Source organism: Croceitalea sp. MTPC5 (genome assembly GCF_036985505.1).
In the GTDB taxonomy this organism is placed as follows: domain Bacteria; phylum Bacteroidota; class Bacteroidia; order Flavobacteriales; family Flavobacteriaceae; genus Croceitalea.
The window spans coordinates 403,701-519,043 of sequence record NZ_BTGQ01000002.1 but is presented as its reverse complement, the minus strand read 5'-3'; the positions used below and the strand labels follow the sequence as shown (position 1 = coordinate 519,043).

Here is a 115,343-nt window from a genome sequence, read left to right as displayed (position 1 = left end):
GTAATAACTCACAAAGGGCAAGGGAAAGGGAAACCCACGATTTTGGGAATAGGAAACCCCCAAAATAAGGCGGTAGGGTCTTTTCAAGGTGGTATCGTCTTTCTTGTCTTTTATAAAAACGGCATCACCCGAAAAAAACACATCGTCAAAAGTCAACTCGTCTGCCCTAAGGTTCGAACTGATACCAGGTGTGAACCTGAGGCCCAAACGCCAATCATTTCGTAGCTTTTGGGTGTAGGCGATATTAAGGTCAAGCAATTGAAAACCATTCAGATCTTCAATATCAAAGGGTCTCGGGGTACCGCTGCCATAGATAACATTGATATTACTATAATCCAACCCTAAGAACAAATAGCTTTGTTTCCCATCCAATTTTATGGGGTAGTTGAAAAGAAATCGCAGCCGATTGAACTCAAAGTCGGCAGAAGAAGGTAAAATCGTATAATCTATACGTGCCAAATCCCCTAATTGCCCCCATGTCGATACCGACATTATCGAGGTCAATAGAAGCACTACTAGTTTCTTTTTACTACACATTATGGTAATGGAAAATTGTAGAAATAAAAATCGGGGATTAAAATACACATTTAAAATATGGTGTTCTGCAGTTTGTTGTTTAAAAAGATGTATTGGGCCATAAAAGCTACTTATATTGAAAAAGGATAGCGCTTACTATCGTAAATTTCTTGTTGTAATCAAAGCTGCCGCAGTTGTCCATAAATCGGATGCCAGATTTAAGAGAACATTTATTTGGCGCTTTTATTGTTTTTTCCCTCGAAGTGCCTCTAATTGCCCTTCTAAGGTCTTAATATACGAATCTTTAAGTGCTAACTGTTCTGCAACCTGCTTTTCGGTGAACCGTGGGGTAATGTGTTGCGGACAGTTCCAATCAAATGCATCAATGTGAAAAAGTAATACGCGCTCAGATTGGTAATCATAGTTTTTCAAAGTAAGTTTTTGAATGAGGTCCGGTCGCTGGTTCAGTTCAAATACTTCAGTGGTCGCATATATTTTTAAACGCCTACGTTTCGCATAATCCATCAATATTAAGGCCGTTTTTTTTGAATGGGAAAGGTTGCCTAAGGATATGTATTGCCTATTGCCAGAAAAATCAATAAAGCCCAAAGTTCTGTCATCCAATACCTTCAAAAAACCTTTTGGGCCACCACGATGTTGAATGTAGGGATAACCATTGTCACCCTTGGTGGCCATGTAAAAGCTATCACTATCATCAATATGCATTTTCTCCATTTGGCCAAGCCCTTCTTTATACATTCGCTTTTCAGCTCCTTGGTAAATTGTACGACTTCCGTTCACCGTCTGTTTTGACTTTACATCATCGGTAAAAGCTAAGGTATGATAGTTCATTTCTTCCGTTTTATAATTCTTTAGGTTGCAGTTTTTTCGGAATCATATAAAGACACTACAATTTTCGATCTACTTCATTTATTGCTAGGTCATTGATGCTCGCAAACCGTTTTTTCATCAGCCCATTTGCGTCAAACTCCCAATTTTCATTACCATAAGCGCGGTACCACTGTCCGGTCGCGTCGTGATATTCATATTCGAACCGTACGGCAATCCTATTCTCGGTATGGGCCCAGTATTCTTTCTTCAGCTTATAATCCAGTTCATTTTTCCATTTATCCGCTAAAAAGTTTTGGATTTCATTTCTACCATTTATAAAAAGGTTTCTATTGCGCCATTCGCTATCCTCTGTATAGGCCATTGAGATTTTGATAGGGTCTTGACTGTTCCAAGCGTCTTCTGCCATCTGTATTTTTTGAAGGGCGGTTGCTTTGGTGAAGGGCGGCAAAGGCAATTTTTTTAGTTCCATTATTTAGTGCTTTAATCGTAATTGTTTCGCTATTGTGATTGTAAATCAATTGGTGCGACGCTTAATTCAATGAAATGGTATCCCCATCTAAAGGTATTTCTATGAGTTCATCCAAACCTTTCGTACTAAGCGCGGCTTTCAAATCTTTTCGTTTTACGAAGCAGTGGTTCAACGTGTTCATGTGTACGGTTATAATATCGGATTGTGTGGCATTTCTGTGTACATTATAGATATCTTCTGGGGTCATGGTAATCGCATCCCCCTTTTTATCCCCTTCGATAAATTGGGCACCTCCTGCATTTAAGACAATCACATCAGGTTTATGGGTGTCCAAGGCCTGCTCCACCTCTTCACACCATCTGGTATCGCCAGCGACGTATATTTTTTTGTTGCCATTGTCGAAAACGTATCCAGAAACCGTTCCCATTAGTTTGCCCACCTTGCCAAAACCATGTTGCCCGCCGGTGCGATGTATGGTAATTCCTTCCCATTGCGTCGTGTCGGTGATGACGGTAACATTGGTAAAACCTTGGCTTTTAAGGCGTGCCTCATCAACTGGTTGTACAAAAATGGGTTTGTCTTTGGCAATCATTTCCTGGGCTTTTTGATCCCAATGGTCTAAATGGGTATGCGTGATGAACACAGCATCCACTTCAGTAACAAGTTTGGCTATTTCCGATTCGGTTATGGGTAAGTCCACCATAGGATTTCTAAAGTTGTTTCCTGCGCCGCTAAAGGCCGGAAAGGCCCCTTTTTTAGCGAACATGGGATCGATCAACAGTTTCTTTCCTGCAAAATTCATAACCAAAGTGGCATTTCTCAGTAAGCGTATATCCTCATTTTGCATTCCCAATTCCTTAGATTGGAGTTTATCCAAGAAATTGCGCATTTTTCCAATGATATCATCCCCGTCTTCTTCAAGGGCAAAATGGCCGGTATCATACAAATGAAAGTCAATGCTTTTTAAATCGTTCTTATACGCTTCGGCCCCTGAGGCAGGAAAAAACAGATCCCCTTTGCCCCAAACAATTAAGGTGGGGGGTTGGTATTTTCGTAAATACGCCTGCCATTTTGGATATTCGTCCAGATTTTTTCGATAGTCATAGAATAAATCAATGTTCATATCTTGGATTTTGGGTCTGGACATCCTGTGAAAATCCATGACCCAGTTGTCTGGATTTATTTTTTCTGGATTTCTGACGCCATGGGTGTACTGCCATTTCAATCCTTCCAAGGTAAAGGCCCCATACAAGGGCTTTCTGTTTTCAGAGGTATTGTTTTCCCAAAGTTTTTTGACATCCCCCCAGGCAGCACCTAGTCCTTCTTCGTAAGCGTTGCCATTTTGTATGATCAGGGCATCGACTTTTTCTGGATGTTTAAGAATAATACGGTACCCAATCGGGGCTCCATAATCTTGCATCATGAAACTGTAAGATGGTAACCCAAAACTTTCTACAAACCGATTCATGATATTACCCAAGTTCTCAAAAGAATAATCGAAATTGTCGGGATCAGGGTAATCACTTTCACCAAACCCAGGGTAATCGGGTGCTATAAGGTAATATTGGTCAGATAAACCGTCAAGAACCTTTCTGTATTGGTGCGATGAGGTCGGAAAACCATGAAGCAGTATTAGTGCTGGATTTTTAGGGTTGCCCGCCTCTCGATAAAAAATGTTTATCCCCTCTATTTCCTTGCTTTTGTAAAGCACAGGTTTTTTTGTAGCCTTTACCCCTTTTGTGGCAATGGCTACCGATGCATTTTTTTCTGAGGTACCCCAGGCTAAACTGATAATGATGAAAAATGCTATAAAAAGTCTCATACTATAAGTTTGATTTTTTGGATTTTTGAAGATGCTATTACTTTAGTCGTATTACTCTTGCAAAGATGTCTCTTAAGGCCTTCAATTTGAATAGCTTGAATACCCTTGTAATGGTACATTTTTCCCGAATTGTGGCTGAAAGGTCCATTGCCACAACTTTTTCTGTGATTTAAGGGTAGGTGAAGCGCATGGACAGTGCGGAGAAATGGATAAGGTATTTCGCATAAATATCGACTAACTTTGCATTCATTTATAATAGAAAGATTAAGCTATGTTGACTTGGAAAGATATTATTGGTTTTAGTGTAAAAGGTAATCCCGAGCCTGACCGTCGTGTTGAAAGAACGGATGCAGAATGGCGCGAAATACTTACTGCAGAGCAATTCAGGATTACACGTAAAAAAGGAACTGAACGACCGCATAGTGGTGAACTGTGCAGCATCTATGATGCAGGAAAGTACAACTGTGTCTGCTGTGACACCCCATTGTTCGATTCTACCATAAAATTTGAATCAGGAACAGGATGGCCAAGTTTTACACAGCCCATTAAAGAAAATGCCATCAAGTATGAAAAAGACTCTTCTTTTGGTATGGTGCGGGTCGAGGTGATGTGTAATACTTGTGATGCCCATCTGGGGCATGTATTTCCTGATGGGCCAGAACCCAGTGGCCTTCGTTATTGCATCAATTCAGAATCGATGAAACTTGATACGGCAATTGAAAGGAACTGACCTATACGTACGACAAACAAACCTGAAAAGTAAATTTTAAATACGTTGAACAAAAGGGTTTTCAAAATGATACAAAAGCTGCCCGAGGGCTATTCTGAAGGTATCTTCGAAAATAGAAAGTATGGTATTACCAAAAAGAGTTTTAACGACGGAAAATCGTATAAGGTGTATGGCGAAGAACTAGGGGGTCGAGATTACGTAAGTTTGAATTACTATAAGACCAAATCACATGAATTTTTGAAACCTTGTGAAATGCCCGAACATAAAGTACTGTATTTCTTGAATAACGTAGTGGTTACGAATTAGTTGAAATAACGTTTTAATATCCAATAGTAAGAAAGAGTAGATGAGCAATTATAAAAAAGCATATATCGCGGGAGGTTGTTTTTGGGGTATGGAAGATCTTTTTAGAACACGCCCAGGTATAATTGATACCGAAGTAGGTTATATAGGTGGCGAGAATGACCACCCGACCTATAAAAACCATCCTGGTCATGCCGAGGGCATTGAATTGACCTATGATCCTGGAAAAACCTCCTTCAAAGGAATCTTGGATTATTTTTTCAGGATACACAACCCGACGACATTAGATCGACAAGGGAATGATATTGGATCCAGCTATCGCTCCGCGATATTCTTTCAAAATGAAGAAGAAAAGGTTGCGGCAGAACAAATCATTAAAATCGTGGAAGACTCCAAAAAATGGGATGGTAATGTGGTCACTACCTTAGAACCCTTTACTGTTTTTTGGCCAGCAGAGCCTGAGCATCAAGACTATTTAGTGCGAATTCCGAATGGCTACACATGTCATTTTGAAAGATTTGAAGAAAGTTTTTTGTAGGCCAGTGACGAAAATTTGGGGTATGGTTTGATAATGAATGGTATGGCTGGTTATGTGGTATGGATTATCAGCTTCAACAAAGGACTATGGTTCCAACCACAAAATCGTTTATAGGTATTATTTTGTCTAAAATAAGTTGTTTATTAAGGTATGAAATTACAGTACACCAGTATTAAGGATGAAAGTGCACTTACCCTCACCAACTTTAATTGCGGACCGTCGCAACAGTTGTTAAAAGATAAAAACCTCTATAAAATCTTATGGAGTAATGGTCATGAGGTCGATATCATAGTTGACGGCTATCGATTGACCTTGAAACACAATCAAATCGTTTTTTGTACGCCTTTGAACGTTTTAGAGATTCCGCGAGATTCTAAGATGTTGGCCCTTGTGTTTAATCGAGAATTTTACTGTATTCGAGACCATGATGCCGAGGTATCTTGCAATGGGTTTTTGTTTTTTGGATCATCCCTACCGCCCGTGATTACGCTAAGTGGTAAAGAGGCAAAAAGCTTTGAGGCCATGTTCTTGATGATTCAAGAAGAATTTGAGACCAAAGACCATATTCAAGGTGAAATGCTTCGGGTACTGTTAAAAAGAATGCTTATAAAGGCTAGTAGGTTGGTGCAAAAAGATTTTCCCGAACCTGAAATTCCCAAACCCCAATTGGATATGGTGCGTCAATACCATGTTTTGGTTGAGCAACATTTTCGTGAAAAACATGCCGTAGCCCAGTATGCGGAATTGTTGTTCAAATCACCTAAGACCTTGAGTAACCTGTTCAAAAAAACCGGTGACAAATCTCCCTTGAAGATTATCAATGAACGAATTGTGCTTGAGGCAAAACGGCTATTGTTTTATTCTGATAAGACCGCTGAGGAAATAGGATACGAATTGGGGTTCAATGAACCCACCCATTTTTCAAAATTTTTCAAAAATCAGGTTGGGCATCCACCCGCAACGTTTAAGAAGAATTTTCAAGAGACCCTGATGTAACCAAAAATAATAGGCCCATCATACATATGACAGGCCTATTGAGAAGTTTGGGTAACTCTTTATGAAGCAAGTTCTACTTCCAATTCAGGTGCCACAGGAAAATCTACTGGAATTTTAGTGGTGTTGTTGATATAATTCGATATGGTCTTGTCGCCGACCAAAGCGATGGTATCAATAAGATTTTCTTTGGTCCAGCCCGCTTCAAAGAAATTTTCGAGAACGTCGGCATCAGTATTGCCACGATTTTCGGTAATGTTTCTGGCCAGTCTTGCAAGTGCATCGAGTTTTGTGTCAAATGAGGCGCGTCCGGCCCTTAATTGTAATATTTGATCATCGTCAAAACCGTTCATCTTACCGATAGCCGTATGGGCCGAAAGGCAGTATTCGCAATTATTGACCTGACTCACGGCAAGGTTGACCACTTCTTTTTCCTTCGCTTTCAATGAGGTTTTTGCGTTTGCGAAATCCAGGTAGTTTTTTAAAGCGTTTTCTGAATGCGCATAGGTTGCAAAAAGGTTAGGGACAAATCCTACTGCTTTTTTAAGGTTGTCAAATATGACTTGATTGTTCGTGCTTACTTCTTCCCTTGTGGGTACATTGAATGTGCTCATAATATTTTATTTTTTAATTAATAATTAGTAAAGGGTATAAATGGCTTTTCAGCATCACAGTGATAGTCTAAATTGGTACTATTGTTACAGTCAATAGTATTGAGGGTAATAGGGGTGACTGTCTTTTCTGATGTTCTGACCAAGTTCACTAAGGCTTTATAAATTGTTTTCATAATATTTTGATTTTAATTATATGACAAAGATGCGCTAGTAATTGCCCTGTAATACTATAGGTTCTTCCTTATCGATTGAAGATTTTTCCCTTTGTTCGATTTTCAACAGGTATACAAGGGTATTCGTAGGTCTAAAGGGCTCGTTAATTTGGTTCAACGGCGTTGAGAGGGGGTTAGGTTGAAGAATGTTAATACCTATATTAAAACAAAAAACCCAATGTCATTGACATTGGGTTTTGTTTTCAATAGTTGATCTGTACTTTAAAATTGAATGGTTCTTAAACCAGGTGTGCCAAATTGCGATATATAGAGAATGCGTCGTTCATCATCTGCCGCAATTCCATTGGGATTTGAGAATGTGGCCACATTCAATTCGCCATCTTGGTTGCCACGTTCCCCTGTACCTGCAAATATTTCTGAAGTACCATCAAACGAAACCTTAAAAATAAAATTATCATTGATGCCCGTAGCATAGATGTTGTCTTCAAAAATGGTCATATATCCAATACCGAATCCTTGGGTTACATTTGGTATGGTGGTAATCAATGAAACCTCACCTGAAGTATCAATGCTCAAAATATCAGCGGTAGCAAAATTTGCGGTGACGATATTGCCTTGACTATCTATGTCTATTCCCACACAACCTGCCAATTTATCAGCTGTTGCAAATACGGAAACCGTCCCATCGGGAGTGATTTTATTTATTACGGGTAAGGCAAAGTTTGCGGCATAAATGTTATCATTGGCATCTATGGTCAAACCTGATGGCCAACCATCTATTTCAGCAACTGCTGAAGTGGTGCCATCTGGTGTTACCTTGAGAAGCACCCCAGAAACCAAATCGTTATTGTTTTCATTGGTAAAATAAAAGTTTCCGTTGCTATCCATTACACCTCCCATTGGCGCTTCGACACCTGAGGCCTTTTCAGAAATAGCACCTGAGGGTGTTATTTGAAAAACCTGGGTTCCATTGTATTTGTTCAAAGCTTGGTCAAAAACACCGAAATTAGAAGCAAAAATCGTTCCGTCAGAACCAACGAAAAGACCATCATTTGCAGGAAAATCAGAACCAATAAGGGTAGCGGCCTCTAACTTGTTGACGAGCTGAAATACTGAAGATGGATTTGACAGTACATAAACGGTTTCATTATCAAACGTGCCCACAGTGAGTACATACGCCACATAATCTTGGTCCGCCACAATGGGTTCTCCCTCAAAGTCGAGCTGACTTTCTGCTAAGTTGATTTGTAGAGCAGAAGCGCTACTCTCTAATTGTAAAAAACTATTTGCCGATAACGCACTTGCACTCTCTTCGTTTACTAAGGCAATGTTTTCACTGAGAACATAAAATACCCTGTATGCCGTAATATTACTGGTGATGCCACCATTAAAATTAACGACTATATCACTTGCGTTTTTGGTGTTGCTTACATCAACGGCATTGGTGATTGTGGCCCTGAATGCCTCTGGCACGAAAACTGGGGTAATCGTCAAGGTTGCATCGTCATCGTCTTCACATGAAAATGAGAGTGAAGCAGTCATTAACAGTAGAATTGAAAATAGCAATACTGTTTTTTTTCGTGTTTTGATCATCTGTTTAAGTTTTAAGATTATTGTGGTAAAACTATGGTTGAGGCAACTTGAAATCGACGCAATGGGTACAAATGGACATTTTTGTGCCCATAAGAAGTGGTTGTGATTTAAAATCTTCGTTTGGTCTCAATAATTTGAAGAATGGTCTTAAGCCTGAGAAAAGTGTTGCTGCCTAACAATAGGAAATCAAACCAAAATAATTTTTGGTCAAAGATGAATTATCCCAAATCTATGATGAATTGAATTTGGTATGTTATAAAAGTTGCTTACCTGTTTCACCATGGTACACTTAAAATGGAATTGTAAAATCATCCGTACTTACCTACGTGTTAATGAACAGGAAAAGGTCCAATAGTATTTTCCCGAAAGGTTTCAAGATAAACGAGTGGTAAGGGTTGCGATAAAAGGCATCATTCTAAAGTGAAGAAAATCAGGTATTTTCAGAATTTAATAGTACATTTAGAAACTACTGTATTTGCCAAAAAGTAAACTATGGCTCACAACGGTTTTCATTTAAATAAACTTATCATTTTATGTGGTATACTGTTTCTCGCCTTGGTAGTAAGTGTTCGTCCGCAAAAAAAAACCACTGAAAGGGATAGCCTGAAAAGACTATTGATAGCGAAAACCCCTGATTCCATACGTTTGGCCACTATGGTGGCGCTAAGCTTGACCTACTACCCTAATCAAATGGACAGTTTTGATTTGAATATCAAAAAAATAAAAGCGTTTGGTAAAAAAACGGGAAACGCGCAGGCTCAAGCAGAGGCATTACACCTATTGGGTATAGCCCACAGAAAAAACAAAGAATACCCCGAGGCCATTCAAAAAGACAGTATGGCGCTTAAAATTTTTGAAGAATCAGGAAACCTCCAAAAGCAAATGGAGGTCAAAAAATCGATGGGGGCCACGTATTCCTTTTCCCGGGCCCATAAAAATGCATTGACATGCTATAAAAATGCCCTGGAACTTGCTAAGGGCTTGAATGATCATGAAAACATCGTCAATATTTCTATAAATATGGCGATTGTATATACTGCTTTGACCCGATATGAAAATGCCTTGGACATTGTATTGCAACAAACCGCATTAGTGGAACAGGGACTGATAACACCAAAATTCCAAATTAAATATCATAGCATTCTGGGTAGTATATATAGCAGAATAGAAGAGAATGGGAAGTCATTGGCCTACTTTAAGAAAGCTTATGAGCTAAGTGTACCTACAGAGTATTATGATGATCAGATAGTGGCCCTGTCCAATCTATCTTACATATATGACAAGGAGAATGATTATACGAGGGCAAAAGAAAGTATTTATAAAGCCTTGGATATCATAGAGCAGCGCGACTTAGAGAAACGCAAACCCGCGATATTGGGTATGATAAGTTCGTTGCATATGGAACGGGGCGAGTATGAAAAATCATCATGCTATTTGTCTGAATCCCTTGCCATAGCCGAGAAACAGAAAGATACCTTTGCCATGGCCAATGTATATTGCAGTCTGGGCAAGTCGTATGTAAAGGGAAAGGCCTTTACCAAGGGAAAGGCGGATTTGGAAAGGGCTAAACTGCTTTTTTCTGCCCTCGCAATGAATCAAGAAGGATTCAATATCCGTTCAGAAATCTTTAAATCACTTTCTTTGATAGACTCGGCCCTTGGTGACGCCACCTCAAGCCTTAATTATTATAAGAAGTACATTGCTTTTCGAGATAGCCTCAAGATCAAGGAGCAAAAGCAGCATATGGAAGAAATGGAGCTTGCCCATGAGAGTGATAAGAAGGATCGAGAGATAGAGCTTCTTTCCGCCGAGAACGAGGTACAGAACCTTAAAGCAGACCAAGAAAGAAATGTTCGAGCGGGCCTTATCATTGGGGGTCTTTTGGTATTATTATTCTTAGGGGTTACCTACAGTAGGTATCGTACAAAGAACAGGGCTATCGCGACCATCGAGGATCAAAAAAGGGCCATCGAGGGCAAAAGCCATGAGAACGAGATGTTGATCAAAGAGATACACCACCGGGTGAAGAATAACCTGCAAATTATTTCAAGCCTTTTAAGCGCCCATTCAAGTTCTACAGAATACGACGAAAAGGTTGACCGCATTATCATGGAGAGCCAGAACAGGATTCGTTCGATGGCACTTATACACCAAAGCCTTTACGCCTCGAACAATTTTTCAAAAGTAGACACCACGAGCTACTTCAACGATTTGATTGAAAACTTGGGGGAATCATATGCACACACGCACAAACACGTGCGTTTTGAATCCGATATACAGGCCGGCGAGATTAAGATGGATCTAGCGGTGCCTTTGGGTCTTATTATAAATGAATTGACTACCAATGCATTCAAATATGCATTCAAGGGATCAAGAATGGATTCGGTGATATCGATAGGGTTCCGTATGACCGCAGATGGGGAATCTTTCGAGCTAGAGGTGTCAGATAACGGCCAAGGGTTGCCCGATGGCTTTGACATGGAGACAACGGAGTCTTTCGGCCTTCAAATGGTAAGGGGGTTGGTCGAACAGTTAAAAGGGAACATTGTGATTGCCGACACGGAAGGGCATGGAACACGTTTCGAGATACTAATAAACTATCGCGAGGCAGCGTAATGAAACAAGTATGATGAAACAGTGCCATTTTTTGGAAAATAGAAGCATAAAGTTCTTGACAATGCTATTTTTACTCTTTACGCTTACTACTCACGTACAATCACAAATGACCACGAGGGATAGTCTGAAATCGGTATTGGCCGGTGACCTTGTGGATTCTGTGCGTATCAATGCCATGATCTTACTGGGTAAGACCTATTATCCTAAACAAATGGATAGCTTTTTATACCATGGCAATGCGTTGCTGGACTTTGGGGAAAAGACCCGAAGTAAAAAAGCAAAAGCCGAGGCACTACATTTATTCGCACTTGCCGATCGTAAGCAAAAAGCGTATCGGAATGCCGTCAAAAACGATAGTAGTGCATTGCACATCTTCAAAGATATCAACGATACGATGGGTCATTCCAGAATGTTAAAATCCATTGCCAAAACCTACGATACTGAAAAGGATTATGATAAATCGGCTGCATATTATGCCAAAGCCCTAGACCTTGCAAAAAGCCTACCAGACCCGAACTGGGTCCTAAAAATTGCGATAGACCACGGTATCGTACTAAGTAAATTAAGCAAATTTGATGAAGCTTTTAAAACATTGACAACAGAGTCTGAGCTTGTTAAAAGGGATGATATCGATTTAGAGTTAAAAATACGCTATCACACGGTTTTAATGGTTTTACATCGGTATCTGAATGAGAATACAAAGGCTATTTTCTATGCTGAAAAGGCATATCAATTTAGCAAGGCATCAAAATTTCATGACAATCATTTGACCCTGATAATCAACCTATGGGATCTCTATCGTTTGGAAGGGGATTCAAAGACATCGCAGAAATATGGGGAAGAGGCCATAGCTTTCTTTGAAAAGCATCCTATTGAACGTTTAGAATACCATATAAATTATAATGGTGCCCGAATGTTCGTGGAAAAAAGGGAGTACGATAAGGCGGAAATATTTTATCTTAAAAACCTGAGCCTTGTAAAAGCGAAAAAAGATTCCACATCCGTTGCCCAGGCATACACAGATCTTGGGGAGTTCTATGTTGAGATCAATCAATATGCCAAAGGTAGAAGGGCTTTGAAGAATGCTGAATCGTTGTTGCAAAATGTACTGTTGGATACTCAGGGCATGGTGATGCGCTATCAAATCTATGAGTATCTCTCGTCTGTAGACTCGGCCCTAGGAGACGCTACCTCAAGCCTTTACCATTACAAGAGGTATGTTGCCTTTAGGGATAGTCTGAAGATAAAGGAGCAAAAGCAGCACATGGTAGAGATGGAACTGGCCTACGAGAGCGATAAGAAAGATAGGGAGATACGGTTGCTCTCTACCAAGAACGAGGTACAGCGGTTAAAGGCCGGCCAAGACCGTAACCTTCGAATAGGCCTTATCATCGGTGGGGCATTGGCCCTTCTTCTGCTGGGGGTCACCTACGGTAAGTACCGTACCAAGAATAGGGTTTTGACGACGATAGCCCAACAGAAAGCGGCCATCGAAGAGAAGAGCCGTGAGAACGAAATGCTGGTGCGTGAGATACACCACCGTGTGAAGAACAACCTGCAGATTACCTCGAGCCTCTTGAACGCCCATACCCATTCCTCGAAACATGATGAAAGGGTGAACCAGATAATCCAAGAGAGCCAGAACAGGATCCGTTCGATGGCCTTGATACATCAGAACCTGTACAGTTCGAACAATTTCTCAAAAGTGGAGACCACTAGCTATTTCAATAACCTTATCGAAAACTTCAGGCAGTCTTATGCGCGGGCGCATAAGTATGTTCGTTTCAAATCGGAAATACAACCAGGGGAGATCAAGATGGACCTCGCCGTTCCCCTAGGGCTCATGCTCAATGAATTGGTCACCAATGCCTTTAAATACGCCTTTAGGGAACCAAGGATGGATGCCACCATAACAATAGACTTCAAAATGGGCCCAGAAGGGGAGTCTTTTGACCTAAAGGTCTCCGACAATGGGTCGGGAATGCCCGATGGCTTTGATATGGATGCCTCTGGGTCGTTTGGGCTACAAATGGTCAGGGGATTGGTGGCACAGTTAAAGGGAAACATCGATTTGGAGCAAACCAACGATCAAGGTACCTGCTTCCATATTTCAGTGAATTATTCACGAGCGGCTTGAAAATACACCTAAACCTTAATTTAGCTATTTCAACTTTATAGAAAGAAATAATGCGATGAGCGACCAAGTTAGTAAGATAAAGAATAGGTATCGTATGACATTAGCAAAAAAAAGAACATTCTTAAAGTGCCTAGTGCCATTTCTTCTGTTCATAATTCCGATAGGGCTTCAGGCACAAAGCATTCCCATCGATAGTATAAAAAAGACCTTGAAGTTAAAACTTGCGGATACCGTTCGGGCGAATAACTTAGAAAAGTTAAGTATTGCCTACACTAAAAAAAATACCGATAGTGCACTTTTTTTTGCGCAACAACTCATGGACTTGAGTGCCAAAAGGAATAACGTAGATTTTAGGATTCGGGCACTTTTCCAATTTGGACATATTTATCGTAAAGAAAAAAACTACCCCTTGGCTATTCAAAAAGATAGTCTTGCAGGGTTGCTGGCTAGAAAAATAGGGGATACCGAAAATGAGGAAAATTCACTCATGTATTTGGCCTTGTCCCATCTTGGAAATGATGATCAAAGTTTGGCTTTTGATTATTTCAATAGGGCATTATCTGTAAAGGAAAGTTACAAAAACACTAATGAACAAGTGATAGCCCACATGAAAGTGGCCAGCCAATATTTAGACTTGCAGAAGTATGATATTGCCCTAAAATTCTTGTTGCCCCTGCTTGAAAAAATGGATAATAAAGACTTGAGTGTAATCTTTAAAATTAGGCTTTATAATTGGATAGGTGGAATCTACAAGGAAATAGGTGAGCTTGAAAAATCCATTACCTTTTTTGAAAAGGTAATCCATCTTAGCAGGAAAGAATCCCAATATAGGGAATTGATTATTGGGTCCCTTAATCTGGCCGGGGTTTTTAGAATATCCGGGGATAGCGAAAAAGCTTTGAAACTTGCCTTTGATGCCTTGGATGTTTCGAGGGAACAAAACCATCTTTTTGAACAAAATATATTAAAATCCATCGGTTACAGTTATTCCGAATTAAAAGAATATGATAATGCTGAAGGGTATTTTCTACAGGCTGCGGAGTTGGTGAAGAAAGACGGAACCGTATATGACATCATCAATGCCGATTGTAGCCTTGGTGAATTCTATGTGAAAGTCGGGAAGTTCGATAAAGGAAAACGGTTATTGGAAAAAAGCAAAGAAGACTTTTCGAAATTGGACAATTTGAGAAAATCGAAAAACCTGATATCACAGATCTATAAGTCACTTTCTAAAATAGACTCCGGTAGAAATGACTATAAAAGCAGTCTGTACCATTATAAAAAGCACATAGAATTAAAAGACAGTATCGCCCTTGATGAACAAAAACAGGAAATAGCGAATCTTGAGATCGCCTATGAAAGTGATAAGAAAGATAGGGAGATACGGTTGCTCTCTACCAAGAACGAGGTACAGCGGTTAAAGGCCGGCCAAGACCGTAACCTTCGAATAGGCCTTGCCATAGGCGGGGCACTGGCCCTTCTTCTGTTGGGGGTCACTTACAGTAAGTACCGTGCCAAGAAAAGGGCGTTGACCACAATAGCCGAACAGAAAACGGCCATCGAAGAGAAGAGCCGCGAGAACGAGATGCTGGTGCGTGAGATACACCACCGTGTGAAGAACAACCTGCAGATCACCTCGAGCCTCTTGAACGCTCATGCACATTCCTCGAAACATGATGCAAGGGTAGACGAGATAATTCAAGAGAGCCAGAACAGGATCCGTTCCATGGCCTTGATACATCAGAACCTGTACAGTTCGAACAATTTCTCAAAAGTGGAGACCACCAATTATTTCAACGACCTTATCGATAATTTGAGGGAATCTTATGTAGATGAAAATAAGAACGTTCGTTTTGAATCTGATATACAACCAGGGGAGATCAAGATGGACCTCGCCGTTCCCCTAGGGCTCATGCTAAATGAATTGGTCACCAATGCCTTTAAATATGCCTTTAGGGAACCAAGGGTGGATGCCACCATAACGATAGATTTCAAAATGGGGCAAGAAGGGAAGTCCTTTGACCTTAAGGTCTCCGACAATGGGTCGGGAATGCCCGATGGCTTTGATATGGATGCCTCAGGGTCGTTTGGGTTACAAATGGTCAGGGGATTGGTAGTACAATTGAAGGGGAATATTGTTTTGGAAAAAACCAATGGTCAAGGCACCTGCTTCCATATTTCAGTGAATTATCCAAAAGCGGCTTAATCTGGTATTTCTACAGTACTGTGTGATGTAAACCGTAGTATCACAATCTTTACATGCTTATCAAAGGTATCGACAAAACTAATTTACACAAGTCGGTATAACTTAACATGTCTAAAACCTAATTGCCAGAGGTAACGGGTAAGTGCTGGATTCTATTTATTGAGAAGTTCTTCTGCAGTTACCAAATCATCTTTGGTACTTAAGGTGACCATATTTTTGGTCATTATGCGTACTATGGGGACTCGTTTTTTCATGAGCGCTAGTATTTAGGTTTCTTATCTTAAAGATACCATGGTACTGTGTCAAAGAACATGATATATGTCATTTGTTTTAATGGTAGAAGAAAAATCATCCTGCGTTGGTTTCTAAGAAAAGCGTAACTTCAAGACGTTACTGTCGAATCAAAACCTCCAAAATGAAAAAGGAAACTTCCCGCAGGTCTTTTTTGAAAAAGGCCACTATAAGTACTGCCATGCTGACGGCTACACCCTATATTTTTTCAAATTCGTACGATGAAAAAATTGTGCTTTCAAGAACGTATCAAGGTTCAAAATCATATACAGCCAACGACCGTATTAATTTGGCACTGATCGGAACGGGTATTCAAGGAATCTATGATACACAATCGGCACTAAGGATTGCCGGTGTTCAATTGGTGGCGGCATGTGATTTGTATACCGGAAGATTGGAAAGGGCAAAAGAACTTTGGGGAGGGTCTATATTCGTAACAAGGGACTATCGTAAAATTTTAGAGCGTAAAGATATTGATGCCGTAATAGTGGCAACGCCCGACCATTGGCACCAAAAGATAACTGTTGAGGCACTTAAGGCTGGCAAGCACGTGTATTGTGAAAAACCGATGGTGCAAAAATTCGAAGAAGGGCAGGCCATTATCAAGGCGCAACAAAATTATGGCAAGATATGCCAAGTGGGTAGTCAGGGGATGTCATCTTTAGGCAATGAAAAGGCAAAGCAATTGTACGAAGAAGGAGCCATCGGTGATATTGTGATGTTGGATATGTATAATGATAGATACTCGGCTGAGGGTGCATGGCAGTATCCGATTCCACCCGATGCAAATCTTAATACCGTTGATTTTGATACTTTTTTGGGCAAGGCCCCCAAAGTACCCTATGAGCCAAAACGCTTTTTCAGATGGCGCAATTACCAAGATTACGGCACGGGTGTTGCCGGCGATCTATTTGTTCATGCTTTCTCAACGCTAAACCATGTTATCAGTTCAAATGGTCCGAATCGGGCAATGGCCACCGGTGGTCTACGATATTGGAACGACGGACGTGATGTGCCCGATGTTTCGATTACCTTGTACGACTATCCGAAAACCGAAACACATGCCGCTTTTAACGCCGTTTTTCGAATCAATTTTATTGCAGGTAATGGCGGCGGTGGCGGTTTCAAATTAATAGGGACCGAAGGTGAAATGGAAGTGGGCCAAAACGAGGTCAAGCTAACGCGCTCAAAATTAGGAATGTTACCCAGTTCATATTCCATGGTGGCCTATACCGAGGCGACGCAAGAAAAAATAAGGAAGGACTACCATAAAGCGGCACTTGAGCCACGGGCTTCAAGCTTGAATACGGGAACAACGGTTTGGAAGGCATCAAACGATTACAGAGGAGGGCATTACGACCATTTCCATAATTTTTTTAATGCGATAAGAACAAAAGGGGAAGTAGTACAAGACCCCACTTTTGGTCTTCGTGCAGCAGGGGCGGCACTCTTGGCCAACGAAAGCTATTTTAAAAACAGACCGGTGGATTGGGATTCCACCGCTATGAAATTGATTTGATGGAAAAGAAAGGGGGCTACCCAAAAAGTTAAAAAAGATGTCATTTCGAGTGCATTCGAGAACTTTGAACATTCAAAATATTTCGACTGAGCTTAATACGGCAATAGTGCAAAAAGCCAGACTTTTTAGACAGCTTTTATATATAAAGGAGTTGGTCAAATCTTAAAGGTGACTAGCGTAATAATACTATGGTATGTAATAGTTTTACTAATCCTATATGTATAAAATGAAGTGGCCCTTTTGGTTCGTGGATGGGCCTACCGCATCCTTGAATTACCCTCTGTATGATTTAAAATACCATTTATGTTCACTGTGAGTGTAACTTTTTTTATCAATTTTGGTTTATATATGCGCTAATATTACCCGCGAGTTCACATTGAAATTTTAGACCCTGTTAATACTGGGTCTAAAAATAACGTATTCCGGTAAAGCAATCCCATTGGTATATTCCTTCCTCATTAATTTTGATAAATTTGTTAGTGAGGTGTCTAAAGAAATCTTGGTTGTAGGACTACTATTTGATTCTCGTCATGAAAGGAGTGCAAATCTTTAAATTTATATAAGCTAGCATGTTTGAGATACAGCGTTTGGGCAATCCTAAAATCAAATCACCCCTTCAGTTAAGTACGGTTAAGGGCGATAATATCTTCAATTTTGTCAATGATGAAGATAGGTTGGTATTCGACCTATCACTGGGGGCTTACGATCACTGTTTAAAGAATAATGAAAAACCTCGCTGTTTAGAGAAAGCAGGCCCAAGACAGCGAATCTATTTTAAACCGGATCAAGTTACGGCCGCTATCGTGACCTGTGGTGGGCTTTGCCCTGGAATAAACAATGTGATTCGTGGTATCGTTATGGCACTACATTATTTTTATGGTGTAAAGAACATATTGGGGGTGCCATACGGGTACGAAGGGCTCAATCCTGAAATGGGCCACGGGTTTGTAGACCTTACCCCTGATAGGGTAAAGGATATACATCAGTTTGGCGGAACCATTTTGGGCTCTTCACGTGGTGGGCAAGACATTCAAGTGATGGTCGATACCTTAGTCGATAATAACATTCAATTATTGTTTGCCATAGGAGGCGATGGAACGTTAAAAGGGGCCAATGCCATTGGTGGGGAGATTATGAAAAGGGGCCTTGATATTAGTGTTGTGGGTATACCAAAGACCATTGATAATGATATTGATATCATTGATAAATCCTTTGGTTTTGAAACTTCATTCGATATTGCAAGTCCCATTTTACGCGATGCCCATAACGAGGCTTCAGGTGCTTTCAATGGCATATCGATAATCAAATTAATGGGGCGCGATAGTGGTTTTATAGCTGCTTCAGCAGCCTTGGCGATGCCCGTAGTAAATTTTGTGCTAGTACCAGAGCTGGATTTTGACTTATACGGTAAACATGGTTTTTTAGAAGCATTGAAGAAAAGGTTGGTAGAAAAACACCATGCGGTCATCGTGGTTGCCGAAGGAGCAGGACAACATCTATTTGAAAAGGAAAGAGTTCGTACCGATGCATCGGGTAATGTGCAACACGATGACATTGGACTATTCTTGAAAGACAAAATAAAGGAGTATTTCAAAGAAAGTTTGCCAACCACCATAAAATATATAGATCCTAGTTACATCATTCGAAGTACAGCTGCAAATTCAAGTGATAGTGTGTTCTGTAGTAGTTTGGCATATCACGCCGTACACGGCGCAATGAGCGGAAAGACCAATTTTGTCGTAGGAAAGGTGAATGACAAGTTTGTCTACCTGCCGATTACTGCGGTAACCTCAAAGAGGAAGAAAATTGATTTGGAAAGTGGTTTTTGGTTTGCGGTACTTCAGAGTACAGGGCAACCTTTCGCAATGTAAATGGAAAAGCCCTCTCGATTGAGAGGGCTTTTCAATATGCACTGACTGATTTTGTAACTAGCCGATAATACCCAATTGATCTAATAAAATACAAATAGGTATGGCAATCAATATCAGAACGAGGGTAAATACCATTAAACGTAAAAACCCTACTAATAACTTATTTCCTAAAGATAGTTGTTCTCCCATCGTTGTTTAATTTGTTTCAATGTACATAATTTAATGGAAAAACGATTGATTTTGAAGGCCTTAATTCGACCAAATGCCTTGTTTTTAGTATGTTCTACAATATTTGGTATGGTAAGGTCAACGTTGCTTACGGCTGAGCTTTTTGGCTAACTCTTCCAATGAAATGCCTTTAGTCTCGGGCATGGCCAATACCACCCATAACAATTGTAAAACCATCATGGCAGAGAAGAAAATAAAGATAGGCCAAGGATTATCTTTAAAAACACCAATTTCACTATCTAAAAAAGTTGGGGTCAGCAATGTTATCAAGGCTGCGAAAACCCAATGGATCCCAGTGCCCCATGATTGCCCATAAGCACGGACTTTGTTCGGGAATATTTCAGATATGAACACCCAAATTACAGCTCCCTGACCTACGGCGTGTGATGCTATAAAGACTAAAATAAAGATTAGGAGGAGTATGGTGCTCGCCCCACTGTAAAAACACCAACCCACCATTGCCAAACTAACGATATAACCTATTGATCCAATATACATGAGTTGTTTTCTACCAAGCTTATCAATCAATGAAATACCTACAAAAGTGAACAACAGATTGATTACCCCGATTGAAATGGAGCTAAATAGTGATTCGCCAGAGGCAAGTCCTGCTCGTTCTAAAATTTCTGGGGCATAGTACAGTATGAAATTAATACCTGAAAGTTGGTTGAAAAATGCCAGAAAGAAAGCTAATAACAGTGATTTGTTGTATTTGCCTGAAAACAACTTTTCTTGAACCGTGGAAGTTGACTCTTGTAGGGCCTTCATTATTTCCGTGAGCCTATTTTTGGCTTCTTCGTGCTGGGTCCCCAATAAACTAAGTGCTTCCAAAACCTTGCTATCACTGCTTTGTTTCAATAGCAACCATCTAGGGCTATTTGGTATTTTGACCACCATTAAGGTGTAGATGAGGGCGGGCAGACCTTCCATGCCCAGCATCCATCGCCAAGCAACGTTTTCTGAAAATAAAATACCGATTAAATAGTTCGAGATAAATGCAATCAATATTCCGAATACGATGTTGAATTGATATGCCGCCGTTAACCTACCTCGATTACCGGCATTTGAGATTTCAGAGATGTATATAGGTGCTGCTACCGAAGATGCCCCGACACCGACACCACCGATAAACCTGAAAAAAGAAAAACTATAAGCCTCAGGTGCCAGTGCCGATCCAACTGCCGAGATAAAGTACAATATCCCGATCCAAAACAATGTTTTCTTTCGACCGAGCCTGTCACAAGGGACGCCACCAAACAGAGCCCCGAAAACGGTACCCCACAATGCCATTGACATAATAAAGATACCATGAAAGGTAAAAAGGCTATCGCCCAAGAACCAATTGGTACCCCAAAGCTCTTTTATGGGTTGGTTTGCACCACTGATCACAACAGTGTCAAATCCGAATAAAAAGCCTGCGAGTGCTGCGGTCAGCGATATTTGTATAATACGTTTGTCCATAGTCTGGTTGGTTTTTGTTAAAGTTAACCAAAACTAAATAAGCGAATTTATGTAATTGAGAACAAGTTCGGTTGCCCCTAGTTTTGATTTGATATAGTTGTGGTTGATGCTACCGACTTGTCGTAAAGCTTTGGGATCGGTGAAAAAGTAATCCAGTGTTTTCTTGAATTCTTCGTTGGTTTCTATAGATAGGATGCCTTTTTTCATGATGAGGTCTTCAGCTTCCTTGAATCCTGAATATTTTGGACCGATAATGACCGGAATCCCAAAAACGGCAGGTTCTAGGGTATTGTGCAGTCCAGTTGCAAATCCACCACCAACATAGGCTACATTCGCATAGCTATAGATTTTTGTCAATAGTCCGATGGTATCAACAATCAAGACATGAGCTTCTTTTAAACTCGAGACGTTTTTCGAAGAATACCTCACAACCTTCTTTTTAATGGAAGTTTCAAGCTTTTGAATGTGGTTGGTTTTGATATTGTGTGGGGCAATCACAAACTTGATTGTATTAGGGGCCTCGTTGATATATGGTGTTATCACGGCTTCATCTTCAGGCCAACTGCTGCCGACCACAAGACAAAATTCGTTGTTTACAAAATCATCCATAATATCAAGTCGATTGTCTGCTTCCAGAATCTTTGAGACGCGATCAAAACGGGTATCCCCACTTACCGTAGTATTTGAAAATCCGATGGAATTCAAAAGCGTTTTAGAATTTTCATCCTGAACAAAAAAGTGGGAGATATTCTTAAGGCTTTTTCGCATAAAACTACCAAAGGGTTTAAAATAGACTTGTCTTTTTGAAAAAATAGCCGAAACCAGAAGGGTGGGTACTTTACCTTTGTTCAATTCATGTAGGTAATTTGGCCAGATTTCGTATTTGATGAAAATAGCTAGATCGGGCTTTACCAAATCAACAAAACGTTTCGCATTGCCAGCGCTGTCCATAGGTAAATAGACAACAACATCAGCAGGGGTTTTATTTTTTTTTACCTCGTAACCCGATGGCGAAAAAAAAGAAAGTACCAAGTTGTGATTAGTATAGGTTTGTTTTAAGCGCTCTAATAGAGGAAGCCCCTGTTCGTACTCACCTAAGGAAGCCGCATGCATCCAGATGGTTTTTTGATTACGTTCAAGATGGGTTTCTAAAATGGAAAATGTTCTTTGCCTTCCCCTGACAAAAAGCTTCATTTTTGGATTAAAGAGGGCAATCAGTTTTAGATAAAACCAAGCAATATGGGTAAGTATGTTGTAGATAATCAGCAAAAAAAGTCTTTGCGCTAAAATACATTTCTTAACTGAAACCTGAATCAAGGCTGCTTATTTTGTTAGTTTTGCAACTCAAAATCATGCAGATGAAAAAGATTCAAATGGTTGACCTCGTTGGTCAATATGAAGAAATTAAAGGACAAGTGGGCGAAGCAATGCAACATGTTTTAGAGACAGCTGCATTCATCAACGGACCAGAGGTTCATGCTTTTCAGAAAGAATTGGAAGCATATCTTGGGGTAAAACACGTCATTCCATGTGCGAATGGCACCGACGCCCTTCAAATTTGCATGATGGGTTTGGGTTTGAAACCCGGTGACGAGGTAATTACAGCTGATTTTACTTTTGCGGCAACAGTTGAAGTGATTGCCTTATTGCAATTGACACCAGTTTTAGTTGATGTGGAGCCCGATACGTTCAATATCGACCCCAAAGCCATCGAGAAGGCCATTACACCCAAGACCAAAGCTATCGTACCAGTACATTTATTTGGCCAATGCGCCAATATGGATGCTATTATGCAGTTGGCCGAAAAACACGATCTTTTTGTGATCGAGGATAACGCCCAAGGTATTGGTGCCAATCACACTTTTAAAAATGGGAGTAAGGCAAAGTCAGGAACCATCGGCCATGTGGCATCAACTTCTTTCTTCCCATCAAAAAATTTGGGTTGTTATGGTGATGGAGGGGCAATATTCACCAATGATGATGACCTGGCGCATACCATTCGAGGTATGGTCAACCATGGTATGTACAAGCGTTACCATCACGATGTAGTAGGGGTGAATTCAAGATTGGATTCGTTACAGGCCGTTGTATTACGGGCCAAACTGCCAAGACTGGATGCTTATAACAATAAGCGTAGGGCAGCGGCTAGAAAATATTCCCATGCCTTTCAGGGCCACCCGGATATCGTCTTGCCCAAAACCGTGAATGGTTGCGAAGGTATCTGCGAAACATGCGATTGTCACGTGTTCCATCAGTACACCTTGCGAATTTTGAAAGAAAAAAGAGACAGTTTGGTGCAACATTTGAATGAAAACAACGTTCCCTGTGGTGTCTATTATCCGATTCCGCTACACAGGCAAAAGGCCTATGTTGATGATCGGTATGACGAAGCGGATTTTCCAGTGACCAACCAATTGGTCAAAGAAGTGATATCGCTTCCAATGCATACGGAGTTAGATGATGAACAGATAGCTTATATCACCAAATTGGTCATTGAGTTCTTAAACAGATAAATGATCATTGACTTGAATAAATAAATAACGACGGATGAAAAAAATACTAGTTACCGGTGGATTGGGGTTCATAGGCTCCCACACGGTGGTAGAACTGCAGAATGAAGGCTTTGAGGTCATCATTATAGATAATTTATCCAATTCCTCTGAAAATGTATTGGATGGTATTGAGGCAATAAGTGGAAAGAGGCCGGTTTTTGAAAAGCTAGACCTTCGTGAGAAGCAAAAAGTACAAGCCTTTTTCGCCGAACATTCCAATATTGGGGGGGTAATCCATTTTGCTGCTTCGAAAGCTGTGGGCGAGAGTGTTGAGAATCCACTGTTGTACTATGAGAATAATCTAGGGGTTTTGGTATATATCTTACAAGAACTCTTGAAGAAAGGCGACTCCAATTTTATCTTCAGTTCTTCTTGTACGGTCTACGGTCAGGCAGATCAAATGCCCATTACCGAAGATGCTCCGGTAAAACCCGCTGAATCCCCATATGGGAATACGAAACAGGTAGGCGAAGAAATCATTAAGGATACTTGTAAGGTGAATCCACAATTGGCGGCCATCGCATTGCGTTATTTTAACCCTATTGGGGCACATCCTTCGGTAGAAATAGGGGAGCTACCGCTTGGTGTTCCACAAAATTTATTGCCCTTTATCACACAAACGGGCATTGGCTTTCGTGAACAGCTTTCGGTTTTTGGGGATGACTATCCAACTGAAGACGGTACCTGTATTCGTGATTACATACATGTTGTTGATGTCGCAAAAGCGCATGTAGCAGCATTGAAACGACTTTTGAATACGGAAAACACTGAAAATTTCGAGGTTTTTAACCTTGGCACGGGAAAAGGAAGTTCGGTTCTTGAAGTGATTGGGAGTTTTGAACGGGTTACTGGCGAGAAATTGAATTACAGGATTGCACCGAGAAGGGAAGGTGATGTTATACAAGCTTATGCCGATACCAAAAAAGCCAATGATGTCTTAGGATGGAAAGCAAAATCCACACTTGATGATGCTATGAAATCAGCATGGGATTGGGAAAAGAAAATACGAAAGGGTACTGAAAAGGCTTCAGTGTAATAAAACCTTAGCAATATTACTTTTTAAAAGGAGGACGATTTCCGTCCTCCTTTTTTTATGTACCTTTTGGTCTTATTTATGTATCAGCCGAATAAAATAAGACCATGAAAAAACAGCTTTTTTTACCCTTATTCCTTATTTCTTTAATGGTATTTGCACAAGACCATTATTTGCACTGCGGAACTATCGTTGACGTTGCTACAGGTAAACTTATCACTGAAAAAACGATTATAGTTTCGGGGGATAAAATCAAAGCGATTGAATCTGGATACCTGACCGGAACCGCAAATGATATCAACATTGATTTGAAAAATAGTGTGGTGATGCCAGGTCTCATCGATATGCATGTACATATTGAAAGTGAGTTTGGCCCTAAAGTTTATATGAAACGATTTTCAGATAACGAGGCCGATACGGCTTTTGAATCTACCGTATATGCCAAAAAAACCTTAATGGCTGGTTTTACCACAATCCGTGATTTGGGTGGTAGCGGAGTGAACATTTCTTTGAGGAAAGCAATAAATAAAGGGATTGTCGATGGTCCGCGAATTTTCACCGCAGGTAAGGCGTTGGCAACGACGGGAGGGCATGCCGACCCTACCAATGGGGTCAATAAAAAACTTCTTGGCGACCCCGGCCCTAAAGAAGGGGTGGTCAACTCTGTTGAGGATGCCAAAAAAGCGGTTAGACAGCGTTATAAGAATGGTGCCGATGTTATCAAGATAACCGCAACAGGGGGCGTGCTAAGCGTTGCTAAAAGCGGTCAAAATCCACAATTCACCATCGAAGAAATAAAGGCCATCGTCTCAACTGCGAAAGATTACGGATTTTCCGTTGCGGCCCACGCACATGGTGATGAGGGTATGCGAAGGGCGGTTTTGGGCGGCGTGACTACTATTGAGCATGGTACCTTGATGGGTGAGGAGACCATGAAATCAATGATCGAAAAGGAATGCTATTTGATTCCGACGATAAGTGCGGGTAAGCAGGTCGCCGAAAAAGCCAAGGTTCCAGGTTTTTTTCCTGAGGTTGTGGCTAAAAAAGCATTGGAGATTGGCCCATTGCATCAGGCCGCGATCAATAGGGCCTATAAAAAAGGGGTCCCTATGGGATTCGGGACGGATGCCGGTGTTTTCCCCCATGGTATGAACGCCATAGAATTTGGGTATTTGCTGGAAGCTGGTATTCCGGTCATGGAATCGTTAAAAGCCGCAACACTTGTCAATGCACGGTTGTTGGGTATGGAAAATCAACTGGGACAATTAAAAGAAGGCTTTCTTGCTGATATTATCGCTGTAGCTGAAAACCCAGGGGACAACGTAAAAACCTTGGAGAGTGTGCGTTTTGTAATGAAAGGGGGAAAGGTGTATAAGCAATAGATAAATTCTTCATTTTAAAATTAAGGATTGAAATACAGCAGCATACTTCAATTGTCTTTTATTTTTTTTATTGGATACTTAGAGTCTATTTCCGGTCAAATTAAAGGTGTTATATTGGATTCTTCTTCGCTTGAAATAGTTCCTTATGCTAATATTTGGATTCAAAAAAGTGATTTCGGTGTTAACTCAGATAAAAATGGAAGGTTTATCCTGCCACAAAGACCATCGGGCAGTTCAGTGCTTTTTTCGGCTTTGGGTTACGTGTCGAAAGAAATCCAATATGGATTAGTAAATGATACCGTTTGGCTAAACCCAAAGATCATTGAACTCAACGAAGTTGTGGTCAAATTGAATATTGAGAGGCGTAAGAGAAAGGTTGTCGAAAAGATAAAACGTTCTAAGGTAGGTCATTATTTACCTGGATTTTCCTCGCCATATACCAGAATGTATGCCAAATACTTTGAATATAAAGAGGGGTATAATAAGACACCTTTTTTAAATAAAATTAGGGTTGTAAGTCGAACAGATTTGCAACATGCGCCTTTCAACATAAAATTGTTAGCTGTCGGAAGAGATGGAAAGCCATCAACGTATATTTATGAAGAGAATATTATCGGAGTGGCTGAATCGGGTAAAAAGTTAACTAAGATTGATATATCGAACCTTCAAATACCATTTCCTGAAAAAGGTTTTTTTATTGCTGTAGAATGGCTCTTAGTGAGAGGTAATCAATCCTATTATAATTCGTTTCATCCAGAGATAGGTTTTACCCAAGAGTCAACCGATTTGAATGGTTGGGAGTATAAAAACGGTTCATGGTCAAAAACTTCACCATATATAGGAGAGGTGAAATCCTTCAAAGATAAATTTAAGCTTTTAGCTGTTGAGGTTGTCCTTTCTAATTGAAATAAATCTAAAAATAAACTCGAATAAAGGGAATCAATGGGTCAATGTAAATGCTGTTTTCAGTATCATACAGCACATCATAACGAAGCCCGACGGTAACATTTCGAGAAGAATAACCAATACCTAAGAACAAGGCCGTAAACCAGTAATTTTCTTCAAAACTTCCGGCAACAAGCGTTTCGATTCGTTGGTTTACACGCCACTGTTCCAATTCCGCTGAAAGTTGTATTTGAGGGATAGGATTGAAAAAATTCAATAGGCTCCCTCCGTACGCAATCAGCCTGTCGTCATCGAATTTAGAATAATTAAAGTTCAATCCTATTCCCGTGGCAAAGTCAGTGTTGACCTGATAAAGTGCACTGGGTGCTAGTGAAATGTTAAAGGCGTTATTTGAAACCCCCAAACCAAGTCCCCCTCCGTACCTCACATTTTGCCAAAAATCACTGGTCCCCGTTTGTTGTGAATAAGCACGAGTGTCGTTGAAGAGTAGTATGCAAAACATAATTTTTATGCCTAAAAGAAATTGTTTTGGGGTCATAGCCAAAAGTTTTTCGGTTTGTATTCCACAAGATAAGGTGATATAGGCGATTTGTTGTATTTTTGGTATAAATTCGATGGCACTTTTTGGTAAAGTAAAACAATGGATAAATATTCCTTTTTAAACGCCGCACACACCGCTTTTTTTGCGGAATTATACGATAAATACACTAAAAATCCCGATAGTATTGAGCCAAGTTGGCGTGCTTTTTTTCAGGGTTTTGATTTTGGTATCGAAAGTTCACTTGATGGGCTTGATATCGCTATGGATTCCAATGGCGGGACTACGCTCGTTAATGGGCAACAAGTCGTAGTACCCGACTCGTTGCAAAAAGAGTTTCAGGTAATACGGCTTATTGATGGTTACCGTTCGCGCGGCCATTTGTTTACGCAGACGAATCCGGTAAGGGAACGAAGGCAATACGAACCCACACTAGCCCTTGAAAATTTTGGTCTTTCATCAAATGATTTAGATACTGTTTTTGATGCAGGTAGTATTATCGGTATCGGTTCAAGTTCCCTAAGCCAGATCATAGCACATCTTGAGAGCATTTACTGTGATGCCATCGGCGTCGAATATATGTACATTCGTACTCCTGACCGTATTCAATGGATACAAGATTGGTTGAACGTCAACCATAACCATCCAAAGTTTTCCCCTGATGAAAAAAGGAATATACTTCGAAAACTCAACGAAGCGGTTTCTTTTGAGGGTTTTTTACATACAAAGTATGTAGGGCAGAAGCGTTTTTCCCTCGAAGGGGGCGAGTCACTGATTCCTGCTTTGGATGTTATCATAGAAAAAGCTGCCGATAATGGCGTTAAACAATTCGTGATGGGTATGGCCCATAGGGGTAGGCTGAACGTACTGACCAATATTTTCGGAAAATCGCCAAAAGATATCTTCAGTGAATTTGACGGTAAAGATTATGAAGAGGCAATTTTTGATGGAGATGTCAAATATCATTTAGGATGGACCTCGATGCGTGAAACAGATTCGGGTAAAATGGTCAATATGAACATCGCCCCCAATCCTTCGCATCTAGAAACGGTCAATGGCATTGTTGAGGGTATTGCCAGGGCCAAACAAGATAAAGACCACAGCGATAACAGTTCAGAGGTACTACCTATTCTAGTGCACGGTGATGCGGCATTTGCCGGTCAAGGGGTAGTTTATGAAATTGTGCAAATGGCCCGATTGGAAGGGTATCAAACAGGAGGTACCATACATATTGTAGTGAACAACCAAATCGGGTTTACCACCAATTATCTTGATGCGAGGTCATCTACATACTGTACCGATGTCGGTAAGGTCACCTTATCACCGGTACTTCATGTGAATGCCGATGACGCAGAGGCCGTCGTTCACGCCGCCACCTTTGCGCTGGAATACCGCATGCGGTTTAAACGTGATGTGTTTTTAGACCTATTGGGGTATCGAAAGTATGGGCATAATGAAGGCGATGAACCTAAATTTACACAACCCCTGCTATACAAGGCCATATCAAAACATCCCAACCCTCGGGATATTTATGCTGAAAAGTTGATTTCCGAAGGCATCATCGATGGGGACTATGTAAAGAAATTGGAAGCGGACTATAAGAAAAGCTTGGAAGAAGATCTTATGGATTCGCGCAAAATAGAAAAAACCAGGATCACACCGTTCATGAACGATGAATGGGAAGGTTTTCAACAGAAGACCGAAGATGCCATGCTGAAGCCAATTGCTACAGCCTATGATATCAAGAAATTGGATGCGGTAGCCAAAAGTATTACCACATTGCCAGAAGACACTAAGTTCTTGCGTAAACTGGAACGCTTGGTGCAAGGACGCCATAAAATGTATTTTGAAGACAATAAGTTGGATTGGGCCATGGGTGAATTATTGGCCTACGGTTCTTTGCTTGAAGAGGGTTTTGATGTTAGAATGACGGGTCAAGATGTCGAAAGGGGTACCTTTTCGCATCGGCATGCGGTCATTAAGACGGAAATGCACGAGAAAGAGCTTATACTGTTGAACGAGCTGGGAAAGAATCAGAATGGCAAATTCCATATTTACAATTCATTGCTTTCAGAGTATGCGGTGATGGCCTTTGATTATGGTTATGCGATGGCAAGCCCCAATACACTGACGATTTGGGAAGCACAATTCGGTGATTTCAGTAACGGTGCCCAAATTGTTATCGACCAATACCTGTCTTCGGCCGAAGACAAATGGAAACTGCAGAACGGTCTGGTATTGTTGTTACCCCACGGTTATGAAGGCCAAGGTGCAGAACACTCTTCTGCTCGAATGGAAAGATACTTACAACTATGTGCCAAAGATAATATGTACATGGCCGATGTAACGACACCAGCGAACATGTTTCACTTATTACGAAGACAAATGAAGGCTGAGTTTAGAAAGCCTTTAGTGGTATTTACGCCTAAGAGTTTATTGCGTCACCCTAAAGTAGTCTCTACGAAAGAAGAAATGGCCGAGGGTGGTTTTCAAGAGCTGATAGATGATAAAAATGCGAAGGCGGAAAAGATAAAAACCTTGGTTTTTTGTACCGGAAAGTTCTATTATGATCTTTTGGGCAAACAAGAGGAGCTAGGTCGTGACGATGTGGCCTTGGTGCGTTTAGAACAATTGTTTCCCTTGCCAGTGTCGCAGATGCGCGAAACCATCTCAAAGTACAAAAATGCCAAAGATGTGGTATGGGCTCAAGAAGAACCTAGAAACATGGGGGCTTGGGGGCATTTATTGATGCATTTCGAAGAAGCCAAAACCTTCAGGGTCGCTTCAAGAAGATTTTATGGGGCCCCTGCTGCCGGTAGTGCCGTGAGGTCGCAACGTAGGCATTCTGAAGTAATTGAATATGTCTTTGACAAGAAGAAAGATAATTTTGAAACAAGAAAATAACGAACTCGAAATAAAGTAACAAAAGATGATTCTAGAAATGAAGGTCCCCTCACCGGGAGAGTCAATAACGGAAGTGGAGATTGCGGAATGGTTGGTACAAGATGGGGATTATGTAGAAAAAGACCAAGCAATTGCCGAGGTAGACTCCGATAAAGCCACCTTGGAATTGCCTGCTGAAGAAAGTGGTATCATAACGTTAAAGGCAGAAGAAGGGGATGCGGTTGCCGTTGGTGAGGTAGTTTGTTTGATTGATACCAGTGCAGAAAAACCAGCTGGTAAAGAAGAACCGGAAACCAAAGGGGAAGTAAAGGAAGCACCCAAAAAAGAGGCTGCGGCGGCAGCGCCTGTTGAAAATAAAAAGGAATCCTATGCTACTGGTTCCCCATCACCTGCTGCAAAAAAAATACTTAATGAAAAAGGCATAGCAGCTTCTTCAGTATCGGGTACGGGCCGTGACGGCCGTATAACCAAAGGGGATGCTGTTGCAGCCGTACCTTCAATGGGTACACCTGCCGGTGGAAATAGGGGTGAGTCACGTTCGAAACTATCCATGCTTCGCAGAAAGGTTGCAGAACGTTTGGTTTCCGCTAAAAACGAGACCGCTATGTTGACTACCTTCAATGAAGTCGATATGTCGCCCATTTTTGAGCTCAGAAAAGAATATAAAGAAGCTTTCAAAGAAAAACATGGGGTGAGTCTAGGGTTCATGTCCTTTTTCACGAAAGCCGTTGTACGGGCATTGGAAATGTTTCCTGCGGTAAACTCCATGATTGATGGCAAAGAAATGATTTCTTATGATTTCTGTGATATCAGTATAGCGGTTTCAGGCCCGAAAGGTTTGATGGTGCCTGTTATCAGAAACGCTGAGAATTTATCATTCAGGGGTGTCGAATCTGAGGTGAAACGTTTGGCATTGCGCGCCAGGGATGGGGAAATTACCGTGGACGAAATGACTGGGGGTACCTTTACTATTTCAAATGGCGGGGTCTTTGGATCCATGCTTTCTACTCCGATTATAAATCCACCGCAGAGTGCCATATTGGGAATGCATAATATCGTTGAGCGCCCAATCGTAAAAGATAGCTTAATAGCCATAGCCCCAATCATGTATGTAGCGTTATCTTACGATCATAGAATCATCGATGGCAAAGAATCGGTTGGTTTTTTGGTCGCGATAAAAGATGCTTTAGAAGATCCAGTAGAACTATTAATGGAAGGGGATGCTAAGAAAGCCCTTGAACTTTAATTAAGACCATGGTATTTGTAGAAAGGGAGCGATGAAAGCTCCCTTTTTTGTTTTGATGGTATTGCTATACCTTTAAATAGAGCTGCCTTTTATCATAATCGATAATGGCTTTCCCTTTTTTAAGGATATCGGCCCCTATGATTCCGTCCACAGGTTCCACATGATGGTTGGCCAGTGCCTGATTGACATGGACCAAATCAAAAAGGACCAGTTTATGTTTCTTTTTTTTCCAACTCCCAATTTGAACTTTATTTTTTTTAGAGACAAGGGTTTCCATTTCTGCTGATCCCGCTCCGGCCGCTTTGATATCGGAGGCTTCTGGGGTAAGTTTGAAATAATCGATCTTATCCATACCGATACAGGTGTTTGAAGCACCGGTATCTAAGATAAACCTACCACGCACTGTATTGATTTTTGCCGTTATTTCGAAATGGTTCGTTTTGGCCATGATGATGGCAATTTTTACATACCCTTTTTCTTTAAGCAATTTGCTTAGTGATCTCATTTACGGATGACATGGTTATACGTTTTTAAAGAACGTCAAAAAAATCCAAAATATGGGATAATCGTGCAGTTCATCGAAAAAAAGCAATAAGCATGTCGTTTACTTCGGATTAATCTAAAATAAAGTACTAAATTTTAACGCTTAATTAAGAATTTCCTCACAATTGAACACTGTATGGCTTTCTTGATTTAACAAATCATTTAGTATTAACCAAACCCCACAAAAATGAAACAAAACTATTTTTGTCGCGGTAGTTTCGGACAGGTTTTTCTGACCAAGTTCCATACAACCGTAAGTATTATTTTGATTGCATTTTTAGGCTTGAGCACTGTTCAGGCCCAAGAAATGAAACGAATACCTGGAGAGGTAATCGTAGAACCAATACCAAAAGACCTCAAAGATGCCAACTCTCGAATGGCAATGAGGCAAATGAGCAATGAAGGTGGTCTGGTCAGTTTGGCGGCCCAGAGACCCGCTACGGCCGATCTTCAAATTACCTTTGGCCCAGGTGCCCAAGGAAATGAAGAGGTACAAGAAGCTTTTCAATTTGCCCTGGATATTTGGGCGCGTGAGATCGTATCATCGGTACCTATTCAAATCTTTGCCGATTTTGCCGATCTAGGGCCAGGAGTACTCGCAAGCGCGGGTCCAACGACCTTGGTAAGCAATTTTCCAGGGGCTCCCCTAGAAGATGTATTTTACCCAATAGCTTTGGCAAGTTCGTTGGCGGGTACCGATTTGGCGCCCGATACCGAATTTGATCTGGTCATCAATCTTGGAAATGGTATTCCATTTTATTTTGGCACTGATGGCAATACGCCTCCCGGTCAATTTGATTTTGTGACCATTGCCCTTCATGAAGCGGGTCACGGACTCGGTTTTATTGATGGAGGAAACGTGGATGGCTCGGGAACAGGTAGTATCAATGGTGGTGGTAATCCCTTCGTTTTTGATATTTTCATAGTAGATGGTTCAGGTAATTCCGTTTTGGATATACCTAACCCTTCCGAAGAACTTGGTGATTTTTTTACTAGTGGAGATGTCTTTGTGAACGGCCAGTTTGCCAGAGAAGCCCTGAATGGTAACAATCCTGAGTTATTTGCCCCTAACCCATTTCAAGGTGGGTCGAGTATTGCCCATTGGGATGAGGCTGTATTTCCTACGGGAGACCCGAACTCCCTTATGACACCGCAGGCCGCTCCTGCAGAATCTAATTTTGATATTGGGGATATTACCCGTGGACATTTCAGGGATATGGGATGGGTTTTGGCCGAACAGGCACCTATTGCCGTAGTCCCCTCAGTAATCTCGGAAGAATTGAATGTTGGTGAGTCACTAATAGTTGATTTGACCGTGAACAATATTAGTGAGGCGGCGGTTGACGTTGTGGTGACACCTAGTGACGATGCTATTATTTTTGGCGAGATAAGTCCAGCTGAGTTTACCTTGGCTTTAGACGGTTCTGCCACGGTATCGGTAGAGTTGATTACAGCCGATGTGCCCGCAGGTATTTATGAGGAAGTACTTACGTTTGCAAGTGAGGGTTCTGACCTTACTTTTCAGGTGCCAGTTACCTTGCGTGTTCTTGATGGTACCGAAGTACCTATCATAGAGGTTGATCCTTCGGTATTTGAACTAACTGTTGAACAGTTTCAAATCGAAACTAGGGATTTGGCCATCAATAATATTGGTAATGATGATTTGAGTGTTTTCTTGACCGTTGATCAAAACAATAACGGAGCCGAATTCGCAAAAAGGGCAAAAGCTTTTGATGCCAGTATTGCCACCAATGGAATGAAATCCATAAAAATTGGCCCTACACGTATTAAAAATAAACTAAGTGCCCTGAAAACCGTAGACGGTAGTTTTAATCAAGTCGTCACTGATTTGTTTGCTGAAGATTTTGAAAGTTTCGTTCAAGGTGATATCAATGGACAAGAGGGCTGGTTTGCACAAGGTATTGGTGTATGGACCGTATCAGGTGAGGATGCTTTTGAAGGTGACCAACATCTTCGCGCCATATCCGATGGTTCGGCAGCCCAATCGATTGCATTAAGTCCAAACTTTACATTAGCAGAATCCCCGTTTTCCGTATTGACCGCCCAGGTCAATGTCGAGGGAAGTGGTGTGACTTGGGAGATTATTCCACAGAATACCGTTGAAGGACTGGTTGCGACACGGCTGCGTTTTAACGGCGATGGATCGGTTGATGTGCTAGATGGCGGCGTTGGTGCTTTTGTGCCTATAGACGCCACCGTTCCTGAAGGATATTTTGAAGTGCGTATCGTTGTAGATCGCGATACTTTGGCTTTGAGTGTATTCTTTAATGGTATGTTGGTCCACTCTGGTCAAAGTTTTGCTACGGCCATTGATAATGTAGCCCTTTTATCGTTACTTGAGGCAGAGGGCTCTACCTTTGATGTTGATAATTTGCAGGTCATTGATGGTGATGAAGATGCCTTTTTTCTATCAGTATCACCACAATCGGCTGAAGTACCTTTCGGTGGTTCAACAACAGCTACGGTAACCTTTGATGCCCGTACATTGGAACCTGGTATGTACAATGCTGCTATCAATATCTCTAGTAATGACCCTGCGAATCCATTTATCGTTGTGCCTGTGAGCCTAACTGTAGTAGGTCCACCGGTAATCCTGATAAATCCTGGGTCGTTGAGTGCAGCGGTCGATATAGCGGTTGATGATCCGCCTACGGCTGAAAGAACATTGACAATTTCGAATACTGGTAGTAACCCCTTGGAGTTTACCACATCTATAGGTGCTCCAACCTTCACACCTCCCGAAGATGAAGCCAATGATGCACTTTTGGCGCAATTGGACAGAAGTATTTATGGTGGCGGATCAGCATCGAGTGGTAGCTATAAAGCGGTAGAAGTAACCCAAAAGACCAAGAAATTTGAGGTCAATAGTGTAGGGAATACCATTTTGGAGAATGCTACCCAAGTAACAGATTCACTATTTTATGACACCGGTATAGATTTTCCAAATGGCTTCGGTGGTATTGAAGGGGTCGGTATATCGACTGCCGTCCTTTTTGTTGTAGATTCTGAGGAATTTACGTTGACTTCGTTTAGAAATGCTTACAGAACCGAAGATGTTGTTGGTTCTTCCATACTGTTGCAAATATATAGTGGAGGCGAAACACCAAATCAAGGCGAGCTTATTCATGAGCAAGTATTTACAGGCGATAGCCCTGATGGGGTATTTGCTTTAGAAACCCTTAATAGACCCTTTACTTTTGAACAGGGTGAATCATTCTGGGTGGTACACAGTTACTCTTCAGAAATAGGTTTTCCGCAAGGTCAAGATGATAATGTTGCGAATACCGTACCTGGTGTCTATGCATTTAGTACCGATGGAGGAGAGACTTTTACCCTTCTCGATGGTTTTGCATTCTTGACGCGTGCGTTGAGTGAAACGGAACAGTATATTTCCTTGTTGCCAAATTCAGGCACCGTTGCACCAGGGGAGTCTGTTGATGTGACGGTAACCTTTGATGGAAGTTTGTTGGCAAATGGCACGTACGAGAGCGATATCGTCTTTAATAGCAATGACCCCATTGCGCCGAGTGTTGCCGTACCCACTACCTTTCAGGTTTCAGGTCAAACTACCGATATCTCGATTTCAGACGAGGTTTTACTTTTCAACGACGTATTTGTTGGAAATTCTGCTGAACGTACTTTTACGATTACCAATTCAGGAGTGGGTAATTTGACAATTTCATCAATTGCATCTGACAATAATGATTTTACTGTTGAACCTTCTTCTGGAAGTTTGATTTCTGGAGAACAACTCGAGGTTACCGTTACATTTTCACCTTCAACCGTTGGTAGTGGTAATGGGGTAATTTCGATAACCAGTGATGCAGAAGGGAATAACCTTGCTGAGGTATTGGTCAATGGTGTGGGGGTTAGTGGTCCTTTCGCCGTATTGGAACCTGAGCAAAATGAGGTCACGTTGAATACTGGTGAGACCCGACCATATGAATTGACATTGCGCAACGAGGGGGAATCTCCCATGACGTATTCTTTTCCAGAATTTATTGTTGCCAATGCCATGACGGATCCTAATGCAAACTTCCAAAAATCAGAAGTGTTGGATTTTCCAAACTTTTCCAGAAACCAGTCTAAAGGTTTTAAAGACACCCGTGTTGGTGCACCTGTTAAATCGGCCATGGGTACTGATTTGGAATTCGGTTATACTTGGATTGATAGCAACGAGCCAGGTGGACCCGTAAATGCCTTTTTTGATATTTCTCAAGGCATAGGTCAAGACATTACCTCGTTTTTGATTGATGCAGGAGGTTTCGCAGATGCAACCGCAAGCCTTACCCTGCCTTTTCCCTTTCCATTTTATGGTGGGGAAAACGAAACACTTTTCATTAACGCCAATGGTTTCTTGGCCTTTGAACTACCGACCGGTCTCACTTTTATCAATGACCAGATTCCTGTTGAAGATAGTGTAAACAATATCATTGCACCTTTCTGGACGGATTTGGAGCCTGGGACAGGTGACGGAGGTACGGTACACATCGCAGGAAATGATGAACTCTTTATTATTCAATGGACTGATGCTCCGGGATTTTTTACAACCGGTACGGTAACATTTCAAGTGATTATATTTTCTGACGGTACTATTGACGTATACTACGATGATGTGGAAAATGCCTCATTCGTGGCGGCTGCTACCGTAGGTATTGAAAATTCAGGTGCTACCGACGGTGCCCAGGTTGCGTTCAATACGCCCTATGCTACTGATGGTCTGGCATTGCGTTTCATTCCACCTGCTCCAGAACTTCCTTCGGTAATTACAGCGGTATCCCCGTTGTCCGGAGTGTTGGGGGCTGGGCAAGAAGAAACCATAACGGTTACCCTGGACGCCGGTGATTTGGAACCTGCAGTTTATTTAGATGAACTTATGGTTTCCAGCAATTCGACTGATTTAAGTAGAAGCACTGCCTTTTTCGAGGTAACGGTAGTTGAACCTGTCGCACAGATTGTCGTGACGCCAGATGCTTTGGATTTTGGCGAAGTATTTGTTGGTAATACGGGTCAAGAAACGATAACCATCGAAAACATAGGTTCTTTACCTTTAGAGATTACGAATATCACATTGTTGAATGGAGCTGAATTTTCTTTTAACGATGTAACAATTCCATTTGTTTTAGAGCCTGGTGAATCGCAAGAGGTCGCTATAAGTTTTGAACCTTCGAGTGAGCTAATGTTTACTGATGATTTGATTATTAACAGTAATGATACCACAGGTAATCAAGAGGTCACCGTATCCTTGACAGGTACGGGGGTTGTAGATGATCCAATATTGAGTTTTATTCTGATCAATGCCGATACCAATATGGCCATTGGCCCTATAAATGATGGCGATGTAATAAACCTTGCTGATTTTCCGACAAGTACTGAATTCAATATCGAAGTACTTACCGGTGATTTGAATGTTGAAAGCGTCATTTTCGACTTTAATGCCAGTCAAGGTTTCAGAACGGAAAATGTAGCGCCATATGCATTGGCAGGTGATCGCTCTGGTAATTTCTTTGGTCTAGACTTCCCGATAGGTGTCAATTCCGTTACGGCAACAGCGTTTACGGGCAATGGCGGATCTGGTGATATCAGCGCTTCAGAGAGCATAACTTTTGAGGTTATCGAAGATTTTACTAATGCAACAATCGAGCTAATATTGGTCAATGCCTCTACTGAGGAATCCCTCGGGGTATTGCAAAACAATGCAACAATCGATTTAGCAGATTTTCCGGAAGGAACTGAGTTTACGGTTGAGGCCTTAGTGACAGGATTTAATGACGAAAGTGTCGTGTTCGATTTAAACCAAGTTGTTGGGTTTAGAACGGAGAATTTTGTGCCTTACGCCCTTGCAGGCGATTCGAATTCAAACTTCTTCGGTGCACCATTCGTTCTTGGTTCCAATACGATAGTGGCTACTGCTTTCAATGGTAATGGTGGTAACGGTGCTCAGGGACCTTCGATTGATCTTACTTTTGAACTCTTGGATTCGGGTGATGATAATACCCCTGACGAGACGGACATTGGTCTTGTTCTTATTGATGCTGATACCGATACACCAATAACCAGTATTGTGGAAGGTCAAGTAATTGATTTGTCTGAATTGAATGGTATAGGTTTAAGTATTGAGGCTGTTGTAGACTTACCTGATGTGGGTAGCGTTCGGTTCGATTTTAATGGTACCAACAATTTTAGGACGGAAAATGTGTTTCCTTATGCGCTCAATGGCGACAGAAACGGCGACTTTGACGCAATTGACCTAGCCCTTGGAAACAATACTATTACGATAAGCGTTTTTGAAAAAAGAAACAGGAGGGGAGCACTGTTGCAATCATTGACCTTAAATTTCACGGTGATTGGCACGGAAATGGATTTGGCTGTACAAATGAGCCCTAACCCATCGTCTGATCTTGTTGAGCTAACATTGGCCAAAGGGCAACGTCAGCAATTGAGCGGAACGCTCTTTAACTTATTTGGTCAAGCGGTTTATTCAAATCTGGATTTTGACCTCAAGCCAGGGAATAGCGTATCCATAGATGTTTCAAAATTGGCGCAAGGCGTTTACATTCTTGAGCTGCGAAACCAAAAAGGTGCAATTGTTTCACAGAAAAAATTGGTGAAGCGATAGACTGATTTTTTATATTATTTAGTAATTAGGGTGAAGTTATTGACTTCGCCCTTTTTGCTTTTACACATTTCGCTTCAAGGGTATCTTTTTTAAGATTACTTGAACATCTTGCGTATTTGAATAAAAAGATAACTTTATTTTTGCCTTATGATATTGACAGATACCCACGCCCATTTGTACAGCGAGGCATTTGATGATGACCGTGATGCGATGATTGCCAGGGCTATGGATGCAGGGGTGAAACGATTTTTTTTACCGGCGATAGATTCGACCTATACCACCGCCATGCACGAACTACAGGCAAGATATCCTGAAAATATTTTTCTGCTTACAGGTTTGCACCCTACACACGTAAAAGAAAACTATCAAAAAGAGTTGAAACATGTTTCACAACAGCTTGAAACGGGTAAATATGTTGCAGTGGGTGAAATAGGGATTGATCTCTACTGGGACAAGACCTTACTCAAGCAGCAGCAAGAAGCTTTTGTATTTCAAATCCACCTGGCCAAGAAGTATGGACTGCCCATAGTTATCCACTGTCGAGAGGCATTTGATGAGATTTTTGAAATTTTAGAACAGGAAAAAGGAGAAGGACTTTCTGGTATCTTTCACTGTTTTACGGGCACGGAACAACAGGCATTAAAAGTCATAGATTACAATATGAAATTGGGAATCGGGGGGGTAGCTACCTTTAAAAATGGTAAGATAGATCGGTTTTTACGCAATATTGCCCTAGAAAACATAGTGTTGGAAACAGATGCCCCTTATTTGGCGCCGGTTCCTTACAGGGGTAAACGAAATGAAAGTGCGTACCTTGTGAATGTTTTGGAAAAATTGGAGTCTATTTATGATAAGAATGCCGATAGTATCGCAGCAATAACCACCGAAAATTCAAAGCAAATCTTCGGCATATAATAGCCATGGGGAAAATACCAAGTATTTTGATGATCTACACTGGCGGCACCATAGGTATGGTCAAAGACTATGGTACCGGTGCTCTAAAGGCGTTTGATTTTGAAGGCTTGCTTAAGTATATTCCAGAACTAGGTCAGCTGACTTGCAATATTAAAAACACCTCGTTGATAGATCCTATTGATTCGTCGAATATGAATCCAGCGTATTGGGAGGAGCTTGTTTCGATTATAGAGACGCATTACCATGACCATGACGGTTTCGTGGTGCTTCATGGAAGCGATACGATGAGTTATTCGGCCTCAGCCGTAAGTTTTATGCTCGAAAACCTGAACAAACCCATAATCTTTACAGGTTCCCAGCTTCCAATAGGCGACCTCAGGACGGATGCCAAGGAAAATTTGATTACGGCCCTGCAAATAGCTGCCGCGCAAGAGCGTGGAAAGCCAATAATACGAGAGGTCTGTCTGTATTTTGAATATAAACTTTACAGGGGCAACAGAACGACAAAAATAAATGCGGAACATTTTGAAGCATTCAATTCGCCAAATTATCCATCATTGGCGGAGTCTGGGTTCAATTTGAAAATCCATCATGCCAACTTGTTGGTCAGGCCCAAGAAACCCAAAGCCTTGGTAGTCCATAAGAAAATGGACCAAAACGTTGCCATTTTAAAGTTGTTTCCGGGTATGGGTGCGGTATTGCTCGATTCGATACTTCGAACACCCCAGCTGAAAGTATTGATTTTAGAGACTTACGGCGCAGGAAATGCCCCTACTGACGAATGGTTTTTAAATACTTTGGAACAAGCAATAAAAAGCGGTATACATATAATCAATGTGACACAATGTGCTGGCGGAAGTGTCGTGATGGGGCATTATGAGACTAGTAAACGATTGTCTCAAATACAACTTATTGACGGTAAAGATATTACGACTGAAGCGGCAGTGACAAAAGCAATGTACCTAGTCGGAAGCGGGGTTTCAGATGCTTTGTTCAAGACCGTTTTCGAAACTTCATTACGAGGGGAAATGCATTAAATTAACGTGTTAAATTTTATTAACTAATTATTTTTTTGTTTATTGGTCGGCCTAACTATTTAAACTAGAGAGGTGGCCGAGTGGTCGAAGGCGCACGCCTGGAAAGTGTGTATACACCAAAAGTGTATCGAGGGTTCGAATCCCTTCCTCTCTGCTGTTTATTTAATTTTTTAATTGCGAAATTTTTATATCTTTAACATTATTAACTAACTAATTTTAAGTTTGAACACGATGAAAAAAATATCCCTTACTCTGGCTACTGCCGGAATGTTTATTTTAGGTACGACTACAGCTTCAGCTGCGATGATACAAGATGCACCGGAAGCAAGCAAAGGTTTTACCCAAGTTTTAAAAGAACAATTCATTCAGGGTGGTCCATCTTTTATGGGTATCGTATTGTTATGTTTGATTTTAGGTTTGGCCGTCGCGATTGAGCGTATTATTTACCTTAATATGGCCAGTACCAACTCTGCCAAATTAAAGCAACAAGTTGAAGATGCATTGGCATCAGGAGGTGTTGAGGCTGCAAAAGAAGTCTGTAGAAATACAAAAGGCCCGGTAGCATCAATATTTTATCAAGGTCTTGATAGGGTAGGTGAAGGTTTGGATTCTGCCGAGAAAGCCGTTGTAGCCTATGGTGGTGTTCAGATGGGTCAATTAGAGAAGAACGTTTCTTGGTTGTCTTTGTTTATCGCTATTGCCCCGATGCTTGGTTTCATGGGTACGGTAATTGGTATGATTCAAGCTTTCCAAAAGATTGCAGCGGTAGGTAACTTAAGTGCATCGCTTATCGCAGGTGATATCCAAGTGGCATTACTGACCACGGTATTTGGTCTGATTACTGCAATTATCCTACAGATTTTTTACAACTACATTATTGCCAAAATCGATAGTATCGTAAATGATATGGAAGACTCTTCAATCTCATTGATTGATATGTTGGCTGCCCATAAAAAGTAATTGATAATATTAAAACTATCGTAAATCATGAATAAAATTGTAAAAATAGTACTGATAGTCATCAGTTTATTGGCTGCTGTCCTTTGGTTCTTCATGCCCAATCCTGAAGATCCCAATGCCATCGATAGCGGGTCTATGAACTTCATGTTCATCATTACCTATATCTTATTGGGTATAGCAGTTATAGCCACGTTGTTCTTTGGTGTCCAAAAATTACTATCCACTCCAGGTAGCTTGAAAAAATCATTGTTTGCCATTGGAGGTTTGGCCGTAATAGTGGCGGTTTCGTATGGCTTGTCATCTGGTGATGAGGCAAAGGCGATAGCTGATGCAATGGCTGATAAAGGTGCTACCGAAGGTACGGTGAAGAATATAGGGATGGGATTGAACGTATTCTTTATCCTGACCATTGTTGCCGTAGCTTTAATGGTAATACCAGGAGTGAAGAAATTATTCGTTAAATAAAATAGAAGTCTTATGCCTAGAAGAAAAGGAGCTCCTGAAGTAAATGCAGGCTCTATGGCTGATATAGCATTCTTGTTACTTATCTTTTTCTTGGTTACTACAACCATAGAAACCGATGCAGGACTTGATAGGATGCTTCCACCCATTGAACCTCCAACAGAAGACCCACCGGTCATTAAAGAGAAGAATATTTTCACCGTGAATATTAACAAGAACGGTCAGCTTTTGGTAGAGGAGCAAATCTTGAATATAAAAGATTTAAGGGAAGCCGCTACCGCTTTTTTAGACAATGGTGGCGCACCTCAGGGTAGTCCGGAATATTGTTCGTATTGCAAAGGAAAGCGTGACGGTTCATCCTCCGATAATCCTTCAAAAGCGATTATTTCTTTGAAAAATGATCGTGAGACAAAATATGCCACTTACATAACGGTTCAAAACGAATTGGTCGGTGCATATAATGACTTGAGAAATCGAGAGTCCCAAAGACTGTATGGGCGTGATTTTGTTGATATGGAAGCAGAGTATTTGAATCCTGAGACACCTAGTAGTGTCAGGGATGATTTGAAGGATAAAGTAAAGACGATACAAGATCTTTTTCCTCAAAAACTATCAGAGGCAGAAACCTCCAGTAACTAATAAAATTTAATTAGATGGCTAAGTTTGCTAAGAAAAAAGATGGTGATTTGCCTGCGGTATCGACCGCTTCGTTACCTGATATTGTTTTTATGTTATTGTTTTTCTTCATGACCGTAACAACTATGAAAGATAGTTCCATCATGGTTGAGAATACACTACCAAACGCTTCTGAAACCAAGAAGTTAGAGAAGAAAGATAGGATTATATACATATTTGCTGGAAAACCCACGCAAGAGTACCAAAAGGTTTATGGTACGGAAACGCGTATTCAGTTAAATGATAAATTTGCCAATGTGAATGAAGTGGGATCTTATATTTTGGCGGAAAGGGCTAAAAAGCCACAAGAGTTACAAAATGTATTGACTACCGCACTGAAAGTGGACAAAGGTGCAAATATGGGTTTGATATCAGATATTAAGCAAGAATTAAGAAAGGTTAATGCCCTAAAAGTTAACTACACAACGTTTGAAGGAGATGCCTTCAATAATTTACAATAGCGGTTAACAAAAGAAATTTTCTTTGAATGCCCTGAATTTTAATTCAGGGCATTTTTTTTTGAAATGATTTCAACGGGCTCCTTTTTTTATTTGTTCGCTCATTGAAAGGATGCGGTTACTCATTCTTACTTTCTTTATTGACCAAATGCTGGGATATTGTGGTATTAAGGACTCCATAATAAAATCCTTGTGCATATGGCAACGAATAGGGAAACACCGGAAGTGAATGCAGGCTCAATGGCCGACATTGCATTTTTACTACTTATTTTTTTTCTGGTAACAACGACACTAGATACTGATGAAGGGTTAGACCGATTACTGCCCAAGAAAGAAATTGAACCAAGAACCATTGATGTCAATGAAAGAAATGTGCTAAGGGTAAACCTTAATAGTACTAATATGCTGTTGGTCGAGGATGCTGTTCTTGATCTAAAAACACTTCGAAAAGTCGCTTTTGATTTTTTGGATAATGGAGGGGCATTGCCCGGTGAATCCAAGTACTGTGATTATTGCAAAGGTAAGCGCGATGACAGTTCTTCTGACAACCCTATTGATGCTATTATTGCCTTACACCATAATAGGGAAACCACCTATGGTTTTTACATTGCAGTTCAAAATGAGTTGGTAGGTGCATATAATGACTTGAGAAATCGAGAAGCGCAACGACTTTTTAAGCAAAGCTATGTGGCTATGACGGAAGCGTATTATGACGAGAAAACCCCTTTGATACAAAAAGAAAAATTAAAGAAACGGTTAAAACGGATTCAGAAAATGTATCCTCAAAAGATAGTAGAACCAGAAGTGTTTTCGAATAAAAAATTTGATGATGAAGCGCAATAGGCAAAAAAGAAAGGTCGCAAGCATAGCTACCTCTTCGTTACCTGATATTGTTTTTATATTGTTGTTCTTTTTTATGACGGTAACAACAATGAAGAAAACCAATTTTTTGGTTGAAAACACGTTGCCCAACGCCACTGAGACGGAAGAGCTATACCAATCAGATGGAATAATCGAAATTCTAGTAGGTAACCCTACAAAGCATAACGGCATATATTCCATGGATGTTCCTAAAATCCAACTTGGAAATCGACTTGCTGAAATCGATGGGGTTGCCCCTTATGTTTTGGCCGAACTCGCAATGATGCCCGAGAATCTAAGAAAGACAGCAATGGTCTCCCTTAAAATTGATAAGACTGTAAGTATGGGTATTATTTCAGATATCAAAAATGAACTTCAAAAAATCAACATGCTAAAAATAAATTATACCACTTTCCAGGGTGATATTTTCCTAGATCTCAAATAGAATATATAATCAAAGGTGTTTTTATCCATAAATACATTTTTTGTTATATTTTGGGAATATGTTCAAAAACCTATTTTTACTTCTTGTAGTGTCTTTAACTTCTTCCTGCTTAATGGGACAAGGGCTGGATACTACACCAATCGCCGACAACAAGTATTTAGAAGACCAGTTTTATGCTGGGTTATCTTATAACTTCTTGATTGATGTCCCTGAGAATGTTGAGTTACGCAATCTCTCTTATGGCATACAATTCGGGTTTATTGAAGATATACCCTTGAATACCCGTCGTAATTTCGGTATAGGCTTAGGTATGGGCTATGCAACCAATTCTTATTACAGTAATATTGGTGCTCGTGAAGAAGCCGGTTTGATTACCTATGAAGTTTTGAGTGCCGAAGATTTCGATAGAAGTAAATTTGAAACACATTCGCTTGATTTTCCATTTGAAGTACGTTGGAGGACCTCGAATGCAGTTGACTATAAGTTTTGGCGTATTTATACAGGTTTCAAAGTTGCCTATTTATTCTCGAGAAGGTCAAGGACCGTGTCGAACGGAGAGGTGTTAAGTTTTTCGAATCGTGATATTGAACAATGGCAATACGGGCTTACCTTGAATTTTGGTTATAATACCTGGAATATACACTTGTATTACAGTTTAAACAACTTGCTGTCGGAAACAGCAACCCTAGCGGGAAGCACTATACCCATAAAACCGCTTAGGGTCGGTATTATATTTTATATTCTATAACCAATATTTTAATAGTAGCAGCTGAGAGCAGGCCCCAATAAGAAAGCCGACCAACACTTCTATCTTTGAATGTGCATGCATGGATAACCGTGATGTTGCCACCAAACCTGTCAGAATGGTAACAATGGCAATCGCGAAGGTTATGTTTACCTCAAAATGGATGCTCAAGGCGATTAAGAACAGTAATAAGCTGCCCATTCCCAAAAGATGGATACTCGCTTTTATCTTCAGAAAAAGCAATGCTAAAACAGTGATTAAGGCCACTATGAGGCCTACAAAAAAGAAATAGAGCTCTTTGATATAGTTAAGTGGTATGACTTTGTATAAAATCAAGAAGTATAATACGATACTAATGTATAAGGGGTATTTACGTTCTTGTAATGTGGGCGCGAAGATTGAATTTACAAGCCCTAAGTTCTTTAGGATGAAAAAGAAAATAATCGGAATGATCACGGTTAAAATAAAAATAGGGAGAATATTACCACTTTGTAGTTCTAATGAGCTGTATTTTGGTGTTACCAAAAAATAGGCTAGGGTACCGCCCATCGGTACGAAAAGGGGATGGAAAATATAGGAGAAAGAATGAAATACGGATCGCATCAGATTTGTTTTCTGAGCCTCGCAACAGGAATTCCCAACTGCTCGCGATACTTGGCTACGGTTCTTCTGGCTATAGGGTAACCTTTTTCCTTAAGCATTTTGGCTAATTTATCATCGGTCAGTGGTTTTTTCTTTTCTTCTTCACCAATGACGTTCTCCAATATTTTTTTTATCTCACGCGTAGATACATCTTCGCCTTGTTCATTTTTCATCGATTCAGAAAAGAACTCTTTGATAAGTTTTGTACCATAAGGGGTATCTACATATTTACTATTGGCCACGCGGGATACCGTAGAAACATCCATGTTGATCTTGTCTGCGATATCCTTGAGGATCATCGGACGTAGTTTGCGCTCATCACCTGTTAGAAAGTACTCTTCTTGATGTTGTATTATGGCATTCATGGTAATGAACAGTGTTTGTTGTCTCTGTTTGATAGCGTCAATAAACCATTTGGCCGCATCCAATTTTTGTTTGATAAACAAAACAGTGTCTTTTTGCGACTTTGATTTATCCTTTGCGTTTTTATACCCTTGCAGCATATTGTGGTAATCTTTAGACACATGAAGTTCGGGTGCGTTACGGCCATTCAAAGTCAGTTCCAATTCCCCGTCTACGATTCTTATCGAAAAATCAGGAACGACGTGTTCAATAATCCTATTATTACCAGAGTAGGAACCCCCCGGTTTGGGGTTGAGTTTTTCAATTTCCGAAATGGCACTTTTAAGTTGCTCTTCAGTGATATCGTATTTCGCAATAAGCTTCTTGTAGTGTTTCTTTGTGAACTGTTCAAAAGACTTTTCAAGTATTTTGATGGCCATCTCGATTGAAGGTGTCGCTTCCTTTCTTTTTAATTGAATGATGAGGCATTCATCTAATGTTCTTGCGGCCACCCCGGGGGGGTCTAAAGATTGTACTATCTTAAGTACCTTCTTTATATTGGCCTCATCGGTATAAATGTTTTGGGTAAAGGCCAGATCATCCATAATATCAGTAAGTGGCCTTCTGATATAGCCACTTTCATCGACACTACCTACCAAAAATTCTGCAATGGCCCATTCTTCATCGTTTAAATAAACCGTATTCAGTTGATTGATCAGGTATTGGTTGAATGAGATTCCGGCTGCATAAGGAATACTTTTTTCATTTTCGTCAGCACTGTAATTACTGGTTTGTGTGCGATAATCAGGTATCTCGTCATCACTCAAATAGTCGTCAATATTGATGTCTTCAGCGTTAATGGAATCACTGTCATTGATTTCGTCAAATGCGTCATCAAAGGTATCCTCTGCAGAATCACCCTCTTCTTTACCACTTTCTAAAGCAGGGTTTTCTTCCAGTTCTTGTTTCAAACGCTGTTCAAAAGCTTGTGTAGGCAACTGGATCAACTTCATCAACTGTATCTGCTGAGGCGAAAGTTTTTGGGAAAGTTTAAACTGAAGGTGTTGCTTTAGCATACTTGAATCGTTCCTTACTTATAAAGTTAAAGAAATCTATTTAAAACGCTGCGTTTTGAGGGGTTCTAGGAAACGGGATCACATCCCTGATGTTGCCCATGCCCGTTGTGAATTGCACCAAACGTTCGAATCCAAGTCCAAAGCCGCTGTGCACTGCCGTTCCAAATTTACGCAGGTCAAGATACCACCATAATTCTTCTTCTTCAATACCGAGTTCCTTCATTTTTTGCTGCAATACCCCTAAACGTTCTTCCCTCTGCGAACCGCCGACTATCTCACCAATCCCAGGAAAGAGTACATCCATTGCACGTACCGTTTTGCCATCTTCGTTCAAACGCATGTAAAAAGCCTTTATGTTTGCTGGGTAATCAAAAAGGATTACTGGACATTTAAAGTGCTTTTCAACTAAAAAGCGTTCATGCTCACTCTGAAGGTCGGCGCCCCACTCATCGATAAGGTATTCAAACTTCTTTTTCTTATTGGGTTTACTATTTCTAAGAATAGCGATTGCTTCGGTATAGGATACCCGTTTGAATTCGTTGTCGGCCACAAACCTTAACTTTTCAATTAAGGCCATGTCACTGCGTTCTGTTTGCGGTTTTGACTTTTCTTCATCTAAAAGGCGCTTTTCTAAAAATAGCAAATCTTCTTCGCAGTGGTCGAGTACATATTTTAGAACCCACTTGATAAAATCTTCGGCCAAATCCATATTTGCATCCAAATCATAGAAGGCCATTTCAGGTTCGATCATCCAGAATTCTGCCAGGTGTCTTGAGGTATTTGAATTTTCGGCCCTAAACGTAGGGCCAAAGGTATAGACCTTGCCCAACCCCATGGCATAGGCCTCCGCTTCCAATTGGCCTGAAACCGTAAGATTCGTTTCCTTACCAAAAAAATCCTCTTTATAATCGACGTCCCCATTGTCATTTAATGGAGGATTTTTTGCATCCAATGTCGTTACCCGAAACATTTCACCGGCTCCCTCGGCATCAGATCCGGTGATAATAGGAGCGTGAAAATAGTAGAATCCGTTTTGTTGAAAATAGCTATGAACTGCATATGAAAGTGCTGAACGAAGACGCATGACCGCAGAAAAAGTATTGGTGCGTACCCTTAAATGTGCTTTTTCACGTAAGAATTCGAAGGAATGTTTTTTAGGTTGGATAGGGTAAGTATCCGCATCCGCTTCACCATGAATAAATAAATCATTGACTTGTATTTCTACTTTTTGGCCTTTACCCTGACTTTCGACCAAAGTTCCTTTTACTTTTATAGCGGCCCCTGTTGAAATTGATTTGATCAATGAATCATCGAAATTTTCAAAATCGACAACACATTGTATATTGTGTATCGTAGACCCATCATTCAAAGCGATAAAACGATTGCTTCGAAATGTCTTTACCCAGCCGTTTATTTCGACTTCTTGATGTGACGGCACGGTGTTCAATAGTTCTTTGACGGAAATGGTTGCCATTGATTCTAACTTCTGAAATTAAGCAGCAAAGATAGGTCTTTGCTAAAAAACGAATGTTATGCCGAGCTATTTACTACTCGGCTTTTCATCATTTTTAGGTAAAATATCTATCTGCGGTTTTCTAAGCACGGTTTTGTTCGCAATACTGCGTTCTAAAGAGAGTAGTAGTGATGGAAGTAAAATTAAATTGGCCAGCATTGCAAAAAGTAAGGTGGCAGAAACAAGCCCGCCCAAAGCTTTGGTACCCCCAAAGCTTGAAATGATAAATACAGAGAACCCAAAGAACAAAACGATAGAGGTGTAGAACATACTAACACCCGTTTCTCGCAATGCATTATATACCGATTTTTTAATTTGCCATTTATTGGCCGTCAACTCTTGACGGTACTTGGCCAAAAAATGAATGGTGTCATCTACCGAAATACCAAAAGCTATACTAAAGACCAATATGGTCGATGGTTTTATGGGTACCCCCAAAAAACCCATAAGGCCCGCAGTGATGACCAGGGGCAATAAATTAGGGACAAGTGATATCAAGATCATTCGAAATGACCTAAATAAATAAGCCATGAAAAGAGAAATCAAACCAATGGCAAATGCCAATGATAGTAGGAGGTTCTTCGTCAAATACTTTGTGCCTTTTAAGAATAGCAATGCCTTTCCGGTCATATAGACATTATAGCGTTCCGTTGGAAAAATCTTGGCGATGGATTCAATTAGATCTTGTTCGATTTCTTCCATACGTGTGGTTTTTACATCGCGCATAAAAGTTGTTATTCGAGCCGTCTGACCAGTACTGTCGACAAAACTTTGCAATAAATCGCCATTGCCTGACGACTTTCTCGCCACATCCATGATAAAGGTGTTTTCTTGGGTGGTGGGCAATTGATAATATTTTGGAATGCCATTATAAAATGCCTGTTTGGAGTATTTTACCAAATTAACGACGGAAACTGGTTTAGACAATTCATGGGTCTCGTCAATCTCTTCGGCCAATTGATTCATACGTCTTAAGGTGACGGGTTTTAGTACTCCATTTTTTTGTTTGGTGTCAACCACGACCTCAACTGGCATAATGCCATCGAACTCTTCTTCAAAAAAACGAATATCCTTGAAAAATTTAGCGTCCTTAGGTAAATCTTCAATACGGCTACCGGTAATTTGAATCTGATAAATACCAATGATGCTGGTAACCAGAACAATTACCGAGGTTATATAGACTGCGATGCGATGATTGCGCACTACATGTTCCATCCAACTGACAAAACGATCTATCCATTTTTTTCTTAAATGCTTTAAATGTTTGTCCTTCGGAATCGACATAAAACTATAAACTATAGGTATGATCAACAGGGAAAGTAAAAAGATGCATAGAATGTTTATGGAGGCAACGATACCAAATTCCTTTAAAAGGTCACTATCTAAAATGATGAAGGTAGCGAAACCCAAGGCCGTGGTACAATTGGTCATTAATGTTGCATTACCCACTTTTGAGATCACCCTTTGCAGTGATAATGCTTGATTTCCATGTTTTTTTACCTCTTGCTGGTATTTATTGATTAAAAAAATACAATTGGGAATACCAATTACAATGATCAATGGTGGAATCAGGGCAGTTAGAATGGTGATTTCATATTGAAAAAGTCCTAATACTCCAAAAGCCCACATCACCCCTATGATGACCACGCACATTGATATAAGGGTTGCCCTAAAACTTCTGAAGAAGAAAAAGAAAATGATGGAGGTAACCAACAATGCCGCCAAGATGAAGTTGCCTATCTCATCAATAATGATTTTAGAATTCCATGTTTTGATATAGGGCATTCCAGATACCCTGACATCCAAATTGGTTTCATCCTCAAAATTTTCGACCAAATTTTCAAGATCACTTAAAATAAACTCATTTCTTACCGAAGTATTCAAAATATCCTTATCCAAATAAATGACAGTTCGAATGGTGCCACTTTTAGGATTGAAGATCAAATTTTCATAAAAAGGCATATTCTGAAAAAGATGGCTCTTTATGGAGTCAATTTCTTTTTGGGTCTTTGGGGTGGTTTTAAGCAACGGTTGCAAGACAAATTCTTGCTTTTCAGTATCCTTGACCAATTCTTGAAGATTATCGGTAGAGATTACAAAGTCAATCTCGGGGATGGCTTGAAATTGTTTACTGAGCTTGTTCCAACGGTTGAAATTTTGAGGTTGAAATAGCAAACTGTCCTTAATGGCCAACACGATTGCGTTATCCTCTTGACCGAATAAGCCCACAAACTCATTGTATTGTACGGTTTCAGGATGATCATCGGGTAGAACATTGGCCTCTGTATTTGAAAACCGCATGTTTTTCCAATGCAATCCTAAAAAAACGGTTACCGCGACAACAAATAGAAGTATGAGTATACGGTTTCTTAGAATGATACGGGCTACTTTAGCCCAAAAGCCTTGAAAAAGTCGTTTTAACATTTTCCCTTAATTGCCTGCAAAGGTAGAAAATGAATGTTGGGGAACCTAGCAAAATCAGGTTCTTAAAAAAGAATCAGACTTTCATGATCTCCGCCTCTTTTACGGCAAAGACATCATCGACTTTTTTGATGTAGGCATCAGTGAGTTCTTGAACATCAACTTCAGCATTGCCCAACAGGTCTTCGGAGATATCGAGCTTTTTTAGTTCTTTATTTGCTTCTTGACGTGCACTTCTGACACTCACTTTAGCATCTTCTGCCTCTGCTTTAGCCTGTTTCACCAAATCCCTTCGACGTTCCTCAGTCAATGGGGGCACGTTGATAATGACCATGTCGCCATTGTTCATGGGATTAAAGCCCAGATTGGAATTCATGATCGCGGTCTCAATTTCTTGAAGCATGTTTTTTTCCCAGGGCTGCACGGAAATGGTACGGGCGTCTGGGGTATTGATATTAGAGACTTGCGAAAGTGGTGTCTGCGAGCCGTAGTATTCTACCATGACCGTAGAGAGCATTGCCGGACTTGCTTTGCCGGCCCTGATTTTAATAAACGCCTTTTCAAGATGCTCCATGGCAGCATCCATACTTTCTTTTGTAGTATCTAAAATAAAAGTGACTTCTTCGTTCATGTCTTACTGAAATTTAGTTCAAAAAAACCAATTATTATGCCAAAGCTAATTGTTGACCACGGTACCGATATTCTCTCCAGAAATCAATTTCATAAGGTTGCCCCGGGTATTCATATCGAATACCACAATAGGCAATTCATTCTCTTGACTAAGTGTAAAGGCCGTGGTGTCCATAACCTTCAATCCTTTTGAAAGCACATCCTGAAATGATAACGATTCAAATTTTGTCGCATTCTTATCTTTTTCGGGATCGGCCGTGTAAATACCGTCTACCCGGGTGCCTTTTAAAATAACGTCCGCCTTTATCTCAATGGCCCTTAAAACGGCTGCAGAGTCGGTCGTAAAGTAGGGGTTACCCGTACCTCCGCCAAAAATGACGACCCTTCCCTTTTCAAGATGGCGCATGGCCCTTCTTCTAATAAAAGGTTCTGCAACTTCATTGATTTTAATTGCAGATTGCAAACGTGTTTCCACACCGGCAATTTCCAAGGCACTTTGTAGCGCCAATCCATTGATCACGGTGGCCAACATACCCATATGGTCGCCCTGCACCCGATCCATACCTTGGCTAGCACCTTTCAAACCCCTAAAAATGTTACCTCCACCGATGACAATAGCAATCTGCACCCCTTTCGCTATAACGGCCTTAATGTCTTCGGCATATTCGGTCAATCGTTTGGCGTCAATACCATATTGTTGTTCGCCCATTAAAGCTTCCCCACTTAGTTTGAGAAGAATTCTCTTGTATTGCATCTGTGGTTTTTTGAAATCCGAACAAAAATAATCAAAATTATTTTTGATGTACCTCCGTTATAAATGCTAAGTTTCTCGAAAAGGTTACAAAAAATAATACTACTTTTTGTAACCTTTTTCAAAAAGTTCGGTATACCCTTTGACAACCAATTTGAAATGCAAGAGTTAAGCGATAATGTATTGATGCTTAAGGTGAAGTCCGGTGATATAGACAAGCTTGGACTACTGTATGAGCGACATAAAAAGCGTCTTTTCGGATTTTTTTTCAACATGAACTGCGATGCAATGACAAGTGAGGATTTGGTTCAAAATGTTTTCATCAGAATGCTGAAATACAAACACACCTATACGGGGGAAGGGTCTTTTTTGGCTTGGATGTTCAGTACGGCAAGAAACGTGAATAACGATCATTACCAGAAAAATAAAAGAAACCAAAACCAATTTGATATTTCAACAGTGGAGTATAAGCTTGACGACGGTAATATAGCTGATGGGAAGATGACCAAAAAAGATGCACTTGAAGAGCTGGACAGGGCTATGATGAAACTAGCCGTGGATAAAAGGGAGATTTTGGTGCTCAGTAAGTTAAAAGAAATGAAGTTTAGTGAAATTGGTCAGGTATTGGGATGTTCAGAGGGTACCGCCAAAGTGAAGGCCCATCGCGCCCTGAAAGAGTTGAAAGTGGTTTTTAAGCAAATGCAAAAACAGTAAGATCATGAAAGAATCTGAGTTTGAAATAAAGGCTATTGCCTACTTGAAAGAAGAAATCAGTAAAGGGGATAAGCATGAATTTGAAGCTTTTTTAAATGCGAATCCAGCATATCAAGAAGAGTTTGGTTCACTCGCTGCCCCTTGGAAGCAACTTGTCAAAATGGAATCACCTGAACCTTCTGAAAATATGGATAGCCTATTTTTTGAAATGCTCAATTCAGAAATTGAGAAGGGAAAGAAAAAAACGAATAGATGGAACGGTTTACAAGCTGCAGTATCTAAAATGCTTAGACCTCAACTCGCTTATGGAATCGTCCTTCTGTTCATTGGCCTTGGGGTGGGGTACTTTATGAAACAGGATGATACCGTTCAGGCCATTGAGCCCCAAACGGTCTCAAGTGATAAGAATCAAGAGATTCATGAGAAGTTGGTGTTGACTTTATTAGAACAACCTTCTGCAAATAAAAGACTGGAAGGGGTGAGTGAGGCAAACAAAATAAACGCGGTAGACGAAACGGTTATAAATGCACTTTTAAAAACACTGAATAATGACGCCAATGTAAATGTACGGTTGGCGTCCATTGAATCTTTGACAAATTACGTAAACAACCCTAAGGTACGCCAGGGGTTGATACAATCCATACCTCATCAAAAATCACCAATCGTTCAGGTAACCTTGGCCAATTTAATGCTTGCTTTAGAGGAGAAAAAGTCCATAGAACCTTTTAAGCAACTTTTAAAAAACAAAGAATTGGATTCTACGGTAAAGAAAAAAATCGAGAGTACGATAGCATCAATCATATAAAGTTTATTCATCTGCCTTGGTTGGCAAAATCAAATTACGAACGGTCGACTATGTATAGTCGCATAAATTCTCAAAATCATGAAACGAACAGTTTTTATTTTAATGACAATCAGCTTGCTTGCTTGTAAAAAAGGCATTGCCCAAGAAAAAACCTTTAATGAGGTTATCAAAAAAGAACTAGCTTTTCAAAGCAATAACAATGAAAGTACACTGGTCATTACCAATGTATTCGGGCCAATCACCGTAACGGGCTATTCTGGCGACCAAGTGCGACTAGAGGTAAAAAGGGAGATTTTTGCCGATGATGCCCAGAAATTGGAGCTTGGTAAATCAGAATTACAATTAAAGGTTTCCCAGAATGGTGATACCATTGTGTTACGACCTGATGCCCCATATATTCAATACAACCAAAAAGGATTGACGTTTAATTGGTGCAATGACTATGAAGAACCGGAGTACCAACATAAACTAAGTTTCAAGGTACAGGTGCCAAAGAATGTCAACTTAAAGGTAAGTACCGTAAATGATGGGGATATTGAAGTAAGCAATACCGTCGGGCAGTATCTTAAAGTGAACAATATCAATGGGGCGATCGCTTTGAATTATGTCGACGGGCAAACAGATGTCCACTGCATCAACGGAAGCGTTGACATCACGTATGTAAACAATCCCAAAGAAGATTCCGTCTATTACGCCCTGAACGGGGATATCAATGTTTCGTATCAAGAAGCATTGTCTGCCGAGGTCTCTTTCAAAAGTATGAATGGTGAACTTTTCACCGATTTTGATGTTGCCAAACAATTTACAAGAACAAGCAAGGAAACAAAGAAAAGTGGCAAGGGCAAATTTAAGTTCGAGGCCACCCCGGTAGTTCAAATAGGAAATGGTGGGGTTAATTTTAAATTCGAAACGTTAAATGGAAATGTGTTCCTTAAAAAGATATAAGGAATGGCGGTTTATTTTGAATTTGAAAACCAGATGGTCCTTACTGTTGTAAGAACTCAATTCGTAACGTATAACTATTAAAGTAAAAAACAAATGAAAAATATAAAATCAATTCTAGTAACCGCTTTTGTGCTATTTGGCACCATGGCAATGGCCCAGGAGAAAAGTATCGATTTGTTCGCAATTCCGTTAAGCAATCCAGGAAGTCCGGGCAAGCTGCATTTAGAGCATTTATCGGGGTCTATAGATGTTGTCGCGTATGACGGCAATGAAGTTATCGCGAAAGCCACATTCGGAAACAAGAAAGCCTACTATAAAGATAAAAAGGAACGTGATGGTCTGAAACGAATTGCCAATACGTCATTGAATATTAGTGGCGAGGAAAAAGATAATACTGTGAAAATTTCAAATGAGGAGTGGAATAAAACCATTAATCTTGAAGTAAAAGTACCCCGAAATTTTTCACTTAAACTGTCAACGGTCAATCAAGGCAATATTACCGTGGTTGGCGTAAATGGCGATATGGAGATAAGCAATGTAAATGGGGAAATCACTTTGCAAGATGTAAGTGGTGCTGCTTCAACCGATACGGTGAACGGTGATATCGAGGTTACTTTCGATTCCATCACTTCAGGTGCGAATATGGCTTTTAGTAGTCTCAACGGGGATTTGAAAATCACCTTTCCGAAAACGCTAAAGGCCGATGTTAAGGCGAAAACCGATATGGGTGAAATATTTACTGATTTCGACATGGAGCTTGATACTAATAAGCCACAAGTAAAGCGAAACAATTCCAATGGAACCTACAAAGTTAATGTAGAGCAATGGGTAAGGGGTACGATCAATGGAGGTGGCCCTGAAATGCTGTTTAAGACTTTTAATGGTGATATTTTGATTAGATCAAAATAAGCGATAGGTGTTGGATAATATGAAAAAGCCCCAACTTAAAAAGTTGGGGCTTTTAAATTGTAATTACAGGACCAAATTATCCGAGGGCAACTCTAGAAAAACCGGTTACCTCTAAGCCAGAATCAACTGATTGTACATATTGGGCAACACTTTGTTTGCTGTCTTTAATAAAAGCTTGGTTTACTAAAGTATTGTCTTTGAAGAAACGCTTTAGTTTTCCTTTGGCAATATTATCCAGCATTGCCTCGGGCTTACCTTCTTGACGTAATTGATCTTTTGCGATTTCAATCTCTTTGTCAATTACAGATTGGTCAACTCCTTCTTCGTTCAAGGCAACAGGGTTCATTGCAGCAGCTTGCATAGCAACATCCTTTGCGGCGGCGGCGGCACCATCAACATTGGCAGAAAGCCCTACCAAAGTGGCAATTTTGTTTCCTGCATGAATATATGAGCCCACAAAAGGTGCGCTAAGGGTTTCAAAGCTACCGATTTCGATTTTCTCACCGATGACACCGGTCTGCTCTATCAGTTTTTCAGCAACGGTCATACCATTGAACGAAGCATCCATAAAGGAATCTTTGGTATCATAACCCAATGCTAAATCGGCCAATTCATTCGCTAAGCTTACGAAAGATTCGTTTTTGGCCACGAAATCGGTCTCACAATTTAATGATATCACAACCCCTTTGGCATTGTCACCATTTACTTTTGCTATTGCGGCACCTTCAGCAGAATCCCTATCAGCTCTTTTAGCAGCAACTTTTTGTCCTTTCTTTCGAAGAATCTCGATAGCCTTGTCAAAATCACCATCAGCCTCGACCAATGCTTTTTTGCAATCCATCATTCCTGCTCCGGTAGCTTTTCTTAATTTATTTACTTCAGCGGCTGTAATCTTTGCCATTTATGTAATATTTAAAAAGTTATGTAAAGTGAGATACAATTATTGTGTCTCGTTTTAGCTTAAATTATTCTTCAGAATCTTCAACGCCACCCTTGGTGTTGTCTTGCCATTCTTTTAACTCATCCCATTTTCCATCAGCGGCCATTTGAGCTTGTTTTGGCCATGAAGCTGGCTCTAAATGTGCTAATCTTGGGCTAGCTTCAGTCAAGATGGTTTTGATGTTGTCGGCTTCTGCCTTGCTCAAATCTGCAAAAGTAGCGATGCCCGCAGCTATCATTGCCTCCGCTGCCTTTGGGCCAACACCTTCGATTTTAGTAAGGTCATCAGCTTCAACTTTTACGGCTTCTTCTTTTTTAGGAGCTTCTTTTTGTTCAGCTACTGGGGCAACCTTTTCAGCTTTTTCCGCTTTTGGTGCTGGAGCAGCTTTTGCCTTAGGAGCTTCTTTTTCAGGTTGCTTATCGGCTTTGTCAGCTTTTCTTTCTGCCAAACCTTCAGCTACTGCCTCGGTTACTGAAGTCATAATAGCCTCAATTGATTTACCGGCATCGTCGTTTGACGGAATGATATAATCTATAGGTCTCGGGTCAGAATTGGTATCGACCATGGCAAAAATTGGAATATTCAATTTTTGTGCTTCTTTCACGGCGATATGCTCACGCATGGTGTCAACAATGAAAATTGCCCCCGGTAACCTTGTCATTTCAGAAATCGAACCTAGGTTCTTTTCTAATTTTGCCCTTAAACGATTTACCTGCAAACGCTCTTTTTTAGAAAGGGTATTGAACGTACCGTCTTTTTTCATCCTATCGATGGAAGCCATTTTCTTTACGGCCTTTCGAATCGTAACGAAGTTCGTCAACATACCACCGGGCCATCTTTCAGTGATGTAGGGCATGTTCGTGTTTGATACCTTTTCGGCAACAATGTCTTTTGCCTGCTTTTTGGTAGCTACAAAAAGAATCTTACGACCTGAGGCGGCAATTTTCTTTAACGCTTCATTCGCCTCGTCTAATTTCGCTACGGTTTTGTAGAGGTTGATTACGTGAATTCCATTACGCTCCATGTAGATGTAAGGAGCCATATTCGGATTCCACTTTCTAGTCAGGTGGCCAAAATGCACACCTGCTTCCAATAAATTTTTTACTTCGACTTTACTTGCCATTTTTTTGTACTTAGTTTACGTTCCGTTGAGATAGCAATGTATTGGTGGTCTTTACATTTTGTAAATCGCCCGTTACATTTAGATGCTAAACTAAATTCCAAAAAGTTCGTAATCCACTTTTCGGAACAACGACAACTTTTGTTTAAAATTTAATCCAGACCATGATGGCCTGGACTTTCAATGAACATTTACCGACGATACCGTCGGTAGTTATGGATAAATGCGAAAATCGCAGCTATGTATTAACGTTTAGAGAACTGGAATTTCTTACGGGCTTTCTTCTGACCGAATTTTTTACGTTCAACCATTCTCGGGTCTCTAGTAAGTAGACCTTCTGGCTTTAGAACGCCTCTGTGCTCTTCATTGATCTCACACATTGCCCTTGACAATGCCAAACGGATAGCTTCTGCTTGCCCGGTGATCCCACCGCCAAAAACATTTACGTTAACGTCGTAATTGCCATCGTTTTCAGTAAGGGTAAAAGGTTGCTTTACCTTATATTGTAGTGTTGCCGTAGAGAAATAATCTTCTAATTTTCTTTTGTTCACGGTGATGTTTCCTTTTCCCTCAGAAACATAAACACGGGCAACAGCCGTTTTTCTTCTTCCTATTTTATGAACCACTTCCATTATTTGTAGTCATTTAAGTTAATCGTCTTCGGTTTTTGCGCTTCTTGTCCGTGCTCGGTACCAGCATAAACTTTTAAATTACGGAATAGGTCGGCACCTAATCTGTTTTTAGGTAACATGCCTTTAACGGATTTTTCGATAATACGTTCAGGATGTTTCTCTAAAAGGTCACTTGCCGAGGTCGAACGCTGGCCACCTGGGTAACCGGTATAACGTAAATAGGTCTTATCGGCCCATTTATTTCCACTCATTTGAATTTTTTCCGCATTGATGACGATGACATTATCGCCACAATCAACATGGGGGGTATAATTAGGCTTGTACTTGCCCCTTAAGATTTTAGCGACTTTAGATGCCAATCGACCTAAAGTTTGTCCTTCAGCGTCAACCAATACCCATTGCTTCTCAATGTCTGATTTTTTAGCTGAAACAGTCTTGTAACTTAATGTATCCACTTCTTGAAATATTATCGATTTTCAAAACATTCCCGATAAACGGGGTGCAAATGTACAATTATTAGATTGAATTACAAATGCTTGTGAAATATTATTTTTTCCTTTTTAAAAAGGATGTTATCAAGGCTTTTGGTTTCTTGATTTAGTGTTAAAGAAAACTTAAAAATGGATTGAACTGTAACTATTTGAAAATTCATTGGTCTTTAAGTCACATCAACCAAAAAACAAATAGCAGTGAGAAATCCAACCCACTTTCTGACAGCGTTACTCTTTTCCAGTATCTGTTTTTCCCAAGAAGGAAATTCAACCGAAGTGCAACAAGATACGACTGAAATAGTACCGAAGAAAATCTATGTCACAAAGGCCATTGAAAATGAAGAACCACCAAGTGTAGATGGTTTGTTGAACGATGAGGCATGGGGTCTTGTGGAATGGACGGGTGATTATATCGAAAATCAACCTGATGAGAATACGCCACCAAGTTATCAGACCAAATTCAAGATTGTCTATGACAGTAAGAACCTTTACATCGGGGTTCGTTGTTACGATGCAGAGCCTGATAAAATTATAAGAAGAATGTCTAGGCGTGATGGTTTTGAAGGCGACTGGGTCGAATTCAATATCGATAGTTATCATGACAAGCGTACTGCTTTTTCTTTTACGGTAACGGCTGCTGGGGTAAAAGGGGACGAGTTTGTTTCCAATAACGGGAACAATTGGGATGGAAGTTGGAACCCAATATGGTATACCAAGACCAATATCGACGATGAGGGTTGGACCGCCGAACTTAAGATTCCATTGAGTCAATTAAAATTCAGTGGGGCCGAAAACCAGGTTTGGGGCTTGCAATCCACCAGGCGTTTCTTTCGGGCCGAAGAACGTTCGCTTTGGCAACGTAAGCCGATTGATCAACCAGGTTGGGTAAGCGAATTCGGGGAGCTTCATGGACTTAGGAATATGGAACCGCAAAAACAATTGGAAATACAACCTTATACGGTAGCGAGTGGTGAAACCTATGAAGCTGAAGAGGGAAATCCCTTTAGGGATGGCAGTGACACGGATATCGCCGTAGGGCTTGATGCCAAGATCGGAATTACGAACGATCTCACCCTCGATCTAACGGTAAACCCTGATTTTGGACAGGTAGAGGCAGATCCTTCGGCTATCGCCTTGGATGGTTTTCAAATTTTCTTTCGAGAGCAGCGTCCTTTCTTTGTTGAGAACAAGAATATTTTTGATTTCAATGTTTCGCAGTCTGAAGCAGGTAATACGTTTGGTTTTGACAATGTTTTTTATTCTCGCCGTATTGGTCGCAGTCCACAAGGCTTTCCAGATACGAATGATGGTGATTTTGTCGATATCCCTGACAATACCCAAATTCTAGGAGCGGCCAAATTCAGCGGAAAGACTAAAAATGGTTGGGCTATCGGCGTTTTAGAGAGTGTTACCGCAAAAAAATATGCGACCATCGCTAATGATGGTGATCGCAGAAGGGAAGTCGTAGAACCCTTGACGAATTATTTTGTGGGTCGGGCCCAAAAAGATTTCAATGAACGTAATTCTTTTATCGGGGGGATATTCACTGCAACCAACAGGGCCGATCTTACCCAAAACCTGAACTTTCTTCATGAATCGGCCTATACTGGAGGGCTGGATTTCAAACACCAATGGAACAATCGCGATTGGTATTTAGGTGGCAATATCATCTTAAGCCATGTTCAGGGCAGCGAGGAAGCGATAACCCACACCCAAAACTCCATTACCCGTTTGTTTCAAAGAATTGATGCGGATCACGTGGAAGTGGACGAGGGGAGAACATCGTTGACAGGTACGGGTGGCAACCTTCAAATAGGAAAGGTCGGTAATGGCCACTGGCGTTTTGAAAGTGGTGGCACCTGGCGTTCACCTGAATTGGAGCTGAATGATATTGGTTTTCAACGTCAAGCCGATGACATTCGTCACTACACCTGGGTCGGCTATCAAACATTAAAACCCGACAGTACCTTCAGAAGGGTGGGCATCAATTATAACCATTGGAGCGCTTGGGATTTTGCCGGTAACCATAATGAGCTGCGTTTTAATACCAATACTTGGCAAAATTGGGCAAATAACTGGTTCTCTAACATAGGCTTCAATTATGCCCCCGTTCAATTTTCGAATTTTGCCTTACGTGGTGGTCCGCGACTACGTCGGACCCCAGAAGTCAGTTTTTGGAATAGTATTGGTACCGATGGGCGAAAAAAATTACGGTTCAATTTTTTTCATAATGGGAGACGAGCCTTGGATAATTCAATCAGAAGGTATTCCGTGGAATTCGGGTTTAGGTATCAGCCCATTGATGCCCTACGTATCTCGGTTTTTCCAGAGTATAGCATCAATAATGACAAACTTCAATATATCGATAACATCGATACCGATCTTGGTATTCGCTACCTAAATGGTGAGATTGAACAGCGTACCCTAAGCATGTCCGTACGTTTTAATTTTAATATCAATCCGAATTTGACGGTTCAATATTGGGGGCAACCCTTTATTTCTAGGGGTCGCTATTCAAATTTTAAACATGTGGACAATGCTACCGCCCGAAATTTTGAAGATCGTTTCTTGCAATATGAAGCCAATCAGGTCACCTTTTCTGACGATAATTATGCCATAGATGAAAATCTTGACGGAGTTACCGATTTTAGTTTTGGCGATCCTGATTTTTCCTTTGTGCAGTTCAGGTCTAATTTGGTGTTGCGATGGGAATATATTCCAGGTTCGGAAGTGTTCTTGGTATGGTCGCAAGACGTGTCCCAGTCGGGTAATCCATCAGAAGGGTTGTTCACCAGTTTAGGGGATAATATCCTCGGTCAGACTCCACAGAACATTTTTCTACTGAAAGCTACCTATCGATTTGTCTTGTAAGAATTAGCCTTGTGTTACACTATTATGCTCGATTCATCGTTAAAATGGGGTATACCCCAAAAAACTAAAAAAGATGAAATCTAAATTAATGGTGCTAATTGCAGTTTTTGCCTTGACATTATCTTGTTCCTCCGATAGTGAGGATGACGGTCTTCAAATGGTCGGTGGCGAATCGAATTTGGTCGGTACCTGGAACTTGACCAGCGTTGACTTTACAGGTCAAAGTGATACGGAGTTGAATTTGGCTGCTGAAATTATTGATAATCTTGCAGAAGAGCAGTGTTATCTGGTAACTTTTGTATTTAACGCTGATAGTACTGCTTCGGCAGAGGATAAGACCAACTATATCGAAGTAAACGCAGGTCCCACAGGCCTAGATGTGCCATGTCCAACCCAAAGTGATACGGAGTCTTCAACGTGGTCGTTAGAAGGTAATCAATTGACCTTCATCAATGCCGACATGGAAGAAGAGACCATTGAAGTTGCAATTGAAGGCAACACCATGGTCATTGCCGGAGAGGTTATCGATGCCGACAACTATTCAGGTGCACAAGCTATTTTTACCAGAGGATAATCTAGTGAACTAGACGTACTTCATTTTTTGCAAGACTGAAATCAAAGCATGGTTGGCTTCCGGTGTTCCGATGGTTATCCGAACTTTACCGGGTGCCCCAAATTGTGATACTGGTCGAACCATTATGCCCTCGTCCATTAGTTTGTCGGTAAATTCCATTTCAGGAAGTGGGGGGTCAATGATAAAGAAATTAGCTTGGGTCGGCCAATGGTCAATGCTTAGTTTTTTAAATTCCTCAGTAAGGTAGGCCCTTCCTGTAAGTACCGTTTTTACCGTATTCTCAATGAACAAATGATCGTTCAAAGCGCCGATTGCCGCTTCAATCGAGGTCAAAGGCAGTAAAAAAGGTTTATGGATCTGTCGCATGTAATTGGCAATGGTAGCCGTAGTATAACAATATCCAATACGTTGCCCTGCCAAGCCATAAGTTTTCGAAAAACTATTGATGGCAATAACATTGTGACCTTGTTTGACATAAGGTAGCGCCGTGACATAGTCTTCGGCATCTGCAAAATGCCTATAAACCTCATCAAAGACAATAAGGATGTTTTTAGGGATTCTGTTTAAAAAGTCATCTAGAACCGGTTTGGCGATATAAGTGCCGGTAGGGTTATTTGGGCTGGTCAAAAAAATCAATTTGGTCTTTTTGGTGATGGCCTTTAAGATACCGTCAATGTCTAAGTCGTAATTAGGACTTTTCAATGGAACATCAATTTGTTTGGCACCATACCATCTTGAAAAAACGGAGTAGGGCAAAAAACAGGGGTTGGAATAAATCACCTCGTCCCCTTCATTCAAAAAGGCCCGTAACAACATGTCAATGATCTCAGAACCGCTGTTGCCACATATAAACTGGTCGGCAGCGAGGGCACCATTGAAATCGGCCACCAATGCCTCGCGAAGGCGAATATCCGTCTGATCAGGATAGATAGCTACCTGCATAGCAGCTTTTTTAAGGGCTGCAATAGCTTTTGGCGAGGCACCTAATGGATTTTCGTTTGACGATAGTTTATAGACTTTCTGGTTTGATGCAGGAATGTTCTTGCCACCCTTATAAACTTCTTTCGGCTCTAAATACGACTTGAATATGGATTCTATGGTATTCATGCTTAAAGATTTTCGGCGTGCATTAAAACGGCCATGGCCTTAGTCGTATTCCCCTCTTCTAAAATACGCTGGGCAAGCCAATGGAGGTGTTTTTGATGTGCCGTTTTATCACTGCCGACCTTTCTTGCCAAATTGGTCAGTTCCTCATCATTGGCAATTGCATCTAATTGTGTTTTTGTAGGTAAGGCTTCCAAATTTCCCAAACGCCCTAAATTATTTCCGGTCAAGATTTCGCTTTCCCTAATGTTTTCAGGTAGTGCATCAACACCAATACCCTTGGTTCGTATCGGTTTCGGAATTTCAAATAGGGAATCACCGTTAGCATGGGTGTACCAGCTACCGCCCATTCTACCGACCAAATCCAACTTTTGGGTATCCAATTGGTCATCGGTCATGACATCTTCATTGATGTGGATAAGTTCTACCTTACATAAAATAAGATTTCCTGCCCCTGGGGTGTCTGCCAATTCAATGATTTCAGTGACCGAACACTCAAAAGATACTGGGGCCTCCGCAACACGTGGCGGTTTTACTTTTTCACTTGAAATTTCCGTAAGGCCTGCTTTTATGAATTCATTTACCCCTTTTTCATAGGCGGTACTTGAAAGTGACATCTGCTCTACAATAGGATAATTAACGATATTGATAACGACTTCGGGTACTTCTTTTACATTTTGATGCGAATGCTTTAGCGTATTGTCCCTGCCGCTTCTGGCAGGTGAGAATATCAATATGGGCGGGTTTGAACTAAAAACGTTGAAATAGCTGAACGGACTCAAATTCACATTGCCGTGAGTGTCAATGGTACTTGCAAAGCAAATTGGGCGAGGTGCCACTGCAGTTAAAAGAATACCATGTAAATCAGGTTGTGCTATTTTATTTGGGTCGATGGTTTTAGTCATATTTATATACTATTGCGTCGTCGATATACAAGAAAAATTAGAAGAGGTCATTTCGAATGTGTCTACTATGACATCTTGAAAATACAATTTATTTTGCGGGTAATATTTTCGCCGAAACCTCACCAAAACCGACACGTTTTCCATCCTTTTCCGCAAAGCCCCTCATGGTTACGGTGTCACCATCATTGATGAATTTTCGTTCGCTGCCATCTTTCATCTTCAAAGGTTTTGTGCCCATCCATGCCAGTTCCAGCATAGAGCCGTACGAGTTTTCATCTTTTCCTGAAATGGTACCCGAGCCATAAAGGTCACCGATATTGATATTGCAACCGTTAACGGTGTGATGTGCCAACTGTTGGGCCATATTCCAGTACATATACTTAAAATTGGAATGGCAAACGGTTTGTTCTTCACTTCCTTCTGGGCTTATGGCCACTTCAAGGTTGATATCATAGTTTTTTAGACCTTCATATTGCAAATAGGGCAATACTTCAGGTTCTTGTTTTGGGCCAGGCACCTTAAACGTCTCAAAAGCCTCCAAAGTTACGATCCATGGCGAAATATGTGAGGCAAAGTTTTTGGCCAAAAACGGACCTAAAGGCACATATTCCCATTTCTGGATATCGCGTGCCGACCAGTCATTCAATAAGACCAGGCCGAAAATGTATTCTTCAGCCTCACTTGTTAAAACCGATTCCCCGAGATTGGTATTCTTTCCGGTAATAAAACCCATCTCCAATTCAAAATCGAGGCGTTGGGTCGGTCCGAAAACAGGTTTGTCGGCACCAACCGGAATCGTCTGTCCTTTAGGTCTATGTATAGGTTCGCCGCTAACCACTATGGAGCTTGCGCGGCCATGATAACCAACGGGAATGTGCTTCCAGTTGGGCAATAATGCATTTTCGGGATCACGGAACATCTTACCCACATTGGTAGCATGCTCAATGCTAGAGTAAAAATCGGTATAGTCACCAATATAGACGGGCATGTGCATTTGTGCATCGACTTGTTTGATGAACAACTCTGATTTGCTTGCCAAAATCGAATTTTCATCTTGTAACCAATGTTGAATGTCAAGACGGACTTTTTTGGTGATTTCCTTTCCTAGCGAAATGAAATCATTCAATGTTTCTTTTTCAAATACGGCAGTATTAAAATCAAATACATCCAATTCCGCCAAAGCGGCTAGATCCAAGATATGATCTCCGATGGCTACGCCGGCACGCGGACTTCTGTCTTCCGTGGAGAAAATCCCAAAGGGAATGTTATGAATTGAAAAATCGGAGTTTTTGGGTATGTCTATGATCATGTTGTTTTAGATATGAGATATGAGATATGAGTGATTAGTAATTAGGGGCTTTACGGAACCTGTTAAAGAACCCGCTTCTAAATATTAACATCTAATTTCTTTTATTCCAACCACGATTTATAATACTTACCATCATCGATTTTTAGGGCATTTTCGGTTAGTTGCAGGGGTTTGAACGTATCGATCATCACGGCGAGTTCTTCGGTTTCCCTTTTGCCGATACTGGCTTCATAAGTACCTGGATGGGGTCCGTGGGGGATTCCTGCGGGATGCAAAGAGATATGCCCCGGGCCAATACCCGTCCTACTCATAAAATCACCGTCTACGTAATATAGCATTTCATCAGAATCGATATTGCTGTGGTTATAGGGTGCTGGAATGGATTTCGGGTGGTAATCGTACAACCTTGGGCAGAACGAACAGATAACAAAAGCGTTGGTCTCGAAGGTCTGGTGTACTGGCGGCGGTTGATGGACCCGCCCGGTTATCGGCTCAAAATTATGGATGGAGAAACCATAAGGGTAATTGTAACCATCCCAACCTACCACATCAAAGGGATGTGTGGCGTAAACCAAATGGTGCAACATACCCTGTTTCTTGATTTTCATCACGAAATCCCCTTTTTCATCAAAGGTCTGCAAGTTCTGTGGTAGCTTGTAGTCACGTTCACAAAATGGGGAATGTTCCAATAACTGCCCGAACCAGTTGCGATAACGTTTTGGGGTATAAATAGGGTGGAACGACTCTGCATATAGAATCCGGTTGTCGTCAGAATCGAATTCGATTTGATAGATCATTCCCCTGGGAATAATCAAATAGTCACCATATTCAAACGGAATATCACCTAAAAAGGTCTTTAAGGTGCCTGTACCCCGATGAATGAACAGCATTTCATCGGCATCGGAATTCTTATAAAAATAAGAGGTCATCGATTTTTTTGGGGCAGCTAGACCAATGTGAACATCGTTGTTCACCATCATAGGTTCGCGGGACTCTAGAAAATCATCTTTAGGGGCAACATCGAACCCAATTAACTTTCGGGAGGTAATGTTCTTGGCCACGGCGATTTTCGGACTCATATCCAAGGCTTCACCAATCTCCTTTACCTGTGTAGGACGATGTACGTGATACGATAAAGAAGACATGCCATCAAAGCCAATGGTTCCAAATAACTGTTCGTAATACAGGCTACCATCGGGCTTTTCAAATTGGGTATGTCGTTTCTGCGGAAACTTCCCTAGTTTGTGATATATGGGCATAGTTTTGTTTTAAAGTTCAAACTCAAGGATCAAATTCAAGTTCAAAAACGTTAAACATTAAACTTCTAAACTACGTTTTTAATGTAATGTCCCCCTTAATTGTTGCTCAAGTTCAATAGCCTCGAATAGTGCCTTAAAGTTACCTTTTCCAAATGATTGTGCGCCTTTTCTTTGAATGATTTCAAAGAACATCGTAGGTCTGGGCTCTATCGGTCGTGTGAATATCTGCAACAAATAACCTTCATCATCGCGGTCAACCAATATTCCAAGCTCTTTTAACGGGGCAATATCTTCATCAATTTGGCCTACCCGGTCGGTGACTGCATCGTAATATGTATCGGGAATGGTCAAGAATTCTATACCACGGCTTCTTAAATCACGAACTGTTTTAATGATGTCATCCGTAGCAACCGCAATATGTTGCACGCCTTCGCCTTCGTAAAAATCCAAGTACTCCTCCACTTGCGATTTCTTTGCACCTTCGGCCGGTTCGTTGATTGGAAATTTAATCCTACCATTGCCGTTGCTCATCACCTTGCTCATTAGGGCCGTGTATTCGGTAGAGATATCCTTATCATCAAAAGATAGGATATTCACAAAGCCCATCACCTTTTCATAAAATTCTACCCAATGGTTCATGCGGTCCCAACCTACGTTACCGACCATATGGTCTACATATTTCAATCCGGTCGGTGCGGGATTGTAATCCGGGGTTTCCCATTTGGTATAGCCTGGTAAAAAAGTACCTTTATAGTCTTTGCGTTCCACAAAAATATGAACAGTCTCGCCGTAAGTGTAAATACCAGCACGAACCACCTTTCCATTTTCATCTTCTTCCGTCACGGGCTCCATATATGACTTAGCACCTTTAGAAACCGCAGTTTCGTATGCATAAGTGGCATCATCGACCCATAGGGCCACCACTTTTACCCCATCACCGTGGCTGTCGATATGCTTGCCGATTTCAGTGCCACTTTTTAAAGGTGAGGTGAGTACCAGACGTATTTTATCTTGGATCACGACATAACTTTCGCGGTCTTTTAGGCCGGTCTGTAGGCCGGCATAGGCATACGATTGAAAGCCAAAGGCGGTCTTATAAAAGTGCGCTGCTTGCTTAGAGTTACCAACATAGAGCTCAATATAATCAGTGCCGTTGATCGGCATAAAATCTTGGGCCTTGTCATGAAGTTTTGGTAGTGCGGTCGTATCCATTGAAATCTATTTTAGGGAGCTATTAAATTAAAATTGTTGTTGATGCAACAAAAATACGTAATTTTGAAATACAAAAAGACTTTTGATTATAATTTTTCAAGGGTTGTTTGAGATGGGATATACGGCCCCACGAATTATTATTTTCAAGTATTTTGACATGACACGATATGTCATGGGTTAATTTAAACTATGCTCAATCAAATAGATAAAATACAAGGTATTGGCTTACATTTAGATTTGGTCTTGCGAAAAATACAAGAGGCTTATTTGCGCAAGTTCGAAGCGCTTGATATCGAAATGACTATTGAACAATGGGTAATTCTTCATCGTATTTCGCAGTTGGGCGATGCAGCCTCGCAGGCTGAAATCGTAAAATCGAATTTTAGGAATCGTGCGACCACATCAAGGGTTATTGGCGGGCTAGAACGTAAAAGTTGGATAAAAAAAACGCGTTTTGAGGGGGATATGAAACGTTTTAAATTGGAGTTGACCTCAAGGGGTAAAGCGTTGATTGCATTGATTTCCCCACATGCTGACCAATTAAGGGCACAGGCCATTAAAGATTTGGATATCATGGAATTTGAGACCTTCTTGAGGGTCTTGGATCAAATAGGCGAGAATTATGAATCGTCTGTAAAGCGTTGACCTCTTATTCCTTCCCATAAAAAATAGCTTTGTTTCCTTTACTTTTCAGAGGTGTTCCATTCTTCCATTTGAGATAAAATAACGTGAGTTCGAAGTAACAGTAGATCCAAAAGAAAACAACTGTCAACAAAAATTGACAGTTGTAACCCCGAGCGCAGTCCAGAGCTTGAAAGAATGTACATTTAAAGAGAGGTTTACACTGCGCCTGTCTGCCGACAAGGTAGGCTCAACTTGACATAGCTTACAAATCGCGAGAAAACAGTGATAGGTTTCTTACGTCGAACTCATGTTAAAATAGCACAGAAATCGGAAAACTTTGATGTTTTCAACACATTGCTTTTGATGCAATTTTGCGCGCTCTGAAATAGAAAATACAACGTTATGAAATTAAAACATTACCCTAGCGTATGGCAGGCTCAACCTTTTTCAATGGAACTATTCGCACATTTTGAGGAAGCCGCACGTTTACAAAACAAAGAAGTTGTTCTAAAAAGAAAAAGGTTGGGAAAACAAACAAAAACAAAATCAAGGTTCACTTTTGGTTTTTGGTAAGACCAAAGTGCACGAACCCTATTGGATGAAGCTTCCCCTTTCTCTCTGAAAACCTTCTGAAGGTCGATTTTTTGTAAGAACATGAATAGCTTAAACAGGCTATAGTGTCTATTTGACCTCAAAGGTTTCCATTGCACTTCGTTTATACCCTAACCGATGCGCGACGGCTTTGATCGTGGTGCCGCCCTTAACTGAAAAGGGTTTGGTGTAGACGGTCCAGCCTTCTTGGTCCGCCCCGACAATTTGATATCCAATAGAGGCTCCTTCCGTGGCACAACTAATGGTGATTGTACCGTTGGAATGCTCAAGTTCAGGGTTTGAGGTATTGGGCTGTTCGCCATTAGGCCAAAACATGTCGATAAGTTCTTGCTCTGGTCGAAGGCCAGTGTCATTGATACGGCCTACCCAATTGGAACAAGCCTTTCTTAAAGAGAGCAGTTTTTCTCGATATTCTGGAAGTTGGGCCAAATTGTGTACTTCATATGGATCATTGATTACATCATAAAGTTCTTCTTCAGGTCTTGGTCGTTCAAACCAGAGCGCTTGTGCAACGGTCAATTGGTTTTCTTCCTTTAAGCGCAGTAGCTCTCTCATGATGGGCATGTTCTTTCGATAGGCCACATCGGCATACAATGGCTTTTCAGGATTGTAGTTTTTGATATATCGAAACTGTTTGTCACGTACCGAACGAATGTTATCGGTAAATTCATCAAAACGGTCCGCGGCGCCAAAAATGAATTCTGGTTCCTCGGTACGCAAATACTCGCCTAAAAATGCGGTACCCTGCATGTGGTCGGGCGGTTTGATACCAACTAGGGAAAGCATCGTCGGTGCCAGATCGATAAAGCTGACCATACGGTCGTCTCTCATACCGGCGAATTCCCCATTCGGAAATCGAATGATCATCGGCACTTTGGTGCCACTATCGTACAATAGTCGTTTTTGTCTGGGCAAGGGCCCACCATGGTCGGTATACCATACGACAATGGTACTGTCCAATAGGCCATCCGCTTTTAATTCTTGTAAGATTTTGGCCGTTTGGGCATCCATTTCCAAAATGTTGGAATACATTCTACGCACATCTTTTCGACCTGTTTCGGTATTGGGTAAATACGGTGGTACCGGTACTTCAAGATTTTTGGGTACCCAGAGTGAATCCTTGGCTTTTGCCCAAATCCTTGATTCATGTGTCACACCGATGTTAAAGACCGAGAAAAAGGGTTTTCCCTTGGGCCTATTTCGCCAATGGGCCATATTACTACTCTCGTCCCAAGCGGTCATGGTCTTTCTGAATTGGTAGTCTTCTTTGGCATTGTTGCTACTGTAATATCCGGCAGCCCGTAAATATTCGGTAAACATTTTGACCTCTTTCGGGGGTACTGCTTCGTAGGGAATATTTCCTTCAGGTAGGGCTTTGTAGTTTTGAATGATTTCTTGAGTGATGTTTGCGGCAAACCAAGGCCCCGTACGCATATGACTCGCCCCTATGCTATTGGCATACCTTCCTGTAATAATGGACGCCCTCGCTGGAGCGCAAACAGGATGGGCACTATAGAAGTTATCATAGCATACCCCTTCCGCGGCCAATCGGTTCAAGGTAGGCGTTACAACGGTGCTATCGCCAAAAGCAGGTATGTTCGGACTTTGATCTTCAGCTACGATCCATAGGATGTTGGGTCGAAAATTCAATTCGGGATTCCATTCCGAATCGGTCCTGGATACCTTTGTTGGTCGTTGGGTTTGGGTACAGTTGAAAAGCATACCGATAGCCAAAATATAACAAAAGGCATGTTTCATATTATTTTGGTCTAATGCGCCTCTAACCAATTCTCACCAATACCGACCTCAACATCTAACGGAACGCTCATCGTATACGCATTTTCCATTTCGGTTTTAATAAGGTTTTTCATTTCCTCCAGCTCTGGTTTATAGCAATCAAAGACCAGTTCATCATGTACCTGAAGCAACATCTTGGTTTTGTAATTGCCTTCTGAAAGTTTTTTGTGGATATTGATCATGGCAAGTTTGATAATATCTGCCGCGCTACCCTGTATCGGTGCATTTACGGCATTTCGTTCGGCCGCGCCACGAACAACTTGATTACCGGCATTGATGTCCTTTAAATACCTACGACGGCCCAGCACGGTTTGTACATAGCCATTATCACGGGCAAAGTCAACCTGTTCGCCCATGTAGTTTCTGAGCTTCGGATATGTTTTGTAGTAAGTGTCGATAAGTTCTTTTGATTCAGCTCGTGTTAGGTCGGTTTGGTTGCTTAGCCCAAATGCCGATACCCCGTAAATGATACCGAAATTAACGGTTTTCGCATTGCTGCGTTGTTCACGGGTAACGGCTTCGATTGGCACGTTAAATACTTTTGAAGCCGTCGAGGCATGAATGTCCATCCCATTTTTAAAGGCTTCGATCATGGTATCCTCTTCGCTCAAAGCTGCAATGATACGAAGTTCTATTTGTGAGTAATCAGCTGCCAACAATACGTGGTTTTCATCGCGTGGCACAAAGGCCTTTCGAACTTGGCGTCCCCGTTCGGTACGGATCGGGATATTCTGCAAATTGGGGTTATTGCTGCTCAGACGACCTGTTGCCGCTACTGTTTGCATATAATCGGTGTGTACTCGCCCCGTGTTTGTATGTACCTGTTCTGGTAGGGCATCTACATAGGTGCTCTTGAGTTTGGAAAGCCCTCGATAATCCAATACATTTTGGATGATCTCGTGATCTTTGGCCAAATACGAGAGTACATCCTCTGCCGTAGAATATTGACCGGTCTTTGTTTTTTTCGGTTTGTCGACGAGTTTCATTTTATCAAACAAAATCTCTCCCAATTGTTTCGGGGATCCAATGTTGAATTCAACTCCCGCGGCCTCATAAATACGTTGTTCCAAGTTTTTGATATCATTATCGAGATCCTCGGAAAGTGAACCCAAGAACGCTTTATCCAAATTGATACCTTCGCGCTCCATATCGGCCAAGACCCGCAATAGTGGTATTTCGATGGATTCAAATAATTTTTCCGTTTTCGCTTCAGCCAGTTCAGGACGAAAATGGGCTGCCAATTGCAATGTGATATCGGCATCCTCTACGGCATATTCCGTTTGTTTTTCAATGGGGACATCACGCATGTTCAATTGGTTCTTCCCTTTTTTGCCGATGAGTTCAGTAATGGAAACAGGGGTGTAGTTCAGATAGGTTTCTGAAAGTACGTCCATGTTATGCCGCATATCAGGGTTGATAAGGTAATGTGCCAACATTGTATCAAAGAGTTTTCCCTTCACCGCTATACCATAATTCTGCATTACTTTGATATCATACTTTAGGTTTTGCCCTATTTTTTCAATGTTTTCCGATTCAAAAAAGGGACGCAATTGCTGTAATAAGGTATTAACGCGTTCTTCATCTTCAGGAAAGGCTACATAAAACCCCTTGTTAGCACTCCAACTAAAGGCAATACCCACCAATTTGGCATCAAGTGGGTTTATCGAGGTAGTCTCGGTGTCAAAACAAACCGACGCCTGTTGCATCAACTTGTTCAAAAACAAATTCATGGCGGCACCTTCAGTGACCAATTGGTAAAAGTGCGGTACTTCTGAGATGGTTTTTCGACTGTTGACATCTTTAATGGTTGCTGCCGCTTCGGCTGGGTCACCACCAAATAATGTAAATTGTCCGCCACCCGCCACTTTGGCCTTTTGAGTTTCTTGCTTTGCCGTAACCGTATTCGTAACTTGGGTAACAGGTTCCGTTTCACCGGAAAATATTTTGATAAACTGCTCTTTTAGCCTTCTGAATTCAAGTTCTTCAAAAACCTCTTGTACCTTCTCGGCATCAGGTTCGCACATTTCATAGTCATCTGCTTTGAAGGTAACCTCGCAATCCGTTTTGATCTCGGCAAGCTTACGTGATAAACGACCAAGTTCGGCGTTGGCCTCGACTTTCTCCCTCATTTTGCCCTTTAATTGATCGGTGTTGGCAAGTAGTCCTTCCATATCACCAAACTGCTCTAGAAACTTTTTAGCCGTTTTATCACCTACACCAGGTAGACCGGGTATATTATCACTGGCGTCACCCATCATGCCCAAATAGTCAATGACCTGTTCTGGGCGTTCAACGCCAAAGCGCTTTTGTATTTCAGGAATACCCCATATTTCAATACCATTGCCCATACGAGCTGGTCGGTACATGAATATATTTTCTGAGACCAATTGCCCAAAGTCCTTGTCAGGGGTAACCATGAAAACCTTATAATCTTCTTTTTCGGCTTGTTTCGCCAAAGTGCCGATAAGGTCGTCCGCTTCATAGCCTTCTAATTCCACTACGGGAATTTTCATTGCCTTCAAGATATTCTGAATATAGGGTATGGCAATTCGAATGGCATCGGGCGTTTCGTCACGATTGGCTTTATAGGCCTCAAATAGTTCAGTACGTTCTACACTTCCACCTTTATCGAATGCGACGGCCAGGTGATCGGGCCGTTCACGTTTGATAACATCAAAAAGGGAGTTCATGAACCCCATGATCGCAGAGGTATCCATCCCTTTTGAATTGATCCTTGGGTTTTTTATAAGTGCATAATATCCCCTGAAAATAAGGGCATAGGCATCAAGCAGAAAGAGTCTTTTTTGATCGGACATGAATTAAAGTTTGAAATATGAAATTAGAAGTACGATTTTTTAAATGTACAAAGTTTATGCAAATGGGCAGTGTTATATAACGGGGTTTAGGCTTGACTTTTCTAGGACCAAAACATGCTATAAAATTTAACATCATTATTTTTCAAGATGTTAGCCCCGCGATTTCTGTCAATTCTTGGCCGAAATGTAAAAGGGAATAGTCCATTTACGACGGTTTTGGCCCTCAAATATTTTTTCGACCCCTAAGGTGTGCGTTCCGTTCGACAAGCTATCGAGGTCGATGTAAGTAACGATTCCAAATTGTCCCGTATGGGGGTGGTCACTTTTTAAGAAAGATACCTCGACAGTACGGCCGTTAATGGTCACCGATTGGTTTTTGGCATAACAGGCTAGGTAGGTATCCCTTCTTTTTTGACGCTCGGTGTCGTCAGGAAGTTGAAAAGTGGGGAAATCGGGAATAGCACACTTTGCCTCAAAAATGGTTTTCTCGTGTTTGAAAATGGGAATGAACAATTGCAATACCCTGTTTTTGATGGTACCCGCATTGATTTCAGGTGCCAATAGAAAATCGGTTCCTACATTGTTATCCGCATAATAATAAGCATGTTTTTTTGAGCTGTCGACGGGCACGTCGTAATTGATAAGGTAATCATAGTTTGAGCGAACCAACTGTACTCCACCAAAAATAGTGCCTATGAAAAGCATGAACAAAATCATTTTTATGAGCCCCTTTTTTCTTTTATAGTTAGATCCAAAAATCATGCTTATTTGCAAAATACTTTTTGGGAAAGGGCCATAAAGTATTTTTGCTCCCCATTTCGAGTACAAAAAGTAAAGCTCTTGTATTTTCTCATGTGATCTGAATTTTTTGGTATTGGCTATTGAGGTCAAAATACTTCCATAAACGATATAGCCAATGAACAGCCCCAAAGGAATCAATAAAATCCATTCTGGTACCACATCTTTGGCCAGATTGTATAGGATAAGATATACTGTGGCAATCACCGTAAAATTGAGATAGATAAGCATGATGGAAAACGCCGCTGAGAACGTAACACTGCATAATTCATCAATTTTGGTGATGCTTACCGATAATTTCGGGAGCATTTGAAGGGTTTTTTCGGTGTAAATAGGCGAATAGGCACTATCTTCTAAACTGTAATCGGGAAATACGGAATTCAAACCCACCAAGCCGATCCAATAGGCCCTTAAGGCAAAGTGTATGCTAAACATGGCCGCCAGAACCCCTACGGCGAGATAACCACTAACAATAATGGCATAAGCGACCAAATATTGATTGGGGTTCAAGTAGTCTATAAACTTGGTCAAAAGCCAATCAATACCCGAAAAGGATTTTAAAATGGCAAAAATGGCAACTGCCGATACCAAAAGTTCCGCTTCCCAGCTTTCATTCTTCAGGCGTTGAAGCCAGTTTTTATCAACAGGATTTACTTCGGTCTCCATTTGATCGGACATTTTTTAAGGTTTAAAGCACGAATTTTAAAAATAGGAAAAACGGATGAAAGCCAACTAATGTGAAAATCATGATCCCCATTTTGTAAAGCAGGTTTTGAGGTACTACTTATTTTATTTTGGCATTTAAGGTATGGTAAGGGTGGCATGGTCTTTCGATAGTGCCACTTTTCAGTGGAACACCTTCATCGCTATCAAACGAAATGGGGATGGGGTACCTTAACTTAAAAGTAGCTTTGTGATTCAATGTTTTCATGTCCTTCCGGTGAATAGCGACGGTAACTAAATCCAGAATGGATGCAATAGCCTCCCGTTTCGCCGTTTTTGTTCATGGCAATAAAACCGATTTGAAAGTCTTTTCGATTTTTGTTCTTTTCGATGATACGCCTTACCCCTTCTTCACAGGCTTCTTGTGGTGATTTGCCTTGACGCATCAATTCGACGATCAAGAAACTTCCAACAGTACGCACAACTTCCTCGCCCACTCCCGTTGCCGTGGCACCTCCAACGGCATTGTCAACGAACAAGCCGGCCCCTATAATAGGCGAATCCCCAACCCGTCCAGCCAATTTGTAGGCCATACCGCTCGTAGTGCAACCGCCTGAGATATCCCCGTTCTTATCGATGGCCAGCATTCCGATGGTATCGTGGTTTTCAATATTTATGGGTGTTTCATAGTTGGCCGTTTTCTTCCATTCCAACCATTCCTGTTTTGATTTCTCGGTGAGTAAATTTACTTTCTTGAATCCTTTTTCATAAGCGAATTGTTCCGCACCCTTGCCTGCCAACATCACATGTGGGGTTTCTTCCATAACTTTTCGTGCCACTGAAATGGGGTTGGCGATATTTTGCAAAGCTAATACGGCACCACAATTTCCGGCTGCGTCCATGATGCAGGCATCTAAGGTTACATTGCCATCGCGGTCTGGTCGACCCCCGGTACCAACGGTTTGGTTATTGACATCATCTTCTTCGATTCTGACACCATGTTCGATGGCGTCTAATGAACTACCATTTTGGTAAAGGATTTCCCATGCCTTGGCAGAGGCATTTTTAAAGTCCCAAGTACAGATGACTATAGGTATTACAGACTTTTGATCCGGTATGGCCTCCACTTTCTTTTCGTCTTTACACGATGCTAAAACGGGAGCCGTGAGCATGCCGGCCGTTGTTAGCCCCGATTTCTTGATGAATTTGCGTCTTCGCATGTTTGGGTTGTTTATTTTTAAACTTTAAATGGGTTTTTTAACTAAAGATAACAATATGTTGATAGAGGTTTGCTGTAATTCTTTAGAATCGGCCATTAATGCCGAAAGGGCCGGTGCTGATAGAATTGAACTATGTGTTGCCTTGGGTGTAGGGGGTGTTACCCCCTCACATGGGCTTATTCAATTGGTCAAACAAGAAGTTTCGATTCCCATTCATGTCTTGATACGACCGAGAAGCGGTCACTTCGTGTATTCTGAAACTGAATTCGAAGTGATGTTGAACGATATTCGCTTTTGCAGGGAGATGGGTGTCGAAGGTATTGTCTCAGGAATTTTAAACCGAGATCATACCCTTGACATGGAACGAATGAAAATAATGATAGGACAGACCGGATCATTACATTTTACCTTTCATAGGGCTTTTGATTGGATCGCCGACCCTGAGACCTCCCTTTTGCAATTGGAAGATATGGGTGTAAATACTATTTTGACCTCAGGGCAACAGGCCACGGCGTCACAGGGAATTACCATGCTTAAGCGACTTAAGGCCAAAAGCACTAAAACCACGATAATGCCCGGTGGGGGTATTCGTATTGAAAACATCGTAGATTTCATGAAGGCAGATTTTAAGGTAATCCACTTTTCGGGCACTACGTTCACGAATACCGTTGACATCGAACACAAGATTTCAATGAATTCGCAAAAGCATTTGGTAGAAAGCCAAGTAGCGGTCACAAATGAGCAAACCGTTCGTCAACTTGTACGATTCGTTAAATAAAAATCAAAAAACCGGTATAAGGTTTTAAAGGAATAAATTTGTAAAAAACTACTATGCTTCGTTGGATCATCTTTCTTTTCATTTACTCCGTTCTGGGTTTTTATGCCCTACAGGCTGTAAAGACGGTATCAAGATACCCTTGGTTACAGTACCTTTTTATCTTACTTTCCCTAGCGGTCATTGGTAATTTCCTATATCAGTTCATGGGTACGGATGAGGGCAGGGTACTAAGTAGGCCTAAAAGTTACGCTTTCGGATTTTTATTGGCCATGTTGTCTTTTCAGTTGATTACCATCATCTTTTTATTCGGTGAAGACATCTTCAGATTGTTCGTGGGTGCTTACCAAAAAGTTTTTGGCACTGAAAAAGAATTCAGTATTCCCTCAAGAAGAAGGTTTTTGAGCGCAATTGCGTTAGGCATAGCTGCATTACCCTTTGGGGCCCTGTTGCTGGGCATGTACAAAGGTAAATACAACTATAAGGTATTGAGGTATGAATTGGAGTTCGATGATTTGCCTGAGGCCTTTGATGGATATCAAATTACACAAATTTCTGATGTGCATAGCGGCAGTTTTGATGATCGCAAGAAGGTGGCCTATGGTATTGAGCTGATCAATAGCCAGAAAAGCGATGTTATCTTGTTTACAGGTGATATGGTCAACAACAAGGCGGAAGAGATGAGACCTTGGACTGATTTGTTTGCACAATTACAGGCAAAAGATGGAAAGTACTCGATTCTCGGCAACCATGACTACGGTGATTATGTATCATGGGACACGGAACAAGGGAAAAAACAAAATCTTGAGGATTTAAAAACGATGCAAAAAGAAATGGGGTTTGATCTGTTGTTGGACTCCCATCGCTATTTAACAAAGGGCAATGACAAGATTGCCCTGGTCGGAGTTGAAAATTGGGGTAGGGGCAGTTTCAAAAAAGCAGGGGACCTAAATCGTGCCAAAGTAGGTATTTCAAAGGATGATTTTAAAATTTTAATGAGTCATGATCCGTCACATTGGGAAGATGTGGTCATCAACGACGATTATCATTTTCATTTGACCTTGAGTGGGCATACCCATGGTATGCAGTTTGGCATCGAGATACCAGGTTGGGTGAAATGGAGTCCAGTGAAATGGCGTTATAAATATTGGGCAGGCATTTATAAAGAATTGGGCCAGTATATTAATGTGAACAGGGGCTTTGGTTTTATAGGTTACCCTGGTAGGGTCGGTATTTGGCCCGAAATTTCGGTAATTACCTTAAAAAAGAAAGGTTTAACTTGAATTTAACCTAAATCAGTAGCCTGCAGGGAATACACAATGCACCATTTTAACAATTTTTCTTACTTTTGAGTTGTTAAATAACCATGTTACCATGTCAAAATTTGGTGAACTCATAGATTTGCACATTCCGGTATTGTTAGACTTCTATGCCGATTGGAACGAACAGTCCACTTCAATGCATCCCGTGCTGCGAGACGTCGCGGCCGCGCTTGGTGATAAAGGGAAGGTCATTAAAATAGACGTTGATAAAAACAAAGAACTTTCACAAGCTCTTCGAATTAAGGGGCTACCTACCCTTATGATCTACAAGAAAGGGGAGATGGTATGGCGTCAAAGCGGGGAGCAAGATGCCAATACCTTGATTGGCATACTCAATGAGTATACTTGAACATAAACTTCTTAATTCCTTGATTTTCGATTTCAATGACACTAGTATTACCTAGGTTTCAAGTGTCCCTACACTTATTCTTCCACCGAAACCGCATCTTGAACCGCGGTTATGGTATCCAATGGTATACTGTCTGTAACCATAGAGTCTTGTAGGTCTGGGTCTATTGCTCTCGGTTCACTCAAATATTCTTGATCTTCCTCACCAATGAACTGTGAGAATTTATCAATGTACTCATTAAAAATGAGGGTTTCTTTTTCCGCTAATTCCCTATCTTGATTTCTGATTAAAATATCTATGTTTCTTCGATAGGCCTCCATTTCGGTCAAAATATTCTCAAGTTTATCATATTGCTCATTCCGAGGTATGCCTGCATAATAGCTCAGCCGTTCTTGATAAACGGTTTTCAACTTTTCAAAAAGATCCCTTGCCTTTTGCTGCTCACCAACCTTGTAATAACCATCTACAAACGGTTCGACAAAAGCATAAAAACCAAAATGTTCGAAAGGCATGTTTGTCATGGCGATGGTAATGACGTCCTTTGCTTTTTCTATCTCGTTTTCGGCTATAAGTTGCTCCATCAATCGGGCTAGATTACCTCGAAATGACAATCCTTGTGAGCGGGTTTGCGGATCATGATAGATGTCGGCACTTGAGGCATTGCCCCATTCCCATTTTTTGACGATGCCATACATGAGGTCGGTATCTATCCTTCCCATTTCATAGGGACTTTCATTCTCGGTCTTTATAGGAACCAGCTTATAGACCAGACCATCTAGTTGAAGGTATTCTTTCATCCAGATATATTCCGCTTTGTCGAAACTTCCACCTGAAAAGTAGATGGGGCGTTTCCAATCGTTATTCGCGATGATATCAAGCATGAGGATACGATTTTTTGGCAATGCACTCTGAGGAAGATCGATATCAATATAATCTAAAATCAAATCTTGGTCCTCTGGTTTCACCAGTCCGCTTTCCAATACGTTTTTCTTATTTACGGGTACTCGAATTTTATTGGTTGGGTAATATACTATTTCTTGGGTGCTCTTCGGATAGGCGCTGATATCACGCCCCTGTTTCTCGAATAAATGTTTGAACTTGGTTTGGGGTTTATCGCTCCCGATCCAGTTCATAAAGTCTTTGATATTCCATCGACTTTCCGTGATTGCTTGATAATATACGGCATCTCGAGTGCCATATCGGTATTTGTCATGGGTCAATTGTGAGGGTATGGGATCGCTTTCGTATGCTTTTCGTTTCATTTGATCGATATACCAATCCGTTGCAAAAAGGCTCGTGTTAACAATGCGAACATCGGTACGATGCCCTTCAATATCTTGGGCATACCAAAGAGGGAAAGTATCGTTGTCACCAATGGTGAACAGAATGGCCCCTACATCTTCTTGACAAGAGTCTAAATAAGCTTTTGCGGTGGATCTAGCGGTATACCGGCCAGACCGGTCATGGTCATCCCAGTTTTGAAATGCCATTAGAAACGGTACGGCTGCCAAACATAAAACCGTAACGACAGGAGCCGCTAATCTAGGCTTCAATAGTTTTTTTACTTCGTCAAATAAACCATAGACCCCAAGGCCGATCCAAAGGGCAAAAATGTAAAAAGAGCCAACGAGGGAATAATCACGTTCACGTGGTTGAAAAACATATGGATTGGTGTAGAATTGAATCGCAATACCGGTGAACAGGAAAAATACAAAAAGTACCCAGAAAAGTTTTGGGTTGCGGGCTATCAAAAATACAATACCGATGATCCCTAAAAGCAGTGGTAGAAAAAAGTAAGTGTTACGTGCCTTGTTGTTTAGAACATCAGTGGGTAGGTTTTCTTGACTGCCCAATCGAATGTTATCAATGGCATTGATGCCACTAAGCCAATGCCCGTTCTCGTCGTAGCGCCCTTGCACATCATTTTGCCTACCCACAAAATTCCACATGAAATACCGCATGTACATGTAACCAAATTGAAATTCGAACATGTATTTGATATTGTCCATCAGGGTGGGGGGCAATACATCTATATAGTCACCAAATTCCCTAAAAAACTGAATGTATTGGTCGGTGCCGATCTCGCCGGCGGCATCCATTTGTTTGAATTGGGTCACGGCATCCCGTAATTGGGTCTCAGAGATGTACTCCGACTTGATTTTAAAGTCAAGTCGCCCAAAATAACGCATGTAATTTTCGGCATGCTGTTCACTCCATAAACGGGGTAAAAAGCCAACATGCTTTTCGTTGGGCCCTTGCATGGCATCCTTATAATTATTGACGATAACATATTTGCCCAATTTTTCGTCCTTTTCATATTTGGGCTTATCATCAATATCGTCTCCCGGGCCTGCGAAGGTATTTGAATAATAGGCTCCATAGAAGGGACTCTCAACACCTGGATACTGTTCCCTGTTGTAATACGCCAATAAAGACCGTGCGTCTTCAGGATTATTCTCATTGACCACGGTTTGTGAATTGGCCCTTATGGGCAACATCAGCCATGATGAAAAACCAAGGATCAAGAACATAAAGCACAACACGATGGTGTTGGCGTGATAGTAATTGTTTTTTCTGGTATATCGTAATGCAAAGTAGAAAACGGCTACGAAGATCAGCCCCATGATTATGGTTCCAGAATTGAAGGGAAGTCCAATTTCGTTAATGAAGAACACTTCACTCCACCCGAACAATTTTAGAATATAGGTCAGTGAAAATTTATAAACCAACATTAATAAACCGATTACAATGGCATTGGCAATAATGAAATTTTTGACCGTGGTCTTTTTATATTTTTTAAAGTAGTACAACAATCCGATGGAGGGAATCGCCAAGAATCCCATAAATTGGATACCAAAGGTCAGACCGATAACAAAACATATCAACAATAACCATTTGTTACCGCGATCATCCTCCAAACTGTCGGTCCATTTGAGCCCCATCCATAATAACAAGGCCATTATAAGACTTGCCATGGCATAGACCTCCGTTTCAACGGCGTTGAACCAAAAACTATCAGAAAAGGTGAATGCCAGGGCACCTACGAGGCCACTACCAAAAATCGCCAGGGCCTTATGGTTTGATAGGTTGTCTTTTTTGACGACCAATTTTTTAGTGAGGTTGGTGATGGTCCAAAACATAAACAAAACGGTAAAGGCACTTGACACTACTGAAACCGTATTCACCATTCGCGCAATTTGCGTGTTTTCAAATGCGAACATGGCAAAGAACGCCCCGATCATTTGCAGTAGGGGTGCTCCCGGTGGGTGGCCTACCTGAAGATTGGCTGAGGTCGTGATATATTCACCTGCATCCCAAAAACTTCCGGTGGGTTCTACGGTAATGAGGTAGGTTATCAAGGCAATGGAGAAGGACACCCATCCTAATATAGTGTCCCATTTTTGAAAATCTTTCGCAAACATGAAATTTGTGCTTTACCAATCGGGGCGAATTTACCAAATAAAATAGAGAAGCAAACCCATTTTTCTAAAACCTTTAACAGGTCATTTTCGATTGTTTTGTTCGATTGTAACCATTTTTATTTGGCGATATAAAAGTTTGTTTTAAATTTGCACGCTCTTAAAGGTAATGGCCCATGGTGTAATTGGCAACACAGCTGGTTTTGGTCCAGTCGTTCTAGGTTCGAGTCCTAGTGGGCCAACAAAAAAAATTCCGGTCATTTTGATTGGGATTTTTTGTTTAACCTTGATTTTGCAAACTATAGAATTATCGTATATTTGCAACACTGAACGGATATAAGTATTCATGAGGGGACTTCGAGTCCCCTCTTTTATTAGTGAAACTTGTCGAAAAACATTTTTTTAAATGTATTGCCGAAGCACTGTTGACACTGATTTTTGTGGATATGTGTATTGATTCGTGAAGGGATAAAAGATTGTTTTTTGCATGTTTAAGGAAAAAGTTACCGGGTTACTGACTCATGCCTTAGGGCAACGCGAAGACTTGTTTTTGATTGATTTTACCATAGGTGTCGGTAACAAGATCAATATTGTGTTGGATGGCGACAACGGTGTAAGCCTTCAAGATTGTATGGACATCAGCCGGGCCATTGAGCATAATTTAGACCGTGAAGAACAAGATTTTTCACTTGAGGTAGCCTCTGCAGGTGCTACAACACCTTTGGTATTGCCTCGGCAGTACCAAAAGAATATAGGTAGGAAATTAGAGGTGAAAACGGTAAGTGAAACTATTGAAGGTAACTTGACCTCGAGCAATCAAGAAGCCATTACGTTAGAGTGGAAGGCCAGGGAGCCCAAACCAGTAGGTAAAGGAAAGCATACGGTTCAGAAAAAACAGGAAATTGCTTTTTCTGATATTAAAGAAGCAAAAGTTGTATTAAAATTTTAAATGTAGACCACGATGGAAAACATGGCGCTTATTGAATCCTTTTCAGAATTCAAGGATGATAAGTTTATTGATAGGGTGACCTTAATGGCAATTTTGGAAGATGTATTTCGAAATGCCCTAAAAAAGAAATTTGGTTCTGATGATAATTTCGATATTATTATCAATCCGGATAAGGGTGATTTAGAGATTTGGAGAAACCGTATCGTTGTTGAAGATGGAGAGGTAGAAGAACCCAATGAGGAGATATCATTATCGGAAGCCAGAAAAATCGAGCCGGATTTTGAGGTTGGCGAAGATGTATCAGAAGAAGTAAAATTGATGGACTTAGGCCGTAGGGCCATTTTAGCCTTACGTCAAAATCTGATCTCTAAAATCCACGAACATGACAATACCACCATCTATAAGCAATTTAAAGATTTAGAAGGTGAAATTTATACGGCTGAGGTACATCACATAAGACATAAAGCGATTATCTTATTAGACGATGAGGGTAATGAGATCATCATGCCCAAAGAACGCCAAATACCTTCTGATTTCTTTAGAAAAGGTGATAATGTTCGGGGTATTATTGAAAGTGTGGAGTTGAAGGGCAATAAGCCCACCATCATTATGTCAAGAACGGCGCCCAAGTTTTTAGAACAATTGTTCTTTCAAGAAATACCCGAGGTTTTCGATGGGCTGATCACTATAAAAAAAGCAGTTCGTATCCCTGGCGAAAAAGCAAAAGTAGCCGTAGACTCCTATGATGACCGTATCGACCCTGTCGGTGCTTGTGTGGGTATGAAGGGATCTCGAATACACGGTATCGTTCGAGAATTGGGCAATGAAAATATCGATGTCATTAATTGGACCAATAACCCACAATTAATGGTGACAAGGGCTTTAAGCCCGGCGCGTGTCTCATCGGTAAAACTGAATGACGAAAAGATGACGGCCCAGGTATATTTGAAACCCGAAGAAGTTTCAAAAGCTATCGGTCGTGGGGGACATAATATACGATTAGCAGGTCAATTGACTGGTTATGAGATAGATGTTTTCAGGGAAGGTGTTGAAGAAGATGTGGAATTAACGGAGTTTTCAGATGAGATAGATGCTTGGATTATTGAAGAGTTCAAGAAAATAGGTCTCGATACCGCGCGAAGTGTTTTAGAGCAAGATGCGGCAGATTTGATAAAACGAACTGATTTAGAAGAAGAAACCGTAAATGAAGTGGTTCGCATTCTAAAAGAAGAATTTGAAGATTAAACTATATATTAGCACCGAAATTTAAAGGGATAGCAAAGTTTTTATGGCAGGAAACCCAACAATACGATTAAACAAAGTTCTAAGAGAATTGAATATCTCGCTAGATAGGGCGGTAGACCATCTGGTGTCACAAGGGCATGACATCGAGGCTAGGCCTACCACCAAAATATCTGATGAGGTATATCAAGTGCTGTTGGATGAATTTCAAACAGATAAAAGTAAAAAGGTTGCATCAAAGGAGGTCGCAGAAGAAAAACTAAAAGAAAAGGAAGAGCTTAGGCTTCAAATGGAGCGCGAGCAAGAAGAGCGACGATTGGCTAGGGAGAAAAGACAAGCCGCCACAGAGGTTATCAAAGGAAAAGTGGAGCTTTCTGGACCAAAAACCGTCGGTAAGATTGATTTGGACAAAAAGGCCCCAGTAGCCAAAGAGAACGAAGTCGTTAAAGAGGAGGCTGCCAAAGAAACAGCAGCCACTGAAAAAACGCCAGAGGTACAACCTGAAGCTTCAAAGGAAGTTGCCCCAGAAGTAGTAAAAGAGGTCAGTAAGAAAGATGAGGAGGCCAAAAAAGAGCCTATTGCCAAAACCCAGCCTGTTAAAGCTGTGGAAGAAGCACCATCAGAACCAGAGGCCATAACGACCAAGTACCAAAAACTTAGCGGTCCGAAAATTACCGGTGATAAAATCGACTTGAGCAAGTTCGATAAACCCAAGAAGAAAAAGGAAGAAGCTAAAAAAGATGCTGCGGGCTCCGCTACAGATCGTAAAAAACGACGACGAAGGATCGTAAGCAATACAGGTGGTAAACCAGGTGCAAACGGACCAAGGGGAAGAGGTCAGGTCGGTAACCGAAGGGGAGGGCAACGCCCCAATACCCCAAAGGTAGAGCCTACCGAAGAAGAAGTACAAAAACAGGTCAGGGAAACCTTAGAGAAACTTCAAGGGAAGTCCAACAAAGGTAAAGGCGCGAAATATAGAAGGGAGAAAAGGGATCAGCACCGTCAACAGACCGAAAAAGATCTAGAGCAACAAGAACTGGAAAGCAAATTGCTTAAAGTTACCGAATTCGTTACGGTAAACGAGGTCGCTACCATGATGGATGTCTCTACCACCCAAATTATCTCTGCATGTATGTCTTTGGGTATGATGGTTACCATGAACCAACGGTTGGATGCCGAAACCCTTTCCATTGTTGCCGATGAATTTGGTTACGAGGTTGAATTTGTGACGGCGGATATTGAAGAAGCAATAGAGGTAGATGAAGATAGTCCTGAAGATTTGAAATCGAGGGCACCGATCGTTACGGTTATGGGGCATGTTGACCATGGTAAGACCTCATTACTTGATTACATTAGGGAAGAAAACGTTATCGCAGGTGAAAGCGGTGGTATAACACAGCATATAGGGGCCTATGGGGTAACCTTGGAAAGTGGTCAGAAAATCACCTTTTTAGATACACCGGGTCACGAGGCATTTACGGCGATGAGGGCACGTGGTGCGCAGGTAACCGATATTGCGATTATCGTAATTGCCGCCGATGATGATATTATGCCACAGACCAAAGAGGCGATAAGCCATGCCCAGGCCGCTGGGGTGCCTTTGGTTTTTGCGATCAACAAAATAGATAGGCCAACGGCAAATCCTGATAAAATTAAGGAAGGCTTGGCGCAAATGAACCTATTGGTCGAAGATTGGGGCGGTAAGATTCAGTCACATGATATTTCGGCCAAAACCGGACAGGGTGTAAAAGACCTATTGGAAAAAGTATTGCTCGAAGCTGAATTGCTAGAGTTAAAGGCCAATCCTGATAAATTGGCCAATGGAACCGTAGTCGAAGCATTTTTAGACAAAGGACGTGGTTATGTAAGTACGATATTGGTACAGGCCGGTACCCTTAAAATCGGGGACTACGTTCTTGCAGGTACCTGTAGCGGTAAAGTGAAGGCCATGCAAGATGAGCGGGGCAAGAATATTAAAAAGGCAGGTCCTGCGACGCCGATTTCGATTCTAGGTCTCGATGGTGCGCCACAAGCAGGGGATAAATTCAATGTGTTGGACGATGAGAAAGAAGCCAAGCAGATAGCCGCAAAACGTTCGCAGTTGCAACGGGAACAATCCGTTCGTACGCAGCGCCATATTACGTTGGATGAGATTGGAAGGCGTATCGCCCTTGGTGATTTCCAAGAATTGAACATCATATTGAAAGGTGATGTCGATGGTTCGGTAGAGGCCCTGACGGACTCTTTCCAGAAATTGTCCACAGACGAGATCCAAGTGAATATCATCCATAAAGGTGTGGGTGCCATTACGGAGTCTGATGTGTTGTTGGCCAGCGCTTCAGATGCCATTATTATCGGCTTTAATGTTAGGCCAATGGGTAATGCCCGTGATATCGCGGATAAGGAGGAAATTGATATCAGGATGTATTCCATTATCTATGATGCCATCAATGACTTGAAAGATGCGATGGAAGGTATGTTGTCCCCAGAAATGAAAGAAGAGATTACGGGTACTGCAGAAATTCGGGAAACCTTTAAAATTTCGAAGATTGGAACCATTGCAGGTTGTATGGTGACGACCGGAAAGATTTTCAGAAACTCGCAAATCAGGTTAATACGTGATGGGGTGGTCATCTTTACTGGTGAACTCGCTTCATTAAAACGTTTTAAAGATGATGTCAAAGAAGTTTCGAAAGGGTATGACTGCGGATTGCAGGTCAAAAATTATAACGATATCAGGGTAGGTGATGTTGTTGAGGCCTTCCAAGAGGTCGCCGTGAAGAAAACGTTGAAATAAAGATTAAAAAAACCCGCTTTTGCGGGTTTTTTTAGTTTTACGTATTTCTTGTTACTTTGTGCTTTGCTCCGGTTTGAGCAGCATCGCATTCGGGTATTTTTTCCGAACTTCTATGTACTTTCTTTCCGCTTCCAAGGGGTCCCTGAATTTTCCCAATCGTACGCGATAGGTCGGCTCTTGAAAACGTATCTCTGAAAACCACCCAGGAAATTCGACTTCTACCTGATTAAGTAATCTTTGTGCGTCACTATCCTTCGTTTTAAAACCCACTTGAATCTGATAATAATCGACTTTAGAATTGACGGATTTGTATACTTCGACCAATTGTGCGATTCTCGGATCTTGTTCAAGGTTGATCGTTCCCTCTTGGGCCGATATCAAACCAGCGAAAAGTAGGGTAGACGCAATGGCTGTAATACTTCTTTTGATAATCATCTTTTTTGGATGTTACAATGTGTGACAAAAGTAAATTTTTAAGGCTTAAACAAAATCAAAATATGTTATTTAGAATTGTTATAAATTATATATTATAAATCCATTAACATTTAAAAAAACACCGCTGTGTCGTATTTTTGTCAGCAATTTATGGGACGGTGAAAGCCTGTATTTGTTCATAAATATAGTAAATATCGTGCCAAAATTCTGATAGCAAAGGCGTTAAGGTGAGTTTGTATTATTTCCGTTAACAGGAATTCAAAACAAGGACAAATATCATTTTTGGCTCCAAAAGAAATAACAAGTATCAAATGAAACAGGTTTTAAACCGAGTGCAGTTTTCAAAAGTTTTTGGTCTTAGTTTACTATTACTTTTCCAATTAGTTTCAGTTACAATACATGCGCAAGAAGAGGCGGCGGCAGAAGAAACGGCTGCCCCGGCGGGTGATGTCGCTGCAGGTAAGCAATTATTCAATCAGAATTGTGCTGCTTGTCATGCGTTGAATAGAAAAATGACCGGTCCGGCATTGGCCAATGTCGAGCAGCGTTTATATGAGGATGAGGGTCTTGGTAAGGAATGGTTGTATGCTTGGATCAAGAATAGTGCCGGAATGATTGCTTCCGGTGACGCCTACGCCAACAAAATCTATAACGAGTACAATCAAGCGGCGATGACCGCTTTCCCTACCCTTTCGAATGCTGACATCGATAATATATTGGCTTACACCGCCGCTCCACCGCCAGCACCTCCAACTGCGGGGCCTGATGTTGCAGGTGGTACTCCTGTGAGTGGTTCGGGTAGTGGTATTTCCAATGAAATAGTGCTTGGCGCCTTGGCCTTGGTGTTCGGGCTATTGGTCGTTATGCTTTTCTTGGTCAACAATACGTTGAGAAAGATTGCAGAGGCCAACGGAGTTGAAATTGTTAAGGCGGATGCGGAGAAAAGAACGCCCATTTGGAAGGCTTTCGTGCAAAATCAATTTTTGGTTTTCTGTTCGGTGGTCGTATTGCTTTTGGGTAGTGCTTATTTTGCCTATGCCTGGATGTCGCAAATCGGGGTGGATCAGGGTTATGCCCCCATCCAACCTATTCACTACTCGCACAAGATACATGCGGGTGACAACAAAATAGAATGTAAGTATTGCCACTCTTCCGCAAGGGTCTCGAAGCATTCGGGTATTCCCTCGTTGAACGTTTGTATGAATTGTCACAAGTCGATTTATGAATACACGGGCAATCCTGAAGGGCCAAGTGCCGAAGATTTGGCAAACGGGTACACCAATGAATTCTACACCAAAGAGATTAAGAAATTATATAAGGCCGTAGGTTGGGATGAGGAAAATCAAAAGTATACTGGCGAATCGCAGCCAGTGGAATGGGTTAGAATCCATAATCTTCCTGATTTCGCCTATTTCAATCATTCGCAGCACGTTTCCGTCGGAAAAATTGAATGTCAGACCTGTCACGGTCCCGTTGAGGAAATGGAGATCATGTACCAATATTCCCCATTGACTATGGGCTGGTGTATCAATTGTCACCGAGAAACAGAGGTTCAGGTCGCTGATAATTCGTACTACGAAAAAATTCATACAGAATTGTCGAAGAAATACGGTGTTGAGAAATTGACGGCAGCCCAGATGGGTGGATTGGAATGTGGTAAGTGCCACTATTAATTAAATAAGAAGTTATTTCAATAAGAAGTATGGCATCAAACAAAAAATACTGGAAGAGTGAAGCGGAGTTGAATCCGAACGATTCCATTGTTGAGACGCTAAGGCAGAACGAATTCACGGAGCAGATTCCTGTTGATGAATTCTTGGGTGACAAAGAAAGCTTGTCCGCTTCATCCACCAATAGAAGGGATTTTCTTAAATATGTCGGTTTTAGCACGGCAGCTGCCTCTTTGGCCGCTTGCGAGGGTCCGGTCAAGAAATCAATACCTTATGTTATCCAGCCAGAAAGTATCGTTCCTGGAGTCGCGAACTACTACGCGACATCCATTGCCGATGGCTTTGATTTTGCCAGTATTTTGGTGAAGACCCGTGAGGGCCGTCCGATAAAAATTGAAAACAACGATAGGGCAAAGGTGAATGGTGGTGCAAATGCGCGTGTCAATGCCTCTGTACTTTCCTTATATGACAGTACCCGTGTTCAAGGGCCATCTTTTGAGGGGAGCCCCATGTCATGGGATGATTTCGATAATAGGGTAAAAGGGGGTCTAAGGGCGGCAAGTAATTCCGGTAAGCAAATTGCCTTGTTGACACAGTCTTACGCCAGTCCATCAACTGCTAAACTAATTGAGGAGTTTTCCACTGTATATGCCAATGTGAACCATGTCGTTTACGATGCCATTTCTGAAGATGCTGCTTTAAGTGCCTATGAGGCTGCTTATGGCGAAAGGGCACTTGCCGACTACGACTTCTCTAAATCAGAATTGATCATCTCTTTTGCCGCAGACTTTTTAGCCGATTGGCAAGGAGGGGGGTATGATACCGGGTATGCATCAGGGCGTGTGCCTAAGAATGGGAAGATGTCGCGTCATATCCATTTAGAATCCAATATGTCTTTGACGGGTGCCAATGCCGATAGGCGTGTGCCTATGAAGCCATCGCAGCTAAGAATGGCTTTGGCAAAGCTTTATGGTAAACTTAACGGTAGCACGGTCGGTGGCGGTGATTCTTCGGTCGATGGTGTTGTTGGACAGTTGGCCAACGAAATAAAACAGGCAGGTTCTAAAGCGGTCGTAGTCTGCGGATTGAACGACGTAGATGCGCAAACCGTGGTGTTGGCCATAAATAAACTATTGCAAAGCGAAGCTTTTGATGCTGAGCAACCTAAATACATAAGACAGGGGAATACCGCAAAATTGAACAAACTAGTAGCTGATATGAATGCCGGTCGCGTGGGTGCTTTGATAATTGACGGTGTAAACCCGTTATATTCATTGCCTAATTCAGCGGAATTCAATGAAGGTCTTGAAAAAGTAGGCTTAACGGTCAATTGTGCTTTCAACAATGATGAGACCGCCCAAGCCGTGAAATATGTTGCAGCGGGCTCCCACTATTTAGAGTCTTGGGGAGACCTCGAAATGAAGAAGGGGCACTTTAGTCTAATGCAACCTACCATACGTGAGTTGTTCGATACCAGACAGTTTCAATCTTGTCTGTTGACCTGGATGGGCAGCGATCAAACGTATTACGAGTTCGTGAAAGAAAATTGGACAAGTACTATCCTTAATGGGTCCAGTTGGGGCAAAGCATTACAAGATGGTACATTCGCCATGTCAGCCCCATCTGTAAATGAAGGGGAGGCGGTTGTTTTGAATACCGCATCAGAAGAGGAAATAGACGATTTAAATTCCCAAAATGAGATATCCCTTGCCACTGCGATACGTTCTTTGGCGAATGCTACCAGTGAGGGTATGGAATTGATGCTTTATTCGAAAGTGGGGATGGGTGATGGAAAACAGGCAGGCAATCCATGGTTGCAAGAATTTCCGGATCCAATTTCTAGGGTATCATGGGATAACTACGTGACCGTTTCAAAGGCGGATGCCATGGAAATGGGCCTTGTCAATGAGAATGTGGCCAATGGTGGTCTAGATGGTAGCTATGCCAACTTGACCGTAGCCGGTGTTGTTCTGGAGAAGGTGCCCGTAATCATTCAACCGGGTCAGGCAAAGGGTACCCTTGGTCTGTCTTTTGGATACGGTAAAAAAGCCGGAATGAAAGAAGAGATGCAGACGGGTGTCAATGCCTTTATGCTTTATAAAGATTTCAACAATGTGCAATCCGCTTCCATTGCCAAGGCTGATGGAATGCACGAGTTTGCCTGTGTGCAATTGCATAATACCCTTATGGGGCGTGGCGATATCATTAAAGAAACGACCTTAGAGATTTTCAATACAAGAGACCATAGTGAATGGAACCATGTTCCTCAGGTCTCTTTGGATCATCAAGAAGTCCCTGCGACCTCAGTAGACCTTTGGGCAGAATTCGACCGTTCAATCGGGCATCATTTTAACCTTTCGATTGATTTAAATGCCTGTACGGGGTGTGGGGCCTGTGTAATTGCCTGTCATGCCGAGAACAACGTACCAGTTGTAGGTAAACAAGAAATTCGACGCTCAAGGGATATGCACTGGCTGCGTATTGATAGGTATTATTCTTCTGAGGAAACTTTTGAAGGCGATAATGAACGAAAAGACAATCTCGATGGTCTATGGGGTGAAAATGGGTCACTTGGTGGTTTTGGTGAGATGGAAAATCCTTCGGAAAATCCGCAAGTTGCCTTTCAACCAGTGATGTGCCAACATTGTAACCATGCTCCTTGTGAGACGGTTTGTCCTGTTGCTGCCACTGCCCATAGTCGTCAAGGTCAAAACCATATGGCATACAATAGATGTGTTGGTACACGATATTGTGCGAATAACTGCCCTTATAAAGTACGTAGGTTCAATTGGTTCTTGTACAGTAACAATGATGAATTTGACTACCACATGAACAATGATCTGGGCAAGATGGTGGTGAACCCTGATGTCAATGTACGTTCACGTGGGGTTATGGAGAAATGTTCCATGTGTATTCAAATGACCCAAAAGACCATTTTAGATGCGAAACGTGAAGGTAGGCCTATAAAAGATGGTGAATTCCAAACGGCATGTTCTGCGGCTTGTAGCAGTGGGGCGATTGTCTTTGGGGATATTAATGATAAAGAAAGTAAAGTAGCTGAGTTGAAAGATGATGATAGAATGTATCACTTGTTGGAACATGTGGGCACGAAACCCAATGTCTTCTATCATGTGAAAGTTAGAAACACCAACAAAGCATAACCAAAGAACAAGCAAGAAATAGCATATAGATTATGGCGTCGCATTACGAAGCACCTATTCGAAAACCCCTAGTACTTGGCGATAAAGGCTATCACGATGTATCAGTTGATATCGCACGTCCGGTTGAAGGAAAAGCCAATAAACAGTGGTGGATAGTATTTTCCATCGCATTGGTGGCATTTCTATGGGGTTTAGGTTGTATTATTTATACCGTATCCACGGGTATCGGGGTTTGGGGATTGAACAAGACCGTTAACTGGGCTTGGGATATTACCAACTTTGTATGGTGGGTAGGTATCGGTCACGCAGGAACTTTGATTTCTGCGGTTCTGCTGCTGTTCCGTCAGAAATGGAGAATGGCCATCAACCGTTCTGCAGAGGCGATGACCATCTTTTCGGTAATTCAGGCCGGACTCTTTCCCATCATCCACATGGGGCGACCATGGTTGGCCTATTGGGTATTGCCTATTCCGAACCAATTCGGATCTTTATGGGTGAACTTTAATTCCCCATTATTGTGGGATGTATTCGCGATATCCACTTATTTATCAGTCTCCTTGGTATTCTGGTGGACAGGTCTTTTACCTGATTTTGCAATGATTCGCGATCGTGCGGTCAAGCCATTTCAAAAGAAGATTTACAGCTTGTTAAGCTTTGGTTGGACAGGTCGTGCAAAAGATTGGCAACGTTTTGAGGAAGTGTCATTGGTCTTGGCCGGTCTCGCCACACCTTTGGTACTTTCGGTACACACAATCGTATCTTTTGACTTTGCTACTTCGGTGATTCCGGGCTGGCATACCACGATTTTTCCACCATACTTTGTGGCGGGTGCTATTTTCTCTGGTTTTGCCATGGTGAACACCTTGCTTATCATTATGCGTAAGGTATGTAGTCTTGAAGATTATATCACGGTACAGCACATTGAATTGATGAACATCGTTATAATGATTACGGGCTCCATTGTAGGTTGTGCGTATATCACCGAGTTGTTCGTAGCATGGTATTCGGGTGTTGAATATGAACAGTATGCATTTTTGAATCGAGCCACGGGCCCTTACTGGTGGGCATACTGGGCCATGATGACCTGTAATGTGTTTTCGCCCCAGTTTATGTGGTTTAAAAAACTGCGAACCAGTATTATGTTCTCTTTCTTTATATCGATCGTAGTGAATATCGGTATGTGGTTTGAACGTTTTGTGATCATCGTTACCTCATTGCACAGGGATTACCTGCCTTCTTCTTGGACGATGTTCTCACCGACTTTTGTTGATATTGGCATATTCATAGGTACCATAGGATTTTTCTTTGTCTTGTTCTTATTGTATTCCAGAACATTCCCGGTGATTGCCCAGGCAGAGGTGAAATCCATTTTAAAATCTTCAGGGGAACGTTATAAAAAGTTAAGGGATGCCGGCAAACCTTTATATCAAATGCCTTCTCGGGGCAATGAAGTTATTAAGGAAACCATTACCGATGATGTACTCATGGGTGAGGTCGTACCTACCGTAGGCGATAAAGTGGGCGTTAATGAACTTCTTGGTTCCATAGGTACATTTGACCCGACCAAGGAAACAGCCGATGATTTGAAAAAGATAAAAGGGGTTGGTCCAGAAATGGAGCGGGTACTCAATGAGATTGGTATATACACGTTTGCGCAGGTAGGTCGAATGACTTCAAGGGAATACGATTTGTTGGATTCGATTACAGGAAAGTTTCCAGGTCGCGCACAACGTGATGATTGGGCAGGCCAGGCTAAATTGTTAAACGATAAAAAACAGTAATGGCATCAAAAGTTATACACGCGGTTTACAACGATGATGATATATTAATGCATGCCGTAAAAAAAGTACGTGCCGCACATCATCACATCGAAGAAGTGTACACCCCTTTTCCGGTACATGGGCTTGATAAGGCAATGGGGTTGGAAGATACCCGAATCGCAATCACCTCTTTCATGTATGGTTGCTTAGGGCTTACAGTGGCAATTGTGATGATGAACTACATCATGATAGAAGATTGGCCCCAAGATATTGGTGGTAAGCCGAGCTTCAGTTATTTAGAGAACATGCCTGCATTTGTACCGATAATGTTCGAGCTTACGGTATTTTTCGCCGCCCACTTAATGGTAATCACATTTTATTTGAGAAGTAGGATGTGGCCATTCAAGAAAGCCGAAAATCCAGATAAAAGAACGACCGATGACTTATTTCTTATGGAAATTGGCATACACGATAATGAGGATGACCTGAAAAACCTATTGTTGGATACAGGTGCAATTGAAGTAAAAGTTACAGAAAAGGATGAATAGCATGAAGCACTTCGTAAAAATAGTTTTTGGTATTGTGTTATTGGCAAGTGCAACCTCTTGTTTTGATAAAAGCCAACCCAATTATCAGTACATGCCAAATATGTATGAACCTGTAGGTTATGAAACCTACGGTGGTGTAGACAACGGTCTTTTTCCTCAGGGCACGGAAGCGATGTTGCCGGCAGAAAATACGATTTCTAGGGAATGGATGCCTTACGAATTCGAGAACACCCCCGAAGGCAAAGAATTGGCAAGATTGCAACCAAGTCCTTTAGATTCATTGGGTCGGGATGAAAACTTGGTCAAGGGTGCCGAACTTTACGCTGTCTATTGTATGGTATGCCATGGGCCGAGAGGTGCTGGACAAGGAGTATTGGTCAAACGTGAAAAAATATTGGGAGTACCTAGCTATGATGATGCAGCACGTAATATCACCGTAGGGAGCACGTACCATACCATGTATTACGGTCTAAATTCAATGGGTTCTTACGCGGCGCAGATGAGTAGCGAAAAAGAGCTCTGGCAAGTAGCTGAATACGTCATGAAATTAAAGTCAGACCTAACAAAATAGAAAACAGAAAGTATGTACACGTTTTCAAATAGATTAAAAATTACTTCTTATATCTTAATGGCCGTTGGGGCTATTTGCTTGATAACAGGGTTTTTAAGTGCTCCAAGTACCGTTGAGGAAGCAAAGGCAATAGTTGCTTCACATGATGATGGCCACGGGGGTGGTCATGGTGCTGAAGTGGGTCATGGTGATTCCCATTCGGGTGCCGATACGCACGGTGATGAAGCTGCTGGTCATTCTGCAAGTCATGACGAGCATGTATTACACCAATTACAGAATAGGCCATGGTCGGCATTATATGTAGCTGCTTTCTTCTTTTTTATGATATCCCTCGGGGTGTTGGCATTTTATGCCATACAACGGGCGGCGCAAGCAGGTTGGTCACCACTACTGTTCAGGGTTATGGAGGGTATTACCTCTTATATTGTTCCAGGGGGGATTATCGTATTCGTAATCTTGGTACTGTCGGTATTACATATGAACCATATGTTTACATGGATGGATGCCGAAGTGGTGGCGCACGACGAATTATTGCAGGGAAAACAAGGGTATTTAAACCCTACTTTTTTCTTGATTAGGGCCGCTATCTTTTTAGGGGGGTGGATTGCTTATCGCCAATATTCTAGAAAGCTTTCCCTAGAGCAAGACAAATCAGATGATAATTCCAAATTCAAATTGAACTTCAGGATATCTGCGGCGTTCTTGGTCTTTTACCTGATATCGGAATCAATGATGTCTTGGGATTGGATAATGAGTTTGGATCCGCATTGGTTCAGTACCTTATTCGGTTGGTATGTCTTTGCCAGTATGTTTGTTTCGGGTATTACGGTTATCGCCTTGGTAACGATCTACCTAAAATCAAAAGGTCTTTTGCCAGAGGTAAATAACAGTCATATCCATGATTTGGCCAAGTTTATGTTCGGGATAAGTATTTTTTGGACCTACCTATGGTTCAGTCAATTTATGTTGATTTGGTATGCCAATATTCCGGAGGAGGTTACTTACTTCGTTACACGAATAGAAGACTACAAAATACCATTTTTCGGTATGCTGGTGTTGAACTTTATATTTCCGTTATTGGTATTGATGAACAGTGATTTTAAACGTGTCAACTGGTTTGTCGTGATGGCGGGTATTATAATCCTTTTTGGCCACTATATGGATGTGTTCAATATGGTTATGCCGGCTACCGTAGGAGATCAGTGGTATCTTGGAGTTCCTGAAATCGGGGGAATCCTATTTTTTGCAGGTCTATTTATTTTCTGGGTATTCAACGCCTTGACCAAAGAGGACCTGACTCCGAAACGAAATCCATTTATTGAGGAAAGTAAACATTTTCATTACTAAAATTGTAAGCGAAATCAGTTAGAGAATGACGACATTATTAATATTAACAGTTCTAGTTTTAGTGGCAATTGCAATCTGGCAAATGACCAAGATATTTGAATTGTCACAGCTAGGGGCGACTACAACGAATGCACAAATTGCAAACGATACCGATAATAAGAACAATGGTTACCTATTATTTGGTTTCTTGATTTTTATTTATGGTATTACTATCTTTAGTTTTGCCAAATATACCAAGGTATTGTTGCCAGAAGCCGCATCGGCCCATGGTGGCGAATACGACACTTTGATGTGGGTATCATTTGCCATTATCTTTTTCGTGCAGACCATCACACAGGCATTGTTGCACTATTTTGGGTATAAATATCGAGGTGAAGAAGGAAAAAAAGCGTTGTTCTATGCCGATAACGATAGGTTAGAGTTCATTTGGACTATCATTCCGGTAATCGTATTGGCGGGTTTGATTATCTGGGGATTGTATTCTTGGACAAACATTATGGACGTGAATGAAGACGATGATCCATTGATTGTAGAGCTTTACGCCCAACAATTTAATTGGACGGCAAGATATGGGGGTCAAGATAATGTTCTTGGTGACGCCAGCGTTCGTCTTATTGATATCGATAGGGCCAATGTTTTGGGTTTAGACGAGTCAGACCCTAACGCCGGTGACGACGTAATCGTAAAAGAGTTGCATTTGCCCGTTGGTCGAAAGGTGAATTTTTACATGCGCTCACAAGATGTCTTGCATTCAGCATATATGCCACATTTTAGGGCCCAAATGAATTGTGTGCCAGGTATGATCACACAGTTTTCATTCACACCCACCATTACGACCGAAGAGATGCGGTTGAAACCGGATGTGGTCGATAAGGTGAAGCGAACAAATGCAATTCGTGCTGAAAAGGCTGCAAGCGGCGACCCGAACTCAGACCCATGGGAATTTGACTATGTGTTGCTTTGTAATAAAATATGTGGTAGATCACACTACAATATGCAAATGAAGATTATTGTTGAGACCGAAGAGGAATACAATAAATGGATTGCGGAGCAAGGTACATTTGCCGAGACGGTAATGAAGGATGAAGATACCAAAGAATCACCCGTTGAAGTTGCTTTAGAGGAAGAAACCGAGGGAACGGCTGAAAAACCAGAGGAACAGCTAGAGGAGATGGTTGAGGAGGCTCAGCAAGAGATTGATAAGGAGTAAATTAAGCTAGAAAAAGGAAATAATAATTTAAAAATTCGATTATGTCTGCAGTAGCACACGTTGACGATCACGCACACGATGATCATGGACATCATCATAAGGAAACATTCATCACCAAATATATCTTTAGCCAAGACCATAAGATGATTGCGAAGCAATATCTTATTACAGGTGTTTTGGTCATGGGTTTTATCGGTATTGCAATGTCATTGATGTTCAGAATGCAATTGGCATGGCCTGGGGAGTCTTTCTCGGTCTTTCAAGCTTTATTGGGTAAATGGGCCCCAGACGGTGTAATGGATGCAGATGTATATCTGGCATTGATTACGATGCACGGTACCATTATGGTATTTTTCGTACTAACCGCAGGGCTAAGTGGAACGTTCAGTAATCTTTTGATTCCATTACAAATAGGTGCCCGTGATATGGCATCCGGTTTTTTGAATATGTTGTCGTTTTGGTTGTTCTTTGTTTCTACGGTCATCATGGTAATCTCATTGTTCGTCGAAGCAGGGCCTGCAGCAGCGGGTTGGACGATTTATCCTCCATTAAGTGCCTTACCGATGGCCCAACCAGGTTCTGGTATGGGCATGACACTATGGTTGGTCTCAATGGCGATATTTATTGCGTCATCACTTTTGGGTTCCTTGAACTACATCGTTACCGTATTGAATTTGAGAACAAAGGGAATGTCCATGACTAGACTTCCCCTAACGATTTGGGCATTTTTCGTAACGGCTATCATTGGTGTCATTTCGTTTCCTGTTCTTTTATCCGCTGCGTTATTGCTGATTATGGATAGAAGTTTTGGGACCTCATTCTTCCTTTCCGATATTTTTATTCAAGGTGAGGTCTTGCATTATCAAGGTGGTTCGCCCGTACTCTACGAACACTTATTTTGGTTCTTGGGGCACCCTGAGGTATATATTGTCTTACTACCAGCCTTGGGTATTACCTCTGAGGTAATGTCTACGAATGCCAGAAAACCAATATTCGGTTATCGTGCCATGGTTGCCTCCATACTTGCAATTGCGTTTCTATCGACGATTGTTTGGGGACACCATATGTTTATTTCCGGTATGAATCCGTTCTTAGGTTCCGTGTTTACGTTTACGACCTTATTAATCGCGATTCCTTCGGCCGTAAAAGCGTTTAATTATATCACAACGTTGTGGAAAGGTAATTTACAGCTCAATCCCGCAATGCTATTTTCCATAGGTCTGGTCTCTACTTTTATTACAGGTGGTTTGACAGGTATTATTTTAGGTGATAGTACACTTGATATCAATGTACACGATACGTACTTTGTTGTAGCGCACTTCCATTTGGTTATGGGTATATCAGCTTTGTATGGTTTGTTTGCGGGGGTCTATCACTGGTTTCCCAAAATGTTCTATGGCCGAATGATGAACAAGAATCTGGGTTATATCCACTTCTGGGTCACTGCGGTATGTGCTTATGGTGTGTTCTTTCCGATGCATTTCGTCGGTATGGCAGGGGTGCCTAGAAGGTATTATGAGAATACGGCATTCCCTATGTTTGACGAATTGACCAATGTTCAGGTATTGATGACCGTTTTTGCATTGATTGCTGGGTTGGCGCAACTGGTTTTCGTATATAATTTTATCAGTAGTATTTTCTACGGTGAAAAAGGACCTCAAAATCCTTGGAAATCAAATACATTGGAGTGGACAGCCCCTCAAGAGCACATACATGGCAATTGGCCAGGTAAGATTCCTGAAGTACACCGATGGGCTTACGATTATAGTAAAACCTATGAGAATGGGGAGTATATTATTGAAGGGCAAGATTTTGTGCCTCAACATATTCCATTACAAGATGGAGAAGAAGAAATGCATCATTAATAGTGTCATTTAGATACGTATAAAAAAGCCATCCAAATACCGGATGGCTTTTTTATTTGATTAATTTGGTATGAAATTCGCTTTTTGTTTTTTAGAACCGGCAACAAGTTTTTGAATTGAAAAATAAATCGTAACGAAATGAAAAAAATATTCTTATTAAGCTTACTGTGTGTTTCTTTTGTAAGTACAGCGCAACGAAGACCTAAGATAAAAGGAAATAGGGAAGTGACCGAGGTACGTGAAGAGCTGCCCCCCTTCAATGCCGTAGAGCTTAATGATAATTTGAGCATTGTACTGAAAAAATCGTTTGGTGAGGGATATGAGATTATTGCAGATGATAACTTAATTGACGTTTTGAAATTTAAGGTGGTCGATAGTACCTTGGTAATCTCTTCTTTTTATGACATCACGGCAAAGAAAAAATTAGGGATTACGGTGAACTTTCGAGAACTTAAGGCCATCACCATGAGGGACGGTAAAATCGATAGTGAGGACATCCTTAATAGCGATGAACTTTTTATCAACGTTTTTGGGCCTTCAAAGCTCGATGTCGAGGTGAACGCATTTATAGCTAATATCAATTTAGAAGACACGAGTACCGCTAATTTTAATCTGGATGTAGATTCCGTAAACGTCAGTATGAAGCATAAAGCAGATGCAAGGTTGTACGGTGTTAGTGGTGCCAAGAATATAGAACTAGCGAATAATGCAACCTTGGATATAGAGGGTACGACGGATAAACTAATTTTGAAACTAGTTGATGATACCAAGTTTCGAGGTGAAAAGCTGCAAACCCAAAGTGCCTCTTTGCAAATAGAGGGTTCGCCATTGGCAAGGATATATGCTACAATGGAGTTTGAGTTGCAATCAAGTGGTGATGCAAAAACATACCTCTACGGGGAACCTAAAATCACGATACTTGATTTCTTGGATACCTCTCAATTGATTAAGAAGAAGAATTAGTTTGCAATCGGGGCGGTCACTAAATTATCTGGTATTCCGAACCCATCAACTAAAGAATTCACATGTGGTCTGAGTTCCGTGCTCAACCGCTCAACACGTTGTCGTATCGCTTTTGATTTCGTGCTTCCTATGTAACCTTGTTCCAAATACCAAGTTGCATCTTGTCGTATGATTTTTAGACCATGCAAGGCACCAAGTTGGTACAGCAATTTTTTGTAATCCCCTTCTTTTTGTGTTGCAACGAATTCATAATACCATTTTAGGGCCAAAACTTCGCTATAGGCTTTCCCCAAGGCTAATAAATGGGTCTGTACCTTTAGAAATGCCTGATAACTGGGTACGCCTTTTTTAATGTAATCGCGAATACGCATTGCCGCTGAATCCGTCAATCGCCGTAACCTAAAATCCAAGGCGTGCAAATGAAACTTTGGATTGTACAAATGCGATTTGTCGACCTTATTGGAATAGGCCGGATTGATAGTCGTTAACTTATCGGAAAAACGCCCGCCAAGTAATTTGAGAACGCTGAGAAATCCGCCAGCATTCAATTCTGATTTAAAATCAGAAAGTACCCCTTTAGCGGCTAATTGCAATAAAACCGTGTTGTCACCCTCAAACGTTGTAAAAATATCCGTGTCATTTTTAAGGTCTGCGATCCTATTTTCCAGTAGGTATCCTTTTCCGCCACAGGCCTCCCTGCATTCTTGGATTGTTTCGGTTGCGAACCAGGTAATAATAGCTTTTAAGCCTGCCACTTGTGTTTCTATTTTTCGTTTGTCCTCTGAACTGCTCGCATAAACGTTCATTGCTTTTTGAAGTGCCGTATGATACACATACGTCGAGGCTACTTTCGGGATCAAGCGCAATTGATGGGATGGATAGTCCATCAACAGATCTTCTTGAACTTTGATGGAATCATTGAACTGCCTTCTTTTAAGGGCATGTTTAACACTTATGGTCAAGGCCATTTTGGCCCCTGCCAAAGCTCCTTTGGCCACACAGATACGTCCGCCCACAAGGGTGCCTAGCATGGTGAAAAAACGTTTGTTCGGATTTTTGATCTTTGATTGATAATCACCATTTTCATCAATTTGCCCATACTTATCCAAAAGGTTCGCTACGGGCACTTTTACCTGATTGAACCAAATCTTACCGTTGTCGACGCCGTTCAAACCGAGTTTATACCCATTATCTTCAATTGTTATTCCCGGTAAAACTTCATGTTTTTCATTTCGTAAGGGAACCAATATGGCATGTACACCTTTATTTTTTCCACCAACGATGAGTTGGGCAAAAACAGAGGCCATAGTAGAATGGAGGGCATTTCCAATGTATTCTTTATTATCGTTTTTACCCGGGGTATGTACGACCAAGCTTTGGGTCTTATGAACATAAGTAGCAGTGGTCTTTATACCGCGCACATTGCTTCCGTGACCCGTTTCCGTCATGGCAAAACAGCCTAATAATTCAGTGGTGCCGGCTTCTTTTAAATATTTTTGATGATGTCGTTCGCTACCCAGGTTTTGAATACTCCCCCCGAAGAGTCCGAACTGTACCCCAAATTTAACGGCAAGACTACCATCAACAAAGACTAAGTGCTCAAAAATGGAGGCATAGCTTTCAATATTATCCTTTCCTCCATAGGCAGCTGGATAGGCTAAAGCGCCCCAGCCTTCAGAGGCCAATAATTGTACTTGTTTCAATACCAGTTTTCGGGCTTCCTCTTTGTCACGATAGACGTTCCATTTGAAAATAGGTTTCTTGAGAAAATTGCGGAACTCCCTCAATTCCGTTACATGTTCTTTGTTGAGTAATATATCGATTTCGGTACCATCGTAATGGTTTGAATAATCTTGCTGTACTACCTCAATATGGAACAGGTGATTGTAGTGGTTGGGTTGTATGCCTAAATTCAGCTCTATCTCCCTCAGATTTCGGTTCACCGAACATGATTCACAGTAATAACTAGCGACTTTACGTGAAAAAGCTTCCAAAGGGTAAACCTCACTTTCAATCAAAGTTGCCTTACTCTTTGATATGAGTTTTTGCCAATTCTTTATTTCCCCATTTGTTGGTGGTTTTGTTCGGTCGAGCCAACTTTTGAGCTTCTGCTTGTCTGCATCGGTCAATGATACATCTTCTTGAACAGCTGTCTTTATTACTTCTATCTCAGAAGTAGATAACAAATCGTCAGACCATATCACATAAAAGAAGGGGATGTATGGTAAAATGGTATTGCTATAGGTATTCATATTCATGTGTTTAAATTACAACAAATAGATTCACTTTCTGAAAGTCTTCATTTTAAAATCTTATAGTGTAATTGCTTTATCTTTGTCGTGTATGAACGAAAATCTTGACCCAACAACTGGTAATTTCTCTTCTGAAGAGCTCGATATTGAAAGGGCATTACGCCCGATAACCTTTGATGATTTTACGGGACAAGAACAGGTGTTGGAAAATTTGAAGGTTTTTGTACAGGCGGCGAATCAAAGGGACGAGGCCTTGGATCATACCTTGTTCCATGGCCCACCAGGATTGGGAAAGACAACATTGGCCCATATTTTGGCCAATGAACTGGGGGTTGGAATTAAAATCACATCTGGCCCCGTATTGGATAAGCCCGGTGATTTGGCCGGACTTCTTACCAATTTGGAGGAAAGGGACGTCTTGTTTATTGATGAAATACATCGTTTAAGCCCTATTGTTGAAGAATACTTGTATTCGGCAATGGAAGACTATAAGATCGATATTATGATTGAGACTGGGCCCAATGCGAGAACGGTGCAGATCAACTTGAGTCCTTTCACCCTAATTGGCGCAACAACACGTTCTGGATTGTTGACGGCGCCGATGCGTGCCCGGTTCGGTATACAAAGTCGTTTGCAGTATTATGATACCGAATTACTCTCTACCATTGTTGAACGTAGCGCCGATATCTTGAAAGTGCCCATTACCAATCAGGCAGCCATAGAGATTGCAGGTAGAAGCCGAGGTACCCCCAGAATTTGCAATGCCTTGTTACGAAGGGTTCGCGACTTTGCCCAAATTAAGGGCAATGGAAAAATTGATATCGATATCTCGAAATTCGGTTTGAAGGCCTTGAATGTTGACGCTCATGGTCTTGATGAGATGGATAACAAAATATTGACTACCATTATAGATAAGTTTAAAGGAGGTCCGGTCGGAATCACCACCTTGGCGACTGCCGTTTCAGAAAGTGCGGAAACCATAGAAGAGGTATATGAGCCCTTTTTGATCCAACAGGGTTTTATCATGCGCACCCCCAGAGGTCGTGAGGTAACGGAGCTGGCCTATAAACATTTGGGTCGGATTAAGGGGAATGTTCAAGGTGGATTATTTTAAATGAAAAAACTCCCCCATGTCTCTGCCTTAAAAGTCTTATGGAATAGCAAGGAAATCTTAAAAAATCCTTTACCCTTTCATAAAGTAAATTTTGATAAGCTAGGGGATACTTTTAGAATTTCAATACCGGGTGAAGGTAAAGTGCTGTTTTCTAGGGACCCAGATTTCGTTAAGGAAGTACTTCAGAAAAAACATCGTTTTTATGCCAAGTCAAAATTACAGACCCAAGATTTAGCCAAATATATTGGCTATGGGCTGTTGACAGCTGAAGGCCAACATTGGCGCACACATCGCAGGATGATACAACCTGCTTTTCACCTAAAAAACCTAAAATCGTTGCTTGGCATCATGCAAGAGGCCATTGCATATGAATTAAACCGAATCGTACCCCGTAAAGAACAAGATGTTTTTGAATTAATGGGCGATGTTGCCTTTCAAGTGGTCGCGAAATCACTTTTTAGTTCCAACGACATACGCCAGCCAATGGCAAGATTGAAAAAGGTCACTGAAGAAAATCAACGCATGTTGATCAAAGAGATGCGTCGCCCTTTCTTAAAATGGTGGTTTCGGGCTTCAGGTGAAATAGGTTCAGAGTTGAAAAAGTCGGCGGAAGCCAGAACAATTTTGAATGCCCTTATTGAAGAGCGTTTAAAGGGTGAACAAAATAGTACTGACCTTTTAGACATGCTCTTGGCCGCTACTTATGAAGATGGTAGTAAAATGCCAAGGGAACAATTGATAGATGAGTTGTTGATCTTGTTTACGGCGGGTCACGAAACAACAGCGAATGCCCTGTCATTTACATTGTATTTTCTTGCGAAAAACGAAAACCTACAAGAAAAACTTTTAGCTGAATCCCTACTATTGGATACAACTTCAGTGACCCTTGAAGATTTGCAAAAGCTACCCTTGATCCAATCGTGTATCAATGAGGCTATGCGGCTGTATCCCCCGGCATATTTTATCGATAGGGTGGCCATGGAAAATAATGAGATCAATGGTTTTGAACTAAAAAAAGGAACCTTGGTACTGTTGTCATTATTTGAGTTGCATCGCCACGAAGGTTTTTGGAAGGCCCCAGAAGACTATATCGCTGATAGGTTTTTACATTTTCAAGATAAAACATATACCGATTATTACTATCCATTTGGTGCAGGGCCAAGAATGTGTATTGGCAATGCGTTCGCAACTTTTGAAATGGCCATGGTAGTTGCCACACTGGTCAAAAAATATAAAATCACAACCAGTATGGATCGTATTGAGATCAACCCCATGATATCACTAAAACCAAAAGAGGTCAAACTTCAATTTACCCTTAGATAAAAGCCCGGAACAAAGTCCGGGCTTATTTTATTTCAAAATGGTAATGCTTAGCTTAGAATCGCATTCTCGTCTGAAAATTTCTTGTAGCTAAAATATATTGCGGTCACTGCGAAGATTACAAGTGATAGCAACATGGCCGTGTACATACCGATATTTATGGTACCGGCCATTATTTCTTTGACCCCCAACCCAATATTCAGTACCGGTATAAAAACCGTGGCCCACGTAAATTCGATACCGGGCATCAATGCCATGACCAACGGTATGATGATCAAGATAATTATGGGGGAAGCCTTACTTTGCGCTTCTTTAAACGTTGTCGCCCCGGCGACCAATGCAATGATCAATCCCGCTAAGAACAATGAAAAAGGAATGAGCAGTAATAGGATCATTGTAATGGATTGCGGACTTAACATTTCGGTCAAGGCAAGTTTAAATGTATCAGGAATATCATCGATGAAGTTCAGCCCTATGATCAATCCGGTCAAATTCAATAGGGCAGGTATGAAACCCAAAAGAGAGGCGACGATAGCTTTTCCCATTAGAACCGAAAATTTTGAAATAGGTAGTGAAAGGGTGGTCTCAATAGTTTTTCGTTCTTTCTCCCCTGTAACCAAATCAATGGCGGCCAATAGGCATCCGCCCCACATCGTCAAGATAAAAATATAGGGAATAAAGCCGCCTACCCTTTTTCCAATGAGCTCTTTTTGCTCCCCTACCTCGACATAGTTTTGAACCATCGGGTTCATTTTTTCGGTTGGAATGTTCAACAATGCAATACGTTTCTTTTTTAGTTGCGCAGAATAGGTTTCCAGTAACTTTGAAACCCTGCCATTAACATTGTCTTTGGTGCCATTGCGATAAACACTCACACTGGCAGTGCTTAAACTGTCCATCTGAGTCTGCCAATCAGCAGGAAAAACCAATGCGGATTGAATGGCTTCATCGTCGATCAGTGCCTTAAAATCTTCTGAACCGGTATACGTGGTGATTTGGTTTAGGGTGTCTTTTTTTGCAAGTACCACAAAATCCTGTGGGGCGTTGACCAAGCCCAATTGTACCTTTTTTTGTTGATTGCTTTCTTGGATCATCTGACTTACTTTGATGCCTCCGAACATTAACACGGGAATCAACAGGGTCGGCAGCACAATCGAGTTGATAATGGTCTTCTTGTCCCTTAATAACTCTGTAAGTTCTTTTTTGACTATTATAAATAAATCCCTCATCGTTATGCTTCTTTTACTCGGTTAATAAATTCTTGGGTAAGGTTGTCCGCTTTCATATCCTTTTTGAAGTTGTCAAAAGAATCGTTGTAGATGATAGAGCCTTTGCTTATGATGGCAAGATCGTCACATAACAGGTCTACTTCACTCATGATATGTGAAGAGAAGATCACCGTTTTGTTGTTCTCTTTTGATTCGCGTATCAAATCAATGATACTATCTGCGGTAATGACATCAAGACCTGAGGTAGGTTCGTCAAAAATCAATACCTCAGGGTCATGGATCAAGGTTCTTGCGATGGAGACCTTCTGTTTCATACCCGTACTCATTTGGCCTAGCTTTTTCTTGCGGAATTCGTTGATGCCCAGTTTTTCAAAAAGGTATTCCTTGCGCTCTGAGTAAGACGGTTCGGGAAGACGGTACAGTTTTCCAAAGAAGTCTAGGGTTTCATCAGGGTTCAATCGTTCGTAAAGTCCTGTGGAACCTGTTAAAAAACCGATACGTTTTTTTACCTCTTCATTACCTTTAGAGATATCGACATCATCTACAATGGCATTGCCAGAAGTTGGGTTGATAATACCGGCGATCATTCGAAGTGTGGTTGTTTTACCTGCCCCGTTGGGTCCTAATAGGGAGAAAATACGCCCTGGCTTGCATTCAAAGGAAACCTTGTTTACCGCATTTACGGTCACGGTCTCTTTTTTAAACCCCTTACCGGTTTTAGAGGTAAAGGATTTAGTGAGATTGTTTAGTTGGATCATAGCGTTGGTTTATGATAATACGCCTGTTAGATGTCTAAAGCCTTAAAATGTTACATGATTTGACTTAAAAATTTCAAGGTACCACAAGCAATGACTTCGATGACATTGTTTTTTCTTTTCGCATAATCGTATTTTAGCGGATATACGCCTGAATACACCATGAATTCAAAAGGGACCTATTCAAACTTGATTAAAGCTGAGGCCAAGCGTCTTGGTTTTTTGTCATGCGGTATCTCAAAAGCTGAATTTTTAGAGGAAGAGGCACCGCGTTTAGAGCAATGGTTAAATGAAAATAGGCATGGTAAAATGTCTTACATGGAGAGCCATTTTGATAAACGCCTCGATCCCACAAAACTGGTCGAAGGTTCAAAATCGGTCATTTCGTTATTGCTGAACTACTATCCGCAAGACAAACAGGGTGAAAACACCTACAAGATTTCAAAGTATGCCTACGGTCAAGATTATCATCATATCATAAAATCAAAGTTGAAAATGCTTCAGTGGTTTATCTCTGAGGAAATCGGGTCGGTTCAAGGTCGGGCCTTTGTAGATTCGGCCCCTGTTTTGGATAAAGCCTGGGCGGCCAAAAGTGGTCTGGGCTGGATAGGTAAGCATAGCAATTTATTGACCCAACAAGTAGGGTCTTTTTATTTTATCGCCGAACTAATCGTTGATATAGAGTTGGACTATGATACACCAGTCACAGATCATTGTGGCACATGTACCGCTTGTATTGATGCATGCCCGACAGAAGCCATTGTCGAGCCCTATGTGGTTGATGGCAGTAAGTGCATCTCGTATTTCACCATTGAACTGAAAAATGAAATTCCAAATGAATTTCAAGGTAAGTTTGATGATTGGATGTTCGGTTGCGATGTCTGTCAAGATGTATGCCCTTGGAATCGTTTCTCAAAAGCGCATCAAGAACCTTTGTTCAATCCTCATCCTGATTTGCTCGATATGACCAAAAAGGATTGGGAAGAGATTACCGAGGATGTGTTTAAAACGGTTTTTCAAAAGTCTGCGGTTAAACGCACTAAGTTTTCTGGTCTCAAAAGAAATATCGATTTTTTAAAGTGATCAAGAAGTTTTTCGAAATCGTTTTCGTTGCCTAATTCTTTGTTTTGGCTTGTATAATTTATCAAAACAATAAAGATTATAGTATATTGAAAGGATATTAAGAAAAAGGCTTTGATCGAGACAGCTTTATTACCAAATTCAATCAACCATGAAAATTAAAAAACCCAGTTTAACTTTTTGGCAGATTTTCAATATGAATGTTGGGTTCTTAGGAATTCAATATAGTTTTGGGTTACAACAGACCGCGATAAACCCTATTTTCCTATACCTAGGGGCACCAGAGGAAATGCTCCCGATATTGAATATCGCAGGTCCGGTAACAGGGCTCGTGGTTCAACCGATAATAGGTGCTATGTCTGATAAAACATGGTCACCGAAATGGGGTAGGCGTAAACCTTATTTTTTAATAGGGGCGATAATAGGCAGTTTGTGCTTATTCGCCTTTCCGACCAGTCCGGTATTATGGTTTGCGGTTGGACTATTATGGATTTTGGATGTAGGAAATAATATGGCGATGGAACCCTACCGTGCATTCGTCGGGGATAAACTTCCAGAAAAGCAATTGAGCTTGGGGTATCAAATGCAAAGCTTATTTGTGGGCGCGGGTATCTTATTGGCCAATGGATCCATTGTTTTATTTCAGTACTTATTCGGTGGCGATTCCATTGAGGTCGCGGGTGAAATTCCGAAGTGGTTGTATTACTCGTTCTATATTGGCGGTATGTTATCCATAGCAACGATTCTCTGGTCAGTACTTAAAACGCCTGAAATACCACCCTCAGATGAAGAGCTGGCAGAAATCAACCATGACAAGAGTCAACCTTTTAGTGTTAGGTTAGCTAAACCTTTCAAAGAAATATCCGAAGCCATTAGGCAAATGCCACCTTTTATGTGGAAAATAGGGGCGGTTTACCTTTTTCAATGGTATGCACTTTTTATTTATTGGCAATACATTACCCCGCTGTTCAAGTTGACAATGGGGTACTCCACCTCTGAGGCGGCATCGCAATCTGCACAGATGAGTTTGACTTATAATATTGTGACTATGGTGGTGGCGTTGGCCCTTGTGCCATTGACCCTAAAATATGGCGGCAAGAAGGTGTATGCCTACAGTTTGGTAGGTACTGCCATAGCCTTATTCTCGATTCCGTTCATCAATGACCCATTATTGGTCTTGGCACCTATGATTCTTTTTGGCGTAGGTTGGGCGGCCATGATGGGTATACCCTATACTATGGTCTCAAAAGTAGTTCCCCAAGAGCGACGTGGGGTCTATATGGGGATATTGAACATGATGATCGTAATACCCATGGGAATAGAGACCCTTACCTTCGGGCCTATTTATAAATATGTATTGGGCGGTAATGCTATAAATGCCATGATATTTGCGGGTGTATTCTTCTTTATAGCGGCATTATTGGCAATGCGTTTAAATGTGCAAAGTGCCGTTGGTGAAGCTGTGACGGAATAGATTTTACATTAGTGGATAATACCTTCTTCCGTTCCATGGAATACCCTTAAATTTATGCATTCCAAACCTAAGGTATGAGCAAAGAAAAACAACGTAGAGAGGCATTAATATATCACGCAAAACCGCAACCTGGCAAGATTAAGGTGGTGCCGACGAAACCTTATGCCACCCAAAGGGATTTGGCCTTGGCCTACTCACCGGGTGTCGCTGAACCTTGTTTGGAAATTGAGAAGAACAAAGATGAGGTTTATCGCTATACCGCTAAGGGTAACGTTGTGGCGGTGATTTCAAACGGTACCGCAGTATTGGGTTTGGGTAATATCGGTCCTGAGGCGTCTAAACCGGTAATGGAAGGTAAGAGCCTACTCTTCAAGATTTTTGCTGATATCGACGGAATTGATATTGAGCTCGATACTGAAGATGTTGATAAGTTCGTAGAGACCGTAAAGACCATTGCGCCCACCTTCGGTGGAATTAACCTTGAGGATATTAAGGCTCCCGAGGCTTTTGAAATAGAAAGAAGGCTTAAAGAAGAGTTGGACATACCTGTAATGCATGACGACCAACACGGCACGGCCATCATTTCTGCAGCAGCATTACTAAACGCCTTAGAGCTTACCAACAAAAAAATGGAAAAGGTCAAAATTGTCGTAAACGGAGCTGGTGCGGCGGCAATTTCATGTACCCGTTTGTACCAAGCATTTGGTGCCCAAAGGGAAAATATAGTCATGTTGGATAGCAAAGGGGTAATTCGCTCTGATAGGGATAATCTTAGTAAGCAGAAAGCAGAATTTGCAACGAATAGGGATATAGCGACATTGGATGATGCCATGAAAGATGCCGATGTCTTTATTGGCCTTTCAAAAGCTGATATTTTGAAGCCCGATATGCTAGAGGCCATGGCTAAGGACCCAATCGTCTTCGCAATGGCGAATCCGGATCCCGAAATAGAGTACGACTTAGCCTGTAAGACGCGAAAAGATATCATCATGGCCACAGGTCGTTCGGATCATCCAAACCAGGTGAACAATGTGTTGGGCTTTCCCTTTATTTTCAGGGGTGCTTTAGATGTGCGGGCCACAAAGATCAACGAAGCCATGAAGATGGCAGCGGTTCGTGCGTTGGCCGATTTGACAAAAGAATCCGTTCCTGAACAGGTCAACATTACCTACGATACCACACGTTTGACATTTGGAAGGAATTATATCATACCTAAACCTTTCGATCCAAGATTAATTGCCAAAATACCTCCGGCAGTTGCAAAGGCAGCTATGGAAAGTGGCGTTGCGAAAGCGCCAATTGAAGATTGGGACAAGTATGAGGAAGAACTTCTTTTGCGTTCGGGCAACGATAACAAAGTGGTGCGCATGTTGCACAATAGGGCAAAGGTAAACCCAAAACGAATCGTATTTGCCGAGGCCGAATTATTGGACGTTTTGAAAGCGGCCCAGATTGTGTACGAAGAGGGTATTGCAATTCCCATTCTTTTGGGGCAGAAAGAAATCATAATGAAGCTCAAAGAGCAACTTGAATTTGATGCTGAGGTTCAAATCATCGATCCGCGCTCAGAAGATTCGAGCACCATACGAACCATGTACGCCGATAAACTATGGCAAATGCGAAAGCGAAAAGGAGAAACCCGTTATAGTGCTAGGGTGAATATGGGCAAACGAAATTACTTTGGCGCTATGATGTTGATGGAAGGTGATGCCGATGGTATGATTTCAGGATATTCGAGAGCGTACCCTAAAGTGCTAAAACCTGTTTTTGAGGTAATCGGTAGGGCCCAAGGTGTTGGTAAAGCATCTACGGTCAATATTATGATTACAGAGAGAGGCCCATTATTTTTAGCGGATACTTCCGTTAATATCAACCCCAACGCCGAAGAATTGGCAGAGATCGCAGTGATGACCGCCAATGTGGGGAGTACCTTTGGTTTTGATCCCGTGGTCGCCATGTTATCGTATGCCAATTTTGGATCCTCAAATGATAAAGAAGCCCAAAAAGTCAGGGATGCCGTGAAGATATTACATGAAAAACACCCCGAGCTTGTTGTAGATGGTGAAATCCAGACTGATTTTGCCCTAGATCAAGAATTGTGTCGCAATAATTTTTCTTTTTCGAAACTCGCAGGAAAAAAAGTGAACACCTTTATTTTCCCAAATTTAGATTCCGCCAACATCACCTATAAGTTGCTTAAGGGATTGAATAAGGCAAGCTCTATCGGGCCTATAATGGTCGGGCTGAGAAAATCAGTACATATTTTGCAGCTTGGCTCAAGTGTCGATGAAATGGTCAATATGGCCGCTGTCGCCGTAATTGACGCCCAAGAACGTGAGAAACGGAAAAAGGCAAAAACGGGAGGTAAATAGTTTTTAGTCGAGAGCCGGTAGTTGACTGATATCGGTCAGCTATAAGAAGTCACAAAGGCTAAAATAATTTGAATATTTAATATTAAAACCTATTTTCCCTAAACCCTAAACCCTAAACCCTAAACCCTAAACCCTAAACCCTAAACCCTAAACCCTAAACCCTAAACCCTAAACCCTAAACCATTCATGATTCATCATTTAAAAGGAAAACTGGTAGAAAAGAATCCCACCTATGTCGTTGTGGAATGTGGTGGTGTAGGCTATTTTCTTAATATTTCCCTGCATACGTTTTCCTTGTTAAGCGATGATGAGAACATACAACTTTTTACACATTTACAGGTAAAGGAAGATTCACATACACTTTTTGGTTTTGTTCAAAAAACGGAGCGTGAAATATTTCGAATGCTGATCTCAGTTTCAGGTATTGGCGCGAGTATCGCTAGAACAATGCTATCATCATTGGATCCGCAACAGGTAAAGGAGGCAATCGCAAGCGGCGATGTCCCAAAAATTCAATCTATAAAGGGGATTGGTGCGAAAACCGCACAACGTGTTATTTTAGATTTAAAGGACAAGATCCTTAAAGTTTATGATATGGACGAAGTTTCCTTACAATCAAACAATACAACAAAAGAAGAAGCGTTATCTGCTTTAGAGGTTCTTGGTTTCGCGAGAAAACAATCAGAAAAGGTTGTGGATCGCGTTCTTTCACAAGATTCTTCTTTAAGCGTGGAAGATACGATAAAACGAGCGCTGAAAAATTTGTAGATAGTTTGAAAAGAGGGGCAAAACCACAACTTAAACCTGAAGGGTTTAAGCATATTTTCTTTTTATTGGTTTTTTTGGTGTCGATGAACAACATCTTAGGCCAAGATACCATTCCTACCCAAGAGGCGGACTCTGTAAAAACAGGCTTTGCGCTCGGCGAAATACTACTTGATAATCCTGATAGTATTGTTTCAAAGTACACTTACGATGCCAAAATCAACAGATATGTTTACACCGAAAGCGTAGGCGATTTTAACGTTAACTATCCGCTATTTCTTACTCCCGAACAATACTACGAATTGGTTCGAAAAGAAAGCATGAAGTCTTATTTCAAAGAAAAGATTGACGCTTTTTCGGGTAAAAAGGAAGGAAGTGAAGAAGCACGAAAGAATTTATTGCCCAATTTTTACGTAAACAACAATTTCTTTGAATCGATTTTTGGGGGTAATACCATTGAGGTGATTCCACAAGGTTCCGTAGCAATGGATCTGGGCGTTATTTGGCAGAAAAACGATAATCCTGCCCTATCACCTAGAAATAGAACCAATCTATCCTTTGATTTTGACCAACGTATCAGTCTAAGTATGTTGGGCAAAGTTGGTGAACGACTTCAAGTTACTGCCAACTATGATACTGAGGCTACGTTTGATTTTCAAAACCTTGTAAAGTTAGATTATACCCCTACCGAAGATGATATCATCAGGTCAATAGAAATTGGTAATGTGAACATGCCCCTGAACAGTTCATTGATTACTGGGGCACAGAGTCTTTTTGGGGTGAAGACCCAGTTGCAATTTGGTAGAACTACCGTTACCGCGGTTTTTTCAGAACAGCGATCTCAAAATAATACCGTAGTTGCCCAAGGTGGAGGAACCTTAAATGAATTCGCATTGACCGCACTTGATTACGATGAGGATAAGCATTTCTTTTTGTCCCAATTTTTTAGGGATAATTATGATGCCGCCTTAACGAATTACCCTTTTATTCGAAGTCAGGTACAAATTACAAGATTGGAAGTTTGGGTAACCAACAGAAGTCAACAAACCTTAAATGTGCGTAATGTCGTCGCCATTCAAGATTTAGGTGAGGCACAATTAGGTTCAGATGGCATTGAGAAAACAAGAATTGGTAGACAAAATGGTGCCCCGGCAGGATTTTTCAATTTGGTCGGCAATTCAGTACTTCCCCAAAATCAAGCCAACGACTATGATCCGGCCTTGATTGGTAACGGTGGGGCGTTGACCAGTGCAGTGAGGGATATTGCTACCGTAGACAATGGCTTTAATATTCCCGGTTATACTGCCAATCAAGGCTTTGATTATGCCATATTGGAAAACGCAAGAAAATTGGAACAAGGGCGTGATTACCAATTTGATTCGCAATTGGGTTATATTTCCTTAAATCAACGTTTGAGTAATGATGAGGTCTTAGGGGTGGCATTCCAATATACGACCTTAGATGGCGACGTGTTTCAAGTAGGGGAATTTGCAAATGGTGGAATCGAGGCAACTACGGTGACAGGTGGGGAAAACCCAATTATAGAGAATAACACCTTGATCCTGAAATTGCTTAAAAGTAACATCACCAATGTCAATGATCCGATATGGGATCTGATGATGAAGAATATCTATTCCACAGGGGCATTTCAATTGAGTCAAGAAGATTTT

89 protein-coding genes and 2 tRNA genes (2 of these 91 cut by a window edge) are annotated in these 115,343 nt (G+C 41.3%); 56 read left to right on the top strand and 35 right to left on the bottom strand.

What is annotated here, in order from left to right:
• The 4 genes from AACM45_RS07425 to AACM45_RS07410 form a co-directional block, all read right to left on the bottom strand.
• Positions 1-513, bottom strand: partial view of a DUF6268 family outer membrane beta-barrel protein gene (locus tag AACM45_RS07425; protein WP_339141760.1) — the 5' portion only. 354 nt of this gene lie to the left of the window's left edge; 513 of the gene's 867 nt are visible here — the first part of the coding sequence; it begins with the start codon at positions 511-513; its stop codon lies off the left edge, out of view.
• Positions 514-759: 246 nt separating this feature from the next.
• Entirely contained in the window at positions 760-1,368 is a 609-nt protein-coding gene (locus AACM45_RS07420; RefSeq protein WP_339141759.1) for a pyridoxamine 5'-phosphate oxidase family protein, read from the bottom strand.
• 55 nt (positions 1,369-1,423) lie between these two features.
• On the bottom strand, positions 1,424-1,837 hold the full coding sequence (locus tag AACM45_RS07415; RefSeq protein WP_339141758.1) for a nuclear transport factor 2 family protein: 414 nt from the start codon (positions 1,835-1,837) through the stop codon (positions 1,424-1,426).
• A gap of 61 nt (positions 1,838-1,898) precedes the next feature.
• A complete protein-coding gene (locus tag AACM45_RS07410; RefSeq protein ID WP_339141757.1) occupies positions 1,899-3,659 on the bottom strand; it encodes an alpha/beta fold hydrolase in 1,761 nt (586 codons plus the stop codon).
• Positions 3,660-3,930: 271 nt separating this feature from the next.
• Here AACM45_RS07410 and msrB point away from each other — a divergent pair, with 271 nt between their 5' ends.
• The 4 genes from msrB to AACM45_RS07390 all read left to right on the top strand — a co-directional run bounded on the left by msrB (position 3,931) and on the right by AACM45_RS07390 (position 6,226).
• On the top strand, positions 3,931-4,389 hold the full coding sequence (gene msrB, locus AACM45_RS07405) for a peptide-methionine (R)-S-oxide reductase MsrB (protein WP_339141755.1): 459 nt from the start codon (positions 3,931-3,933) through the stop codon (positions 4,387-4,389).
• Positions 4,390-4,455: 66 nt separating this feature from the next.
• Positions 4,456-4,695, top strand: coding sequence for a peptide methionine sulfoxide reductase (locus AACM45_RS07400; protein WP_339141753.1), 240 nt, complete (start codon positions 4,456-4,458; stop codon positions 4,693-4,695).
• Between the two features lie 40 nt (positions 4,696-4,735).
• Entirely contained in the window at positions 4,736-5,230 is a 495-nt protein-coding gene (msrA, locus tag AACM45_RS07395) for a peptide-methionine (S)-S-oxide reductase MsrA (protein WP_339141752.1), read from the top strand.
• 150 nt (positions 5,231-5,380) lie between these two features.
• Entirely contained in the window at positions 5,381-6,226 is an 846-nt protein-coding gene (locus AACM45_RS07390; protein ID WP_339141751.1) for a helix-turn-helix domain-containing protein, read from the top strand.
• 59 nt (positions 6,227-6,285) lie between these two features.
• On the opposite strand, the gene AACM45_RS07385 is transcribed toward AACM45_RS07390, so the two are convergent.
• The 3 genes from AACM45_RS07385 to AACM45_RS07375 all read right to left on the bottom strand — a co-directional run bounded on the left by AACM45_RS07385 (position 6,286) and on the right by AACM45_RS07375 (position 8,603).
• Entirely contained in the window at positions 6,286-6,837 is a 552-nt protein-coding gene (locus tag AACM45_RS07385) for a carboxymuconolactone decarboxylase family protein (protein ID WP_339141750.1), read from the bottom strand.
• Positions 6,838-6,854: 17 nt separating this feature from the next.
• The gene (locus tag AACM45_RS07380) at positions 6,855-7,010 is read right to left on the bottom strand and encodes a hypothetical protein (RefSeq protein ID WP_339141749.1); all 156 of its coding nucleotides are present in this window, start codon (positions 7,008-7,010) and stop codon (positions 6,855-6,857) included.
• Positions 7,011-7,271: 261 nt separating this feature from the next.
• A complete protein-coding gene (locus AACM45_RS07375) occupies positions 7,272-8,603 on the bottom strand; it encodes a hypothetical protein (RefSeq protein ID WP_339141748.1) in 1,332 nt (443 codons plus the stop codon).
• Positions 8,604-9,095: 492 nt separating this feature from the next.
• Here AACM45_RS07375 and AACM45_RS07370 point away from each other — a divergent pair, with 492 nt between their 5' ends.
• The 5 genes from AACM45_RS07370 to AACM45_RS07350 all read left to right on the top strand — a co-directional run bounded on the left by AACM45_RS07370 (position 9,096) and on the right by AACM45_RS07350 (position 19,243).
• Positions 9,096-11,219 carry a tetratricopeptide repeat-containing sensor histidine kinase gene (locus AACM45_RS07370; RefSeq protein ID WP_339141746.1) on the top strand — a complete coding sequence of 708 codons (2,124 nt, stop codon included), beginning with the start codon at positions 9,096-9,098 and terminating at the stop codon, positions 11,217-11,219.
• 61 nt (positions 11,220-11,280) lie between these two features.
• Positions 11,281-13,356, top strand: coding sequence for a histidine kinase dimerization/phosphoacceptor domain -containing protein (locus AACM45_RS07365; protein WP_339141744.1), 2,076 nt, complete (start codon positions 11,281-11,283; stop codon positions 13,354-13,356).
• Between the two features lie 94 nt (positions 13,357-13,450).
• Positions 13,451-15,562, top strand: coding sequence for a tetratricopeptide repeat-containing sensor histidine kinase (locus AACM45_RS07360; protein WP_339141742.1), 2,112 nt, complete (start codon positions 13,451-13,453; stop codon positions 15,560-15,562).
• A 415-nt stretch (positions 15,563-15,977) separates the two neighbouring features.
• Positions 15,978-17,372: a Gfo/Idh/MocA family protein gene (locus AACM45_RS07355; protein ID WP_339141741.1), complete on the top strand. Its 1,395-nt coding sequence runs from the start codon at positions 15,978-15,980 to the stop codon at positions 17,370-17,372.
• 569 nt (positions 17,373-17,941) lie between these two features.
• Entirely contained in the window at positions 17,942-19,243 is a 1,302-nt protein-coding gene (locus AACM45_RS07350; RefSeq protein WP_339141740.1) for an ATP-dependent 6-phosphofructokinase, read from the top strand.
• Positions 19,244-19,549: 306 nt separating this feature from the next.
• Here AACM45_RS07350 and AACM45_RS07345 read toward each other — a convergent pair whose 3' ends face one another.
• On the bottom strand, positions 19,550-20,932 hold the full coding sequence (locus AACM45_RS07345) for a sugar porter family MFS transporter (protein WP_339141738.1): 1,383 nt from the start codon (positions 20,930-20,932) through the stop codon (positions 19,550-19,552).
• A 33-nt stretch (positions 20,933-20,965) separates the two neighbouring features.
• Positions 20,966-22,126 carry a 3-deoxy-D-manno-octulosonic acid transferase gene (locus tag AACM45_RS07340; RefSeq protein ID WP_339141736.1) on the bottom strand — a complete coding sequence of 387 codons (1,161 nt, stop codon included), beginning with the start codon at positions 22,124-22,126 and terminating at the stop codon, positions 20,966-20,968.
• 164 nt (positions 22,127-22,290) lie between these two features.
• Between AACM45_RS07340 and AACM45_RS07335 the strand changes: the two genes are divergently transcribed.
• The 4 genes from AACM45_RS07335 to AACM45_RS07320 all read left to right on the top strand — a co-directional run bounded on the left by AACM45_RS07335 (position 22,291) and on the right by AACM45_RS07320 (position 26,805).
• Positions 22,291-23,445, top strand: coding sequence for a DegT/DnrJ/EryC1/StrS family aminotransferase (locus AACM45_RS07335; protein WP_339141734.1), 1,155 nt, complete (start codon positions 22,291-22,293; stop codon positions 23,443-23,445).
• Positions 23,446-23,479: 34 nt separating this feature from the next.
• The gene (gene galE, locus AACM45_RS07330) at positions 23,480-24,520 is read left to right on the top strand and encodes a UDP-glucose 4-epimerase GalE (protein ID WP_339141732.1); all 1,041 of its coding nucleotides are present in this window, start codon (positions 23,480-23,482) and stop codon (positions 24,518-24,520) included.
• Between the two features lie 104 nt (positions 24,521-24,624).
• Complete coding sequence (locus tag AACM45_RS07325) at positions 24,625-25,899, top strand: metal-dependent hydrolase family protein (protein WP_339141731.1); 1,275 nt, start codon at positions 24,625-24,627, stop codon at positions 25,897-25,899.
• A gap of 27 nt (positions 25,900-25,926) precedes the next feature.
• The gene (locus AACM45_RS07320) at positions 25,927-26,805 is read left to right on the top strand and encodes a carboxypeptidase-like regulatory domain-containing protein (protein WP_339141730.1); all 879 of its coding nucleotides are present in this window, start codon (positions 25,927-25,929) and stop codon (positions 26,803-26,805) included.
• 7 nt (positions 26,806-26,812) lie between these two features.
• Here AACM45_RS07320 and AACM45_RS07315 read toward each other — a convergent pair whose 3' ends face one another.
• Entirely contained in the window at positions 26,813-27,343 is a 531-nt protein-coding gene (locus AACM45_RS07315; RefSeq protein ID WP_339141729.1) for an alpha-ketoglutarate decarboxylase, read from the bottom strand.
• Positions 27,344-27,445: 102 nt separating this feature from the next.
• Here AACM45_RS07315 and AACM45_RS07310 point away from each other — a divergent pair, with 102 nt between their 5' ends.
• Positions 27,446-30,247, top strand: coding sequence for a 2-oxoglutarate dehydrogenase E1 component (locus tag AACM45_RS07310; protein WP_339141728.1), 2,802 nt, complete (start codon positions 27,446-27,448; stop codon positions 30,245-30,247).
• A gap of 25 nt (positions 30,248-30,272) precedes the next feature.
• Positions 30,273-31,493: a 2-oxoglutarate dehydrogenase complex dihydrolipoyllysine-residue succinyltransferase gene (gene odhB / locus AACM45_RS07305; RefSeq protein ID WP_339141727.1), complete on the top strand. Its 1,221-nt coding sequence runs from the start codon at positions 30,273-30,275 to the stop codon at positions 31,491-31,493.
• 64 nt (positions 31,494-31,557) lie between these two features.
• Here the strand turns inward: odhB and AACM45_RS07300 are convergent, their stop codons facing one another.
• On the bottom strand, positions 31,558-31,998 hold the full coding sequence (locus AACM45_RS07300; RefSeq protein WP_339141726.1) for a retropepsin-like aspartic protease family protein: 441 nt from the start codon (positions 31,996-31,998) through the stop codon (positions 31,558-31,560).
• A gap of 225 nt (positions 31,999-32,223) precedes the next feature.
• On the opposite strand from AACM45_RS07300, the gene AACM45_RS07295 reads away from it, so the two are divergent.
• The 11 genes from AACM45_RS07295 (at position 32,224) to AACM45_RS07245 (ending at position 45,237) form a co-directional block, all read left to right on the top strand.
• Positions 32,224-38,676 (top strand): Ig-like domain-containing protein, encoded by a 6,453-nt coding sequence (locus AACM45_RS07295; protein WP_339141725.1) that lies wholly within the window; start codon positions 32,224-32,226, stop codon positions 38,674-38,676.
• Positions 38,677-38,823: 147 nt separating this feature from the next.
• The gene (locus AACM45_RS07290) at positions 38,824-39,591 is read left to right on the top strand and encodes a TatD family hydrolase (protein WP_339141723.1); all 768 of its coding nucleotides are present in this window, start codon (positions 38,824-38,826) and stop codon (positions 39,589-39,591) included.
• A 5-nt stretch (positions 39,592-39,596) separates the two neighbouring features.
• Positions 39,597-40,628: an asparaginase gene (locus tag AACM45_RS07285; protein ID WP_339141722.1), complete on the top strand. Its 1,032-nt coding sequence runs from the start codon at positions 39,597-39,599 to the stop codon at positions 40,626-40,628.
• A 66-nt stretch (positions 40,629-40,694) separates the two neighbouring features.
• Positions 40,695-40,782: transfer RNA gene (locus AACM45_RS07280), tRNA-Ser, on the top strand.
• A 77-nt stretch (positions 40,783-40,859) separates the two neighbouring features.
• Entirely contained in the window at positions 40,860-41,588 is a 729-nt protein-coding gene (locus tag AACM45_RS07275) for a MotA/TolQ/ExbB proton channel family protein (RefSeq protein ID WP_339141720.1), read from the top strand.
• Positions 41,589-41,615: 27 nt separating this feature from the next.
• Positions 41,616-42,053 carry a hypothetical protein gene (locus AACM45_RS07270; protein ID WP_339141718.1) on the top strand — a complete coding sequence of 146 codons (438 nt, stop codon included), beginning with the start codon at positions 41,616-41,618 and terminating at the stop codon, positions 42,051-42,053.
• Positions 42,054-42,065: 12 nt separating this feature from the next.
• Positions 42,066-42,689 carry an ExbD/TolR family protein gene (locus AACM45_RS07265; RefSeq protein ID WP_339141716.1) on the top strand — a complete coding sequence of 208 codons (624 nt, stop codon included), beginning with the start codon at positions 42,066-42,068 and terminating at the stop codon, positions 42,687-42,689.
• A gap of 14 nt (positions 42,690-42,703) precedes the next feature.
• Positions 42,704-43,186: an ExbD/TolR family protein gene (locus tag AACM45_RS07260; RefSeq protein ID WP_339141714.1), complete on the top strand. Its 483-nt coding sequence runs from the start codon at positions 42,704-42,706 to the stop codon at positions 43,184-43,186.
• 195 nt (positions 43,187-43,381) lie between these two features.
• Entirely contained in the window at positions 43,382-44,026 is a 645-nt protein-coding gene (locus tag AACM45_RS07255) for an ExbD/TolR family protein (protein ID WP_339141713.1), read from the top strand.
• The gene (locus tag AACM45_RS07250; protein WP_339141712.1) at positions 44,010-44,489 is read left to right on the top strand and encodes an ExbD/TolR family protein; all 480 of its coding nucleotides are present in this window, start codon (positions 44,010-44,012) and stop codon (positions 44,487-44,489) included. Before AACM45_RS07255 ends, AACM45_RS07250 begins: the two co-directional genes overlap by 17 nt.
• Positions 44,490-44,601: 112 nt before the next feature.
• Positions 44,602-45,237, top strand: coding sequence for a porin family protein (locus AACM45_RS07245; protein ID WP_339141711.1), 636 nt, complete (start codon positions 44,602-44,604; stop codon positions 45,235-45,237).
• Here the strand turns inward: AACM45_RS07245 and AACM45_RS07240 are convergent.
• The 6 genes from AACM45_RS07240 to pyrH form a co-directional block, all read right to left on the bottom strand.
• A complete protein-coding gene (locus AACM45_RS07240; protein WP_339141709.1) occupies positions 45,232-45,837 on the bottom strand; it encodes a hypothetical protein in 606 nt (201 codons plus the stop codon). The two genes, AACM45_RS07245 and AACM45_RS07240, sit on opposite strands and share 6 nt — an antisense overlap.
• Positions 45,837-47,294 (bottom strand): RNA polymerase factor sigma-54, encoded by a 1,458-nt coding sequence (rpoN, locus tag AACM45_RS07235; protein ID WP_339141708.1) that lies wholly within the window; start codon positions 47,292-47,294, stop codon positions 45,837-45,839. The genes AACM45_RS07240 and rpoN overlap by 1 nt, the downstream gene beginning before the upstream one ends.
• A 40-nt stretch (positions 47,295-47,334) precedes the next feature.
• Positions 47,335-48,768, bottom strand: a complete 1,434-nt coding sequence (gene asnS / locus AACM45_RS07230) for an asparagine--tRNA ligase (RefSeq protein ID WP_339141707.1) — start codon at positions 48,766-48,768, stop codon at positions 47,335-47,337.
• Between the two features lie 66 nt (positions 48,769-48,834).
• Positions 48,835-51,231 (bottom strand): efflux RND transporter permease subunit, encoded by a 2,397-nt coding sequence (locus AACM45_RS07225; protein ID WP_339141705.1) that lies wholly within the window; start codon positions 51,229-51,231, stop codon positions 48,835-48,837.
• Positions 51,232-51,304: 73 nt separating this feature from the next.
• Positions 51,305-51,859 carry a ribosome recycling factor gene (gene frr / locus AACM45_RS07220; RefSeq protein WP_339141703.1) on the bottom strand — a complete coding sequence of 185 codons (555 nt, stop codon included), beginning with the start codon at positions 51,857-51,859 and terminating at the stop codon, positions 51,305-51,307.
• A 45-nt stretch (positions 51,860-51,904) separates the two neighbouring features.
• Positions 51,905-52,612 carry a UMP kinase gene (gene pyrH / locus AACM45_RS07215; RefSeq protein ID WP_339141702.1) on the bottom strand — a complete coding sequence of 236 codons (708 nt, stop codon included), beginning with the start codon at positions 52,610-52,612 and terminating at the stop codon, positions 51,905-51,907.
• 156 nt (positions 52,613-52,768) lie between these two features.
• Between pyrH and AACM45_RS07210 the strand changes: the two genes are divergently transcribed.
• The 4 genes from AACM45_RS07210 (at position 52,769) to AACM45_RS07195 (ending at position 55,982) form a co-directional block, all read left to right on the top strand.
• Positions 52,769-53,323 carry an RNA polymerase sigma factor gene (locus AACM45_RS07210; protein ID WP_339141701.1) on the top strand — a complete coding sequence of 185 codons (555 nt, stop codon included), beginning with the start codon at positions 52,769-52,771 and terminating at the stop codon, positions 53,321-53,323.
• A 4-nt stretch (positions 53,324-53,327) separates the two neighbouring features.
• Positions 53,328-54,128 carry a HEAT repeat domain-containing protein gene (locus tag AACM45_RS07205; protein WP_339141700.1) on the top strand — a complete coding sequence of 267 codons (801 nt, stop codon included), beginning with the start codon at positions 53,328-53,330 and terminating at the stop codon, positions 54,126-54,128.
• A 78-nt stretch (positions 54,129-54,206) separates the two neighbouring features.
• Positions 54,207-55,073: a DUF4097 family beta strand repeat-containing protein gene (locus AACM45_RS07200; RefSeq protein WP_339141699.1), complete on the top strand. Its 867-nt coding sequence runs from the start codon at positions 54,207-54,209 to the stop codon at positions 55,071-55,073.
• A 93-nt stretch (positions 55,074-55,166) separates the two neighbouring features.
• Positions 55,167-55,982, top strand: a complete 816-nt coding sequence (locus tag AACM45_RS07195) for a DUF4097 family beta strand repeat-containing protein (RefSeq protein WP_339141698.1) — start codon at positions 55,167-55,169, stop codon at positions 55,980-55,982.
• Between the two features lie 76 nt (positions 55,983-56,058).
• On the opposite strand, the gene tsf is transcribed toward AACM45_RS07195, so the two are convergent.
• From tsf to rplM, 4 genes are all read right to left on the bottom strand, one after another.
• The gene (gene tsf / locus AACM45_RS07190; protein ID WP_339141697.1) at positions 56,059-56,883 is read right to left on the bottom strand and encodes a translation elongation factor Ts; all 825 of its coding nucleotides are present in this window, start codon (positions 56,881-56,883) and stop codon (positions 56,059-56,061) included.
• A 64-nt stretch (positions 56,884-56,947) separates the two neighbouring features.
• Positions 56,948-58,045, bottom strand: coding sequence for a 30S ribosomal protein S2 (rpsB, locus tag AACM45_RS07185; RefSeq protein ID WP_339141696.1), 1,098 nt, complete (start codon positions 58,043-58,045; stop codon positions 56,948-56,950).
• 242 nt (positions 58,046-58,287) lie between these two features.
• On the bottom strand, positions 58,288-58,674 hold the full coding sequence (rpsI, locus tag AACM45_RS07180; protein WP_339141695.1) for a 30S ribosomal protein S9: 387 nt from the start codon (positions 58,672-58,674) through the stop codon (positions 58,288-58,290).
• Positions 58,674-59,129, bottom strand: coding sequence for a 50S ribosomal protein L13 (rplM, locus tag AACM45_RS07175; protein WP_339141694.1), 456 nt, complete (start codon positions 59,127-59,129; stop codon positions 58,674-58,676). Before rplM ends, rpsI begins: the two co-directional genes overlap by 1 nt.
• A gap of 234 nt (positions 59,130-59,363) precedes the next feature.
• On the opposite strand from rplM, the gene AACM45_RS07170 reads away from it, so the two are divergent.
• Together AACM45_RS07170 and AACM45_RS07165 are read left to right on the top strand one after the other, a co-directional pair.
• Positions 59,364-62,036: a DUF5916 domain-containing protein gene (locus AACM45_RS07170; protein ID WP_445227723.1), complete on the top strand. Its 2,673-nt coding sequence runs from the start codon at positions 59,364-59,366 to the stop codon at positions 62,034-62,036.
• Between the two features lie 73 nt (positions 62,037-62,109).
• A complete protein-coding gene (locus tag AACM45_RS07165; RefSeq protein ID WP_339141693.1) occupies positions 62,110-62,610 on the top strand; it encodes a lipocalin family protein in 501 nt (166 codons plus the stop codon).
• 9 nt (positions 62,611-62,619) lie between these two features.
• Here AACM45_RS07165 and hisC read toward each other — a convergent pair whose 3' ends face one another.
• The 5 genes from hisC to hppD form a co-directional block, all read right to left on the bottom strand.
• Complete coding sequence (gene hisC, locus AACM45_RS07160) at positions 62,620-63,717, bottom strand: histidinol-phosphate transaminase (RefSeq protein ID WP_339141692.1); 1,098 nt, start codon at positions 63,715-63,717, stop codon at positions 62,620-62,622.
• A gap of 2 nt (positions 63,718-63,719) precedes the next feature.
• A complete protein-coding gene (locus AACM45_RS07155; protein WP_339141691.1) occupies positions 63,720-64,619 on the bottom strand; it encodes a flavin reductase family protein in 900 nt (299 codons plus the stop codon).
• Positions 64,620-64,707: 88 nt separating this feature from the next.
• Entirely contained in the window at positions 64,708-65,928 is a 1,221-nt protein-coding gene (fahA, locus tag AACM45_RS07150) for a fumarylacetoacetase (RefSeq protein WP_339141689.1), read from the bottom strand.
• A 101-nt stretch (positions 65,929-66,029) separates the two neighbouring features.
• Positions 66,030-67,187 carry a homogentisate 1,2-dioxygenase gene (locus AACM45_RS07145; protein WP_339141688.1) on the bottom strand — a complete coding sequence of 386 codons (1,158 nt, stop codon included), beginning with the start codon at positions 67,185-67,187 and terminating at the stop codon, positions 66,030-66,032.
• 78 nt (positions 67,188-67,265) lie between these two features.
• Positions 67,266-68,399 (bottom strand): 4-hydroxyphenylpyruvate dioxygenase, encoded by a 1,134-nt coding sequence (gene hppD, locus AACM45_RS07140; protein WP_339141687.1) that lies wholly within the window; start codon positions 68,397-68,399, stop codon positions 67,266-67,268.
• 189 nt (positions 68,400-68,588) lie between these two features.
• Here hppD and AACM45_RS07135 point away from each other — a divergent pair, with 189 nt between their 5' ends.
• Complete coding sequence (locus AACM45_RS07135; protein WP_339141686.1) at positions 68,589-69,044, top strand: MarR family winged helix-turn-helix transcriptional regulator; 456 nt, start codon at positions 68,589-68,591, stop codon at positions 69,042-69,044.
• 660 nt (positions 69,045-69,704) lie between these two features.
• On the opposite strand, the gene AACM45_RS07130 is transcribed toward AACM45_RS07135, so the two are convergent.
• The 4 genes from AACM45_RS07130 to AACM45_RS07115 form a co-directional block, all read right to left on the bottom strand.
• The gene (locus tag AACM45_RS07130; protein WP_339141684.1) at positions 69,705-71,393 is read right to left on the bottom strand and encodes a sulfatase-like hydrolase/transferase; all 1,689 of its coding nucleotides are present in this window, start codon (positions 71,391-71,393) and stop codon (positions 69,705-69,707) included.
• An 11-nt stretch (positions 71,394-71,404) separates the two neighbouring features.
• On the bottom strand, positions 71,405-74,248 hold the full coding sequence (gene polA / locus AACM45_RS07125; protein ID WP_339141683.1) for a DNA polymerase I: 2,844 nt from the start codon (positions 74,246-74,248) through the stop codon (positions 71,405-71,407).
• Positions 74,249-74,416: 168 nt separating this feature from the next.
• Positions 74,417-75,724 (bottom strand): hypothetical protein, encoded by a 1,308-nt coding sequence (locus tag AACM45_RS07120; protein WP_339141682.1) that lies wholly within the window; start codon positions 75,722-75,724, stop codon positions 74,417-74,419.
• 221 nt (positions 75,725-75,945) lie between these two features.
• On the bottom strand, positions 75,946-76,929 hold the full coding sequence (locus AACM45_RS07115; RefSeq protein ID WP_339141681.1) for an isoaspartyl peptidase/L-asparaginase family protein: 984 nt from the start codon (positions 76,927-76,929) through the stop codon (positions 75,946-75,948).
• 28 nt (positions 76,930-76,957) lie between these two features.
• On the opposite strand from AACM45_RS07115, the gene AACM45_RS07110 reads away from it, so the two are divergent.
• The 3 genes from AACM45_RS07110 to AACM45_RS07100 all read left to right on the top strand — a co-directional run bounded on the left by AACM45_RS07110 (position 76,958) and on the right by AACM45_RS07100 (position 79,375).
• Positions 76,958-77,707, top strand: a complete 750-nt coding sequence (locus tag AACM45_RS07110; RefSeq protein WP_339141680.1) for a copper homeostasis protein CutC — start codon at positions 76,958-76,960, stop codon at positions 77,705-77,707.
• Positions 77,708-77,760: 53 nt separating this feature from the next.
• Entirely contained in the window at positions 77,761-78,987 is a 1,227-nt protein-coding gene (locus AACM45_RS07105) for a metallophosphoesterase (RefSeq protein WP_339141679.1), read from the top strand.
• Positions 78,988-79,078: 91 nt separating this feature from the next.
• Positions 79,079-79,375 carry a thioredoxin family protein gene (locus AACM45_RS07100; protein WP_339141678.1) on the top strand — a complete coding sequence of 99 codons (297 nt, stop codon included), beginning with the start codon at positions 79,079-79,081 and terminating at the stop codon, positions 79,373-79,375.
• 74 nt (positions 79,376-79,449) lie between these two features.
• Here the strand turns inward: AACM45_RS07100 and AACM45_RS07095 are convergent, their stop codons facing one another.
• Entirely contained in the window at positions 79,450-82,797 is a 3,348-nt protein-coding gene (locus tag AACM45_RS07095) for a DUF2723 domain-containing protein (RefSeq protein WP_339141677.1), read from the bottom strand.
• 167 nt (positions 82,798-82,964) lie between these two features.
• Here AACM45_RS07095 and AACM45_RS07090 point away from each other — a divergent pair.
• The 4 genes from AACM45_RS07090 to infB all read left to right on the top strand — a co-directional run bounded on the left by AACM45_RS07090 (position 82,965) and on the right by infB (position 87,782).
• Positions 82,965-83,036, top strand: a tRNA-Gln gene (locus AACM45_RS07090).
• A gap of 245 nt (positions 83,037-83,281) precedes the next feature.
• Positions 83,282-83,743, top strand: coding sequence for a ribosome assembly cofactor RimP (gene rimP, locus AACM45_RS07085; RefSeq protein ID WP_339141676.1), 462 nt, complete (start codon positions 83,282-83,284; stop codon positions 83,741-83,743).
• Between the two features lie 12 nt (positions 83,744-83,755).
• On the top strand, positions 83,756-84,988 hold the full coding sequence (gene nusA, locus AACM45_RS07080) for a transcription termination factor NusA (RefSeq protein ID WP_339141675.1): 1,233 nt from the start codon (positions 83,756-83,758) through the stop codon (positions 84,986-84,988).
• A 43-nt stretch (positions 84,989-85,031) separates the two neighbouring features.
• A complete protein-coding gene (infB, locus tag AACM45_RS07075; protein WP_339141674.1) occupies positions 85,032-87,782 on the top strand; it encodes a translation initiation factor IF-2 in 2,751 nt (916 codons plus the stop codon).
• Between the two features lie 51 nt (positions 87,783-87,833).
• On the opposite strand, the gene AACM45_RS07070 is transcribed toward infB, so the two are convergent.
• The gene (locus AACM45_RS07070) at positions 87,834-88,217 is read right to left on the bottom strand and encodes an SPOR domain-containing protein (protein WP_339141673.1); all 384 of its coding nucleotides are present in this window, start codon (positions 88,215-88,217) and stop codon (positions 87,834-87,836) included.
• Between the two features lie 311 nt (positions 88,218-88,528).
• On the opposite strand from AACM45_RS07070, the gene AACM45_RS07065 reads away from it, so the two are divergent.
• The 9 genes from AACM45_RS07065 (at position 88,529) to AACM45_RS07025 (ending at position 101,312) form a co-directional block, all read left to right on the top strand.
• Complete coding sequence (locus AACM45_RS07065; protein WP_339141672.1) at positions 88,529-89,890, top strand: c-type cytochrome; 1,362 nt, start codon at positions 88,529-88,531, stop codon at positions 89,888-89,890.
• Positions 89,891-89,919: 29 nt separating this feature from the next.
• Positions 89,920-93,048, top strand: coding sequence for a TAT-variant-translocated molybdopterin oxidoreductase (locus AACM45_RS07060; RefSeq protein ID WP_339141671.1), 3,129 nt, complete (start codon positions 89,920-89,922; stop codon positions 93,046-93,048).
• A gap of 32 nt (positions 93,049-93,080) precedes the next feature.
• Positions 93,081-94,829, top strand: coding sequence for an NrfD/PsrC family molybdoenzyme membrane anchor subunit (nrfD, locus tag AACM45_RS07055; RefSeq protein ID WP_339141670.1), 1,749 nt, complete (start codon positions 93,081-93,083; stop codon positions 94,827-94,829).
• Positions 94,829-95,356, top strand: coding sequence for a DUF3341 domain-containing protein (locus AACM45_RS07050; protein ID WP_339141669.1), 528 nt, complete (start codon positions 94,829-94,831; stop codon positions 95,354-95,356). The genes nrfD and AACM45_RS07050 overlap by 1 nt, the downstream gene beginning before the upstream one ends.
• Position 95,357: 1 nt before the next feature.
• Complete coding sequence (locus AACM45_RS07045) at positions 95,358-95,927, top strand: c-type cytochrome (protein ID WP_339141668.1); 570 nt, start codon at positions 95,358-95,360, stop codon at positions 95,925-95,927.
• A 12-nt stretch (positions 95,928-95,939) separates the two neighbouring features.
• A complete protein-coding gene (locus AACM45_RS07040) occupies positions 95,940-97,274 on the top strand; it encodes a quinol:cytochrome C oxidoreductase (RefSeq protein WP_339141667.1) in 1,335 nt (444 codons plus the stop codon).
• A 25-nt stretch (positions 97,275-97,299) separates the two neighbouring features.
• Positions 97,300-98,484: a cytochrome c oxidase subunit II gene (locus AACM45_RS07035; RefSeq protein ID WP_339141665.1), complete on the top strand. Its 1,185-nt coding sequence runs from the start codon at positions 97,300-97,302 to the stop codon at positions 98,482-98,484.
• A gap of 41 nt (positions 98,485-98,525) precedes the next feature.
• Positions 98,526-100,349, top strand: coding sequence for a cytochrome c oxidase subunit I (locus tag AACM45_RS07030; RefSeq protein ID WP_339141663.1), 1,824 nt, complete (start codon positions 98,526-98,528; stop codon positions 100,347-100,349).
• A gap of 138 nt (positions 100,350-100,487) precedes the next feature.
• Positions 100,488-101,312 carry a GIN domain-containing protein gene (locus AACM45_RS07025; protein WP_339141662.1) on the top strand — a complete coding sequence of 275 codons (825 nt, stop codon included), beginning with the start codon at positions 100,488-100,490 and terminating at the stop codon, positions 101,310-101,312.
• Here AACM45_RS07025 and AACM45_RS07020 read toward each other — a convergent pair.
• Entirely contained in the window at positions 101,309-103,564 is a 2,256-nt protein-coding gene (locus AACM45_RS07020; RefSeq protein ID WP_339141660.1) for an acyl-CoA dehydrogenase family protein, read from the bottom strand. The two genes, AACM45_RS07025 and AACM45_RS07020, sit on opposite strands and share 4 nt — an antisense overlap.
• Positions 103,565-103,655: 91 nt before the next feature.
• Here AACM45_RS07020 and ruvB point away from each other — a divergent pair, with 91 nt between their 5' ends.
• Together ruvB and AACM45_RS07010 are read left to right on the top strand one after the other, a co-directional pair.
• Positions 103,656-104,678 carry a Holliday junction branch migration DNA helicase RuvB gene (gene ruvB, locus AACM45_RS07015; RefSeq protein WP_339141658.1) on the top strand — a complete coding sequence of 341 codons (1,023 nt, stop codon included), beginning with the start codon at positions 103,656-103,658 and terminating at the stop codon, positions 104,676-104,678.
• Positions 104,679-106,001 (top strand): cytochrome P450, encoded by a 1,323-nt coding sequence (locus AACM45_RS07010; RefSeq protein ID WP_339141657.1) that lies wholly within the window; start codon positions 104,679-104,681, stop codon positions 105,999-106,001.
• A gap of 47 nt (positions 106,002-106,048) precedes the next feature.
• Here AACM45_RS07010 and AACM45_RS07005 read toward each other — a convergent pair whose 3' ends face one another.
• The gene (locus tag AACM45_RS07005; protein ID WP_339141656.1) at positions 106,049-107,227 is read right to left on the bottom strand and encodes an ABC transporter permease; all 1,179 of its coding nucleotides are present in this window, start codon (positions 107,225-107,227) and stop codon (positions 106,049-106,051) included.
• Between the two features lie 2 nt (positions 107,228-107,229).
• Positions 107,230-107,985, bottom strand: a complete 756-nt coding sequence (locus AACM45_RS07000; RefSeq protein WP_339141655.1) for an ABC transporter ATP-binding protein — start codon at positions 107,983-107,985, stop codon at positions 107,230-107,232.
• Positions 107,986-108,144: 159 nt separating this feature from the next.
• Between AACM45_RS07000 and queG the strand changes: the two genes are divergently transcribed.
• The 5 genes from queG to sov all read left to right on the top strand — a co-directional run.
• On the top strand, positions 108,145-109,065 hold the full coding sequence (gene queG, locus AACM45_RS06995; protein ID WP_339141654.1) for a tRNA epoxyqueuosine(34) reductase QueG: 921 nt from the start codon (positions 108,145-108,147) through the stop codon (positions 109,063-109,065).
• Between the two features lie 148 nt (positions 109,066-109,213).
• Complete coding sequence (locus AACM45_RS06990; RefSeq protein ID WP_339141653.1) at positions 109,214-110,536, top strand: MFS transporter; 1,323 nt, start codon at positions 109,214-109,216, stop codon at positions 110,534-110,536.
• A gap of 74 nt (positions 110,537-110,610) precedes the next feature.
• Complete coding sequence (locus AACM45_RS06985; protein ID WP_339141652.1) at positions 110,611-112,908, top strand: NADP-dependent malic enzyme; 2,298 nt, start codon at positions 110,611-110,613, stop codon at positions 112,906-112,908.
• Between the two features lie 186 nt (positions 112,909-113,094).
• Positions 113,095-113,676 carry a Holliday junction branch migration protein RuvA gene (gene ruvA, locus AACM45_RS06980; RefSeq protein ID WP_339141651.1) on the top strand — a complete coding sequence of 194 codons (582 nt, stop codon included), beginning with the start codon at positions 113,095-113,097 and terminating at the stop codon, positions 113,674-113,676.
• 5 nt (positions 113,677-113,681) lie between these two features.
• Positions 113,682-115,343 carry the start of a T9SS outer membrane translocon Sov/SprA gene (gene sov, locus AACM45_RS06975; RefSeq protein WP_339141650.1) on the top strand. The gene runs 5,556 nt beyond the window's last position, so the window shows 1,662 of its 7,218 coding nt (coding positions 1-1,662); it begins with the start codon at positions 113,682-113,684; its stop codon lies off the right edge, out of view.

Bases quoted from the DNA above. Each gene is read 5' to 3' on its own strand.
- AACM45_RS07420 (WP_339141759.1), bottom strand. From the start codon at position 1,368: ATGAACTATCATACCTTAGCTTTTACCGATGATGTAAAGTCAAAACAG.
- AACM45_RS07415 (WP_339141758.1), bottom strand. From the start codon at position 1,837: ATGGAACTAAAAAAATTGCCTTTGCCGCCCTTCACCAAAGCAACCGCC.
- AACM45_RS07410 (WP_339141757.1), bottom strand. From the start codon at position 3,659: ATGAGACTTTTTATAGCATTTTTCATCATTATCAGTTTAGCCTGGGGT.
- msrB (WP_339141755.1), top strand. From the start codon at position 3,931: ATGTTGACTTGGAAAGATATTATTGGTTTTAGTGTAAAAGGTAATCCC.
- AACM45_RS07400 (WP_339141753.1), top strand. From the start codon at position 4,456: ATGATACAAAAGCTGCCCGAGGGCTATTCTGAAGGTATCTTCGAAAAT.
- msrA (WP_339141752.1), top strand. From the start codon at position 4,736: ATGAGCAATTATAAAAAAGCATATATCGCGGGAGGTTGTTTTTGGGGT.
- AACM45_RS07390 (WP_339141751.1), top strand. From the start codon at position 5,381: ATGAAATTACAGTACACCAGTATTAAGGATGAAAGTGCACTTACCCTC.
- AACM45_RS07385 (WP_339141750.1), bottom strand. From the start codon at position 6,837: ATGAGCACATTCAATGTACCCACAAGGGAAGAAGTAAGCACGAACAAT.
- AACM45_RS07380 (WP_339141749.1), bottom strand. From the start codon at position 7,010: ATGAAAACAATTTATAAAGCCTTAGTGAACTTGGTCAGAACATCAGAA.
- AACM45_RS07375 (WP_339141748.1), bottom strand. From the start codon at position 8,603: ATGATCAAAACACGAAAAAAAACAGTATTGCTATTTTCAATTCTACTG.
- AACM45_RS07370 (WP_339141746.1), top strand. From the start codon at position 9,096: ATGGCTCACAACGGTTTTCATTTAAATAAACTTATCATTTTATGTGGT.
- AACM45_RS07365 (WP_339141744.1), top strand. From the start codon at position 11,281: ATGCTATTTTTACTCTTTACGCTTACTACTCACGTACAATCACAAATG.
- AACM45_RS07360 (WP_339141742.1), top strand. From the start codon at position 13,451: ATGACATTAGCAAAAAAAAGAACATTCTTAAAGTGCCTAGTGCCATTT.
- AACM45_RS07355 (WP_339141741.1), top strand. From the start codon at position 15,978: ATGAAAAAGGAAACTTCCCGCAGGTCTTTTTTGAAAAAGGCCACTATA.
- AACM45_RS07350 (WP_339141740.1), top strand. From the start codon at position 17,942: ATGTTTGAGATACAGCGTTTGGGCAATCCTAAAATCAAATCACCCCTT.
- AACM45_RS07345 (WP_339141738.1), bottom strand. From the start codon at position 20,932: ATGGACAAACGTATTATACAAATATCGCTGACCGCAGCACTCGCAGGC.
- AACM45_RS07340 (WP_339141736.1), bottom strand. From the start codon at position 22,126: ATGAAGCTTTTTGTCAGGGGAAGGCAAAGAACATTTTCCATTTTAGAA.
- AACM45_RS07335 (WP_339141734.1), top strand. From the start codon at position 22,291: ATGAAAAAGATTCAAATGGTTGACCTCGTTGGTCAATATGAAGAAATT.
- galE (WP_339141732.1), top strand. From the start codon at position 23,480: ATGAAAAAAATACTAGTTACCGGTGGATTGGGGTTCATAGGCTCCCAC.
- AACM45_RS07325 (WP_339141731.1), top strand. From the start codon at position 24,625: ATGAAAAAACAGCTTTTTTTACCCTTATTCCTTATTTCTTTAATGGTA.
- AACM45_RS07315 (WP_339141729.1), bottom strand. From the start codon at position 27,343: ATGACCCCAAAACAATTTCTTTTAGGCATAAAAATTATGTTTTGCATA.
- AACM45_RS07310 (WP_339141728.1), top strand. From the start codon at position 27,446: ATGGATAAATATTCCTTTTTAAACGCCGCACACACCGCTTTTTTTGCG.
- odhB (WP_339141727.1), top strand. From the start codon at position 30,273: ATGATTCTAGAAATGAAGGTCCCCTCACCGGGAGAGTCAATAACGGAA.
- AACM45_RS07300 (WP_339141726.1), bottom strand. From the start codon at position 31,998: ATGAGATCACTAAGCAAATTGCTTAAAGAAAAAGGGTATGTAAAAATT.
- AACM45_RS07295 (WP_339141725.1), top strand. From the start codon at position 32,224: ATGAAACAAAACTATTTTTGTCGCGGTAGTTTCGGACAGGTTTTTCTG.
- AACM45_RS07290 (WP_339141723.1), top strand. From the start codon at position 38,824: ATGATATTGACAGATACCCACGCCCATTTGTACAGCGAGGCATTTGAT.
- AACM45_RS07285 (WP_339141722.1), top strand. From the start codon at position 39,597: ATGGGGAAAATACCAAGTATTTTGATGATCTACACTGGCGGCACCATA.
- AACM45_RS07275 (WP_339141720.1), top strand. From the start codon at position 40,860: ATGAAAAAAATATCCCTTACTCTGGCTACTGCCGGAATGTTTATTTTA.
- AACM45_RS07270 (WP_339141718.1), top strand. From the start codon at position 41,616: ATGAATAAAATTGTAAAAATAGTACTGATAGTCATCAGTTTATTGGCT.
- AACM45_RS07265 (WP_339141716.1), top strand. From the start codon at position 42,066: ATGCCTAGAAGAAAAGGAGCTCCTGAAGTAAATGCAGGCTCTATGGCT.
- AACM45_RS07260 (WP_339141714.1), top strand. From the start codon at position 42,704: ATGGCTAAGTTTGCTAAGAAAAAAGATGGTGATTTGCCTGCGGTATCG.
- AACM45_RS07255 (WP_339141713.1), top strand. From the start codon at position 43,382: ATGGCAACGAATAGGGAAACACCGGAAGTGAATGCAGGCTCAATGGCC.
- AACM45_RS07250 (WP_339141712.1), top strand. From the start codon at position 44,010: ATGATGAAGCGCAATAGGCAAAAAAGAAAGGTCGCAAGCATAGCTACC.
- AACM45_RS07245 (WP_339141711.1), top strand. From the start codon at position 44,602: ATGGGACAAGGGCTGGATACTACACCAATCGCCGACAACAAGTATTTA.
- AACM45_RS07240 (WP_339141709.1), bottom strand. From the start codon at position 45,837: ATGCGATCCGTATTTCATTCTTTCTCCTATATTTTCCATCCCCTTTTC.
- rpoN (WP_339141708.1), bottom strand. From the start codon at position 47,294: ATGCTAAAGCAACACCTTCAGTTTAAACTTTCCCAAAAACTTTCGCCT.
- asnS (WP_339141707.1), bottom strand. From the start codon at position 48,768: ATGGCAACCATTTCCGTCAAAGAACTATTGAACACCGTGCCGTCACAT.
- AACM45_RS07225 (WP_339141705.1), bottom strand. From the start codon at position 51,231: ATGTTAAAACGACTTTTTCAAGGCTTTTGGGCTAAAGTAGCCCGTATC.
- frr (WP_339141703.1), bottom strand. From the start codon at position 51,859: ATGAACGAAGAAGTCACTTTTATTTTAGATACTACAAAAGAAAGTATG.
- pyrH (WP_339141702.1), bottom strand. From the start codon at position 52,612: ATGCAATACAAGAGAATTCTTCTCAAACTAAGTGGGGAAGCTTTAATG.
- AACM45_RS07210 (WP_339141701.1), top strand. From the start codon at position 52,769: ATGCAAGAGTTAAGCGATAATGTATTGATGCTTAAGGTGAAGTCCGGT.
- AACM45_RS07205 (WP_339141700.1), top strand. From the start codon at position 53,328: ATGAAAGAATCTGAGTTTGAAATAAAGGCTATTGCCTACTTGAAAGAA.
- AACM45_RS07200 (WP_339141699.1), top strand. From the start codon at position 54,207: ATGAAACGAACAGTTTTTATTTTAATGACAATCAGCTTGCTTGCTTGT.
- AACM45_RS07195 (WP_339141698.1), top strand. From the start codon at position 55,167: ATGAAAAATATAAAATCAATTCTAGTAACCGCTTTTGTGCTATTTGGC.
- tsf (WP_339141697.1), bottom strand. From the start codon at position 56,883: ATGGCAAAGATTACAGCCGCTGAAGTAAATAAATTAAGAAAAGCTACC.
- rpsB (WP_339141696.1), bottom strand. From the start codon at position 58,045: ATGGCAAGTAAAGTCGAAGTAAAAAATTTATTGGAAGCAGGTGTGCAT.
- rpsI (WP_339141695.1), bottom strand. From the start codon at position 58,674: ATGGAAGTGGTTCATAAAATAGGAAGAAGAAAAACGGCTGTTGCCCGT.
- AACM45_RS07165 (WP_339141693.1), top strand. From the start codon at position 62,110: ATGAAATCTAAATTAATGGTGCTAATTGCAGTTTTTGCCTTGACATTA.
- hisC (WP_339141692.1), bottom strand. From the start codon at position 63,717: ATGAATACCATAGAATCCATATTCAAGTCGTATTTAGAGCCGAAAGAA.
- AACM45_RS07155 (WP_339141691.1), bottom strand. From the start codon at position 64,619: ATGACTAAAACCATCGACCCAAATAAAATAGCACAACCTGATTTACAT.
- fahA (WP_339141689.1), bottom strand. From the start codon at position 65,928: ATGATCATAGACATACCCAAAAACTCCGATTTTTCAATTCATAACATT.
- AACM45_RS07145 (WP_339141688.1), bottom strand. From the start codon at position 67,187: ATGCCCATATATCACAAACTAGGGAAGTTTCCGCAGAAACGACATACC.
- hppD (WP_339141687.1), bottom strand. From the start codon at position 68,399: ATGGATACGACCGCACTACCAAAACTTCATGACAAGGCCCAAGATTTT.
- AACM45_RS07135 (WP_339141686.1), top strand. From the start codon at position 68,589: ATGCTCAATCAAATAGATAAAATACAAGGTATTGGCTTACATTTAGAT.
- AACM45_RS07130 (WP_339141684.1), bottom strand. From the start codon at position 71,393: ATGAAACATGCCTTTTGTTATATTTTGGCTATCGGTATGCTTTTCAAC.
- polA (WP_339141683.1), bottom strand. From the start codon at position 74,248: ATGTCCGATCAAAAAAGACTCTTTCTGCTTGATGCCTATGCCCTTATT.
- AACM45_RS07120 (WP_339141682.1), bottom strand. From the start codon at position 75,724: ATGTCCGATCAAATGGAGACCGAAGTAAATCCTGTTGATAAAAACTGG.
- AACM45_RS07115 (WP_339141681.1), bottom strand. From the start codon at position 76,929: ATGCGAAGACGCAAATTCATCAAGAAATCGGGGCTAACAACGGCCGGC.
- AACM45_RS07110 (WP_339141680.1), top strand. From the start codon at position 76,958: ATGGGTTTTTTAACTAAAGATAACAATATGTTGATAGAGGTTTGCTGT.
- AACM45_RS07105 (WP_339141679.1), top strand. From the start codon at position 77,761: ATGCTTCGTTGGATCATCTTTCTTTTCATTTACTCCGTTCTGGGTTTT.
- AACM45_RS07100 (WP_339141678.1), top strand. From the start codon at position 79,079: ATGTCAAAATTTGGTGAACTCATAGATTTGCACATTCCGGTATTGTTA.
- AACM45_RS07095 (WP_339141677.1), bottom strand. From the start codon at position 82,797: ATGTTTGCGAAAGATTTTCAAAAATGGGACACTATATTAGGATGGGTG.
- rimP (WP_339141676.1), top strand. From the start codon at position 83,282: ATGTTTAAGGAAAAAGTTACCGGGTTACTGACTCATGCCTTAGGGCAA.
- nusA (WP_339141675.1), top strand. From the start codon at position 83,756: ATGGAAAACATGGCGCTTATTGAATCCTTTTCAGAATTCAAGGATGAT.
- infB (WP_339141674.1), top strand. From the start codon at position 85,032: ATGGCAGGAAACCCAACAATACGATTAAACAAAGTTCTAAGAGAATTG.
- AACM45_RS07070 (WP_339141673.1), bottom strand. From the start codon at position 88,217: ATGATTATCAAAAGAAGTATTACAGCCATTGCGTCTACCCTACTTTTC.
- AACM45_RS07065 (WP_339141672.1), top strand. From the start codon at position 88,529: ATGAAACAGGTTTTAAACCGAGTGCAGTTTTCAAAAGTTTTTGGTCTT.
- AACM45_RS07060 (WP_339141671.1), top strand. From the start codon at position 89,920: ATGGCATCAAACAAAAAATACTGGAAGAGTGAAGCGGAGTTGAATCCG.
- nrfD (WP_339141670.1), top strand. From the start codon at position 93,081: ATGGCGTCGCATTACGAAGCACCTATTCGAAAACCCCTAGTACTTGGC.
- AACM45_RS07050 (WP_339141669.1), top strand. From the start codon at position 94,829: ATGGCATCAAAAGTTATACACGCGGTTTACAACGATGATGATATATTA.
- AACM45_RS07045 (WP_339141668.1), top strand. From the start codon at position 95,358: ATGAAGCACTTCGTAAAAATAGTTTTTGGTATTGTGTTATTGGCAAGT.
- AACM45_RS07040 (WP_339141667.1), top strand. From the start codon at position 95,940: ATGTACACGTTTTCAAATAGATTAAAAATTACTTCTTATATCTTAATG.
- AACM45_RS07035 (WP_339141665.1), top strand. From the start codon at position 97,300: ATGACGACATTATTAATATTAACAGTTCTAGTTTTAGTGGCAATTGCA.
- AACM45_RS07030 (WP_339141663.1), top strand. From the start codon at position 98,526: ATGTCTGCAGTAGCACACGTTGACGATCACGCACACGATGATCATGGA.
- AACM45_RS07025 (WP_339141662.1), top strand. From the start codon at position 100,488: ATGAAAAAAATATTCTTATTAAGCTTACTGTGTGTTTCTTTTGTAAGT.
- AACM45_RS07020 (WP_339141660.1), bottom strand. From the start codon at position 103,564: ATGAATACCTATAGCAATACCATTTTACCATACATCCCCTTCTTTTAT.
- ruvB (WP_339141658.1), top strand. From the start codon at position 103,656: ATGAACGAAAATCTTGACCCAACAACTGGTAATTTCTCTTCTGAAGAG.
- AACM45_RS07010 (WP_339141657.1), top strand. From the start codon at position 104,679: ATGAAAAAACTCCCCCATGTCTCTGCCTTAAAAGTCTTATGGAATAGC.
- AACM45_RS07005 (WP_339141656.1), bottom strand. From the start codon at position 107,227: ATGAGGGATTTATTTATAATAGTCAAAAAAGAACTTACAGAGTTATTA.
- AACM45_RS07000 (WP_339141655.1), bottom strand. From the start codon at position 107,985: ATGATCCAACTAAACAATCTCACTAAATCCTTTACCTCTAAAACCGGT.
- queG (WP_339141654.1), top strand. From the start codon at position 108,145: ATGAATTCAAAAGGGACCTATTCAAACTTGATTAAAGCTGAGGCCAAG.
- AACM45_RS06990 (WP_339141653.1), top strand. From the start codon at position 109,214: ATGAAAATTAAAAAACCCAGTTTAACTTTTTGGCAGATTTTCAATATG.
- AACM45_RS06985 (WP_339141652.1), top strand. From the start codon at position 110,611: ATGAGCAAAGAAAAACAACGTAGAGAGGCATTAATATATCACGCAAAA.
- ruvA (WP_339141651.1), top strand. From the start codon at position 113,095: ATGATTCATCATTTAAAAGGAAAACTGGTAGAAAAGAATCCCACCTAT.